We start from the raw sequence: 115343 nt of genomic DNA on the forward strand, positions 1-115343 counted from the left end.
TGAAATAATACCGACTAAAAATAACCGTAAAGGAAATAAGTTAAAGAAACTAATCGACTATAAGCATCAGAAAATCTGAAACTCAACATAAGGGTAATATGATGCAGCCACTTACCTCGCGCCAGAACCGATTATTGAAATATCTGTTACAGCATCAAGAGTATGTAACAGTTAAAAATATTGCACATTACCTGGATGTGTCAGAAAAGACCGTCTATCGCGATATGCAATTTGTTGAAACCTTCCTTTCTGTCTGGAATATTCATCCAGACAAAAAGGTCGGTGCAGGAATCATGCTGACTTCCGATGATGATCGGGGTTTAACATTGCTGGAACAGCAGATTGTTGTAGATGACGGCGATACCGACGCGTTGATTAACAACGCCAGACGGATAAAAATCGCATCACAACTGTTGAGCGACACCCCCCATGAGACGTCGATCAATAAACTGTCAGAACGTTATTTTATCAGTAGTGCGTCGATCGTTAACGATCTCAAAATCATCGAAAGCTGGTTACAACCGTTGGGATTAACACTGGTTCGCAGCCAGAGCGGCACGCATATTGAAGGCAGTGAAAGCAGTGTGCGACAAGCGATGGTCTCGTTAATCAACGATGTCATGCAGCACAAAGAGCCCGGTCACCTTAACCATTCTCGCCTCGATCCCGGCAGCTATAAAGCGCTGACAAACCATTTCGGTGAAGACGATGTCGGTTTTGTGCAAACACTGTTGCAGGAAATGGAACAACAGCTTTCCTATACGCTTGGTGAACCTTATTACATCAATATCTTCACCCATACTTTGATTATGATGCACCGTATCGCGCAGGGAAAAGCGTTAATGATGGATGAAGATCATATTCATCAGCAGGTTGACAATCGTATATTTTCTATTGCGAAAAAAATGGTAAGCAGGATAGAACAGCGCGTCAATAACCGTTTACCTTCCGATGAAGTCTGGTTTATTTATCAATATATCATTTCTTCCGGCATTGTTATGGAAGAGCGGGAGGATAATCAGCTTCTTCGTTACCAATTCTCCAACGAAGAATCACGTCAGATAACTGGCACACTTATTCATGAATTTTCTAACCTGGTCCACTTTGATTTACGTGACGACAATATATTGCATGAAGGACTGCTTATTCACATTAAACCGCTGCTTAACCGATTAAAATATCACATTCATATCCGAAATCCTTTATTAGAAGATATCAAAAATGAGTTTCAGGATATTTACCAAATTACTCATCAAGCAATGAATGAGGTTTGTAATAAATTCCAGCTGGCACCCATTACCGAAGATGAAATTGGTTATCTGACAATCCACTTTCAGGCAACGTTAGAACAGAAGATTGCCCATAAGCGTATCCTGGTGGTCTGTTCCAGCGGAGTCGGCACATCGCATCTGCTGAAGAGCCGTATTCTAAGAGCATTTCCTGACTGGATTATTGTCGGTGTTGTTTCAGCCAGTAATATGGTGACCTTTTGCCAGCAGGAAAATGTTGAACTGATTATTTCCACCATTCACCTGGAAGAACAGCAGATACCCATTGTCTATGTATCCGCCTTTTTTAATGACGATGATATTAAGCGCGTAACAAAAAAAGTCATCGCCAATAAATTGCATCAGGCCGTTCATCAATCTCCCACGGCCGATCATTCATTTTCTTAATTTTATTTATGAGGTGTGATTAATGGATATCAACAAAATACTCAATGCCAATCGTGTAAAGTTGGCCATGACCGCAACGAATAAAGATGAAGTTATTAATGAATTAACTGATCTGTTATATGCCGATGGCGCCATAAGCAGTAAACAGGATTTTATTCATGATGTCTGGTTACGCGAGGCTGAAGGTTCCACTGGTTTTGAAAATCATATTGCTATTCCGCATGGAAAATCAGCGGCGGTGAAACAAACTACGTTAGCCATTGGTCGCACACTTCGGGATATTCCCTGGGAAACACTGGATGGTAGCCACGTCCGCTGCATTATCCTCTTCGCCGTGCGTCTGGAAGATCAGAACACGACACACATTCGCCTGCTGTCTCAGGTTGCCAGTGCGCTGGCCGACGATGAGGTGATTGCTCAACTGTTAGACGAGTCCGATCCCCATAAAATTATCCAACTGTTCAGTCAGTATGCAGAAACAGACCTTGTAAACCCTACATAAGACGAGGCTCAAAATGAATATTGTTTGTGTTGCCGCTTGTACGGCAGGTATCGCGCATACCTATATCGCGCGTGAGAAACTTATTAAAGGCGCCAAAGCCTTGAATTACGCTATCAGAGTAGAAACACAAGGCACTATTGGTACAGAAAATGAATTAACGCCGGATGAAATAGCCACAGCCGATGTCGTTATTCTGGCTGTCGATATCAAAATAAAAGGGGAAGAAAGATTTAAAGGGAAACCTATCGTCCGGGTAAAAACGGAAATTGTCATTAAATCTCCAGTCAAGTTTCTGGAAAAAGTCGCCGGCTCTTTAGCACGTGCCTGAATAACCATTCTTCGGGGAAAATATTATGAACGGCAAAAATAATACACTTGGCCAGGAAATAAAACGGCATCTCCTTACGGGTATTTCCTGGATGATTCCACTGATTGTCGCCGCCGGGATCTGTATCGCCCTCGGGCAGGTGATTGGCGGCCCCAGTGTCGCAGAGAAAACAGGCACCATTGCCTGGATGTTAAACCAGATTGGCGGCTGGGGTATGGGTTTGATCGTTCCGCTGATAAGCGCTGCGATTGCCTATTCGATCGCTGACCGCCCAGGCTTCGCTCCCGGCCTGATTGTGGGTTTCATCTGCGGTCAGATTCAAACTGGCTTTATTGGCGGTATTCTCGGCGGTTTTTTGGTCGGTTACGTGGTGCTTCTGCTGCGTCGCTATATCAAACTTCCGGCCTCTATGCAGGGGCTGATGCCCATCATGATCCTGCCGCTGCTCAGTACCATTATCGCCGGCTTACTGATGATGACATTTATCGGCCAACCTATCGTCTGGCTACAGAAAGCGCTGATTCATTTGCTTGAATCCATGCAAGGCGGCTCGAAGTTCCTGATGGGGGCTATTCTGGGAGCCATGGCGACTTTCGACTTCGGTGGGCCGGTGAACAAAACCATGTCACTGTTCGCCGACGGCATGTTGGTGGATGGTGTTTATGGCCCGGAAGCCGTCAAGTTTGTCGGTTCCATTATCCCGCCATTTGGCATCACACTCTCCTTCCTGCTGACCCGTTATAAATACACCCGAGCAGAGAAAGAGGCGCTAAAAGCCGCGTTCCCCATGGGTATCTGCATGATCACTGAAGGCGTGATCCCGATTGCTGCCCGCGATTTATTCCGGGTCGTTGCCAGTTGCGTGGTTGCTTCGGCGATTGCTGGTGGGCTGATCATGGTCTGGGGCGTAGAAGCGCCGGTGCCGCACGGCGGTATGTTCGTCGTCCCGCTATTTACCAAACCGCTGATGTTTTGCCTGGCATTAGGCATCGGTACGGTCATTTGCGGCGTGATGCTATCGCTGCTCAAGAAACGCGTCACTCAGGAAGATGAAGAGTTCGACGATGTTGAAGATACCAGCGTCCGTGATGAAGACATTAAATTCACCCTCGAGTAAACAGGAGCCACCATGTATGCCTCAATGAAAGCCATCATTGATGACGCGTATCAACAGCAGTATGCCGTGCTCGCCATCAACTGTTTCAACCTTGAGACCGCCCGGGCCGCTATTGCTGCCGCCGAACAGCAACAGGCTCCGCTGATTCTCAATGTCTACCAAGGACACTGCCAGCATTTCCCACCGCATCTTGCCGTGCCGCTGGTTCGTGCACTGGCGCAGCAAGCTGCCGTTCCGATCGCGCTGAGCCTGGATCACGGTACAGCGTTCGATCTGATCGGCCAGTCATTTCGAGCCGGGTTTACTGGCCTGATGATCGATGCATCCAGCCTTCCGCTGGCGGAAAATATTCGTCAGACGCATCAGGTAGTGCAAATGGCGATTACCGCCGGGGTCTGCGTAGAAGGGGAACTCGGACATATCGCCGACGCACCAGTGTATGACCGGGATGATGCCGCCGTGAAGATGACGCAGGTGGAAGATGTCATCCCCTTTATCCGTCAGACCGGCATTGATCTGCTCGCCGTGTCGGTAGGCACCGCCCATGGAATTTATCCCCCCGGCGTGATACCACAAATTGACTTTGAACGCCTTGAAGCCCTGCATCAGGCATCGACAGTGCCACTGGCGTTGCACGGCGGCAGCGGCACCAAGGCGGATGATATCCGCCGGGTGAGTCGCCATGGCGTTGCCAAAATCAATGTTGGTGCGGCGGTCTTTGAAGCAGGGAAAACGATGCTACAGCAGACATTACAACAGCATCCTGAAACCGAACTGGTTGATGTGCTGACCAGGATGGAATCCGCCTGCCGAGACGTGGTTTGTGAGTATCTCAGTTGGTCCGGCGCGTCGAATAAAGCATAACGCCTGACCATACCCGTTTTATGTAAGACACATCAGTGATGCCTCACTGATGCGGAAAAGCTTTACCTATCATCCAACACAGGGAGACAAAACATGTTGATTTCCATGCACGAAATATTGAAACCCACCCGCGAACATCGCTTTGCCATCGGCGCATTCAACGTCGCCGATAGCTGCTTTATCCGTGCCGTGGTGGAAGAAGCTGAATCAACCAATACACCCGCCATTATTTCCATTCATCCCAGTGAACTGGAATTTGTTACCGATACGTTCTTCGCCTATGTACGGGAAAGAACCTTGCGCAGCCCAGTGCCCTTTGTGATTCACCTCGACCACGGCGCGTCTATTGCGCATGTACAGCGGGCCATTCAGTGTGGGTTTACCTCCGTCATGATCGACGGTTCGCTGCTGCCTTATGAAGAGAACGTGGCGCTGACCACCGAAGTGGTCAAACTGGCGCATGCCGTCGGCGTTTCCGTTGAGGGAGAGTTGGGGACGATTGGCGATACCGGCACCACAATAGAAGGCGGCGTCAGTAAAGTCATCTATACCGAACCTGAACAGGCGGAGGATTTCGTCAACCGAACAGGTGTTGATACGCTGGCAGTGGCGATCGGTACGGCGCACGGCATTTACCCGAAAGACCTGAAGCCAGAGCTACAAATGCACATCCTGCGGGATATTTCGCAACGCGTGTCAATCCCGCTGGTATTACATGGCGGCTCCGCCAATCCGGATGAGGAGATCGCCGAAGCCGTGACACTCGGCGTGGGTAAGATAAACATCTCCAGCGATATGAAGTATGCCTATTTTAAAAAAGCACGTGAAATCCTCAGCCGTGAAACCTGGTGGGATCCCAATGCCATTTACCCGGAACCCATCAAGGCGGCCAAAGAAGTCATTCGCTATAAAATGGCGCTATTCGGTTCTACCGGTAAAGCCAGTTTATATTGATACGACAAACAGATAGTCACAATACAGACAGGGAGTGACGACACTCCCTGTCACTATGATCCAACTGATATACATCGATGCTAAATGCTTACTATTTGATGAGTCAGCAGTTTGTATGACTGGCGTGTTTATCCATTTTCGCATTATTGTTATTTAGTCAACAGTGTTGTGCGCAATCGCACATTTTTCTCACCTGTCATGCTGAGTAGACTACACCCATCTTCAATATCATCATGATTACCGGCGAGATAATCTGTCATGCATAACATTCTATTGATTAACGCGGGCAAAGCGTTTGCCCACTCCAAAGGCGCACTCAATAATACCCTGACCGATACTGCGGCGACGTTCCTGCGCGACAGTGGTCATAACGTTCGGATCACAACCGTCGATAACGGCTACGATATTCAACAGGAAGTTCAGAATTACCTGTGGGCTAATGCGGTGATTTATCAGATGCCAGCCTGGTGGATGGGCGAGCCCTGGATCCTGAAAAAATATATTGATGAAGTCTTCACGGCAGGCCACGGTTCACTCTACGCCAGCGATGGACGAACCCGCTCCGACGATGGCAAAAAGTACGGTTCTGGCGGTTTGTTACAGGGGAAACACTATATGCTTTCCCTGACCTGGAATGCCCCGTTGGAAGCGTTTACCGACCCAGATCAGTTCTTTCACGGTGTAGGGGTTGACGGCGTTTACTTACCGTTCCATAAAGCCAATCAGTTCATCGGCATGTCACCACTGCCCACCTTTATCTGTAATGATGTGATGAAACAGCCTGATGTTGCTGGCGATATCATCCGTTACCGTCAACACCTCGGACAGATTCTGGCCTAACGCCCAGCGCGCAACCCTGCCCTGTGTCTATAGTGGGTGTTGCGCGATTTTTTCACTGAGAAAATCCAGAAAGCAGGCGATCCGCACCGCCAGCTGGGTATTACGGTAATACACGGCATTCACCGGCAAACGCATATCCACCGTTTCATCCTCAAGGATCTGGACCAGATGTCCCGCAGCGATATCCTCCTGCGTCATAAAATCCGAGAGTCGCACGATACCTTCGCCACGCAGCGCCAGCAGGCGCAGCATCTCACCACTGGACGCAGCCAGTGCAGGTCTGATCGGGTAAACATCACCAGAAGCGCTACGTAACGGCCAGTGATTGAGCGATTCGATTTGTGTAAATCCCAACAGAGTATGGCTAGCCAACGCATCCACACTCATTGGCACGCCACAGCGACGCAGATATTCAGGGCTTGCCAGCACTCGCAACCGACTGGCTCCCAACGCGCGCGCATGAATGCTGGAGCCTCGCAGCGTACCAATGCGAATAGCGATATCGGTGTGCTGTTCCAGCAGATCGATAATCACATCATCGGTATTCAGCTCCAGCACAATTTGGGGGTAACGGCGACGAAACTCAGGGATCAACGGCACAATGACATGCTGCATAAACGAGGCGGCCGCATTAATTCGCAGCCGCCCACTGGGTTGTTCACGACGCAGTGCCATTTGTTCTTCGGCATATTCTACCGCCTGGATAACATCACGGGCCTGCTGTAAAAACAATTGCCCCTCTTCAGACAGAGAAAGCCGCCGGGTGGTACGGTGGATCAATGTGATATCCAGTTTGTGTTCCAGACGGCTCAAGGCACGGCTGATGCCGGACGTCGTTTGCCCTAACTGTTCAGCCGCCGCCGTGATGGAACCACTATCCACCACCACGACAAAAGCCTGCATCTCTTCCAGCGTGATTTTCATCGTAGGGTTACACTTCGATGTCGACCTTATCGCCTTTCTCCTGCAACCAGTTACGGCGATCTTCAGAGCGTTTTTTCGCCAGCAACATATCCATCATCGCCAGGGTTTGTTCTATATCACCTGCGTTAATCGTGAGCTGCACCAGACGCCGGGTATTAGGAGCGAGTGTCGTTTCACGCAACTGTAGAGGATTCATTTCCCCCAACCCTTTGAACCGCTGTACGTTTGGTTTGCCTTTTTTACGCTTCAGTTGTTCCAGAATGCCCGCTTTTTCTTCTTCATCCAGCGCGTAATAAACTTCTTTACCCAGATCAATACGATACAACGGCGGCATCGCCACATAGACATGGCCACCCTGAACCAAAGCGCGGAAATGGCGGACAAACAGTGCGCACAACAACGTGGCGATGTGCAGCCCATCAGAGTCCGCATCTGCCAGAATACAAATCTTGCCGTAACGGAGCTGACTCAGGTCGTCACTGTCTGGATCGATACCTATTGCTACCGAAATATCATGTACTTCCTGTGATGCCAGCACTTCATCCGAGGACACTTCCCAGGTATTGAGGATTTTTCCCTTCAACGGCATGATAGCCTGAAACTCACGCTCACGTGCCTGTTTAGCGGAACCGCCAGCAGAATCCCCTTCCACCAGAAACAATTCAGTGCGATTCAGATCCTGTGAGGTGCAATCCGCCAACTTACCGGGTAATGCCGGACCACTGGTGAGTTTCTTGCGCACCACTTTCTTGGCGGCACGCATACGCCGCTGAGCACTGGAGATCGCCAGTTCAGCCAGTTGTTCCGCTTCCTGGACGTTCTGGTTCAGCCACAAACTGAAGGCATCTTTCACCACGCCGGATACAAATGCGGCGCATTGACGGGAAGAGAGGCGTTCTTTGGTCTGTCCGGCAAACTGGGGGTCCTGCATTTTTACCGACAGCACATAGGCACAGCGATCCCATAGGTCTTCTGCGCTGAGTTTTACCCCGCGTGGCAGAATATTGCGGAATTCACAAAACTCCCGCATCGCATCCAGCAGCCCTTGACGCAGACCGTTAACATGCGTACCACCTTGCATGGTCGGAATCAGGTTGACATAACTTTCAGTCAACAGCTCGCCACCTTCCGGTAGCCAGAGCAGCGCCCATTCCACCGCTTCGGTATCACCGAGAATGGAACCAGTGAACGGTTTTTCCGGTAGCGTGGGCAGGCCGTTAACCGCTTCGCACAGGTAGTCGTTCAAGCCATCCTGATAACACCAGCGTTGCTCGGTATTGTTAATCAGATCCTTGAAGACCATTTCCACACCGGGGCACAACACGGCTTTGGCTTTCAGCAGATGCGTCAGACGTGATATTGAAAAGCGCGGGCTATCAAAGAATTTTTCATCCGGCCAGAAACGCAGCCGAGTACCCGTGTTGCGACGACCGCAAGTACCCGACACTGTCAGGTCCTGTACTTTGTCGCCGTTTTCAAATGCAATGTCATAGACTTGTCCATTCCGGCGTACTGAGACTTCAACCCGGAGAGACAATGCATTGACGACTGAAATCCCGACCCCATGCAGGCCACCGGAAAACTGATAGTTTTTATTGGAGAATTTGCCGCCGGCATGCAGACGACACATGATAAGTTCAATAGCCGGAACACCCTCTTCAGGGTGGATATCCACCGGCATGCCGCGACCGTCATCAATCACCTCCAGTGATTGATCGGGGTGCAGAATGACATCAATACGATGGGCATATCCTGCCAATGCTTCATCGACACTATTATCAATAACCTCTTGTCCCATATGGTTGGGACGCGTGGTATCCGTGTACATTCCCGGGCGACGGCGAACCGGCTCCAGTCCACTGAGTACTTCAATCGCATCAGCGTTATAACTTGATTGAGTCATGATTTGAATGAGTTAAGTCGTTGTTTGAAATGTAATGACGGCGTGTAACTTACACATGGATGACAGGCAAATTTTCGTTTTTACTCTGACACTATCACCGCAGTCTACGCCATGATGGTCAATTAGTCGTTAGCCCCAGAAAATCGATAATGGGTGCAAAAAAATGCTCAAACCCCATAAAGGCGTGGTTGCCCCCCGATTCTACTGTCTGACGACATGCGGTGTAATAGGCCACTGCCTGCCGGTAATCTAACACCTCATCGCCACTCTGTAGCAGACACCACAATAAATCCGGAGACTCCAGCGGTTCCACTTGCATGACCTTGAGATCATAAATGTGCCGAGACTCTAGCACATATTGCTCTCCGGTGTAGGGGTTCCGCTGTTCACCCAGATGACCGAGCAGTAGTTCAAACGGTCTCACCGCCGGATTAACCACCACCGCCGGTAACATAAAACACTGGGAAAGCCAGGTAGCATAATACCCACCCAACGAGGAACCAACAATGCCAAGCGGACGACCGGCCCGCTCCATCACCAGGTTCTCCATCATTTCGGCAGCATCTGCTGAATACGGCGGTAATTGAGGTACCAGCATCTCGATTTCAGGATGCTGCTGCGCAAGCCACGCCTTGAATGCTGTGGCTTTAGCCGAGAGGGGAGAACTGTTAAAACCGTGCAGATAAAGCAAGGTAGGCATCAGTAACCATCCGAATCCATATCAGGCCGGAATTCATCACCTTCCAGGCGGAACACCTGGGTTTCCATCCGTCCATCCGGGAATAACTCAAGATAACGCCAGCCAGGGGACACATTGTCAATGGTAAAGCTGGTGCAATGCGGTTTGAACTGCACACAGGTAGACGGCGTTGCCAGCAGACGTCGACCATTCCAGTCGAGATCCAGCTCTTGATGGATATGTCCACATAATACGGTATTAACCCGTGGATAGCGCACTAGCACAGCATTCAAACTATGAGCATTACGCAGGCTGTGCTGATCCAACCATGAGCAACCAGAAGGTAGCGGATGATGATGTAACATCAGCAGAGTAAAACGATGTGGGGCGGCAGCAAGACAACGCTCCAGCCATTCGATCTGATAGTCGCTCAATTCACCATAAGGTACGCCAAACACCTGGCTATCCAGCAGAATCACCTGCCAGTCATCGCCAAGTAAGACGTGTTTGGACGGTGCAATACCCGCGTCAGCCAGCGCATCCACCATGGCAGGCTGAAAATCGTGATTGCCCGGTAACCACACACAGGGAACAGCAAAACGGCGTATACCACAGGCAAAATGCTGATACGCTTCCAGTGAATGATCCTGCGCCAAATCGCCAGTCGCCGTAATCAGATCAAATTCATATCCCTGTGCCTCAATAGCATCCAGCACCGCGCGGTAGCTGCGGTAAGTATTAACGCCAAGCAATGTTTCTTGCTCGCGGAGAAACAAGTGGGTATCTGTTATTTGTAAAATCCTGACTTTGGCCCCACGCGCCACAGGAAGTGTTAACAGGCTTTCCAAATAATGTCCTTTGTCTCTGAAATCTGTCTAACAAACCGGAACCGACATCGAACCATACGCCAAACAATATTTTAGCCAATCAGCAAGGAACTGATTAATTTGATGCTTTTCGTCACGTTGATGTAACTTCTTGTTCGGATAATCATAACGTGCTTTAAAGCGGAAGATCTGCTGACTGGCACACACTTCCGCAACCATCGCATCATGGTATAGCCGAACCACGAGTGTTGGCAGGCTCCAGTAACTTACCGCCGGGGCAATTTGCTGAATTTTCACCAGCGAAGTGTAGCGTGTAGACTCAAGAATAGTTAAACGATAGCTGGCATTATGGATGTGATAAACCACCCTTTCGCCGACCTCATCATTACGGGGCAACAAACGGCGTAATTGTGCAAAATTGGTATCACACAGCCGCATCATTTCCGGGAAATCCGGGGTATAACGCCTCATAAATTCAGTCCACCCACTCGTTTCTCAGTGTTTCATGGTGCAACGCCAACCATTGCAAGGCAATGACAGAAGCTGCGTTATCAATAATCCCTTCTTCTACCCATTGGTAACTCTGCTCACGGCTCACCACATGGACGCGAATGTCCTCATGTTCTTCCGCCAGCCCATGGATCCCGTCCGCAGTACGGCTATCCACTTCCCCCACCATAATATCCAGACGTTCGCTGGTACCGCCAGGGCTGGATAAATAACTTAACACTGGGTTACATCGCCCCACCACCAAACCGGCTTCTTCCCGTGTTTCACGTCGTGCCACATCCTCCATGCTTTCGCCAGGTTCAATCATGCCAGCAACCAGTTCAAACAACCACGGGGAAGGGCTGGTATCGTAGGCGGCTATACGGATCTGTTCAATCAGAACGACCTCATCACGCACCGGATCATAAGGCAGTAAAACAACAGCGTTGCCACGCTCGAAAATTTCACGACTCACTTCACCACTCATTTCCCCATTGAACATGCGATGGCGGAAACGATAGTGTTCTAACGAGAAAAACCCCTTATAGAGCGTTTCACGCGCGATAATTTCTACATCGTCTTTGTTAAAAGTCGCCAGATTCCTGTCTGAGGACGCCATAATTCAACTCCCGTTAACAAATAGCTGTGAAGCCAGTCTTGAGTGATAAGAAATGATGGATGATACTCACTGTGTCTGTATGATATTGACGTGAACTTAGTCGTCCATTTTGCAGGCATAATGATTATAGGCAGTCTGCATGTGAATAACGTGTAAACCCCGGAACGTACACGGATGATATACGGCACGGAAGTGCGCCCAACATGTCATGAGCTGTCAGAATGGCAAAATACCATCGCCATTCTGAAATAGCACTGGAATACGATGGCACATTCGGCTACCTAATCCTATTGGTTGTTTCTGATAGAATTCGCCACTAATCGTCTCTAGATGGCGCTACCATAGCAACTTTGCGGCACAACAAGGAATGCAAATGAAGAAATTGCTCTCTCTTCTTATCGGTCTGAGCCTAAGCGGCTTTAGCGTTGTAAGCCAGGCGGAAGATCTATTACAAGTTTACCAGCAAGCTAGAGAAACCAACCCTGACTTGCGCAGTTCAGCGGCGACCCGTGATTCCGCCTTTGAGAAAATCAATGAAGCGCGTTCTTCATTGCTACCTCAGTTGGGCTTAGGTGCGGATTATACTTACACCAACGGTTTCCGTGATCGTAATGACGTTAACAGTAATGTTAAGAGTGCTTCATTGCAGTTAACTCAAACACTGTTTGATATGTCAAAATGGCGGGCATTAACCCTACAGGAAAAGCAGGCTGGTATCTCAGATGTAACTTATCAAACTGCCCAGCAGACTCTGCTTCTCAATACCGCGACGGCCTATTTTAACGTGCTGAGCGCCATTGACTCGCTGTCTTACTATAATGCGCAAAAACAGTCCATTTATCGTGAACTGGATCAGACCACGCAACGTTTCAATGTGGGATTGGTTGCCATTACCGACGTTCAGAATGCTCGGGCGCAATATGACAGCGTGCTGGCAAGCGAAGTTTCCGCACGTAATACATTGGATAATGCGCTTGAAAGTCTGCGTCAGATTACTGGCCAATTCTATCCGCAACTATCTGGTCTGAATATCAGCCATTTTAATACTCAGAAACCTGAACCGGTTAATGTTCTGTTGAAAAAAGCCGAAAATCACAACCTTACCTTGCTCTCTGCCCGTCTCAATCAGGATCTTTCCCGCGAACAGATTCGCTACGCGGAAAGTGGCCATTTACCAACACTTGATCTGACTGCATCTACCGGATTGAGCAATACTAAATATTCTGGTTCCAGGGCCACAGGCAGCAGTTATGTCGACAACAATATAGGTCAGAACCAAATAGGCCTGAGCTTCAATCTGCCGTTATACAGCGGTGGATCGACGAGTTCTCAAGTTAAGCAGGCCCAGGATAACTATGTAGCCAGCAGTGAAAATCTGGAAAGTTCTCATCGCACTGTTATTCAGACAGTACGTTCTTCCTATAACAACGTTTCTGCGTCCATCAGCAGTATCAATGCCTACAAGCAGTCTGTGATTTCTGCTCAAAGTTCACTAGATGCGATGGAAGCTGGTTATCAGGTAGGGACGCGTACCATTGTCGATGTATTGGATGCCACGACCACGTTGTATAATGCCAAACAGCAGTTATCCAGCGCGCGTTATAATTATTTGATTAACCAACTGAATATTAAAGACGCGTTAGGGACCCTGAACGAAAACGACCTGCGAATACTAAACGCGACACTGGGGAAACCGGTGTCCACAACGCCAGTATTCGTTGATAACAAGCCCATTGTTGCCATTTCACCGACAGCAGCCAGTAAATCCCGCCCGTAATATTTAGTAGTGGGGAGTACACTGACTCCCCACCATTTCTTCACAATTCTGTTTCCCGATCTTGTCCTCAACTAATTGTATAGCTGCGTAAAGAGCCTTTCGGGACAGTGCACATTACTTTAAATCCTTTTGGTGTTCCCTTATTCTTACAACTGCTTACAATCATTAGATTAATGTTGGGCAAGGAGCCCTTTCTCTGGGACAACATAATGAAAAGAACACAAAATATCAGTCACGACCACTTTCGCAAAGAGTGGCGGAACTATCATATAGCACCAATCGCCCTGGCGGTGAGTTCGGTTTTTCTGCTGGCCGGATGTGAAAAAGCTGACGAAACCGTCTCGCTATACCAAAATGCCGACGACTGTACGCGTGCTAATCCATCGATGAAAGAACAGTGTTTGGCGTCTTATAACAACGCGCTGAAAGAAGCAGAAAAAACCGCGCCCAAATATGCTACAAGAGAAGATTGTGTCGCTGAATTTGGCGAAGCGCAGTGTACCCAGGTTCCTGCCCAGGCCGGAATGGCAGCACAGCCGCAGCAAAGCGGTAGTTTCTGGATGCCGCTAATGGCAGGTTATATGATGGGTCGATTAATGGGCGGAGGGAGTTACGCGCAACAACCTTTGTTTACATCCAGGGCACCGAACAGCCCCGCCAATGGCAAATTTTTTGACGCTTCCGGTAAAGATTACGGTAAAGCAACAACCGGCAGAACAATAACGGTACCTAAAACCGCACTAGCCCCTAAACCCCCTACCACCACAACCATCACCCGTGGCGGATTCGGCGAACGGATTACCAAACAAAACACGCTGCGACGCACTAGCAGCAGCACTAAAATGTACCGCTCTATGGGTGGCTGAGGTTCATAAACATGAAACGGATTGCCATCACAGAACGGCCTGACTGGCGCGAAAAAGCAGCGGAATTCGGCTTCCAGTTTCACACCATGTACGGTGAACCTTACTGGTGTGAAGATGCCTATTACCAGTTTACACTGCCCCAGATCGAAGAGTTGGAGGATACCACGGCCGAACTGCACCAAATGTGCCTTCAACTGGTCGATAAAGTGGTGAACAGTGAGGAACTGCTGACCAAATTCCACATTCCCAAACATACTTGGGAGTTTGTACGACACTCATGGTTGACTCATCAACCGTCGCTCTACTCGCGTCTTGATCTGGCTTACGACGGGAAAAGCCCGGCAAAATTATTGGAAAATAATGCCGACACGCCAACGTCGTTATATGAATCTGCATTCTTCCAATGGATTTGGCTTGAGGATCAGATTAATGCGGGGAAACTGCCGAAGAGTGCCGATCAGTACAACAGTATTCAGGAAAAACTGATTGCGCGGTTTGAACATTTGCATATCAATCATGGTTTTAACCTATTGCATTTTACTTGTTGTCAAGACTCGCAAGAGGATCGGGGAACGGTACAATATCTACAGGACTGTACATTAGAAGCCGGACTGGCTAATGACTTCCTGTTTGTTGAAGAGATAGGTCTGGGTGAAAAAGGGCAATTTACTGACCTACAGGATCACGTCATCAGCAATCTCTTCAAGCTATACCCATGGGAGTTTATGTTGCGTGAAACCTTTTCCACCAAGCTGGCAGATGCCGGAGTACGCTGGCTGGAGCCCGGTTGGAAAAGCATCATATCCAACAAAGCGCTATTACCACTACTATGGGAAATGTTCCCCAATCATCCTAATCTGCTGCCTGCCTACTTTGCACAGGACAATCACCCGGCAATGGAAAACTATGTCATTAAACCGTTGTTTTCCCGTGAAGGAGCAAATATACAGATCATCCAGAATGGTCAACAGATTGCGTCAGTGGATGGCCCTTACGGTGAAGAGGGCAAGATTGTGCAACAATATCATCCACTGCCCAAATTCAATGACAGCTATACACTCATCGGCAGTTGGCTGGTGGATGATATCCCTTGCGGCATCGGTTTACGTGAAGATCGTGAACTGATCACTCAGGACCTGTCACGGTTTTACCCACATATCATTCTGGACTGAACAAAAGACACCGATTCAGGTGTCTTTTGTTTGTATAGCTAGCCGATCTGCGCCGATAACATGCTTAGCGATCCCATCTCAATACCATCCACCAGCACTGAAATCGGCTCTTCACCATCCCAGCTTCCCAGCACATATAGCAATGGCAGGAAATGTTCCGGCGTCGGGTTGGAAAACGCCGCATCCTCATGCTGTGTAAAATTCACCAATGGATGCTGTTTGCCTCGATAAGTCAGGTTTTCACGCACAAAATCATTAAATGCCACCGCCCAAGAATAAGGAGCCATATCTCCCTGCCACTTCACCATTCGCAAATTATGTACAACATTGCCACTGGCAACGATCATAACGCCTTGATCTCGTAGCGTAGCCAGCTTGCGGCCCAATTCATAATGATACTCTGCCGTCTGCGATCCATCCACACTCAGTTGTACAACCGGGATATTCGCGTCGGGGTACATTTTTATCAATACGCCCCAGGCCCCGTGATCCAACCCCCAGTCACCGTGATCGGCGGATACCGCAATCGGTGCCAACAATTGTTGGATTTTATAAGCCAATTCTGGTGCACCAGGAGCAGGATATTGAGTATCGAATAGCGCCTGTGGAAAACCGCCAAAATCATGGATAGTACGTGGTTTTTCCATCACGGTGACAGCTGTACCACGGGTATACCAGTGTGCGGATATTGCCAGAATCGCCTTTGGCCGTGGTAGTGTTTCTCCCAGCCGGCTCCAGACACGGGTATAGTCATTGTCTTCCAGCACGTTCATCGGACTACCATGTCCGAGGAACAGTGCGGGCATCCGGGAAGTGCTCATAAGCGTATCCTTAATTAACATTGGTAACGATATGGACACTACTTTACGCACATGTTTTTCAAAATGCTGTCAGATAAACGTGATAAAGACAGTCAATAAATTTGACAGTAACTTGTTATCAATTATGAAAAATGAAGGTTGGCACTTTAAGAGGTGGCAGTCATTGCATTGTTTCCACATAAAAAAAAGCGGCACATAGTCTATTACTATGTGCCGCTTTAAAAGATGGTGGAGTTGACCGGTAAGCCGGGTTCTGTCGTGGACAGCCATTCATCTAGGCCAGCACTCGCGTACTGGCTCAAGCAGCCTACCCGGGTTCAGTACGGGCCGTACCATGTGAACCCCTATTTGGCCTTGCTCCGGGTGGAGTTTACCGTGCCACGAACTGTTACCAGTCGCGCGGTGCGCTCTTACCGCACCCTTTCACCCTTACCTGATCCCGCTTGCACGGGCCATCGGCGGTTTACTCTCTGTTGCACTGGTCGTAGACTTTCGTCTCCCAGGCGTTACCTGGCACCCTGCCCTATGGAGCCCGGACTTTCCTCCCCTCCATCTGTCTCCCCCGAAAGGGACGGCAATGAAGCGGCGACTGTCTGGTCAACTCCGGCGCGGATGATAGGGCATATTGACGCTATTGTCATCCTTGTTTATTCGTTTTTTCCATCTTGTTCCAAAGCATACCGGTACAAGGCATTTTTCTTCACACTGTGAATTTCCGCCGCCAACGCCGCCGCCTTTTTCAAAGGTAGCGCTTCCCGCAGCAACGCCATCGTCCTTAACGCTTCAGCTGGCAACGCATCTTCATCCGGCTGATGGCCCTCAACAATCAGCACCATCTCACCTTTACGCCGGTTTTCATCTTCCAGTACCCAGTGCAACAACTCACCTACCGGCGCACCATGAATTGACTCCCAGGTTTTGGTCAGTTCACGCGCCAACACGATATAACGCTGTGGCCCCAATACCTCACAGATATCCTGCAAACTCTCCAGCAAACGATGTGTCGATTCGTAAAAAATCAGCGTTCTCGGTTCTTCCTGCAACTCACGTAATATGTCTTTACGCGCTTTGGTTTTGGCAGGCAAAAAACCTTCATAACAGAAACGATTAGATGCGATACCAGCCGCAGAAAGCGCAGTGATAGCCGCGCAGGGGCCAGGCAAGGGCACGATACGGATCCCGGCTTCACGGCAACGTCTGACCAGGTGATAACCAGGATCGTTAATCAGAGGCGTTCCGGCATCCGATACCAACGCGATGCTCATCCCACCCTGTAAGCGGGTTAGCAATTGTTCTGTTTTCTGCTGTTCATTATGGTCATGCAGTGCGAACAGTCGCGCATTAATTGCGAAATGTTGTAACAATAAACCAGTATGCCGGGTATCCTCTGCCGCAATAAGATCGACATGTTTCAATACGGCCAGTGCCCGTTGGGTAATATCGCCAAGATTACCAATGGGTGTCGGCACAATGTACAGGGTGGAGACAGAAATCTCTGCTTGTTGGTCTTGATTCATTGTTTCATCCGGGTTGCCGATTTAATATTGAGCATCTCTAAAACATTACTGGATACAGTATGCTTTCCTTAAATTATTTTCATACCCATACAGGCCGTTTAATACCTGTCATGTTAGCGGTACTGTTTCTCGCAGGTTGCCCAAGCCAGGTGCCACAGGGTCCGTCTACCCAACAGGTAGAGGGTAAAGCCGGGGCGACATCTGATTATTATCTGCAACAAATGCAGCAAAGCAGTGATAATAACAAGGCTGCCTGGCAATTACTTGCTATTCGTTCCCTGTTCCAGGAAGGCAAGCTGCCTCAGGCCAGTGCCCAGTTAAACGCACTGCCAACCCAATTAAGTGATAGCCAGCGCCAAGAACAACACCTGTTAACCGCAGAAATCGCCGCAGCTCAGAACGATGCGGCAGTGGCCAACACCGCACTGGGGCAACTAAATGTAGCGTCACTCTCCAAGTCGCAATTAGCGCGTTATTATCAAGTACAAATCAGCATCAATCAGGGGCATCCATCCCTGACGCTGATTCGTGCCTATATCGCTCAAGAGCCGCTTCTGCAAGGAGATGCCCATCAGAAAAATATCGATCTCACCTGGAGCGCATTGACAAAACTAAGTGCTCAGGACCTGATGTCGATAGCCATTAAAGCTGACGAAAACACCTTGCAAGGCTGGCTTGATTTACTGACTGCCTACCAAGGCGCGATAAAATCACCGGCAGATTTAAAAACGGCGATTGAGTATTGGCAGAAACGCTATCCACACCACCCAGCGGCCAAGACCCTGCCAACCGCACTAATCCAGGCACAGAGTCTACAGCCATCCGCGGTTAACAACATTGCTTTACTGCTACCGTTAAACGGACAGGCACAGGTATTTGCCGATGCCATCCAACAGGGCTTTAATGCAGCCAGAAGCGGCCAGGTCAGCATCAACACTCCAGCAGTACCTACGCCGTCGGCACCAGCATTGACCACACCAGATCAGACCACAACCACACCACAGACGCAGACGCAGACGCAGACGCAGACGCAGAATGATACTCTGTCGACGCCACCGTCATCTGCCGAATACAGCGCCGCCTCAGCGCCCACTCCATCACCAACGGCTTTGCCGGCCAATACGGTGAAAGTTTATGATACGTCTACCCAACCGCTGGCCAACATCATCGCTCAGGCCCAGCAGGATGGCGCTTCACTTATTGTTGGTCCACTGCTGAAAAACGAAGTGGACCAGTTGCCAGGCATGAACTCAACACTGAATATCCTCGCGCTTAACCAACCCGAGCATATTCAAAACCGTCCGAACATCTGTTATTTCGCGCTGTCGCCAGAAGATGAAGCACGCGATGCAGCGCAGTTCATTCACAGTCAGGGTAAACAGCATCCGTTAATCCTGGCACCTCGCGGCAATCTGGGTGATCGCGTCGTGATGGCATTTGCCAATACCTGGCAGCAGTTGGGAGGCACAACAGCGCTGCAACAACGTATTGGTGGTGTTGATGAGTTAAAGCAGGCGATGAACAGGGGAGCCGGTTTGACACTCACCGGTCAACCAGTTATGACATCTACCGCTCAGAGCTTACCGTCAACCACCGGGGCGGGGTTGACTATTCCAGCGCAAGTGCAACCAGTAGCCAGCGTGTCAACGAACGGAAATGTAGATGCGGTTTACATTATTGCCACACCAGACGAATTGTCATTGATTAAACCGATGATCGACATGCGAACTCAGTCGCAGAACCGCCCAGCACTGTATGCCAGTTCACGCAGCTACCAGGCAGACCTGGGACCAGACTTCCGCTTAGAGATGGAGGGATTGCAATTCAGTGAAATTCCTCTATTGGCTGGTAGTAATCCGACGCTGATGCAGCAGGTTAGTCATCAGTTTAAAAATGACTATTCTCTGGTACGCCTTTATGCCATGGGAATGGACGCCTGGTCGTTAGCCAGCCATTTCACACAGATGCGACAACTGCCCGGCTATCAGATTGCAGGTGCAACAGGTACACTTAGTGCGACACCAGACTGCGTAATTAACCGCAAATTGACCTGGCTACAATTCCGTCAGGGACAGCTGGTACCTGCATCCTGAACCATCGTGCCACCGGAACTCAATTTGAGCAACAGGCCCGGCGTTATCTGGAACATGCCGGGTTGGTTTTCGTGGCAGCCAATGTGACATTGCGTGGTGGCGAGCTGGATTTAATCATGCAAGACCGTCAGACTCTGGTCTTTGTCGAGGTTCGTTACCGGCGTAATGCCGACTTTGGTGATGCTGCTGCCAGCGTTACCTGGCGGAAACAGCGACGGTTACTTCATGCGGCAGCGGTCTGGTTATCTCGCCAGGGGGGCAGTCTGGATACTATTGACTGCCGCTTTGATGTGCTGGCAATTACCGGTAATCAGATAGACTGGATTCCCAATGCGTTTGCCGCACACACATAATTTTTCTGATTCCTAACCCTGAAAAGTAGGTTAACCAAACGTGCTGGATAGAATTAAAGTCTGTTTTACCGAGAGTATTCAAACTCAGATTGCTGCTGCAGAAGCACTGCCTGACGCCATTTCTCGAGCAGCGGTCGCCATGGTTCAATCATTACTTAATGGTAACAAAATTCTGTGCTGTGGTAATGGTACGTCAGCTGCCAACGCACAGCATTTCGCCGCCAGTATGATTAATCGTTTTGAGACAGAACGGCCCAGCTTACCGGCTATTGCACTTAGTGCAGATAATGTGGTCTTAACAGCGATTGCCAATGATCGATTACACGAGGAAGTCTATGCCAAACAGGTTCGCGCATTAGGACAGACCGGGGACGTGTTGCTGGCAATCTCAACCCGCGGAAACAGCCGTGATATTGTGAAAGCGGTCGAAGCAGCAGTGACAAGGGATATGACCATTGTGGCATTAACCGGTTATGATGGCGGCGAGTTGGCGGGTCTGCTTGGTCAACAAGACGTGGAAATCCGCATCCCTTCCCACCGTAGTGCCCGTATACAAGAGATGCACATGCTGACAGTCAACTGTCTGTGCGATTTAATTGATAACACGCTTTTTCCACACCAAAACGACTAAGGAGCACCCATGAGGATATATTCTTGCATTGCCGTGCTATCTGCAGCCCTGCTGCTACAAGGCTGTCTCGGGGTTGTGGCTGTCGGCAGCGCCGTTGCAACAAAATCCGCGACTGATCCGCGAACAATAGGAACCCAGGTGGATGACGGAACGCTGGAATTGCGCGTATCCAATGCATTAAGCAAAGATGCTCAAATAAGTAAAGAAGCACGCGTGGTGGCTACTGCCTATCAAGGCAAAGTGCTGCTGACCGGCCAGTCTCCAAATACGGAACTGTCTAATCGGGCGAAACAGATCGCTATGGGCGTGGAAGGGGCTACGGAAGTTTATAACGAAATCCGTAAAGGCAAACCGATATCATTAGGCACTGCCTCCATGGATACCTGGCTCACAACCAAGATACGCTCTCAGTTATTGGCTAGTGACACAGTGAAATCATCCGATGTCAAAGTTACCACGGAAAACAGCGAAGTATTCCTGCTCGGAATAGTAACCCGTCGTGAAGGTGCGGCGGCGGCAGAAATCGCCAGTAAAGTCAGTGGTGTAAAACATGTAACTACCGCTTTCACCTATCTGGATTAGACCCACTGTTATGGCAAAACCGTCAGACTGCTGACAAACTTGCATGAGCACAAATGGCCCATTCTTGAACAAGCAAGACTGGGCCATTTTGAATCAAACCGTTAAATATCATCGTAGCGTTTCATTACCAAGAATGCCGATGTCAGCAAGCTGTTTTCTGGTCGGCGGTGATAACAACCAAATATTCCGCCTGGTTTCAACACTGACGTTTCTGGCACTTTTCCCTGTGTCAGAGTCCTCTGCTCCCGTTAGTAATGAGGCATATCCTGCACGAATAATCTGCTGTTGGTAACGGGGTTGGGCAAGGGCCGCATCTGCCTGCAGCATTAATGGAATCAACCGACTGCTTTGGCGGTCCAGCGTTTTATGCGGCCATAGCTTGTTTTCGTCCAGATAAGGGGCCATAAAATCCAGCATCGCTATCAGTCCGCTCCCCTTTGCTGTTCGATATTTCCAGAGATTTTCACCGACTTTATCTGCCAGAATAGCCATGGATGTCACCGCTTGCAGATTAAAATAGCTATAGTGAAAAGAGCGAGTGCGAGCCAGCTCTTCTGGCTGTGAGCCATCTGCCGCAAGCTGGTGATCAAGCTTCTGGCGCTGGAGTTCTACCATCGCTTTTACCAATGCAGGTTGCTTCAGATACCAGGCAATACCTGCAACCTGAACCGCATACCAACTGCCATGATTATTCTTCGCCGTAGCCTCTTTCTTACCATTCCTGCTAGTTTGCAGCCAGGTGAGATACTCATTCATCCACTGGTGCATCTTTTGCTCATCCTGTGCGGTCCATTTCGGAGACTGACGCAGCATAACCAATGAATCAACGATACGAGTCGAAAAGTAACGGCCATCAAGAACGCCAGCACCACGTCCAGCATTAATACCCGGAATCCCTTGCGCGTAATTGAGATTTGGATTCATACGGGTAGCTGGTTCAATAAACCAGGTACGGATCATTGAAATAGCTTTATTGGCGTATTCAGGCTTGTCCGAAAAATACCAGGCCAATGTCAGCGCCTGAACATGTTCTGTGAAAGCCGCCAGTCGAACACCATCACTTTGCTCATTTTTACTGGCAGGATTGACCTGTCCATCTCGCCGAATCCAGGGGAGTCCATCCTCCTTTTCCGGGTCAGGCCACCAATAGGCACTCAGACTCATATAATCGTGACGGGAACCGCTGGGAGGTATTGAAAGTTTTTGAGTAACCGAGGGGTTAGGAGCCTGAAGTACTTTGTTCGCTTCCGATAAAAGTTGACGATAGGCCAATCGGGTCTGAGGTGTTGCTACCTGTTGCTTAAGCTGCTGTTTAACCGTTTGTAGCTGGGTTGGATCCAAAAATACATAAGCATGCCTGTTGTTTTCAGCACTTGCGCTTCCTATTACACTAAAGCCGCCCCATAACGAGAGCGCCAACAGCAGCAAATAACTCGGGTACATATTCGCCCTTTAGAATAAATCATCTATCACAACTTACTTATATTAATACTCTTTTTACTATAATCCATTCGTTTTCAGAAATGCCTCTCCGCCAATCTGGTGCATCTGTCTCAAAATCCATTGCTGTCTACGTATGACATAGACTGATGGGGCATTGGCATGATAGTGAATAGGGTTAGGTAATACAGCAGCCAACATTGCCGCCTCGCTGGCAGTCAGACGGCTGGCTGGCTTCTTGAAATAATATCTGGCCGCACGCTCGACGCCAAACACGCCTGGTCCAAATTCAGCGATATTAAGATATACCGTCAGAATACGGCGTTTGGTCCAGACTAGCTCGATGGCGACCGTTAACCCGGCCTCCAGACCTTTGCGAAACCAACTACGGCTATCCCACAACATCAGATTTTTCACTGTTTGTTGTGACAAGGTCGATGCGCCTCGAATACGTCCTTCGTAGCGTTCATTGTGTCTGAGAGCCGCATTGATCGCTGCAAAATCAAATCCCCAATGATACGGGAACTTCTGATCCTCTGCCGCAATGACAGCTAATGGCATCGCCGGTGCGATCTCATCCATCGAGACCCAATCGGAGTGGGCCACATAAGAAAAATTTCCATTAAACCAAGCCGTTAGTTGTCTATCAACCATCACAGTCGAAAAAGGTACTGGCAAGAAAGCAAACAATAATATTTCCAGCAGCCAGAACCCCAACACCACCAGTATCGCCCGGGAAATCCAACGTTTTGTCGTCACGAAAAGACGAGTGCGGTAACGCTCCGGCCTCATTCAGTCAAAGCCAGTACACGAGAAACCAACTTCTCAATACCTGTAGCAGCTTCACTAATGGAATTCGCTAACATATAGGCTGGCGTAGTCACAATCTTGTTATCAATGTCGACCACAATATCATTCACTGGACAAACGACATGGGTACCGCCCATCTCCTCAATGGTTTCTGCTGTTTCAATATCATTGCCAATGGTAAGGCGAACAGGAGTTTTAAGCAGTTTTGGTAAAATGGCTGGAGCGATGCAAATAAAACCAATTGGTTTGTTTTGCTTATAAATTTCATTTGTTAGTAATTTCAGGTCTTCATCAACTTGGCACGCTGCACCACGGATGGCAAAATCACTCAAATTTTTTGCAGCACCAAACCCACCAGGAACAATGAGTGCGTCAATCTGCCGTGCGTCCGCCGCAGACAAAGGCTGGATTTTCCCTCTGGCGATACGTGCGGACTCCGCTAAAACATTGCGTTTCTCGCTGGTTACTTCCCCGGTCAGATGATTCACTACATGCAGTTGCTCCTTATCTGGAGCGAAGCAAACAGCTTCAGCACCAGCCCGATCAATTGCAAGCAGAGTCAAGACAGCTTCGTGAATCTCTGAACCATCAAAAACTCCACACCCACTAAGTACGACGCCGACTTTTTTCATCATATAAACCTCATTTCATTACATCAACTAATTGATTTTTTGATTGACAAACACTAATCTACATAACACATTTTAATGATTCTTGTAACAAACGGCGCTATATTTGCTATGGTGTTTGTTGCCAGAAGATGTAATTCCACACACACCTGCGAACTAACAACTTTGAGAGCAGATTGCAGGTGTACAAGTTTCCCTGGTGTTGGCGCATAATTCGCGCACCCCGGCTTCGGTCGGGGTCATTTTTTTTCAGCTTCTGAAACCCAATCCTTCAGCATTTGAACATCATGACGCCAATCATGCTTTAGTTCGTCAATCCACTCCTGAACGTTATCCCACCAAGCCGGCAATGTTGTGGTCTGAATCTGCTGGGCTACCTGCTGCAAATGCCGTAACCCTACCGTTCCGGCCGCACCTTTGATTTTGTGTCCTTCTTCCGCGATACCTTTCTGATCACGTGCCGTCATATTGGAATCCAGTATTGCCAGATAGCCCGGCATCATTTGCTCGAACATCGCCAGACTTTGATGAATCAGTTTCGGACCAATCAAATCGAGATATTGTTCCAGCATGGCGATATCCAACGTGTTTTCCTGAACCGACTCAGGAATATCTTCCGACACGACAGGGGCGTCGCCTTCATGATGATCCCAATACTGTTTGATGACGGCAGTCAGTGCCGGCACGGAAAGTGGTTTGCTCAGCACATCGTCCATACCTGCATCCAGATATTCTTTTTTGTCCTTGAGTACATTGGCCGTCAACGCAACCAGCGGCGGCAGATCCCGATGGGCATAACGCTCACGCAGCTTACGAGCCACATCCAGACCCGTCATATCCGGCAACTGGATATCCAGCAGCACCAGGTCAAACTCGTCAGGATCAAACATATCCAGCGCCGCCTGACCGGTCATTGCCACATCGACGCTATTGCCCAGTTTTTCCAGTACCGAGCGGGCCACCACCACATTCAACTCAATATCTTCCACCAGTAAGACATTCAGTGCCGGCAATGGTATGTCTTCCTCACCTTCGGCATCTGCGCTCTCTCCTTCCACCGCTGGCGCCACGACTGTCAAAGTGAAACAAGAACCTTTGCCCAGTTCACTGGTAACAAGAATGTCGCCGCCCATGTTCTGCGCCAAACGCTTCGATACTGCCAGACCGATGCCGGTTCCGGTGGCCGGTTTGCCGCCATTCTGATCCTTTACCTGATAGTACATGGAGAAGATTTTTTCTAACTCATCGACGGGAATGCCCATACCGGAGTCTTCAACCTCAAAGCACAGCTGATCACCTGGTCCATACTCCACTCGCACCACAATGTTTCCCTGCTGGGTAAACTTCACAGCATTACTCAGCAGGTTCCACAGGATTTGACGTAACCGGGTACCATCCGTAATGACGCTCTTCGGCAAGGGTTGATGCAGTTCCATTTTTAATCGCAGCCCTTTCGGTTGCGCCAGCAACCCACCCAGATTCTCCAGGTCGACGACAAAGCCTTCAAAATCTATCGGCTGATTATCCAGTTGAACCTTACGGCGTTCCTGCTTATCCATTTCAATGACATCGTTGAAAATATTGCCCAGCGTGATAGCGCTGACATGGATGGTCTTCAGGTATTTCTGCTGTTCCGTATCCAGATGTGTATCGAGCAGAATACGGCTTAAACCGACAATGCCATTAAGCGGCGTACGAAGCTCGTGGCTGATTGTTGAGATGAAAGTGGTCTTCTCCCTGCTCGCATTCTCTAACGCGTCCTGGTAACGCTTACGCTCCGTTATATCGCGTCCAAACCCCATCAACCCATGTCGTTTTCCCATTCGGTCATAAAATGGTACTTTTCGTAGTTCAAAACAGGCCTTGCGCCCATCGGGGTATACCAGCCACTGCTCATAGGTCAGGGAAACATTATGACGGAAAACTTTTTCATCGGTTTCCATCACTTTTTCCGCAATTTCTGGCGTGTAAACATCGATTGGTGTCAGACCAATCAGCTGCTTCTGGCTTTTGCCAAGCAACAATTCCATCGCACGGTTGCAACCAGAGAACTCTTTATTTTCATTACGATAATAAACCAGGTCTGGTGAAGCATCGAGAAAGGAACGCAGCAAGGCTGATTGTTGCTCTAGCTCAACCTGCGCCTGTTCCCGACGAGACATCTCCTCGCGCAATTTACTCACCATCAGCAGACGAGCGTCTTCGGCTTTGATACGATCCGCAATTTCCTGATTAAGCTGAACAATATTATCTTGTAATTGTTCATTCAGTTGCTGGTCGCGATGACGCATTTCCTCCAACTTGGCTACCAGCTTGGCAAGCCGCTGACGCGACTCTTCCAGTTGTTCCACCACGACAGAAAGGAAATAAACCGCCCAGGGAGTGATCACCAGGCCAAAAAAGATGGATCGCACAACATCAATACTGGTGACTTCACCACTGAGCAATAGTGTTACCGCCATCTGCACCACCAGTGCCAACAACACCAGCACCGAAGCCAGTAGCAGAGAAAAACGGACAAGACCCAGTTTTACCATTAAATCAACGTAGTACTGAGCCAATAGCCGGATTTGCTTCATAGTGTTTTTCCTTAGTCGTGGACCCGCAAATCATACCGTAAAATAATAATGAGCGCGGTAAATGAGCAGTTAATTTGCGAACCGCCACGAATATCGGTCTTCAGGCAGGATGATACTGATAGGGGTGGCCTAATGCAGAGCCTTGCACACCATGTTCCAGCAAATAGTTGTTGAGTCCAACCATGCCGGTCCAGCGATTTTCACACCACAGTGGGGCCAGCAATGTGGGTCGGCGGGCACTGGCAGAAATCCGGTGAAAAACAATTTCCGGTGGCGTATACCGAATCATTTCCCCGGCGATTGCCACATAATTTTCCAGTGTCAGTTCCGATAACCGCCCGGCTCGCCATGCTTTAGCCATAATACTGCCATCCACAATGTGTAGCGGGTGCAGCTTTATCCCCTCAACACCTGTATCAACAACCTGTTGCAGCGTTGACAGACAACATTTGGCATCTTCTCCAGGCAGACCGACAATAAGATGACAGCAAACCTTTAGGCCACGAATATGGGCACGATAAACCGTTTCCTGGTAGCAGGAAAAATCATGTCCACGGTTAATACGATGCAACGTTTTATCACTCGCGCTTTGCAATCCCAGTTCCAACCATACCTCATAACCTTGCTCCCGATATCCGGCCAGTAAATCCAACACAGCGTCCGGGACGCAATCAGGCCGGGTTCCCACACATAATCCAACCATCTCCGCCTGTTCCAGTGCCTGGCAATACATGGACTCCAATACCTGAACTTCAGCGTAAGTACTAGTATAGGCTTGAAAGTAAGCCAGATAACGTTTAGCACGATTTACCTTTCCTGCCTGCGTCTCCAGCTGCTGGGTGATACTAATTTGTTGCATGTGTTCATCCGCAAATGACGCCACATTACAAAATGTACAGCCTCCACGCCCCAGAGTGCCGTCCCGGTTTGGGCAATTAAACCCACCGTGCAGCGTAAGCTTATGGATCTTTTCCCCATAACGACGCTGAAGGTCACCACCAAACATATTGATTATTTTTTGTAATTGCATATTCTGTTCTTCCCCCGCAGGAACAGCAGCCTACTCTTTCATCTGTTTTACCGCGATGACTATGATCAATCCCGCTCCGGCGCGTTAAAGTGCATGGTTATTCATTTTTATTGAAAATAAAATCATATCCCAGCCGATTAATTTTTCTTATCCTCCCAGCCGATTTCATTAAAAGATGACGTGAAGATAAAAAACAGTGACATAAAGTAAAAAATTAGATTCAAACAGAATAAGATGCCGATAAGAGAAGATATAGCAGCATGTCGCGGTCATAATTCATCATTAGCATAGTGATACAGCTCACATTTAAATGACTCCTCGTATCTTGCCAACACCTTCTTTTAATTGTAAAAATGCTTATCTTTCATATGAATAAGTAAATATTATCCCTGAAAGTCAGGTTTGATATTGATATTTGACCTGAACAGGGTTTCTCGCTAATTTGGGAATCCGCTGGAAGCTTTCCTGACGAGATGATGTCTCGTCATATTTATGCAGTAAGAAGAAGACTCCCTCATCAAGCAAGTTATTACCACTTGTGAGATCGTCACGATAGGCCGGAAAAGAGAGCGGCAAAACCCACTGACGCTATATTTACGTCAGTTGGATATCGCTCGCACAAAGGTGCCCGCTGACTGGTGGGAGAGAGTCATATAGAGCCTGGGGAGGTTCACTGAATATGTTGTACGATGCATCCCAAGAGAGAGACAACTGTGGTTTCGGATTAATCGCCCATATAGAAGGTGAACCGAGCCATAAAGTAGTGCGTACTGCCATTCACGCGCTTGCCCGTATGCAGCACCGTGGCGCGATTCTTGCTGACGGCAAGACCGGTGACGGCTGTGGTCTATTGCTTCAGAAACCTGACCGCTTCTTCCGCTTGGTCGCCGAAGAGCATGGTTGGAGGCTGGCGAAAAATTATGCCGTCGGCATGATGTTCCTTAATAAGGATGAAGAGAAGGCCCGTGCCGCCCGCAAGATTGTAGAAGAAGAGTTGCAGAATGAAACCCTTTCTGTGGTTGGCTGGCGCGAAGTGCCCACCAATCCGGATGTCCTGGGTGAAATCGCGTTGTCCTCACTGCCGCGTATTGAACAGATCTTTGTGAATGCTCCGGCAGGTTGGCGTCAACGTGATATGGAACGCCGCTTATTCATGGCGCGCCGCCGTATTGAAAAGCGCGTACAAGATAACGATTTCTACGTGTGCAGCTTCTCCAATGTAGTGAACATCTACAAAGGCCTGTGTATGCCGACGGATCTGCCGCGTTTTTATCTGGATCTGGCAGACCTGCGTATGGAATCAGCCATTTGCCTGTTCCATCAACGCTTTTCCACCAATACCGTACCACGCTGGCGTCTGGCTCAACCGTTCCGTTATCTGGCGCACAACGGTGAGATCAACACCATTACGGGGAACCGTCAGTGGGCCCGCGCTCGTGCCTACAAATTCAAAACGCCGCTGATCCCGGATCTGCAAGATGCGGCCCCATTTGTGGACGAAACTGGCTCGGACTCCACCTCGCTGGATAATATGCTGGAACTGTTTCTGGCTGGCGGGATGGATATCGTGCGCGCCATGCGCCTGCTAGTGCCACCGGCATGGCAGAACAACCCGGATATGGATCCGGAACTACGTGCTTTCTTCGACTTTAACTCTATGCACATGGAGCCATGGGATGGTCCGGCAGGTCTGGTACTGTCTGATGGGCGTTATGCTGCCTGTAACCTGGACCGTAACGGTCTGCGTCCAGCACGTTATGTCATCACTAAAGACAAACTGATTACTTGTGCGTCTGAAATTGGTATCTGGGATTATCAACCGGACGAAGTGATCGAAAAAGGGCGTGTCGGGCCAGGTGAACTGATGGTTATCGATACCCGTAATGGCCGCATCCTGCACTCAGCAGAAACCGATGATGATCTGAAAAGCCGCCATCCCTACAAAGAGTGGATGGAAAAGAACGTTAAGCGCCTCGTGCCGTTTGAAGAGTTACCTGATGAACAAGTGGGTAGCCGCGAGCTGGACGATACCATGCTGGAAACCTATCAGAAGCAATTTGGTTATAGCAAAGAAGAGCTGGATCAAATCCTGCGCGTGCTGGGTGAGAACGGTCAGGAAGCCACCGGTTCCATGGGTGATGACACCCCGTTTGCCGTGCTCTCCAGCCGTCCGCGTATTATTTATGACTATTTTCGCCAACAGTTTGCCCAGGTGACGAATCCGCCTATCGACCCACTGCGCGAAGCACATGTTATGTCGCTATCAACCTGTATCGGTCGGGAAATGAACGTATTCTGTGAAGCGGAGGGTCAGGCCCATCGCCTGAGCTTTAAATCACCGATTTTGCTCTACTCCGATTTCAACCAGTTGATCAATCAGGATCAGCAGCATTACCGTGCGGACAGGATCGATCTGACGTTCGACCCAAAACAGCAGACGCTACAGGAAACGGTTGAAAAACTGTGCGACGAAGCGGAAAACAAAGTCCGTGACGGCGCAGTATTGCTGGTACTTTCCGACCGGAGCATCACGCAGGATCACCTGCCAGTACCGGCACCAATGGCGGTAGGCGCCATTCAGAGCCGTCTGGTGGAGAAGAGCCTGCGTTGCGATGCCAACATCATCGTTGAAACCGCCAGCGCCCGTGATCCACACCATTTTGCGGTACTGCTCGGCTTTGGTGCTACTGCCATTTACCCTTATCTGGCCTATGAAACACTGGCCCGGATGGTAGATAATCGCACCATCGAGAAACCATACCGTACCGTGATGCTGAACTACCGTAACGGCATCAACAAAGGTCTGTACAAGATCATGTCAAAGATGGGCATTTCAACGGTGGCGTCCTACCGCTGTTCCAAACTGTTTGAAGCCGTCGGTTTGCACCAGGATATTTCATCCCTCTGTTTTCAGGGTGTAGTCAGTCGGATCAGCGGGGCCAACTTCAGTGATTTTGAGCAAGACCTGCTTAATTTGTCAAAACGCGCCTGGTTGAAACGTCATACATTGGACCAGGGCGGTTTGCTGAAATTCGTTTACGATGGTGAATACCACACCTACAACCCGGATGTGGTAAAAACGCTACAGGCAGCAGTTCACAGTGGTAAATACAGTGACTATTTGCAATATGCCAACCTGGTAAACCACCGTCCGGTGGCGACGCTGCGCGATCTCCTGGCGCTACAACCACAGGAAGGAGCGGCCATCGCGCTGGACCAGGTGGAACCGGCGACAGAGCTGTTCAAACGTTTTGATACGGCTGCCATGTCTATCGGTGCGCTCAGCCCAGAAGCCCATGAATCACTGGCTGAAGCCATGAATAGCCTGGGTGGTTTTTCCAATTCCGGTGAAGGTGGCGAAGACCCAGCGCGTTATGGCACCAATAAAGTATCCCGCATCAAGCAGGTTGCCTCCGGTCGATTTGGCGTTACACCCGCTTATCTGGTCAATGCTGATGTTATCCAGATCAAGGTCGCGCAAGGGGCCAAACCAGGTGAAGGCGGCCAGTTACCGGGAGATAAAGTAACCCCATATATTGCCAGACTGCGCTATTCAGTGCCCGGCGTTACTCTGATTTCACCACCGCCACATCATGATATTTACTCTATCGAAGATTTGGCTCAGTTGATTTTCGACCTGAAACAGATCAACCCAAAAGCCATGATTTCAGTCAAACTGGTTTCTGAGCCGGGAGTAGGTACTATCGCCACTGGTGTGGCTAAAGCCTATGCCGATCTGATTACTATTGCCGGCTATGATGGCGGCACCGGCGCCAGCCCGTTAACATCAGTGAAATATGCTGGCTGTCCGTGGGAGCTTGGTCTGGCAGAAACCCAGCAAGCATTGGTGTCTAACGGTTTACGTCACAAAATCCGTCTGCAGGTGGATGGTGGACTGAAAACCGGTCTGGATATTATCAAAGCGACCATTCTGGGTGCGGAAAGCTTCGGCTTTGGTACTGGCCCAATGGTAGCTCTCGGCTGTAAATACCTGCGTATCTGTCACCTGAATAACTGTGCTACAGGTGTTGCCACCCAGGATGAAAAACTGCGTCGCGATCACTATCACGGTCTGCCAGAACGCGTAGTTAACTACTTCAATTTTATCGCGCAGGAAACCCGTCTGCTGATGGCCGAGCTAGGTGTAAGTCGTCTGGTCGATTTGATAGGCCGCACTGACCTGCTACTTGAACTGGATGGTTTCACTGCCAAACAAAACAAGCTGGATCTGTCACCGTTACTGCATACTGCACAACCTCATCCAGGTAAGGCGCTGTACTGTACCGAGAATAATCCGTCATTCGACAAAGGATTACTCAACAAAGCGCTGGTGGAGCAGGCTCAGTCACATGTCGAATCCAGGCAAGGCAAAGCACTCTATTTCGATATTCGTAATACCGACCGCTCTGTAGGCGCCACCTTGTCCGGTGTGATTGCTGCACGGCATGGCGACCAGGGACTGGCGAGTGACCCGATCAAGGCTTACTTTAACGGTACAGCCGGGCAAAGCTTTGGTGTCTGGAACGCTGGTGGCGTTGAGCTGGCTCTGACCGGTGACGCCAACGACTACGTAGGTAAAGGCATGGCGGGCGGTATTATCTCTGTGCGCCCTCCCGTCGGCTCCGCGTTTCGCAGTCATGAAGCCAGCATTGTCGGCAATACCTGTCTGTATGGTGCCACTGGCGGTAAGCTGTTTGCCGCAGGTCGTGCCGGAGAACGCTTTGCCGTACGTAACTCCGGTGCGATTACCGTAGTGGAAGGTATCGGCGATAACGGCTGTGAATACATGACTGGAGGTATTGTCTGTATTCTGGGCCGCACCGGCGTCAACTTCGGTGCAGGTATGACTGGCGGTTTCTCGTATGTTCTGGACGAAGACGGTGAGTTTCGTAAACGCGTCAACCCAGAACTTGTGGAAGTGCTGGACGTAGAGAATCTGGCGATTCATGAAGAGCACCTGCGTGGACTAATTACCGAGCATGTTCATCATACCGGCTCCCAGTATGGCGAAGAGATTCTGGCCAACTGGCCGGCATGGGTATCAAAATTTGCTCTGGTTAAGCCAAAGTCAAGTGATGTGAAAGCGTTGTTGGGTCATCGTAGTCGTTCCGCAGCTGAGCTGCGGGTACAGGCGCAGTAAGAGGTCATCATGAGTCAGAATGTTTATCAATTTATCGACTTACAGCGCGTTGATCCGCCCAAAAAACCGCTGAAAATTCGTAAAATTGAATTTGTTGAGATTTACGAGCCGTTCTCGGAAGGCCAGTCAAAAGCCCAGGCAGATCGCTGCCTGGCATGCGGTAACCCTTATTGTGAATGGAAATGCCCGGTGCATAACTACATTCCAAACTGGCTGAAACTGGCTAACGAAGGGCGCATTATTGAAGCGGCAGAGCTGTCACATCAAACCAATAGCCTGCCAGAAGTTTGTGGCCGCGTCTGCCCTCAGGATCGGTTATGTGAAGGTTCCTGTACACTGAATGATGAATTCGGTGCGGTTACCATCGGAAACATAGAACGATATATCAATGATAAAGCCATAGAAATGGGCTGGAAGCCGAGCGTAGCCGACGTTCAACCTACCGGCAAGCGTGTGGCGATTATTGGTGCCGGGCCCGCAGGACTGGGCTGTGCCGATGTGCTAACCCGCAGCGGTGTGAAAGCCGTAGTGTATGATCGCCATCCTGAAATTGGTGGACTGCTGACTTTTGGTATTCCATCGTTCAAGCTGGGAAAAGAAGTGATGATTAAGCGCCGCGAAATCTTCACCGAAATGGGTATCGAATTCCAGTTAAATACCGAAGTGGGTAAAGACATCCAGTTAAGCGACCTGCTGGAAGAATATGATTCCGTATTCCTGGGTGTCGGGACTTATCAATCCATGCGTGGTGGGTTGGAAAATGAGGATGCGCTGGGCGTTTATGATGCACTGCCATACCTGATTGCCAATACCAAGCAACTGATGGGGTTTGCCACCACAGAGGATGAGCCTTATGTTTCCATGCAAGGTAAACGTGTGGTCGTTCTAGGTGGTGGTGATACCGCAATGGACTGCGTGCGGACGTCAATCCGCCAAGGCGCTACGCATGTCACTTGCGCCTACCGCCGTGATGAAGAAAACATGCCTGGATCCAAGCGAGAAGTGAAAAATGCACGAGAAGAAGGTGTGGAATTCAAATTCAACCTGCAACCGATGAGTGTGGAAATCAACGACTCGGGTAAAGTGTGTGGGGTGCGTATGGTGCGCACTGAGCTCGGTGCGCCGGATGACAATGGACGCCGCCGTCCAGAGATTGTCGAAGGCTCAGAGCATGTGCTGGAAGCAGATACCATTATCATGGCATTCGGCTTTCGCCCGCATAAAATGGACTGGCTGGCCAAACATGATGTGAAACTGGATAGTCAGGGGCGTATTATTGCGCCAGAAAACAGTGACAGCGCATTCCAGACCAGTAATCCAAAAATCTTTGCCGGTGGTGATGCTGTCCGAGGTTCGGACCTGGTTGTTACTGCCATTGCGGAAGGTCGTAAAGCCGCAGAGGGCATCCTCAACTTCCTTGAAGTGTAACCACGACAAACCAGACAAAAGGCAGCTCAAGCAGTTGCCTTTTGCTTTTTTGGTACACCCGAAACATGCCCTTCATTCAGATTTTCACGATACGGACTGATCAATGACATCCTGCTCTGTCAGCATCGGTGTTTGCTGCACAAAATCGTAATAATCAGGTTTGTTATCAATGTAGATTTGAGAAATCATCTGCTTTTCCCCGTCAGGGAACAGGCCAGCAGAGAACTCATAAGTTTCTGGTTCAAACAGCTTATAAAACAAATGCGTTCCACACTTACTGCAGAAGGCGCGCTCAGCCCAGTCAGAAGAACGATACGATGTAATATTCTCTTCTCCCTCAATCGTCACGCCATCTGGACACTCAATCGCCATCAGTGGCCCGCTGCCCCACTTTCGGCATACGCCACAATGACAAACACTAACCTCGTGAGTGTATTGCTCAGGAATAGTTATCGTTACTGCGCCACATAAACAGCTACCTTTGCTGGTTTGCATCACATGTACCTCTAGCAATGTTAGTAATGGATAAAATTTTACTAACCAGGGTATTTCTTTTATTTTTCAATTCACTGGATAATAAAAAAGAGCACTATCGTGTGCCCTTTTTTATCATTAGAGACTGTTATTTGACAACCCGCAATGCCGGCCTTCCGCCCCGGGGGGGCTGTGGTGGGTCATCATTGGGATTACCATCGTCATCTGTTGCTGACGGTTCGTTATCCACCACAGATATCAAAGCCGTTTTATTCTCATCCTGATCTTCAAGCTCATCAGTAATAGCTTCATAGGCAGGTTCCGGTTCAAACATGGTACCCGCCCCATTTTCGCGGGCATAAACCGCCATGACCGCCGCCATCGGGACAAAAACTTGACGTGGCACACCACCAAAACGTGCGTTGAAGTGAACGCTATCATCAGCCAGTTCGAGATTACCTACAGCACGAGGGGCGATATTCAAAACAATCTGCCCATCGCGGGCAAACTCCATCGGCACCTCTACACCCGGGATGCTGACATCTACGACCAGATGTGGTGTCAGTTGGTTATCCAGCAGCCAGTCATAAAAAGCCCGCAGTAAATACGGACGACGTGGAGATAACTGAGACAACGCCATGTAGTTTAACCTCTGGTTTGTAAACGGATTTCACGTTCAGCTTCTGTGAGGGAAGCCAGAAACGCATCACGTTCAAAAACACGCGTCATGTAGCCTTTCAGCTCTTTCGCACCAGACCCTACCAGTTCAATGCCCAACAGCGGCAAACGCCATAACAGTGGAGCCAGATAACAGTCAACCAGACTGAACTCTTCGCTCATAAAATAAGGTGTTTCGTTAAATACCGGAGCAATGGCCAGTAGCTCTTCACGAAGCTGTTTACGCGCTACATCCGCTTCCTGTGCATTACCCTTCATAACCGTGTTCATCAGGGAATACCAGTCAAGCTCAATGCGGTGCATCATTAGACGACTGTGACCACGTGCTACCGGATATACCGGCATTAAAGGTGGGTGCGGGAAACGCTCATCAAGATATTCCATGATAATGCGCGATTCATATAATGTGAGCTCACGGTCAACCAGTGTTGGCACTGAGCCGTAAGGATTGAGGTCAATAAGATCCTGCGGCAGATTGTCCATGTCTACCTGCTCAATTTCGACACTAACCCCTTTTTCTGCCAGCACAATGCGAACCTGATGGCTAAAAATGTCGGATGGACCGGAAAACAGCGTCATTACCGAACGTTTGTTGGCAGCGACAGCCATGAAAACCTCCAAGTTTATCGAAAAAATACGGCGAAGAACCGATCGAATATTATCCTGCAGGCCTTGCCGCGTTTAAATTTCCTACGGACTGCGGGAAACCGCTGACGACATCTGTCATTTTCTCAAAAATCACCAGCTGGCAAACAGGCACAAAATCGGCAAATAGTGTATCAGATTTTGTTCGTTTTGTGGGGATATAAGCACGCTTTCATAGTTAACCCCTAATAAATAAAGGTTATTTTTTAGACATTACGTATATCAGGTGAAAAAAACCCGGTGACCAGCACCGGGTTCTTGGCATTAATTCCGCTGCAAAGCAGCCAAAAATTAACGCTTGGAGAACTGAGGACGACGGCGTGCTTTACGCAGACCGACTTTCTTACGTTCAACCTTACGAGCATCACGAGTGACAAAGCCAGCTTTACGCAGCTCAGCACGCAGAGACTCATCATATACCATCAACGCACGGGTAATACCGTGGCGAATTGCACCTGCTTGACCAGAGATACCACCACCTTTAACGGTGATGAACAGGTCAAATTTTCCAACCATGTCGACCAGTTCCAGCGGTTGGCGAACTACCATACGTGCAGTTTCGCGACCGAAGTACTGTTCCAGACTACGCTGGTTGATAACGATGTTGCCACTGCCCGGTTTGATGAATACACGAGCGGCAGAACTTTTGCGGCGACCAGTGCCGTAATATTGATTTTCAGCCATTGCCATTAATCCCGATTAAATGTCCAGAACTTGCGGTTGCTGTGCCGCGTGATTGTGCTCATTACCCGCGTAAACTTTCAGTTTACGGTACATAGCACGACCCAGCGGACCCTTCGGCAGCATGCCTTTAACCGCGATTTCAATCACACGCTCAGGATGGCGGGCAATCATCTCTTCAAAGGTCGCTTCTTTAATACCACCGATGTAACCGGTGTGATGATAATACATCTTGTCAGAACGTTTGTTGCCAGTTACAGCAACTTTTTCAGCGTTCAGAACAATAATGTAATCTCCAGTATCAACGTGCGGAGTGTATTCCGCTTTATGCTTGCCGCGCAGACGACGAGCCAGTTCAGTAGCGAGGCGACCTAAAGTCTTACCGCTCGCATCAACAACATACCAGTCGCGTTTTACGGTTTCTGGTTTAGCTGTAAAAGTTTTCATTAAAAGCTTACCCAATTTAAGTTACACGTTGGCGAACACCCAAACGCTTCAATAAATAGTGTTGAGGTTCACACGGCTATCTAGTCCAGCAAACCTACCCCTTCGAATAGCTATTGCCAGCACGATAAAGTTTCGGGAAAAAAACTTTGTTGTAACGTGGGGTCGCAAGATTATAGAGAAGTCGGTATCAAAGGTCGACCCTTTTTCTATCGTTTCCCGTAGAAAAAGGGATCTATTTCTATGCAAGGTGGAGCTGGCTCTATGCAAGGTGGGGCTGGCGCAAATACTCCTCGCTTTGCATCTCCTGTAGACGGGACAAACAGCGTTGATATTCAAACTTCAGATGTTCGCCCTGATAGAGGTCAAACATCGGTACCTGGGCAGAAATGATGAGCTTCACCCGTCGCTCATAAAACTCATCCACCAGCGCCAGAAAACGTCTGGCAGCATTTTCTTCTTTTGTTCCCATCACCGTGACGTTATGCAACAACACACTATGATATAAGCGGGAAAGCGCAATATAGTCATTCTGGCTACGAGCCTCGATACACAGTGTAGAGAAATCCACCGCCACTACACCGTCTCCGGCGCTCAGCGTTGCCAACGGGCGATGATTGATTTCCAGTACCGGTCCGGCAGTTGTAATTTTCTGCCCGGACAGTCGGCTGAATATCTGGCGCATCGTCGTTTCCGTCGAGGCATTCAATGGTGTCAAATACAGATGCGCCTGGGTTAACGTGCGTAGACGATAATCAATCCCCGCATCCACATTTAATATGTCACAGTGTTGCTTAATCAGGTCAATTGCAGGTAAAAAACGTGAGCGCTGTAATCCGTTACGATAAAGCTCATCCGGCGGGATGTTGGATGTTGCCACCAGTGTAATCCCCCGCGAAAACAAGGCTCTAAGTAATTCTGCCAACAGCATTGCGTCAGTAATATCCGATACAAAAAATTCGTCAAAACAGAGCACATCCGTTTCGGACTTAAAGCCATCAGCAACTTTTTCCAGCGGATTCTCCTGCCCTTGCAATTGGTTCAGTTCCTCATGCACGCGCAGCATAAAACGATGAAAATGCAGACGTAATTTTCGTTTTGACGGCAAACCATGGAAAAACAGATCCATCAACCAGGTTTTCCCTCGGCCTACACCACCCCACATGTAAAGCCCTTGTACCGGTGTCGTTGTTTCTTCCCGTCCCCCCAACCATGAACGCCACTTCCCCAGCAGCCCTGTGGGTGGAGTCTGAATGTCCTGCACATGTTTAACCAATTCCTGATGAATATTATTCAGCCGAATCACCGTCTGGTATTGTACTTCATCCGGCTGATACTCCTGCGCTGACAAAGCCTGCTGATAAAGCGTCAAAGGGGTTACTCTCTGCATAGCTCCAAAATCCCTGAGAAAAAAGTTAGTTATATTTTATCGCGTGTTAACGTCGATTTGGCCCGTAATCGTAGCAGTTAACCACCTTGCAGCCGTAAGCAATACCATAATACCTTATGACATCTCGCTTCGGGGCTCCACTCAGGCAAGGTTAGCGGTTATAGTGGCTATTATTAAGTGGAAAAACCCTACGGGACAACTAAGTCAAAATAGGAGTCATTATGACCTGGGAGTACGCGCTGATTGGACTAGTTATCGGTGTCATAATTGGTGCTGTCGCTATGCGTTTTGGCAATCGTAAACTGCGTCAGCAACAGGTATTGCAAAATGAACTGGAGAAAAGCAAAACGGAATTGGAACAATATCGCCAGGAGTTGGTTGGGCATTTTGCCCGTAGCGCAGAGCTACTGGACAACATGGCAAATGATTATCGTCAGTTGTACCAGCATATGGCGAAAAGCTCCAACAACCTATTACCCAATTTACCCACGCAGGATAATCCGTTCAGATATAGCCTGACGGAAGCCGAAGCGGATAACGATCAGGCACCAGTAGGCATGCCACCCCGTGATTATTCTGACGGCGCTTCAGGTTTGCTGCGCGGCGAACGCCCTGCCAGCAAGTAAACACAAGATACCACTCTCTACCTGTGAGGCCTCTTCGGCCTCATCATGTTCTTTTGTCTTCAACTGTAAATTTACATGAATTATGGTTACATTCTACTGAAGAAAGGTCAGTGAACTTTACATCATAATCCCCGGTCTGACTCTTCATCATGGGTTTGGGTTTATATATCATCGTTTTATTCATACGCAGGTCGTGAGAGAGTTAACAATCAATGAAAAAAACATCGTTGTTATGTAGCGCATTGGCAATAAGCATAGCTTTATCCTTATCATCTCTACCTGCGGCATACGCTGCATTACCGGCAGTGGTACAGGGTCAGCAACTCCCCAGCCTGGCGCCTATGCTGGAAAAAGTCTTACCTGCTGTGGTCAGCGTACATGTTGAGGGTACGCGAATTCAGCGTCAGCAGATTCCTGAAGAGTTTAAATTTTTCTTCGGGCCTAACACGCCATCTGAAGAACAGAGCTCTCGGCCATTTGAAGGCTTGGGATCCGGCGTAATCATTAATGCAGCCAAAGGATATGTGTTAACCAACAACCATGTCATCAACAATGCTGACAAAATCCGTGTACAACTTAATGATGGCCGTGAATATGACGCAAAATTGATTGGTCGCGATGAGCAGACCGATATTGCGCTGTTGCAGTTAAACGATGCCAAAAACCTGACTGAAATTAAAATAGCAGACTCAGACCAGCTTCGTGTCGGTGATTTTGCCGTAGCAGTGGGCAACCCTTTTGGCCTGGGACAAACTGCCACATCCGGGATTATTTCCGCTCTGGGCCGTAGTGGCCTGAATCTGGAAGGGCTGGAAAACTTCATTCAGACTGACGCGTCAATCAACCGCGGTAACTCTGGTGGCGCACTGGTCAATCTTAACGGCGAACTTATTGGGATTAATACCGCCATTCTGGCTCCAGGGGGCGGAAATATCGGCATCGGCTTTGCCATCCCCAGCAATATGGCTCAGACCTTGTCTCAACAATTGATAGAGTTTGGTGAGGTAAAACGCGGGTTGCTGGGTATCAGAGGCAGTGAAATGACCTCTGAAATGGCTAAAGCTTTCAAGGTAGATGTACAACGCGGTGCATTTGTTAGTGAAGTATTACCAAAATCAGCTGCTGCAAAAGCAGGGATTAAAGCAGGTGATGTACTAACCTCGCTGAATGGTAAAACCATCAGTAGCTTTGCCGAACTGAGAGCGAAAATTGGCACTACCGCGCCAGGTAAAACCGTTCGAGTCGGTCTGTGGCGTGATGGAAAACAGCTGGAAGTTTCTGTCATCCTGGGCAATAGCGCCACCACTGCCACCAGAGCTGAGTCTCTCTCACCGGCTCTGCAGGGAGCGTCACTAAGCGATGGTCAGTTGAAGGATGGCAGCAAAGGTGTAATTATCGATAACGTGACCAAGGATACACCGGCCGCCAAGATTGGATTACAAAAAGGCGATATTATTGTCGGTATCAACCGGGAGCGGGTGGAAAACATCGCCCAACTGGGTAAAATTATAAAAAGTAAACCTTCGGTTATGGCGCTGAACATAATGCGTGGTGACCAAAGCATTTATTTGTTGTTACGCTAAGCCGGTAAAAATTAGACACCACGCGGTGTGGTGTCTAACTATCTCATGATATTCTGCAGTTAATCTTCTACTTATACCCAGATGCTTATGCTAACCAAACTTATACGTTCGGCGCTGATGGGTGTCATCGTTGCAGGTATTCTGCTACTGGCACTTCCCATGCTGCGTTCAAACAACGGGCTATTCAAACCAGACGATAGTGCCGAAAGCGAAACACCTGTCAGCTATTATCAAGGGGTACGACGCGCCGCGCCCGCAGTCGTCAACGTATATAACCGGGCATCCAATCCAAATGAGAAGGATCAACTCAATATTCGCACCCTGGGTTCCGGCGTTATCATGAACAGCAAGGGTTACATCCTCACTAATAAGCACGTTATCAATAATGCTGACCAGATCATAGTAACCCTACAGGACGGACGTGTGTTCGAGGCTCTGCTGGTCGGTTCCGACAGCCTTACCGATCTGGCAGTGTTGAAAATTGAGGGAACCAATTTGCCGGAAATACCCATCAATACCAAACGAGTAGCTCATGTGGGTGACGTGGTGATGGCTATCGGGAATCCTTACAATCTGGGGCAAACCATTACTCAAGGTATTATCAGCGCCACGGGACGGGTTGGTTTAAGTCCATCAGGGCGCCAGAACTTCCTGCAGACCGATGCGTCTATCAATCGTGGCAATTCAGGCGGAGCATTGGTTAACACGTTGGGAGAACTGGTTGGCATCAATACGTTATCTTTTGACAAAAGCAATGATGGCGCTACCCCAGAAGGTTTAAGCTTTGCCATTCCTGTGGCACTGGCTATCAAAGTGATGGGCAAACTGATTCGCGATGGTCGGGTTATCCGCGGTTACATCGGCATCAATGGGGCACAAATTGAAAATCAGGACCAGAATGTATCGATAGATAACAGATTACGGGGCGTATTTGTCAAAAAGGTGGAACCAGGCGGACCTGCGGATAAAGCCGGTATCAAAGAAGGGGATCGGTTGTTAAAAGTGAATAATAAACCCGTTCGATCTGTAATTGAAACCATGGATCAGGTAGCTGAAATCCGTCCTGGCTCAGTCATCCCAGTTGTGATTTCCCGGAACAATAAAGAAATAACGCTGAATGTAACCATTCAGGAATTTCCAGCTAGCTGACTGCTTTATTTATAAAAAAGATTTATAAACAGACGGAAAATCGGGTGGTTAACCCACCCGGTTCAGAGCGGGACGTTATTCGCCTTCCTTGACTCTTTCAATATTTGCACCAAGTGCCCGTAACTTATGCTCAATACGCTCATAACCGCGATCAATATGATAGATACGATCCACCATAGTGACACCTTCTGCAATACAACCAGCCAGTACCAGACTTGCTGAAGCGCGTAAGTCCGTTGCCATCACCTGAGCGCCAGATAATGTCTCTACGCCATGGCAGATAACAGTATTACTCTCAATCTCTGCCTGCGCGCCCATGCGGATCAATTCCGGAATATGCATAAAGCGGTTTTCAAAAATGGTCTCAGTAATGACCCCTGCACCTTCAGCGACCAGATTTAGCAAACTAAACTGAGCCTGCATATCAGTAGGGAATCCGGGATGTGGAGCAGTACGCAGGTTAACCGCTTTAGGACGACAGCCATGCATATCCAGGCTGACCCAATCTTCACCGATCGCAATATCCGCACCCGCTTCACGCAGTTTGGCCAACACGGCATCCAATGTATCTGGACGTGTATTACGACACATCACTTTACCGCCAGACACAGCGGCAGCCACAAGAAAAGTCCCCGTTTCAATGCGATCTGGCAGAACGCGGTAAACCCCGCCACCCAGCCGGGCTACACCTTCAATAACAATCTTATCGCTACCAGCACCACTGATCCTGGCACCTAGCGTGTTGAGGAAATTGGCCGTATCCACAATTTCCGGCTCACGCGCCGCATTTTCTATAATGGTTTTACCTTCAGCCAATGTCGCCGCGCTCATGATAGTCACCGTGGCACCTACGCTAACTTTATCCATCACGATATGAGCGCCTTTTAGGCGACCATCGACCGTTGCCTTCACATACCCCTCTTCCAGGGTAATTTCTGCGCCTAATTGCTCCAATCCATTGATATGTAAATCAACCGGACGAGCACCAATGGCACAACCGCCAGGCAAAGAAACCTGGCCTTGACCAAAACGGGCTACCAGCGGCCCCAGTGCCCAAATAGAGGCACGCATGGTTTTTACCAGCTCGTACGGTGCGCAAAAGACATTTACCGAGCTGGCATCAACATGTACGGAACCATTTCGCTCGACACGCGCCCCTAACTGACTCAGCAGTTTCATGGTTGTGTCGATATCCCGAAGTTTGGGAACATTCTGGATCTCTACTGGCTCTTCAGCGAGTAAAGCGGCAAACAGGATAGGCAGGGCCGCATTTTTAGCCCCGGAGATAGTAACTTCACCAGTGAGCCGAGTAGGCCCCTGCACACGAAATTTATCCATAGTAACGATTTCTCAATATTCAAATTCAATAGTGCGGCATCAAGTCCGATCGCTCAAAAACCGTTGAGTTTACGATCGCGCTGCCACTCATCTGGCGTATAAGCCTTAATGGATAACGCATGAATACGGTTATCGGCAATATACTCCATCAACGGGGCATACACCGTCTGCTGTTGTTTTACGCGGCTCATACCACTAAACAACTCACCCACAGCAATCACCTGAAAGTGACTGCCATCGCCGGATACATGGACGTCCTGTAGTGCCAATGCATTCATCAGCACATCTTTAATTTCGTTATTTTCCATCGCTCTCGATTCTGCGTCAGGGGGATGATAAACAGCTTGGTATCTTAGATGAATCTACCTTCATCTTAAACAAAAGAAATCCCCCTTTGCACAAAAGCAAAAGGGGATTTAGAGATAGCTTGAAGGTTTTTTCAGCTAATGAGCTGGATGGGTATAATTTTGTCCAGGCTATAGAGCTCAATCAATGTTTTGAGTCGGTCACTGACACCCGTAATTTGCAACGCTACACCGTTCTGCTGTTGCTGATGATAAAAATGAACCAGCAATGCCAGTCCAGAAGAATCCACCCGATTTACCTGACTCATATCCAGCACAGTCTTTCCTTGCAGCAGAGTTTCACGCTGCTGCCACAGCGGCAATAGTGTTTCACGATCTAAATCGCCGTCCAACACCAGCGTGGATGCATCGGACTTCCAGTTAAGCGTTGTGCTAACCATTTCGTTGCTGATCCAACGTGATTGGCTGTTGTGCGGCAATACGAAGTTGCTGAGTCAAACCATCAATCCCTTTTTGACGCAACGTTGCAGCCCATTCATTCTGTTTGGTCGTGATCATGCTCACTCCCTCCGCGATCATGTCATACGCTTGCCAGTGGCCCGTTATACTGTTCTTACGCCATTGGAAATCCAGACGAACTGGCGGGCGTCCGCCGTTACCAATGATAGTCACGCGGATTGAAACAATAGTGGCATCACCGAGTGGTCGTTCAGGCGCGATTTGGTAAGTCTGGTCATGATACAGCGCCAGAGCCTGACCATATGCCTGCTCCAGATAGGCGGTAAATGCTTTGAAATAGGTTTCACGTTGTGCTGGTGTGGCACTTTTGTAGTACGGCCCCAACACTAATGCTCCAGCGTATTTCACCTGAATATAAGGTAATAGTTCTTCCCGCACCACAACACGCAGATAGTTGGGGTCTTTCATGATTTGGGGCTGATCATCTTTAAGACGGGTAAAAACTTTCTTCGCCGCATCATTCATCAGACTATACGGATTAGTCTGATCCGCTGCACTGGCAAACGACGACACTGCCAGTAACGCTACCACTAATAAACGTTTTAACATGCAAGAGCCCTCTTATGGATGCGGCGTAACAGAATTGGACTGAGGCTCTGGAGCCGCTACCGAATCAGTGCTGTTTTGGCTGGTATTCTGAGTGTTGCCACTACCACCCTTATATAGGAATTGACCGATAAGATCCTCCAATATCATAGCTGATTTAGTGTCTTGAATAACGCCGCCATTTTTCAGAATTGAGGTTCCCATGGATGGATCTTCAAACCCTATATTCAACGCCAGATATTGCTCTCCCAGCAGACCAGAAGTTCGCACCGACAATGAACTGGTATCTGGAATATGGTTATAACGCTGTTCGATATCCATCGCGACACGCGGCAGGTAGGTTTTTTGATCCAACGAAATATCTTCCACCCGTCCAATCACGACTCCCCCTACTTTTACTGGTGAACGTACCTTCAGACCGCCAATATTGTCGAAAGTCGCATACAAACGGTAAGTCTGTTGATGACCAATTGATTTCAAGTCCGCCACTTTCAGACATAGAAAGATAATGGCGCCCAGCGCAATCAGCATAAATATGCCAACCCAGATTTCATATTTCTTAGTTTGCATCGACTCATTTCCCAAACATCAGTGCTGTCAGCACAAAATCCAATCCCAACACCGCCAGCGATGAATGCACTACGGTACGGGTCGTCGCACGGCTTATCCCTTCTGACGTCGGAATCGCGTCATAGCCATTAAATAACGCAATCCAGGTGATGGTAATGGAAAACACTACGCTTTTTATTACACAGTTAAGCAAATCGTGCCGCCATTCCACCGCGCCTTGCATGGCCGACCAGAAAAAACCGGAATCGATTCCTTTCCAGTCGACACCCACTAACGCCCCCCCCCAGATGCCCACCGCCACAAAAATGACAGTCAGCAATGGCATACTGACCAAGCCAGCCCAGAAACGGGGAGCCACAACACGCCGTAACGGATCAACCGCCATCATCTCCATGCTGGAAAGTTGTTCAGTGGCTTTCATCAGGCCAATCTCTGCCGTCAGTGCCGAACCGGCACGTCCGGCAAACAACAGCGCCGTCACCACAGGCCCTAGTTCACGCAGTAACGACAAAGCAACCATCATACCCAGACTGGCTTCCGCACCGTAAGTTGTCAGGACAAGATAACCCTGCAACCCCAGTACCATGCCGATGAATATGCCGGATACAATGATAATCAGCAATGACTGAACCCCTACACTGTAGAGTTGTTTGCAGAACAACGGCCACTGTTTCGCCAGCTCGGGTTTCCCCACTAGCGCATTGAAAAGCACCAGCCCCGCGCGACCAAAAGAAGCGCATACGCTGATACCGAGGCGTCCTAACGACGCGACTGCCTGAAGTAGCATGAATTATTTAACTCCCAGAGCCTAGTAACTCAAGTTGGTAATCACCAGCCGGGTAACGGAACGGTACCGGCCCGTCAGCAATGCCATCCAAGAACTGGCGCACACGAGGATCTTCATTTACTTGCAACTCCTCCGGTGTGCCTTTAGCGATTACGCGCTGGTCGGCGATAATATAAGCGTAATCAGCAATACTCAGTACCTCATGGACATCGTGAGATACCACGATAAAGGTCGCTCCCAGCGCATGATTCAACTCACTAATGAGCTTGACTAAAACCCCCATGGTTATGGGGTCCTGACCACCGAAAGGCTCATCAAACATGATCAGTTGAGGATCCAGGGCAATTGAGCGTGCTAACGCAGCACGTCGCGCCATCCCCCCGGAAAGCTCCGAAGGCATAAGTTGTGCTGCACCACGCAATCCCACCGCTTCCAACTTCATCATTACCGTACTGTGAAGCAATGGTTCCGGTAACCGGCTGTGCTCACGCAACGGCCAGGCAACATTATCAAACACGTTCAGATCGGTAAACAATGCCCCAGACTGAAATAACATGCTCATTTTCTTACGGGATTCATATAATCCGGAACGAGAAAGCGTCGGAATATTTTTCCCATCAAACCAGATGTCCCCGCTGTCTGGCTGAAGTTGACCACCAATCAACCGCAGCAACGTCGTTTTCCCAATCCCCGACGGCCCCATAATGGCCGTCACTTTTCTTTTCGGTACATCCAGCGAGATGTCAGTAAATATCGAACGCTCTCCACGTCGGAAATTGAGCCCGCGAATTTCAACCAGGTTAATCGCCTCATGGTTCATTATTTATTTCCTTCCCGACCGCCAGTAAGGGCGTTGTCATTAATATTAACGTGTACTTATGCCATTTTGTTCGCACTTAAGGTAAGCACAAATGACAATCACGGTACTGTGACAAAAACACGTCGTCAATTCGTGACCAAAGTTGCCATTGGTTTTACTTTTTCGCCCTACACAGTCAGAATTAGCACCAATGGTAAAAACACGATTTTCTGTTCACTATTCGTCCAAAAATACTGGTTTGTCTACCAATGAACCAGTGATTATACCTGAATAAAGGACGCTGCATGCTTTTTGCAACAGTACTCTTGATCATTGGTTTGATTTTACTGGTTTATGGTGCCGACCGCCTGGTATACGGAGCTGCTGTTCTGGCCCGCTCTTTTGGCATCCCCCCCATGATAATCGGGATAGTCATTGTCGGTATGGGGACATCGCTACCGGAACTCACCGTTTCGGTGACTGCGGCTTTGAATAATCAAATAGATATGGCAGTGGGGAATGTGCTGGGCTCCAATATCACCAATATCTTGCTAATTCTGGGCAGCGCGGCACTTATCCGGCCGCTGACGTTTCAATCTGTTCTATCGCGTCGTGAGATCCCTCTAATGCTGTTGGTCACGCTGCTTTGTGGTTTTCTGTTGCATGATAGCTTTCTGAGTCGGATGGATGGAATAATTCTGCTGTTGATTGCTGGTCTGTGCATTCTGCTGATGCTGAAAATGGCCCATAACAATCAGCGACAAGAAATGGATAGCTTCACTCGTGAACAGATAGCCGAATTACCCCAAGAGAGTAATTACACTGTGGCGCTGCTATGGTTGATACTGGGGTTGATTATCCTGCCGATGGCGGCCCGGATGGTGATTGATAATGCAACAGTCATCGCCCGCTATTATAACATCAGTGAACTTACCATCGGCCTGACGGTATTGGCTATCGGTACCAGCCTGCCAGAACTGGCGACGGCTATCGTCGGAACATTAAAAAAAGAAGATGACATCGCATTGGGTAACCTGATCGGCTCCAATATCTTTAATATTGTGATTGTCCTGGGGGTACCCGCGTTACTTTCACCTGGTGCACTTAACCCGCTCGCGTTTGAGCGCGACTACTGGATCATGTTAGGGGTCAGTGTATTACTGGCGGCGCTCTGTCTCCGCCGGAAACAGTGCATCGGTCAAGGCGCGGGGGCACTCTTGCTGTGTGCCTTCATCGCTTATATCTCGGTGCTGTTCTTTCTTCCATAATCAGAGTATCAGCAACGCAGGATTTTTACCGCATGTTACATTATGAGCTACAACCTGGTTTCGATTTCCAACAAGCAGGCAAGCAGGTTCTGAACATTGAACGCGAAAGTCTGGCCCAGTTAGGTCAATACATTGATGACAACTTTTCCCGTGCCTGTGAGAGAATTTTTCATTGCCAAGGCAAAGTTGTGGTAATGGGCATGGGCAAGTCCGGACATATCGGTTGTAAAATGGCAGCGACCTTTGCCAGCACCGGTACGCCCGCATTCTTTGTCCATCCCGGTGAAGCCAGCCACGGTGATTTGGGGATGATTACCACGCAGGATGTAATAGTCGCCATCTCCAACTCCGGTGAATCCCATGAAATTCTGTCACTGATTCCAGTGCTGAAACGCCTACAAATCTGCCTTATATGTATGACTGGCAACCCGGAAAGCACGATGGGCAAAGCCGCCGACATTCATCTGTGTGTACACGTTCCACAAGAGGCCTGTCCGCTTGGCCTGGCACCGACATCCAGCACGACTGCGACACTGGTTATGGGGGATGCGATAGCCGTAGCGTTATTACAGGCCCGTGGTTTCACCGCCGAAGATTTTGCCTTGTCACACCCGGGAGGAGCTCTGGGCCGCAAACTTTTGCTGCGTGTTAACGATATTATGCATTCTGGTGATGAAGTGCCGTGTGTGAACTGTGATGCTTCCCTACGAGATGCGCTATTGGAAATTACCCGTAAAAATCTTGGCATGACAGTAATTTGCAGCGATGGCTGGAAAATTGAAGGGATCTTTACTGATGGTGACCTGCGCCGTATTTTTGATATGAACATTGATTTGAACAGTGCTCGTATCGCGGATGTCATGACTCGTGGCGGAATACGGGTCACGCCCCAAATGCTGGCCGTGGATGCCCTTAACCTGATGCAATCACGCCATATAACTTCACTACTGGTGGCAGATGATGACCGTCTGCTCGGAATCGTTCATATGCACGACATGCTGCGGGCTGGTGTGGTTTAATCTGTCGACACTGCGGTCATGATATTGCATAACCATAAGCCTCTGCTAAAACCAAGGATAAGCGTGAATGAGTGAAACCGGGACGCAAACCGACACTTGCTACGGGCCTGTCGACTCGCGGGTACTGGCCAAGGCCCGAGATATTCGTTTGTTAATCTGCGATGTCGACGGTGTACTCTCCGATGGCCTGATCTACATGGGGAACCAGGGAGAAGAACTTAAGGCATTTCATGTGCGAGATGGCTATGGCATCCGCTGTCTGCTGACTTCCGGCATAGATATCGCGATTATTACAGGTCGTTCAGCACAACTACTGGTAGATCGCTGTATAACATTAGGGATTACTCACCTTTATCAGGGCCAGTCTGATAAGCTTTTAGCCTTCCAAAAGCTGTTGGGTGAGCTGTCTTTGACAGCGGACCAGGTTGCTTATATCGGCGATGATTTAATCGACTGGCCGGTGATGGCCCAAGTAGGGCTGAGTGTAGCCGTTGCAGACGCTCATCCATTATTGCTGCCAATGGCGGATTACATTACACGTATTTCTGGAGGCCATGGTGCTGTGCGTGAAATTTGCGATCTTATTCTGTTGGCTCAAGATAAGCTGGAGCATGCCAAAGGGCTGTCGATATGAGTAAAACGAAAGGTTGGCTGACTATTCTGCTGGCATTGATCGCACTGATCCTGCTCGGTTTGAATTTAACCAATAACAAGACAACATCGAACCCAGTGGTCACAACAAGTAACGCCCCCGATTATACGACCAAAGAAACAGTGACCGTAGTTTATGACCCAGCAGGGAAATTAAATTACAAACTGGTAGCAAGTGAAGCCGAATTTTTCAATACCGATCAGGTGAGTTGGTTTACCCTGCCCGTTGCCACCTTGTTTAATGAGCAGGGCGTGGCCACCTGGTCAGTGCGCTCTGATCGCGCCAAACTGACAAAAGATAAAATGCTCTATTTGTATGGTCATGTTGAAGTAAACAGCCTTACCGCAGAGTCGCAACTGAAGCGCATTAAAACGGACAATGCCCAGGTAAACCTGATAACTCAAGATGTCTCATCAGATGATGAAGTCACACTGTACGGTACCGGCTTTACTTCCAACGGATTAAGAATGCGCGGCAATCTGCGCGACAAAACTGCCGAGTTGATCGAAAAGGTAAAAACCTCCTATGAAATCCCACAAAACAAATAATCTGATACGTAGTACCTTGCTCGCCAGCTCTCTGTTTGCCGTTAGCATTCCGGCACTGGCATTAACCAGCGATACCGAGCAACCAATACATATCGATTCAGACCAGCAATCCCTTGATATGCAGAGTAATGTTGCCACTTTTACTGGCAACGTTATCGTCACCCAAGGCTCCATCATAGTTCATGCAGATAAAGTCGTGGTTACCCGCCCTCAAGGGAAACAAGGCCATGAAATTATTGAAGGCTATGGTAATCCCGCCACATTTTATCAGATGCAGGACAATGGCAAACCTGTAAAAGGTCATGCGCAAAAATTGCGCTATGAGCTGGATAAGGATTTTGTCATCCTGACGGGCAACGCCTATCTGGAACAGTTGGACAGCAACATAAAAGGCGACCGTATTACCTATCTGGTAAAACAACAACAGATGGAAGCGTTCAGTGACAAAGGAAAACGAGTAACTACGGTATTGGTGCCCTCTCAACTTCAGGATAAAGGCGACCAAAGTAAATCGCAGAGCAAGTCACCCAAAACGCAACAGCGAGTGGCACAGTAACCTATGGCTACATTAATTGCAGAAAATCTGGCCAAAGCATACAAAGGCCGCAAAGTAGTGGAAGATGTCAGTCTCACCGTCAACTCCGGTGAAATTGTTGGTCTGCTCGGTCCCAATGGCGCAGGTAAAACTACGACGTTTTATATGGTGGTAGGAATAGTGCAGTGCGACGAAGGCCGTATCATTATTGATGATAATGACATCACTTTACTGCCTTTGCATGACCGTGCGCACCGCGGTATTGGTTACCTGCCTCAGGAAGCATCCATTTTTCGTCGTTTGAGTGTCTATGACAACCTGATGGCTGTGCTGCAAATCCGCAAGGATCTGACGACAGAACAGCAGGAAGATCGCGCAAATGAGCTAATGGAGGAGTTTCATATTGTTCACTTGCGCGATAGTCTGGGACAATCGCTCTCGGGTGGTGAACGTCGACGGGTAGAGATAGCCCGGGCGCTGGCTGCCAACCCGAAGTTCATCCTGCTGGATGAACCTTTCGCCGGGGTAGATCCTATTTCGGTGATTGATATTAAAAAGATCATTGAACACCTGCGCGACAGTGGCTTAGGCGTACTGATCACCGATCATAACGTTCGTGAAACGTTAGACGTTTGTGAACGCGCTTACATCGTTAGCCAGGGTCACCTTATTGCCCACGGCTCACCGATGGATATACTGGCCAACGAGCAAGTAAAACGAGTCTATTTGGGTGAAGGATTTCGACTCTAATAACGTCGTTTTTTAATTATATAAGGAAGTTAGCGCTATTTATGAAGCAAGGTTTGCAACTCAGGCTTAGCCAACAATTGGCCATGACACCACAACTGCAACAGGCAATTCGTCTGCTGCAGTTGTCCACGCTTGAACTCCAGCAAGAGATCCAACAGGCGCTGGAAAGCAATCCATTGTTAGAACAGGCTGATACGCATGAAGAAGTAGACACCGTAGAAAACACCGACAGCGAAGCATTAGATACACGGGAAGCGCTGGAACAGAAAGATATGCCAGATGAACTGCCGCTGGATGCCGCCTGGGATGAAATTTATACTGCCGGAACCCCTTCAGGTACCAGCACTGACTACCGCGATGACGAACTGCCAGTCTACCAGGGAGAAACCACCCAAACCTTGCAGGACTACCTGATGTGGCAGGTGGAACTGACACCGTTTTCTGATACTGATGCGGCTATTGCCACATCAATAGTGGATGCGGTTGACAACACTGGCTATCTGACCGTATCGCTGGATGAAATCCGTGAGAGCATCGGTGACGATAATGTCACGATGGAAGAAGTGGAAGCAGTACTCAAGCGGGTACAGCATTTTGACCCGATAGGTGTTGCCGCTCGCGATCTGCGAGACTGCCTGCTAGTACAACTTTCGCAATTTGCGCCGGATACGCCCTGGCTGTCAGAGGCTAAACTGATTGTCAGTGAGTTTCTGGATCTGCTGGCAAACCATGATTTTCGTGCCTTGATCCGTTCCAGTCGTCTGAAAGAAGATGTACTGAAAGAAGCTCTGGCATTAATTCAATCCCTTGACCCGCGCCCTGGTCAATCAATTAACACTGGTGAATCAGAATATGTGATTCCCGATGTTCTGACTCATAAGGTACAAGATCGCTGGATAGTCGAACTGAACACAGACAGTGTTCCCAGGTTACAGATCAACCAGCAATATGCGGCGATGGGCAACAGTGTGCGTAGTGACAGTGACGGCCAGTTTATCCGTAGTCACCTGCAGGAAGCCCGCTGGCTAATCAAAAGTCTGGAGAGTCGCAACGAAACCTTGTTAAAGGTCACTCGCTGTATCGTCGAGCAGCAACTGGCATTTTTTGAACAGGGCGAAGAGTTTATGAAACCCATGGTGCTGGCGGATATCGCCCAGGCTGTGGATATGCATGAGTCCACTATTTCCCGCGTGACTACGCAGAAATTTCTGCATAGCCCACGAGGTATTTTCGAACTGAAATATTTCTTCTCCAGCCACGTGAATACAGACAGTGGTGGCGAAGCGTCATCCACCGCTATTCGGGCGCTGGTCAAGAAACTGATCGCTGCGGAAAACCCCGCGAAGCCATTGAGTGACAGTAAACTAACCACTTTGCTCTCTGAACAGGGAATCATTGTGGCTCGGAGAACTGTTGCAAAGTACCGAGAGTCTCTATCTATCCCGCCGTCAAATCAGCGTAAGCAGCTGGTCTGACCCTAATTGAGAAGGAAGATGATATGCAGCTCAACATTACCGGACACCACGTCGAAATAACTGATGCCTTGCGCGATTTTGTCAATACAAAATTCGCAAAACTTGAACAATACTTTGATCGTATAAATCAGGTGTACGTGGTACTTAAAGTGGAAAAGATCCAGCAGATTGCGGATGCTACAATCCACGTTAACGGCGGTGAGCTGCACGCTACATCAGAAGCGGATGATATGTATGCTGCCATCGATCTTTTGATCGATAAACTGGCGCGACAGTTAAACAAACATAAGGATAAACTGAAACAACACTGATTTTTTCATCGCCTTCAGGCGCAGGGACAGCAATCAGCCTACTGTTAAACAGTAGGCTGATTATCTGAGGCACAAAAGTGTCGTTAAGTGAAAACGAAATGAACAACGATCCCGTTATGCAACTCAGCGCAGTGCTCCGTAAAGAGTGCACCCGTAGTGCTGTCCACTGCCAGAGTAAGAAACGTGCCCTGGAAATCATCAGTGAACTGGCGGCTCAACAGCTCAATCTACCCTCGCAGATTATCTTCGAAGCGATCCTGACACGGGAGCGCATGGGCAGTACAGGTATCGGCAACGGCATTGCGATTCCCCACGGGAAACTGGAAGATGAAAATACACTGGGTGCAGTTGGTGTGTTTATCCAGCTAGAGCAGCCCATTGCCTTTGATGCCATCGATAACCAACCCGTAGATTTACTTTTTGCCTTGCTGGTTCCCGCGGAACAATGTAAAACCCATTTACATACGTTATCCCTCATTGCCAAACGGCTCGCCGATAAAACAATATGTCGGCGTCTGCGTGCGGCACAAAGTGATGATGAGCTGTACCAGATTATGACCGAGGCCGAATAATGTGGCACAGTTACTGGCAACACCGTGGCGCAAATCGATAGACATACCATAAAAATTCAACGGTGTCAGACCTTTGCCTGACAACAGCCCGGGGTTGCGAAATTAACCATAGATTCCGGCGTCGCCGGGCTACTAACGGAAACTAACTGTGGCGGTGGATCTTCATCATCTGCTGCCAGGGGGGAATCTTCAGATGGTGCTGATGATTGTCAGTGGTCGGTCAGGTTCGGGAAAATCCGTAGCCCTGCGCGCACTGGAAGACATGGGCTTCTACTGCGTAGATAACCTACCGGTGGTTCTACTACCGGACCTCGCCAACACGCTAGCAGAGCGTAACATCTCTGCAGCCGTCAGCATTGACGTGCGCAACATGCCTGAATCGCCGGAAATACTGGAACAAGCCATCACGCAGTTGCCAAAAAGTTTTTCGCCTCAATTACTGTTTCTGGATGCTGATCGCAACACGCTGATCCGCCGTTACAGTGATACTCGTCGTCTTCATCCACTCTCCAGCAAGAATCTGTCCCTGGAAAGCGCCATTGATGAGGAAAACGATTTGCTCGAACCTCTGCGTTCCCGTGCCGACCTTATCATTGACACGTCAGAAATGTCGGTACATGAACTGGCCGAGATGTTACGTACCCGTTTGCTGGGTAAACGGGAACGTGAGCTGACAATGGTATTTGAATCATTCGGTTATAAACACGGTATTCCTATTGATGCCGACTATGTTTTTGACGTTCGTTTTTTGCCTAATCCCCACTGGGACCCAAAACTACGCCCAATGACCGGGTTGGATAAACCGGTAGCCGCATTTTTGGATCGTCATACTGAAGTTCATAACTTCATCTATCAAACCCGTAGCTACCTGGAGTTATGGTTGCCGATGCTGGAAACCAATAATCGTAGCTATCTAACGGTGGCGATTGGTTGTACAGGTGGTAAGCATCGCTCTGTCTACATTGCGGAACAATTGGCAGACTATTTTCGTTCCCGTGGTAAAAATGTACAGTCACGTCATCGTACGTTGGAAAAGCGAAAATCATGACCGTAAAACAAACCGTTGAAGTCAAAAACCGCCTTGGAATGCATGCTCGACCAGCCATGAAATTATTTGAACTGGTACAAAGCTTTGAGGCTGAAGTTCTTTTACGTAATGATAGTGGTGTAGAGGCTGAAGCCAGCAGCGTCATTGCCATGCTAATGTTGGATTCAGCCAAAGGGCGCTATATTGAGATTGAAGTCAGCGGTTCGGATGAAGAACAGGCTTTGGCGTCGGTTATTGAACTGTTTGAAGCCGGATTTGACGAGGATTAATTTATCCTTCATCAGGATCACCGTCCATCACCATCTTCGTGATCCCGATCTCTTCCTTTCACTCCCATAAGAACCTACTATCATTTAAAGCATGTCCTTTTTTATACACCCCCGCCCCTCTTGGCGCGGGGGTGTTGCTTTTATGTTGTAATCATATAAAAACCGGAGAGGAGTATGACAAAACCAAACCTGACAATCAGCGAACTGGATGCCGAACGCCTCGACACATTGCTGGAGAACCCCGCTTTCGCGAACACAGCTACGGCTCTGGCACTGAACGAAGAGTTAGATCGTGCGGAAATCCTGCCGCAAACAGAGATACCCGCAGATGTGGTAACCATGAATAGCCGGATCCGATTTCGCGATCTGAAGACACAAGAAGAACATATACGGACATTGGTTTATCCGTCAGCAGTAAAAGATAGTCAAGAGCAGCTTTCCGTTATGGCACCACTAGGCGCAGCCTTACTCGGCATGCATGTGGGCAGCACCATAGACTGGAAATTGCCAAATGGAGAAGAGGCGCACATTACCGTGCTGGAATTATTGTATCAACCAGAAGCGGCTAGCGAATATCATCGCTGATAATTCAAGTTAGTATTATTGGATGGACGATCCCCGCACTATGGGGATCGTCAGGCGTCGTCGTTTATGCTCCGGCAATTTTCATGGCGGGTAACAACACTGAGCCACATTGGATATTACTGCGGTTTTCTATATCATCACCCGTGGTAACGATGTTACGCAGCATATCTTTCAGGTTCCCGGCAATGGTAATTTCACTCACCGGATACTGGATTTCCCCATTTTCGATCCAGAAACCTGCCGCGCCACGGGAATAGTCGCCGGTGACCGCACTGACGCCATGTCCCATCAACTCAGTCACCAACAGACCTTTACCCATTTGTTTGAGCATACCGTTGAAATCCAGCCCTTGTCCGGCAATATGCCAGTTATGAATACCACCAGCGTGTCCGGTACTCTTCATACCCAGTTTACGAGCGGAATAACTGGTTAACAGCCAGGTCTGCAGGACACCATCCTTCACAATTTCCCGTTGCTGGGTACGAACACCTTCACCATCAAACGGTGAAGACGCCAGCCCTTTACGCAGGTGTGGGAACTCTTCGATAGTCAGCCACTCAGGCAGAATTTGCTGCCCAAGTTTATCCAGCAGGAAGGTTGACTTACGGTATACACTGCCACCACTGATAGCCCCCACCAAATGACCAAATAGTCCGGTAGCCACCTCAGCGGCAAACATCACTGGTGCTTCCATGGTTGGTAATTTATGCGGATCCAACCGCGCCAATGTGCGTCTGGCACACTCTTCACCCACCCACTCAGGTGTCTTTAAATCATCCAGAGAACGCCCAATGGTATAAGCGTAATCACGCTCCATATCACCATTATGCTCAGCAATGACACAGCTGGACATCGAATGCCGGCTTGAGCAGTAACTTTGCAACATACCGTGGCTGTTGCCGAACACCTTGATGCCATAATGGCTGTTGAAGCTACCGCCTTCCGTATTCGTGATACGTTTGTCGGCTTTCAGTGCCACCTGCTCAGCACGAGCTGCCAGCTCAATACCACGCTCAGCATCCAGTTCTGCCGGGTGAAACAAATCCAGATCCGGAGCATCAAACGCCAACAAATCTTTATCCGCCGGGCCAGTGCAGGGATCGACCGAGGTATAACGGGCAATATCCAACGCCGCTTTTACTGTGCGGGCGATAGCATCCGGACTAAGATCCGTGGATGAGGCACTGCCTTTACGCTGCTGGTAATACACGGTAATACCCAGTGCTCCATCGCTGTTGAATTCGACATTTTCAACTTCACCATAACGGGTACTAACACCGATTCCTGTTGTTTTTGTCACTGCGACTTCTGCCGCATCAGAGCCAACGCACGCCAACTCCAACGCCTGTGCCACCGCTTGTTCCAACGTTTTCCGTTGTTCTGCAACCTGAGTGATTATTGTCATCGATCTGCCATAATGAGTGAGAAAATATTCAGATAAATGATGCTACGAATTCCGTGTGAACGCTATTCGTCACCACACATCCGCATAAAAAGATGTAGCATAATGCTTTTGAGTCTAACAGGATCTGCAGACAATTTCGCAGAAAGCCCATAACCTGATAGGATCAGCCTCTTTTTTAGGGAGTCAACCATGAACAAACATCCCGAAGACTGGCTGGATGACGTTCCAGACAACAGCCAAGACGACGACGATGATGATGAAATTATCTGGGTCAGTAAAAGCGAAATAAAGCGTGATGCCGAAGCCTTGAAAGATCTGGGTGCCGAATTGGTAGAACTGGGTAAAAACGCGCTGGACCGCATTCCGCTGGATGAAGATCTGCGAGCAGCGATTGAACTCGCGCAACGGATAAAAAAAGAAGGCCGCCGTCGCCAGCTCCAGTTGATCGGTAAAATGCTTCGTGCCCGTGATCCAGAGCCGATCAAAGCCGCCCTGGATAAACTGAAAAACCGTCATAATCAGCAGATTGTGCTATTTCATAAGCTGGAACAACTGCGTGATAGACTAATAGAGAATGGAGACGATGCTATTCCAGATATTCTGACACGCTATCCACAAGCCGACCGTCAGCAATTACGTTCTCTGGCAAGGAACGCGCAAAAAGAAAAAACTGATAACAAGCCGCCAAAATCAGCCCGCCAGATTTTTCAGTACCTGCGTGAACTGGCTGAATCAAACGAATAACAATGCCAGTAATGAGAAAATTATTCCTGATATAGCCGACTCAGCCCCGAAACCGGGGCTGTTGTCCGATATCAATCTGGCTAACCGGCATTACGGACGAGCAACGAACCCAACAGCTTCGTATACCTTCGTCAGCGTTTCCTGCGCACGGATACTCGCTTTTTGCGCACCGTCACGCATTACCTGTTGCAGAAAAACCTCATCATTACGGAAATGGTAATAGCGTTCCTGTAATTCACTTAACATTCCTGAGACAGCATCAGCTACAGCACCTTTCAGGTGACCATACATCTGGCCTTCAAATTCCGTCTCCAGTTCAGGGATCGCTTTACCCGTTACCGCAGACAGAATATCCAGCAGATTGGAAACCCCAGGTTTGTTCTCCAGATCGTAGCGCACCACTGGCGGCTCGTCGGAATCAGTCACCGCTCGTTTGATTTTCTTCACCACTGATTTTGGATCTTCCAGCAATCCAATCACATTATTGCGGTTCTCATCCGACTTAGACATCTTCCTGGTCGGCTCCAGCAGTGACATCACGCGGGCACCAGATTTAGGGATGAACGGCTCCGGTACGCAAAAGATATCGCCATACAGCGTATTAAACCGCTGGGCGATATCGCGACTCAGTTCCAGATGCTGTTTCTGGTCTTCCCCAACGGGTACCTGATTGGTTTGATACAAGAGAATATCCGCCGCCATTAGTACCGGATAGTCAAACAGGCCGGCATTAATGTTTTCAGCATAACGGGTAGATTTATCCTTAAACTGCGTCATCCGGCTCAACTCACCAAAATAGGTATAACAGTTGAGCACCCAGCTTAACTGAGTATGTTCCGGTACATGAGACTGAACAAAAATGGTGCTCTTCTGTGGGTCAATACCGCAGGCCAGATAAAGTGCCAGTGTATCCAGCGTTGCTTTCCTCAGTTGCTGTGTATCCTGTCGTACCGTAATGGCGTGCAGATCCACAATGCAGTAAACGCAGTCAAAATCATCTTGCATGTTGACCCACTGGCGTAACGCACCCATGTAGTTACCAATGGTCAACTCACCAGACGGCTGTGCGCCGCTAAATACAATGGGCTTACTCATGCTAATGCTTCCTGATTTTTTAAAGATGACGGCCCGACAAGGGGCAATAAATCAGCAAAACGATCCAGAACCACATCAGGGTGGCTAAGTGCTATCGCTTCACCATAGTTATATCCATAGGTCATACCGACACACGGGCAGCCGGCAGCTTGGGATGCTTGTATATCATTGCGTGAATCACCGACAAACAACAGCTCATTTACCCGCAACCCCAATTTCCCCAATACCAGATATAACGGTGCAGGATGCGGTTTCTTCTGCACCACATCATCACCACCGATAATCAATGGGAAATAGTCACCGATACCGAGAGAATCCAACAGCGGGGCCACAAAAGGCGTAGGTTTATTCGTGACTACCGCCATCGGGAAACCACGCGCCACCAACTGGGCCAATGTCTCTTTGACCTGTGGGAATAGCGTGCTGCCGCTGTCTATCGTTTGGGCATAATACTTATCGAATAACATCCGTGTATCACGAATCTGTTGCGGTAACGGTGCGACACCAGCCCAACGTAGTGCACGTTCAACAAGGACATCCGCACCATTGCCAATCCAGGTGGACACGCGTGTTTCACCCGCCACAGGTAATGATTGTTCCTGCAATGCCAGATCAATGGCCTGAGCCAGTCCCGGAGCACTGTTTACCAACGTACCATCAAGATCAAACGCCAGCCCGCGGATAGAGGTAAACTCAATCATGTGCGACCTTTGCCAGTTCCTTACGCATCTGATCAATAACCACACGGTAGTCTGGCTGATTGAATATTGCCGAACCAGCAACAAACATATCTGCGCCCGCTGCTGCAATTTCACCAATCTTGTCCGCTTTGACGCCGCCATCGACCTCCAGGCGGATATCATAACCACTGTCATCGATCAGTTTGCGTACCTGACGCAATTTATCCAGTGTCGCAGGGATAAACGACTGGCCGCCAAAACCGGGGTTGACGGACATCAGCAGGATGACATCCAGCTTATCCATCACATAATCCAGGTAACTCAGTGACGTAGCAGGATTAAAAACCAGACCGGCTTTACAGCCATGTTCCTTAATCAATTGCAGGGTACGATCGATATGTTCAGAAGCTTCAGGATGGAAAGTGATAAAACTGGCCCCCGCTTCGGCAAAGTCCGGAATCAGCCGATCAACGGGCTTTACCATTAGATGAACATCAATCGGTGCGGTAATCCCGTAACTACGCAGCGATTTAAGCACCATCGGGCCAATCGTCAGATTGGGAACATAGTGGTTATCCATCACGTCAAAGTGAACCACATCTGCTCCTGCCGACAGTACCTTCGCAGTATCTTCACCTAGCCTGGCAAAGTCAGCCGATAATATAGACGGGGCGATTAAAAACGGTTTCATTCGCTTCTCCAAACCATCAAGTCTGTATTCTACTGCCGGGACTAATCACGTAACGATCTTTCCGGTCAGCTACTGTGCGGAAACAATACTCTTTTCCAGTCAATCACATCTTTAATACTACTACGACCGACTCAGCGATATAAAGCCAGTAACTCGTTAACCTTGCTGCGTCCTGAAATATTGCGGCTGATAGTACGACGAGCCATAACCACATACAACGATGATGCCCCTTGATACCATTCTCGTGTAAGTAATGTGTCATGGTTGGATATCAGCACTGGTATATTGTTTTCCACAGATAGTTGATAAGCCAACTGCGCCAGATTCTGCTGATCATTATTATTAAAATTACTGGTGTGGTAGGCCGTGAAATTTGCCGTTGCCGACAAAGGTGCATAAGGTGGATCACAATAGACAACCGAACCACGCTCAGCTTGAGTCAAGGTCTGATGATAATGTTCACAAACAAAGATGGCATTTTTTGCCTTTTGTGCAAACCAGTGTAATTCTTCTTCCGGGAAATAAGGCTTTTTATAACGGCCAAACGGCACGTTAAATTCACCACGCATGTTGTAACGGCATAACCCGTTGTAACAATGACGATTAAGATAGAGAAACAATAATGCTCGTCGATAGGCATCCGTACAGAGATTGAACTCACTTCGCAGTACGTAAAATACTTCGGAAGTATTCATTTCATCAGTAAATAATTTGCGAGAATCTCGGATAAAATCATCAGTATTGGTTTTAACGATATTATAGAGATTAATGAGATCACTATTAATATCTGCCAGTATATAATTATCGTACTCCGTATTGAGAAATACCGAACCTGCACCAACAAAAGGCTCAATTAAGCGATCTCCCGCTGGTAGATATCGGCGAATTTCCTCTACCAGCGGATATTTCCCACCAGCCCATTTTAAGAAAGCGCGGTTTTTCTTCATGCCGTCGTTAGCTACTCATACGTTACAGAGCCACGGATTGTACTCTGTTTCAGACCGCACATCAGGGCTTAATTAGTATTACTTACTCAAGTCTTGCTTCACCTGACGGATCGGCTTAACCCATGGTTTTTTTGCCTGGACATCTGCAGGCAAAGACACAACAGCACGCCTGGCATCGCCAGAAGATGCATAAACACCATTGACCAACACATACCAAGGCTGTCCATCACGCTTGGTTTTATACACCCAATAGTTAGTCAACTTCTGCGCTCTGGCGTAGGCTTTCAACGAATTCTCGTGGGAAGCGCCACTCAATTGCAGTGTAAAATAACTAGCTGGTGCGTTTTTGATGGCGACGCCCAGATTGCCGACAGTCGAAGCGGAACCTCTGGAACTTGTTGCCACTTTACTGGAAGGAGCCGGCGCCACTGCCGTAGTCGGTGTTTTTGGCCTACTGTACGTACTTTTTACCGGTACCTGATGCTCCGGTGAAACCCTCTTCGACGAAGAGTTCGACATTTTTTCACTCGGAGAACGAGTTCCGGGCGGCGGCATCACGGTCGCTGGCGTAGTAGGTAACGTCGATAAGCCTGCATGATTACCCATGTCCTCCTGAGTAAATGCATTAATTCGATCCTGTTGCTGTGGTTGAGAAAGCGTATCAGCAATATTACCCGGCAACTCAATTCGTTGTTGATTTGCATTCTGCGGTTGCAACGGCGCCTGCGTTGGTGTGTCGGAAATCGGAGGAGCACTCAACGTCTGTGGCGTAATAGCATTGACATTATTCCCAACGACAGGTGCCGGAGTACCTTGTGCTGTAGAAGATGACGACGACAGATCAATATTCTTCTCTATGGCTGCTGGCTGCTGGGAGGCCTGTTGAGGCGGTGGTGCCTGTAGTGCGGAACCAATACCTATGATCAATAGCAGCAATACCAGAATACCAATACCAATCATCACGTATTGTCTGGACAACGCCACGCTGGAAATGGCAAAACCATTACGTTTTTTTTGCTGGCGTGGTGGCCGATGATCGCTGGCATCCGGCTTAAGGTCATCTTCCGGATTGAACTCACCCATTTAAACCCCTCCCCCTACTGAAAGGCTAATGTCTGCGGATATCGGCTACCCGCGCGTCACTAAATTATAATGCCTTGTATTTTAACAAAGTATCGGGAACTCGCCAGTTCTGGTTAACCAGACAAATGCCTTTCCTCAGGGAAGACAATCTGCAATTGACGCCAGAACAAGCTCATGGGGAACACCGCTGCGCACTTCAGATTGACCAATAGCGGTTGGCAACACCAAACGCAGTTCCCCCGCCAGTACTTTTTTATCCCGCATCATATGTGGCAAATAAGATTCAGGTGCCATTTGCTGAGGGCCATGAACCGGCAACCCGGCACGTGACAATAACAATTTGACGCGCTCTACGTCAGAGGAAGAAAACTGCCCAAGACGCCTGGCGGTATGAGCTGCCATCATGATTCCTGCCGCGACTGCCTCACCATGCAGCCAGTTGCCATAACCCATTTCCGCCTCAATGGCATGCCCATAAGTATGGCCTAAATTCAATAAGGCACGCAGACCTGTTTCACGTTCATCTGCAGCTACCACTTCTGCCTTCAGCTCACAGCAGCGACGAATACAATAAGCCAGTGATGCATCCTGAAGCTTGCACACTGTCTCAATATTCAGCTCCAGCCACTCAAAGAACGCATAATCAAGGATAATGCCATATTTGATCACTTCGGCCAGACCGGAAGAAAGCTCCCGCGCAGGTAGCGTTTTCAGACAGTTGAGGTCTATCACCACCGAGGCTGGCTGATAAAAGGCCCCGATCATATTTTTCCCCAGCGGGTGATTAACAGCTGTTTTACCGCCCACCGAGGAGTCAACCTGAGATAGTAATGTGGTAGGGACCTGGATAAAGCGTACGCCACGTTGATAGCTGGCAGCGGCAAAACCGGTAAGGTCACCGATTACGCCGCCACCCAGTGCGATCAACGTAGTATCCCGGCCATGAGGTTTAGCCAGTAGCGCTGAGAAAACCTGGTCCAGTACCGCCAGTGATTTGTACTGCTCACCGTCTGGCAAAATAACCTGGTCAACCCGTATACCATTCTTTACCAACACATCACGCACAGTATCAAGGTATAACGGTGCCAACGTTTCATTGGTCACCAACATTACTTGATCGCCCGCTTTCAGCGGCAGAAAAGAAGCAGGGTCATTAAACAACCCAGCGGCTATCGTAATCGGGTAGCTGCGCTCCCCCAGCGTTACGGTAATTCTTTCCATGCGCGTACCATTGACCTGTCAGAAACCTGCGTTATGCAGGCAATGTTCAAACTCAGTTGTTTTCCAGCATACTAATAATCTGGTTAGCAACTACCTTAGCGCTTTGTTCATCGGTGCGAATAGTGACATCAGCGATTTCTTCATACAAAGGATTACGTTCTTTCGCCAACATTTCCAGCACTTCTCGCGGTTGTGTCTCGACATGAAGCAACGGCCGTTTTTTATCGCGCTGTGTGCGAGCCAGTTGCTTCTCAATGGTTGTTTCTAGATAAACGACGACGCCCCGCGCAGAAAGACGATTGCGAGTCTCGCGCGACTTTATTGAGCCCCCGCCTGTCGCCAGGACGATCCCTTGCTTTTCCGTCAATTCATTAATGACTTTCTCTTCACGATCACGGAAGCCTTCTTCGCCTTCCAAGTCGAATACCCAACCCACATCAGCCCCAGTGCGTCGCTCAATTTCTTGATCGGAGTCGAAGAACTCCATATTGAGTTGCTGAGCTAACTGACGGCCAATAGTGCTTTTGCCGGCACCCATAGGCCCAACCAGAAAGATATTGCGTTTCTCTGCCATGTTTTTTGGTATTACTAAGACAATTCGTTAATGATAACCCGCCCCGCCAATGGAACCTGCGGCGGAACCTAAACTGAAACCTCATGAGCGATAGTGCGAGAATCAGACAAAAAATTATCTCAATACTCAGGGTAGTTTGGCAACCGAATAAACGCGAGACTTACCGCATAAGGGTAAATAGTACGTTTTATCGACATCTCCGGTGGAACAACACTTTAGTGCTCAATTCGCTAATCCTTGTATGCTAAAACCGTCGCAGCGTCAAACTGAGAACACAATAATTGACGAAAATAGTGACTCATTGTTAAAAATTCATCTTATTTTTATTATTAATCGCAACCTTCGCTACTTGTTGCATCGACTGAATGAGGGTCGGTGTGATAAAAATAACCAATTCCCGTCTGGTCTTCTGCAGATTACTACTTTTAAACAGATTACCTACCCAAGGCAACCCCCCCAGACCCGGTATCTGGTTACTATCCTTATTTTTTTGTTGTTGAAAAATCCCCCCCAGAACAATGGTTTCGCCATCCGCTACTGTTACCTGTGTTTGAATCTCCTGTTTATCAATAGCTAATGCCTCACCTTCCCCCTGCTTGATTGTCCTTCCCGGCATGTTTTGGCTGATTAGTAAATTGAGTGTAATTAACCCGCCATGCAGAATTTTCGGCGTAACCTGCATACCCAGTACTGCTTCCTTGAATTCGATAGAGGTGGAACCACTAGCTCCGCTGGAAACCTGATAAGGAATTTCAGTCCCCTGCTTGATGCTTGCAGTCTGTTGATGAGCGGTAATCAGACGAGGACTGGCAATGATTTCCACTTCATTTTCCTGTTCCAGCGCCATTAACTCCAAATCCAGCAACCTTCCATTAAGACGTGCCAAATGGAATCCTGCATTGATTGTCGGTGTTTCCACCGGTAGGTTGATGTTAAAATTATTCAGACGCAGAGCCTGACTGGTCGCGCCCGCCTCCCCCAACCCCCAATTGACACCCAGTGCCTGTAAATTCTCACTACTGATAGTAACAATGTGCGCAGCCAGTTGGACCTGTGCCAATGGCTTATCCAGCGCCTTAATCCAGGGTTCCATCTGGGCCAGAGCATGAGCAGTATCTCTCACTAATAGTGTATTGGTCCTTTTGTCCACGGTTACTCTGCCTCGTTCAGTAAGTAATGTACCTCGCTGTCCCTGGAGACTGGATACCACCTCCGTGGCATCAGCATACTGCAATGCTACTGACAGGCTGTGCAATGGCTGTTGCTGCTGTTGCTGTGCTTCTCGCTCTTTCTGTTGTTGTTGTACCTCTTTAAGATGATCCGCCGGGTAAACCATCAGCACATTTCCCTCCCGTTCCAAGGTCAGCTTTCCCAAACGTAGAATGATGTCTAGCGCCTGTTGCCAAGGGACGCCATTCAGATTCACGCTGATCGATCCCTCGACCCCTGGAGCGACCACCAGATTCAACTGCCGATGTTCAGCCAATACCTGCAGAACCTTTTGTACCGGTGAATCATCAAATGCCAGTGAAACTGGACTGTCTTTCGTTCCAGCTACAGCAAACAAGCTGAAAAACAGTAGCGCTAACATCATTACTATCTGGTATCCCATCGCTTTTCGGTGGGTACTCACCCTCATGTTACCCATGCTTCGATTCCTTGTTAGCAAAGGGTGAAGCCAGCATGATTTCAGTCTCTCCACAATGCGCTTGCGCTTCGCTGACACGGAATACCACACCTGTTTTATCTAACCTTACAACCTGGAGACCTTCTGGCTGGATAAGGTCTCCATACCTGATACGCAACCACGGTTTTTCTGGACGCTCCAGCCATCCCACCCATTGTGTCGCATCACCAACAAGCCCTCTCAACGTCCATAACGACGATGGACTTACCTCATTACAGCTGACTTTGACTGCTGGCAAGAAAGGATCTCGCCCACTGATATCTGACGCATTGCCATTCCCCATGCCAAACCATGCGACCATCACTACCCACCGCGTATATACGTTCATGACGAGCTCCCTTGTTGAAAGGGCCGAGACAGAGAAAGTTCTACCCGTAACCCGTTAATCTCTTTTTTGATCACGAGTTGACTGATACGCGGCACAGCAGGTAACGCATTGAAACTTTTTAAAAAAGACATCAGACCTGAATAATCGGTATTAAGCATCAATCGCCAGTTAGGGGAAAACGGTTCCGCAGCCTCAGTTGACGAAGGCTGCCAGGAGATCAGCCTGGCATCAGACTGATTTAACGGTATTGCCAGTAATGTGGCGATACTGTCAGAAGATAAGGTGGTATCAGGCAACCGGCGAGCTGCCAGTTGTTGTTGCAGTTGGGAAAGCGTAGGTAGCCTGGCTAACTGCTGTATGAGTTGCTCAGTATATTGGCGACTTTCAATTAGCTGTTGTCGCGTCTGATCCAGATGCTGACGTTTATTGATGATAACACTCCCGCCAACCAGCGCGGTAAGACTCACCACCACACCAAATTGTGCAGCAAGCAACACCCGGAAAGGCGTATTCATCCATATTGCCGCATACTTCACTGGCGCTCTCCTTCCTGCTTATCGTGGCTACGCCATTCAAGCCGCAATACAAAACTGAGCAGCGTATCGTCCTGTGCTGAACGCTGAGTCTGATGTAACACAACCTGCTGGATAAACGGCTCACGAGCCAGCGCATCCGTAAAATCGATAATAGCGTCATACTGACTGCTGACGCCTGAAAGATGTAACGCATTACCGGTATCACTCAATGCGGTCAACCATAGGGAATCCGGCATGAAAGTAGGCAGACGCATCAATAATTCCTCATAACGCTGATTGCTACGGCGCCCCTGTTCCTCGTTGGCCAACCGAGCCTGATATTTCTCCATCTCACGCCACGCCTGTCGTGTTTGTCGGTATAGCGTTTCATACGCTGCCTGCTTTACTTGCACTTCTCTGAGTGTGGTGCCTATTGCATCCTGCTGTCGTTGTTGGATAAGGACAACGACTGTCATTACCAGAAGCGCGATGGCAATCTGCAGTAAAAGTAATATCAGCCATTGCCATATCCGCCGTTTGATATGTCGTTTACGCCAAGGTAAAAGATTAACCTGCAACATCAGTAAGTATCTCCAGGGCGTAATGCCAGCCCGCCTGCGATGACAAATGCTGAAGGCATTGGGGGTAACGGAGGATGCTGCTGGTGAAATGCGACCAGCGGCGACCAGGAGATCAGCATTTCTGACATCCCGGATAAATCATCAGCAATAGATGAACTGCAATAAACGGGCTCTTCAGTGGCCATTTGATAGCAGGTACTCAGATGTGAAATTAACGCTTGTTTATCAGTTATATCTTCAGGTTGAAATGTGCCGAAATGCAGGGGGTGATTCAGCGGCGAGGTCCAGAGCCAGTGATCGTCGAAACGATGCAACAGCAGGCGTTCAGATAACAGCCCAGCTTGCTGCGCCATACAACGTAACGCACAGGGTGTAATATCCATCACTTCAGGCTCCAGACCAGACTGGCTGAAACAGTCCTGCCAGGCGACCAGCTCTGCGTTTCTAGCTGCGGTCACCAGTAGCGTATCCGCTATTTGTGGATCGGTACGATAGTCAAGTGCCAGCATGTCACGGCTGACCGGAAGTTTCCGTAGCGCCATTTTTTCAATATATTCGCCACGCGCCGGCTCACGCAGACGTTTGTCTGGTTGGGGTAGACGTTGTTGCAATATCTGTGATGCAGGAAACCCGACCCGCAGCGAAATGAAACGAGGCAGTTCCCTGCGCCACTGACGCAAAATTTCACAAAGCCCGTCAGCATGGTATAGGCTCCCTAAGCGTAACGTATCGCCCGGCAAAGGAAATTGCCACCAGTGGCGGAGCTGCCAGCCATGACGGCAGCGCTGAACGGCCAAAGCGCGCATGCAGCCATTTTGTATATCTACGCCAACCTGCCAGATGTGGTAAGCCATATTCAATTGATCTCCCTATCGTCCGTTAAAAGAACGTATCCACCGTGCTGGCTTACCTTTATACTAGCGTGCGATTGTTTATCGACTCTTAAACCGCTACCGAATGGAAAATCCCAGGTGAAGTTCGTAAAGTATTTTTTCATCCTTGCAGTGACTTGCATCCTGTTGGGAGCTGCCTCGCTATATGGTCTTTATCGCTATATCGAGCCACAATTACCCGATGTCACCACACTGAAAGATATCCGGTTGCAGACACCAATGCAGGTTTACAGTGCTGACGGAGAACTGATTGCCCAGTTCGGTGAAAAACGCCGTCTTCCCCTGAAGCTGGATCAGATACCGCCTATGCTGATCCACGCATTTATTGCCACTGAAGACAGTCGGTTCTACGAGCACCATGGTGTAGACCCTCAAGGTATTCTCCGGGCCGCATCGGTTGCCCTGATATCTGGCCATGCTTCGCAAGGGGCCAGTACCATTACCCAACAATTGGCCCGTAACTTCTTCCTGAGCCCGGAACGCACACTGCTGCGTAAAATCAAAGAAGCGTTTCTGGCTATCCGTATCGAGCAATTGTTGAGCAAGGATGAAATCCTTGAGCTATATCTCAACAAAATTTATCTCGGTTATCGCGCCTATGGTGTCGGGGCTGCGGCACAGGTTTATTTCGGCCGCCCCGTAGATCAACTGACGCTGGGGGAAATGGCGATGATTGCCGGTCTACCTAAAGCGCCTTCTACTTTCAATCCGCTTTACTCTTATGACCGTGCCGTCGCCCGTCGAAATGTGGTTCTGTCTCGTATGCTGGAGGAAAACTACATCACTCAGGCACAGTATGATCAGGCTCGTAACGAAAAACTGATTGCGGATTACCACGCACCGAAGATTTCGTTTTCTGCTTCTTACATAGCGGAGATGGTGCGTCAGGAAATGGTCAAACGTTATGGTGAAGATGCATACAGCGATGGCTATAAGGTCTACACCACCATTACAAAAAAACTCCAGCTGGCTGCGGAAGAGTCATTACGTAACAACGTGCTAGCCTATGATATGCGTCACGGTTACCGTGGTGCGAGCCAGAGGTTATGGTCAGCAGGAATGCCTGCCTGGCCGCAAGAAAAAATCGTCGATGCACTAAAAAAACTGCCGGTTTACGGCCCATTATTTCCTGCCGTCGTGATCGAAGCCCAGGCAGACAAGGCTCAGGCCCTGATGGCCGACGGGAACCAGATCGAGTTACCAATGGCCGGTATACGCTGGGCTCGGGCCTATAAATCTGATCTCTCTCAAGGTGCGACGCCGAAGCAGGTCACCGATGTGATCCAGGCAGGTCAGCAGATTTGGGTAAGAAAAGTGGATAACGACTGGTGGCTGGCACAGATACCGGAAGTAAACTCAGCACTGGTTTCACTCAATCCGAATAATGGCGCTATTCTGGCATTGGTGGGTGGTTTTGACTTTAACCTGAGCAAATTCAACCGCGCCACTCAGGCACTGCGCCAAGTTGGCTCAAACATCAAACCATTCCTATACACGGCCGCGATGGATAAAGGGTTGACGCTGGCTACCATTCTGAACGACGCGCCTGTCACCCGTTGGGATCCTGGCGCAGGTTCAGACTGGAGCCCCAAAAACTCGCCACCGGTTTATCAAGGCCCTATTCGATTACGTCAGGGACTCGGTCAATCTAAAAACGTTGTCATGGTGCGAGCCATGCGTGCCATGGGTGTCGATTATGCAGCGAAGTACCTGCAACGTTTCGGCTTCCCAGCACAGAACATCATTCATACCGAATCGCTGGCGTTGGGCGCCGCGTCCTTCACACCATTGCAAGTTGTCAGAGGTTACGCCGTGATGGACAACGGTGGCTATCTGGTTGACCCTCACTTTATCAGTAAGATAGAAAATGAAACCGGAAATACATTATACAAAGCCACACCGAAGATAGTGTGTACTAGCTGCGACCTACCGGTGATTTATGGTGATACTCCGCGTTCAGCCATATTGTCTGATGACAATATGGAGAATATAGCAACATCGAAGGAACCCCCCGTTCCCGGGAGTTCACCCGTTTTGCAGCCGGATCCCATTACACCACCGGAAGCTGCCATGCAGGAAGCCAATGATTATGCGCCCCATGTTATCAGTACACCGCTGGCATTTTTGATTAAAGACGCATTGAACAGTAACATCTTTGGCGGACCAGGCTGGATGGGAACGGGGTGGCGTGCCGGCAAGGTTCTGAAGCGCCATGATATTGGAGGCAAAACGGGTACGACCAATAGCTCGAAAGATGCCTGGTTCTCCGGCTATGGCCCGAATATTGTTGCGTCAGTCTGGATAGGGTTTGACGACCATCGTCGCGACCTCGGCCGAAGTACCTTTTCCGGCGTTATTCACGATCAAATTTCCGGTTATGAAGGTGGTGCCAAGAGCGCACAACCTGCGTGGGATGATTTTATGAAAGCCGCACTGGCAGGCGTCCCTGAACAGAAGACACCCGTACCACCAGGGATTGTCAGCGTGCTCATTGATCGCAGCAGCGGCAAGTTGTCAAACGGTGGCAGTAACAGTCGACTGGAATACTTCATTGATGGTACCCAACCATTGGATTATGGCGTTCATGAAGCAGGGACGACATTAATGGACAATGGCCAATCAAAAGAACTGTTTTAGGTGCCATAGCCGTTTCAACAGTCGACAAAAAGGCGCGATTTCCGCGCCTTTTCTCTATTCTGTACAACTGTTATTGCTGATTTAACCAATTCTGAGCAAGAAACAGAGCACTAACGTTACGTGCCTCACGGAAATCCGGTTCGTTAAGCAATGCCATCATATTTTGCAATGGCCAGCGAACTTGCGGCATCGGTTCAGGTTCATCACCTGGAAGACTTTTTAGATAAAGGCCATGGGCAATCACAATGCTCATTTGACTGGAAAAATAAGACGGCGCCATCGTCAATGTTGCCAGCAAATCGATACGCTCTGCACCAAACCCCACTTCTTCCATCAACTCTCTATTTGCCGCTTCAAAGACAGTTTCGCCAGGATCAATCAATCCTTTTGGGAAGCCCAGTTCATACTGTTCAATACCGACAGCGTATTCATGAATCAGCAGCAAATTATCGTCAATGACGGGCACAATCATGACCGCTTCCCGACCGGAGGGGCGCATACGTTCATAAACACGACGTGCGCCATTGCTGAACTCCAAATCCACCGATTCCACATCAAACAGACGTGAGCGGGCAACGGTCTCAACCTTAAGGATTTTGGGTTTTTGCAGGTTACTATTCATCATGGCCCCATAAGGAACGGACTGCCGAAACGACGCCTTGATCTACAATCAGAAAAGGCAACCGATGCCCTAGCCAAAAGAGATGTGTCGTCGAACGAAAAACATTCATTCAAAATAAGTTCGGTGTATCACGTTTTGCCTTAACAGTGACACTGCTCGCAATTTTACCATAGTGTTTTTACGTTTTCACAACATGCGACACACATTACTTTTGTTAAAGTAAAAAATAAAAGTCAATAGGTTAGATAAAATTCAGATTATCCTCATTTTAGCTACTTATCTTAATTGTTAACATAATCTATTACATAAGTAATATTGGGTGATTTCAATTAATAAAGGCAGCTAACGGAATAACATGGGTTAACATTATCGCTGTAATTTTGTTAGTATCCGAAAAAACAAAGAGAACCCTGGGCTGTTAGATGGAGATAATATGAGCGCAATACTCATCATATTGGCTGTATTGTTTACCAGTCTGATCACCGTCGGGGGTTTCATTGGCTATCACATGTATCGTCGTTTTCTTTTTGTCAAACACTTGCCGGTCGTGCCTTCAGGACATCGTCATCTGACGTCGTCAGAGCGTGTCGCTGTGGAACACTATCTGACGCTGAACGCCCTTGATAAAACGATACTACTGCCGCTGACGATGTCCTTACCTTTGTTTCCACAACTGCTGCCCGGTAGCCGGGTTTACCCCATTACACATAGTATTACCCGCTACGGCATCAGTACCGATGCACCCAATAAATGGCGTTACTACATTGATACCCAGGAAATTCATCTCCCCGCGATTTGGGAACAATATATAACGCAGAATAATGAAATTGAGCTGATCAAAACCCGTTCCATTCCACTGGTTATCTCCCTCAACGGCCACTCCCTGACGGAGTTTGTTAACAACCCGGAGACCCTGTCAGGAACAGAAATCCCCATCGAAAAAGCTTTTATACGGAAAGAAGAAAACGAACCCACCGAACTGGTGACAATTCGCAAGGAAACCCGTGAAGAGCATGCCATTCATCGCTCCCGTGGGATCAAAGAAGCCGGGCTGCTCAGTCTGGCTTTTTTCATGCTGGCATTCAGTCTGAACAGCCCACTGGCGCTACTACCTTGGCTAGCGGGTATTGCGTGTCTGATAGCATTATGGTGCTGTTGGGAATGGTTCCGTCCCGCAAGCGAGAAAGAGCGGCTGGAAGTCCATTGTCTGAATGGAACACCACAGTGTCTGGGATTGTTTGGTGAGTCCAATCAAGGTCAGTTCGGTAATATTTCACTCGGTAATATCGACCTCATCTATCCTTCCCACTGGCAACCTTACATCAATTATGATCTGGGTAGAAAAACCGATATTGATATCTATTTAAATCGGCAGGTTATCCGGCAAGGGCAGTACCTATCATTACACAATGAGGTGAAATACTTTCCGCTACAGCGCTGGGGGAGAAATCTGTTACTGGCCTGTGGTTCGTTAGTCAGTCTGGTGCTATTAGTCAGTTCCGTTCCACTGGATTTGCCACTCAAACTCAGCATGGCCTGGATGCAAGGGGTGGAAAATATCAAAGTGACTCAAGTCGGTGAGCTTGAAAACAAGTCGCTGCACATCGGTGATACCCTAGAAGTTAAAGGTACGGGTATGTGCTACGTCCCACCTATCAATTCAAATGATACTGCACCCAAAAAGAACCCTTTCACACCATTTGACTGCTCAGCTATCTACTGGAATAAGGCAGAACCACTACCGGCCCCCGAATCAGACATTGTTGAGAAAGCCTCAGCACTGTTAAAAACCGTGAATGAACAGTTGCATCCGCAAGACACCAATGACGGTAGGCTCAGTTCGCCGTTAGCCAGCACTATTCAAAAGTCAGGCATGATTTTACTGAGCAATTTTTCCGACATCATACTGAAAACCGAAGATCTGTGTGAAAAAGATGACAACTGCATCCGACTGAAAAACGCCTTGACCAACCTGGGTAATGCAAAAAGTTGGAACCTGCTGGTCAAACGTGCCCGCTCCGGCGCATTGAACGGGATGAACGTTATATTACGGCCTGTCAGTGCCGAAACGCTGGAATCGCTGGTGAACAACGCCGCTGACTACTTCTATTATCAGGAAATCACCAACGCCGCCAACTCGTTGAATAGCCCACCGCCCGGCGGTTTTCTGATTCGCAGCGACGAAGGTCAGCAGTTTGTCTCATATCCGTTGCCCGCCACACCGATACAGAATTATCCTCCGGCAGAGCAATGGCTGGAGCTTCAGCGCCTATCGTCCATGCTGCTACATACACCGTTTAAGGCCAGCGGCGTCATTACCCAAATCAGCATTGATGCCAACGGTACCCGCCATATCTCACTACACAGCGAACCCGATGCCGTCACGTTGTGGCGTTATCTTGGTTCCTGCCTGCTATTCTTGCTGTTCTCCGTCATTCTGGTGGTGAATATCGTGTTATTTACTGTCAAACACCGCCACAGTCGACAGAGGATTGCCAATATCCAGCAATACTATGACCGTCATCTGGTGCCATCAACACCCACATTTCCTCTCATTCACTAATGTTTTCCATCGGTAAACAGAGCTGGATCCGTCGGTAGGTATGCTACGCTGATAGCATCTTTTGACGCGATATCCACCACCAGATATCACGGTGTTTCATCTGGAGCGTTTATGAGTCCCACATTTAACTGGAATGAGATTGATACCGTCTTGCTGGATATGGACGGCACCCTGCTTGATCTGGCCTTTGACAGTTACTTTTGGCTGCAACTGGTGCCGCAGTCCCTAAGTGCCCAACGCGGGATAAGCCTTGAACAGGCAAAACAGCTCATCACCACGGAATACCGGGCTGTACAACATACGCTTGACTGGTACTGTTTCGACTACTGGAGTGAACGGCTGAGGTTGGATATTCGCCAAATGACCAGTGATATTGGCCCACGGGCTCGTTTGCGTGACGATACCGCGCCATTCCTGGCAGCACTGAGAGAAAGCGGCCGGAGAACTATCCTGCTGACCAATGCGCATCCCCACAGTCTGGCAATAAAAGTCACCCATACCGGCCTTGATCAACACCTTGATTTATTACTTTCTACCCATACTTATGGGTATCCAAAGGAAGATCAGCGTTTATGGCATGCGGTGCAGGCGCATACGGGATTCAACCCGACCAGGACCCTGTTTGTGGACGACAGCGAACCCATTCTGGATGCGGCCAAAGCATTTGGTATCCGCTACTGTCTGGGGGTCAGTAATCCTGACTCCGGCCAGCAGGAAAAAAGTTTCACGCAGCACCCTGCCATGAACAATTATCTGTCGCTATTACCGGCTATCTATCAATCGGATTCCAACTACCATCAGGAGCACTCATGAGCAAAGAAACCCAACGTGATGATGATGATAGCGTTCGGCTGGATAAATGGCTTTGGGCTGCCCGGTTTTATAAAACCCGAGCCATCGCGCGGGAAATGGTGGAAGGCGGCAAGATTCATTATAACGGCCAGCGTAGTAAACCGAGCAAGTTGGTGGAGCTTAATGCCGAAATCAAACTGCGCCAGGGAAATGACGAGCGCGTCGTTGTTGTTTGTGCGCTTAGCGCTCAACGACGCTCTGCAACACAAGCACAGGCCATGTATCAGGAAACGCCGGAAAGCATCGAAAAACGTGAAAAACTGGCGCAAGCCAGAAAAATGAACACCCTGTCCATGCCACACCCGGATCGGCGCCCGGATAAAAAAGAGCGACGGGATTTAATTAAATTTAAATACAGTGACACAGAATAATCCGCAGTCACCAAGAGAGACAATTATGGCCCATCATGACCAACTACATCGCTATCTGTTTGAAAATCACGCCGTTCGTGGCGAGTTGGCAACGGTAAGCGACACATTTCAGCACATGCTGGCAAATTATGACTATCCAACGCCGGTCCAGAGACTGCTGGGTGAAATGCTGGTTGCTACCAGTTTGCTAACCGCCACACTAAAATTCAGCGGCGATATTACCGTGCAGTTGCAAGGTGATGGCCCACTGAAACTGGCGGTGATTAATGGCAATCATCAGCAAAAAATGCGTGGTGTCGCCCGTCTGCAGGGAGAGATTGCCGAAGGCAGCACGCTGCGGGAAATGGTCGGCAACGGTTACCTGGTGATTACCATTACACCAACCGAAGGTGAACGTTATCAGGGTGTCGTGGGGCTTGATGGAGAAGATGTCGCCGCCTGCCTGGAAAACTACTTCCTGCAGTCCGAACAGTTGCCGACCCGTTTGTTTATCCGCACCGGAAAACATGAAAACAAAATGTCTGCCGCCGGTATGTTACTGCAAGTATTACCCGCGCAAAGCGGCAACCGTGATGATTTCGAACATCTGTCTCAGTTGACCGACACCGTAAAAAGTGAAGAATTGTTCTCTCTGCCAGCCAACGATGTACTTTACCGCTTGTATCATCAGGAAAACGTCACGCTGTATGAACCACAACCCATCACTTTTAGTTGCCAATGCTCCCGCGAGCGTTGTGCTGATGCACTAATGGCGCTGCCAGAAACCGAAGTCGACGACATGCTGGCACAGGATGGTGAAATTGACATGCACTGTGACTACTGTGGTAGCCATTACATTTTCAGCGCTGCCGATATACAAAACATTCGGCACGCCTCTGCTGGTAATACGCTACACTAATCCTTGCATTCTCATGATGGGCACGCTAGTGCCCTTTTCTCTGCTTTTTCACTAAAAAATACCTCATCTGCCTGATTTTCCTCCAAATGTATAAGCAAAGTTATTAATAAATTTATTTAATTTTATGATTGTTATCGCTGTTAAAATACGCTTTTTCTCTACAATTCATTAATAGTATGACTATAACAATTGAGGAGTAGCAAGATGCAGATAAAAGGTATTACACCAGAAGCTCTAGCGGCATATGGTATCCGTGATGTCAGCGAAATTGTCTACAATCCGAGCTATGATTTACTGTTCCAAGAAGAGATATCTCCTACCCTGCAAGGCTATGAACGTGGCATCGAAACCCAACTGGGTGCTGTTTCAGTTGACACGGGCATTTTTACCGGGCGCTCTCCCAAGGATAAATACATCGTTCGCGATGATGTAACTCGAGATACCGTCTGGTGGTCCGATCAAGGAAAGGGCAAAAACGATAACCATCCGCTTAGTCAGGAACTCTGGCAGCATCTGAAACAGTTGGTTGCCCAGCAGTTATCCGACAAACGCTTGTTCATTGTAGATTCCTTCTGTGGTGCCAATGCTGATAGCCGGCTGAAAGTCCGATTCATCACCGAAGTGGCCTGGCAGGCGCACTTTGTGAAGAACATGTTTATCCGTCCCAGTGATGAAGATCTACAGGATTTCGAACCTGACTTTGTGGTAATGAATGGCGCAAAATGCACCAATCCACAATGGAAGGAGCAGGGATTAAACTCTGAAAACTTCGTTGCCTTCAACCTCACTGAACGTATCCAGTTGATTGGCGGTACCTGGTATGGTGGCGAAATGAAGAAAGGCATCTTCTCCATCATGAACTACCTGTTGCCACTGAAAGGTATTGCCGCCATGCACTGCTCGGCCAACGTGGGCGAAAAAGGTGATGTCGCGATATTTTTCGGCCTCTCCGGTACTGGGAAAACCACCTTGTCCACTGATCCCAAACGTCAGTTGATTGGTGATGACGAACATGGCTGGGATGATGACGGCGTTTTCAACTTTGAAGGTGGCTGCTACGCGAAAACCATCAAGCTGTCCAAAGAAGCTGAGCCAGATATCTATGGTGCCATCAAACGCGATGCGCTGTTGGAAAACGTCACAGTATTGGCGGACGGTAAGGTCGATTTCAATGATAATTCAAAGACCGAAAATACCCGCGTCTCCTACCCTATCTACCACATCCACAACATTGTGAAGCCGGTGTCCAAAGCCGGACACGCCACCAAAGTGATCTTTCTAACGGCAGATGCATTTGGTGTATTACCGCCGGTATCAGTGCTGACATCCGATCAGACGCAGTATCACTTCTTATCTGGCTTCACCGCCAAACTGGCTGGCACCGAGCGTGGCGTAACTGAACCGATCCCTACCTTCTCGGCCTGTTTTGGCGCTGCGTTCCTGACACTGCACCCGACACAATACGCCGAAGTGCTGGTAAAACGTATGAAAGCGGCAGGAGCACGGGCTTACCTGGTTAATACCGGTTGGAACGGATCGGGTAAACGCATTTCTATCAAAGATACCCGTGGCATTATTGATGCCATTCTGAGCGGCAGTATTGATGATGCAGATATGCAGACATTGCCTATCTTCGATCTGGCCATCCCGAAAACCTTGCCAGGCGTGGATCCATCTATTCTCGATCCGCGGGATACCTATGCAAACAAGGCTCAATGGCAGGAGAAAGCCGAAGATCTGGCGCGGCGCTTTATGGCCAACTTTGATAAGTACACCGATACACCCGCCGGTGCTGCATTGGTCAAAGCCGGACCGAAGCTGTAATCAGGTAATGTAAAAAAAACGAGATACTTAAGACGATCACCACGTTTGGCGTCCCTACAGGAACCAAACGTGGTGATTTCCCCGAAAACTTGCAGACACGGGAATCAGGAAACCAGGTGTTTTAATCTGAATCCCGAGTCAACGCCAATGGATGATCCGTCTTCGGGGGCTCAAAGGTCAATGGCAAATAGGCTCGTACACTCAATCCACCACGTTCACTGGTACCGACATCCAGTCCTCCGTTATGAGCGTCTATAATCCGCTGAACAATCGCCAATCCCAGTCCCGTACCACTCGTACTACGGGCGCTGTCACCACGGACAAACGGCTGAAACAGATGTTTTAGCTGAGCGGGTTCAATACCAGGGCCATCATCTTCTACCTGGAACCATGCACGCTGTAATTCACGCCCGCTGCTGACCCGAATCCAACCATTGCCATAACGGGCGGCATTCACCACCAGATTCAGCGCGGCACGCTTAATGGATAAAGGACTGGCTCTGACCAACAATTCCCCTTCTGAGAAATGGCTGTCAATTTCACGCTCGTAACCACTTTCGGAAGCAACTACTTCACCCAGAATAGTGTTTAGATCGGCGACCTCCATCTGCATTTCCTGGCCAGTACGCAGATAGTCGATAAACTGCTCAATAATGGCATTACACTCTTCAATGTCTTTATTAATCGACTCCGCCAGATAATCGTCATCCTTGCTCATCATTTCCGTCGCCAGACGAATACGCGTCAGCGGCGTGCGTAAATCATGACTCACCCCGGCCATCAGCAAGGTGCGATCATCAGCCAACAATTTCACCCCAGAAGCCATCTGATTGAAAGCACGGGTAACCGAACGCACCTCGGACGCGCCATATTCTCGCAAAGGGGGGGGAATAATGCCTTTACCTACCTGGATGGCGGCGTGCTCCAGTTCCACCAGCGGACGGTTCTGCACCCGGATAAACAGCCAGGCGCCACCTATCACCAACAACATAATGGCCAACGTATAACGGAACAGAGGGGAGAAATCGCCTTGATGAATTTCCGTGAGTGGCACCCGCACCCAGATATCCGGTGAAAGCCAGGTTTTCAGCCATACTACCGGCGTATTTTTACTGACCTCTACCCGCACATCGGTTGGCCCGCCCAACTGTTGTGCCATCTGTTCACTCAAGAATTTGTAGTGCTGAGCCCAGCGCAGGCCGCTGTCCTCCGCCGCTGCGTTGGTATACAGAGAAATGCCCAGTTCCCGATAAATCTCACGTCGGAACGCCGGAGGCACTTCCAGCGACGTCCCATCTTCCAACTGCAATTTATCGGTCATCAACATTCTGACTTCATAAGCCAACACTTTATTAAACTGCTGAAGGCTGGGAAGAATCGCAAAGTTGAGCACCACCAAATAGGTGGTGACCAGACTGACAAACAATAGGGTAACTATTAGCAACAGCGTTCGTGCAAAGGAGCTACGTGGAGAAAAATACCATCGCCTCATGCTTTACTGCCATCCGGAACAAAGACGTAACCTAACCCCCATACTGTCTGGATGTAGCGCGGATGTGCCGGATCTTCCTCCACCATACGGCGCAGGCGTGAAATCTGAACGTCGATTGAACGCTCCATCGCACTGTATTCACGACCACGGGCCAGATTCATCAGTTTGTCACGCGACAGCGGTTCCCGAGGATGACTGACCAATGCTTTCAACACAGCGAATTCCCCACTGGTCAACGGCATAGGCTCATCATCACGGAACATTTCACGCGTTCCCAGATTCAGCTTGAACTTGCCGAATGCGATGACCGCCTCTTCCTGAGACGGCGCGCCCGGCAGTTCGTTAGCCTGACGGCGCAGTACCGCCCGGATACGAGCCAGCAGTTCACGCGGGTTGAAAGGTTTAGGAATATAATCATCCGCGCCGATTTCCAACCCGACGATGCGATCCACTTCTTCCCCCTTTGCCGTCACCATGATGATAGGCATAGGATTACTTTGGCTACGTAGACGACGGCAGATAGACAAACCATCTTCACCCGGTAGCATCAGGTCCAGCACCATCAAGTGAAAGGACTCGCGCGTCAACAAACGATCCATCTGTTCAGCATTGGCTACACTACGTACCTGAAAACCCTGTTCGGTCAGATAACGCTCTAACAGCGCTCGCAAGCGCATGTCGTCATCCACTACCAGAATTTTATAATTTTCTTGCATTCTAATTCTCCAAAGACGTAATAACCGCCGGGCTCAATATTGTTCAAAAACGTACACCATACTGACAATTGTTTCTGGTATACATTCTAAGCGAAATTGTTACAAGGAATATAAAAATACGTTGTAATCAAACGTTTCCTTTGTCTGCGTGCGCTAACCATGCCATAAATAACAACTTATTCGCGATTAACGTCATCGCAAGCGTCCATACACCACAGATTTCAACATGCAGACAACAACCGAATGAATCCCAGACACTGACGCAAGCCAAAAACTGGAGGTTGAAAACAGACAGCGCATCTGCAACTTGAAAGATGATGGGTATATAACACTATAGTAATAATTTTTACATTCCAGCGAAGCATATGAAAACCGATCTTATCACCCGAGAAGGCCATGAAGCTCTACAGCAGGAGCTGAACTATCTGTGGAAAGAACGTCGCCCGGAAATTACGGAAAAAGTAGCCTGGGCGGCCAGCCTGGGTGATCGCAGTGAAAATGCAGACTACCAATACAATAAACGCTTGTTGCGTGAGATAGATCGACGTGTACGTTATTTACGTAAACGCCTACAGGTAGTGCGGGTGGTAGATTACTCTCCCCAGCAAGATGGCAAAGTCTTTTTCGGTGCCTGGGTAGAGGTGGAGAATGAAACCGGTGAAGTCAAGCGCTTTCGTATTGTCGGTCCAGATGAAATCTATGGCCGCAAAGATTATATTTCCATCGATTCACCGATGGCCCGAGCCTTGTTGAAAAAATCGGTAGATGAAGAAGCATCAGTTACCACGCCAACCGGTAATAAAATCTGGTATATCAATAAAATCGAATATAAAAATCCAACTTGTTGAGCCCAAAAGCGAACAACTGTCATATTTTTCTGAATTCGAGATGTTTTACCCGGACTTTCCCTGCCGAAGTAGCGTAACATCTCTCCCCTTGTCTACATTTCACACAATGGGAAATACATGTATCAACAGCGTTCACGTGTTCTGCTCAAGACACTTTGGCTGCAACTTGTTCTGCTTACTCTGCTCTTGCTCGCTGCCCGTTTTATCATGTTCCACACTTTTGCGGATCAACAGCAGTTGGCAGGGCACGGTAATGCCATTAGCCGAATGTGGCTGACCGGGTTACGCTATGATTTACGCGCCGTCTCTATTTTACTGTCACCTTTACTAGTATTCGGTCTGCTGATGAGTTTACACGCCACCAGTTGGCGTTGGCTGTGCCGTCTGGCCCCGATTTATCTTGGGCTGGTCACCGTCATCACCATCACTATCGCCATCGGCAACTATTTCTATTACCAGACCTATCATACCTACATTGATATTTTCGCTTTCGGGCTGGTTGACGATGATACCGGTGCCGTATTAATGAACATCTGGCAGGACTATCCCGTCGCCATCGCACTCCTGACCGTTGTGCTGTTTTGTCTGCTGTCGGTACGGCTGGGCAAGAGAGCATTTGCCCCGAGGACAACCCCGCTACAGCCTTTTTCCCGCCCCGTATTTACCGGCTATCTACTGATTAGCCTGATGCTGTTTTTTGCCATGATCCGGGGCAGCATGAATACTTTCCCACTGCGCCGTAATGACTCACAGATATCCTCCATTACTATTCTCAATAAACTGGTTCCCAATGGGTTAATGGCATCAGCGTGGGCGATGAGCGACCGTGATGAAGATGTCAGCTTCAATGCTGTCTCGCATCAGGACGGCGCAGCGTTGCTGCAACAGACTGGGCTGGCGTCGCTGGACGCACGTACCCCAGCCAATCCCTGGCTGGTGCAACACAAGCCTAATGTGGTTGTCGCTCTGATGGAAAGCATGGGAAGCAACATGCTGGCTTTCGACCATTTACCGGATAACGACATGCTGGGAGCCTTGCGCCCACACTTCACCAACGATTTTGTTTTCCGCCGTTTCGTTTCCGAAGGGAACGGTACCGCGCCATCCTTCGCGGGACTGTTTTTCCACAGTCCGGTGCAAAATATCAGTCACTCGTCCGCCCAGTATGTAGCGTTGAATGACACACCGTACGCCACATACAAAAAAGCGGGCTACAAGATTATTTTCATCACGTCCGGCAGCCGGATGTGGCGCAATTTTGGTAACTATCTGCCGCGCCTGGGTGTTGATCAGATCTACGATCAAAGCTCACTGATGGAAACTTATCCTGAATCCGCTAAATCTTTAACCGACTGGGGCGTACCAGACGAATATGCCTTCCGCATGGCGGAGAAATTGCTATCTGAGGCCAAACAGCCGCTGTTTATCAGTATTCTGACTATCACCAACCATCCCCCGTACAAAGTGCCGACGACATATCGCCCGAATCCAGTACATGCCGGGCCGGACATGATGGCCCATGCCGAAGTCAGCCAGGAGGAACAGGAGGAAATCAGCCGAACTTACCAGTATGCGACTAATGCGCTGGGTGAATTTGTTTCGACGGTAAAAGCCTCGGGTAGCGGTGAGAAAACGCTAATTGCCGCCAGCGGCGATCATCAGATGCGTCGGTTAAAAGCACTCTCTCCGCACGAACTCTTTCTGGATCGCGCGGTTCCTTTTTATCTTTATATTCCCAAGACAATACTGGAGCACAGTGCCTGGCGTTTTGATCCCACCCGTCCCGGATCACATAAGGACATTATGCCGACACTGTATGCCTACAGTTTGTCCGATACGCCTTATCAGGCACTGGGTGGCCGGAATATGCTCGCTCCGCAAGACGACCCTAGCCGGGCGTTTGGTTACAACCAGGTACTGTGGATCGATGCGCAGGGCGCGATGCCTATTGGCAGTACAGTTCGTTACCCCTGGAGTGCAACCAACCCGATGATGGTAGAAAGTGAAAGTCGGACCACGCCCCCGGAAATTCAACAAAAAAGCACAGCTTACCCTGCACTACTACGCTGGCAAATCAACGCTCAGGAGAAAGGCTTTACGGATTGAATGCCCGGTCTGTGTAGTTTCTCCTAGCCAGACATGCTGTTGATATTATTTCCGCGCAACAGCGTTCCATGCTGAGCTTACTCCCTGATTAACAAGGCTTCTCTTTCCTGTCTGGAAGAGCGGCGTTGTTAATTGCTTACTATCGGTAAAAATTATTTGTACTTTGACATAAAGATGTCATTTCCATCACTTAGCGTGTCGTCAGTCGGTTATGGAGAGCTATTTATGTTTAGTCTAGATGCCATACTGCAAGACGTCGCACCTCATCGCCACACGCCACCCTGGCAACGCTCGGTTTTACGCACACTGTTATTCGAAAATGAAATGCAAGAGTTTGCCCAACGTTATCCACATCTGAAAGGATTGGATCTGGTTGAGCAGATACTGGATCACTTACATCTTGATTGCGAGATGATCGATGGTGATCTGGAAAACATCCCCAGTCAGGGCCCGGTGGTAATGGTCGCCAACCATCCAATCGGATCACTCGACGGTCTGGCGCTACTGCGTACCGTCGCCAGTGTCCGGCCGGATGTGCGTATTGTTGCCAGCCAACTATTATCTTACGTAGAACCACTGAAACAGTTGTTTTTCTCGGTGGATAACTTTAGCAACCGCACTAAACGCCATCAAATTGCCGCAATTCAGGAGCACCTGGGCAACGACGGTGCCGTCATTTTGTTCCCGGCTGGCGAAGTTTCCCGTATCAGTCTGAAAGGGATCCGTGACGGTCACTGGCACAGCGGCTTTATTCGCATGGCCGCCAAAGCACGGGCGCCAATAGTGCCGGTTCATATTAGCGGTCGCAACAGTGGCCTGTTCTATCTCTCCTCGCTGATATATCGACCACTGTCCACGCTGCTGTTAGTGCGGGAAATGTTTCTCCAGCAGGGTAATAAACTGCGGATTAAGATTGGTGCCCGTATTCCTTACGCCATCTGGAGTCAGGGCGACTTTCAACCTAACGATCTGGCCGCCCGTTTTCGACGTCATGTTTACCGTCTGGGGCAGGGAAAGCCAGGTTGTTTTTCTGGTGAGAAGCCCATCGCGCTGGCAGAAGATCGCATATTGCTCAAGCGAGCGCTGGCGAATTGCGAAACATTGGGTACCACACCGGATGGCAAAACGGTTTATCTGTACCGGCGTGGTAATGAAGATTATGTCCCACTCCTGAGAGAACTGGGCCGACTGCGCGAAATCGCCTTTCGGGCCGTGGGTGAAGGCTCCGGTAAACGACGAGATCTGGATAGTTTTGACGATGACTATCTGCACCTGATTTTGTGGGATGAAAGTGATCTGGAAATTGTTGGCGCTTATCGTTTTACACCGACGGCACAGTTAATTGCCGAAAAAGGCGAGAGCGGTCTCTATAGCCATAGTTTGTTCCATTATGGCGAAGAGATGAATCCGGTACTTGCTAGTGGTATAGAGCTCGGTCGCAGCTTCATCCAACCCCAATACTGGGGCAAACGCGGCCTGGAGTACCTATGGCTGGGTATTGGCGCTTATTTGGCCCGTTATCCACAGTATCGTTACCTGTTTGGCCCGGTTTCGCTGTCTAGCGCACTACCGCCGCCCGCACGGGATTTGCTAATCGCCTTTTACCGGCTACATTTTGCACCTGACCAATTGCTGGCCCGGTCACGGCGACCCTATCCAGCATCATTACCCGATGTGCTGAAACAATTTGAAGGTATTGATTATCAACAGGATCTGGCCCGTCTGAAAAGTATTCTCGGTAATATGGGTTGTTCTATCCCTACGCTCTATAAGCAATATTCTGAATTGTGTGAACCCGGTGGCGTTCGATTTATCGATTTTGGTGTTGATCCCGACTTCAACAACTGCATTGATGGGCTGGTACTGGTGGATCTTCAGAAACTCAAAGAGTCTCGCTATCAACGTTATATCGCGCCATTTTGTACGCCATAATCCATACCTGATAATCATTCCAGCCCTGCAATAACGCAGGGCGCTTCTTTGATCGTTCACGAAAAACCACCTCGCCATACAACTGGCAATTTGTGTCATCAATACGTATAACTGTCCCCCAGCGTTTTATCCTTAAATCAACGACTCACTACCCGACAACATTATGAATAACGTATTAAACAAGATTATTGCTGGCGAATTACAGGCACGTACCGAACAGGTCAGCGCGGCCATTCAGTTGCTAGATGAAGGCAACACGGTTCCCTTTATCGCCCGCTACCGTAAAGAAGTTACCGGTGGGCTGGACGATACTCAACTACGTCAGTTGGAAACTCGTCTCGTCTATCTGCGCGAGCTGGAAGAACGCCGGCAGACCATCCTGAAGTCGATTGATGAACAAGGCAAATTAACCGAACCACTGGCTGCCGCCATCAATACGACGCTTAACAAAACGGAACTGGAAGATCTCTATCTCCCATATAAACCCAAACGCCGCACCCGGGGGCAGATTGCCCTTGAAGCCGGCCTGGAACCACTGGCTGACAGCCTGTGGAATGACCCGAGCCAGACACCGGAACAGATCGCCGAAACCTACATCAATGTCGACAACGGTGTGGCGGATGTCAAAGCAGCGCTGGACGGCGCACGCTACATCCTGATGGAGCGCTTTGCCGAAGATGCGGCCTTGCTGGCCAAAGTGCGTAACTACCTATGGAAAAACGCGCATCTGGTTTCCGGTGTGGTGGCAGGCAAAGAGGAAGCCGGTGCCAAATTCCGCGACTATTTCTCACACCACGAACCGATTGCCCAGGTTCCTTCTCACCGAGCGCTGGCCATGTTCCGTGGTCGTAATGAAGGCGTGTTGCAATTATCACTGAATGCCGATCCGCAATTTGATGAACCGCCCCGTGAAAGCCATTGCGAACAGATAATCATCGACCACCTGGGTTTGCGTCTCAATAACGCCCCGGCAGATGATTGGCGGCGTGCGGTAGTGAACTGGACCTGGCGTATTAAAGTGCTACTGCATCTGGAAACTGAACTGATGAGCAGCGTGCGTGAAAAAGCGGAAGATGAAGCCATTAACGTTTTCGCCCGTAATATGCACGATTTGCTGATGGCGGCACCAGCCGGGATGCGAGCCACTATGGGACTGGATCCCGGTCTGCGTACTGGTGTAAAAGTGGCGGTGGTGGATGCCACTGGCAAATTGGTCGCCACCGACACCATTTATCCGCACACCGGTCAGACTGCCAAAGCCGCATCCTCCGTCGCCGCATTGTGCATCAAGCATCAGGTTGAGTTGGTAGCGATTGGTAACGGCACCGCCTCGCGTGAAACCGAGCGTTTCTTTCTGGATACCCAAAAACAGTTCCCGGATATCAAGGCACAGAAAGTGATCGTCAGTGAAGCTGGTGCGTCAGTGTATTCGGCTTCTGAGCTGGCGGCGCTGGAATTCCCCGATTTGGATGTTTCCTTGCGTGGGGCGGTATCTATTGCCCGTCGCCTGCAAGACCCGCTCTCCGAACTGGTCAAAATCGATCCGAAATCCATCGGTGTCGGCCAGTATCAACATGATGTCAGCCAAAGCCTGCTAGCGAAAAAACTGGATGCCGTGGTAGAGGACTGCGTAAATGCCGTCGGCGTCGATCTGAATACCGCGTCAGTACCACTGCTGACCCGTGTAGCCGGTCTCACCCGCATGATGGCACAAAATGTGGTGGCCTGGCGTGATGAAAATGGACGCTTCCGCAACCGTGATCAACTGTTAAAGGTCAGCCGTTTGGGCCCGAAAGCCTTTGAACAGTGTGCAGGGTTCCTGCGCATCAACCACGGCGACAACCCACTGGACGCCTCTACCGTTCATCCGGAAGCCTATCCGCTGGTAGAGCGTATTCTGGCGGCAACCGAGCAGAAATTGCAGGATATCATGGGCAATGCCAATGCGTTGCGCAGCCTTAAACCGACGAATTTCACTGACGAACGTTTCGGTCTGCCAACCGTCACCGATATTCTGAAAGAACTGGAAAAACCAGGGCGCGACCCACGTCCAGAGTTCAAGACCGCCAGCTTCGCCGAAGGTGTGGAAACGATGAATGATCTAATGCCGGGTATGATTCTGGAGGGCGCAGTCACCAACGTGACCAATTTCGGCGCTTTCGTAGATATTGGGGTGCATCAGGACGGTTTGGTACATATTTCGTCGCTAGCCGACCGTTATGTAGACGACCCGCACAAAGTCGTGAAGGCCGGTGACATCGTGAAAGTAAAAGTGCTGGAAGTGGATCTGCAACGTAAACGCATCGCGCTCACCATGCGCCTGGATGAGCAGCCGGGAGAAGCCACCAGCCGTCGGAGCAGTGAGGCTCGGGACAATACACCACCGCGACAGCCTGGCGGTAAAAACCGGCCCCGCAGTGGGAACAACGCACCGGCAGGTAACAGCGTCATGGGTGACGCGCTAGCGGCTGCATTTAAAAAACGCTGATGACCAAACGGGAATGGCGCCACCATTCCCGCTGTTTCAATTGCGAGCCAGATATAGCCACATCCGGAGGATCAGTGAAAACTGCCCCCACTAGTGTCTAGCGTAACGAGTGGGTAAACGACAACAACTGCTCAATAAAGATGTCTGGGTGCGAAATAAATGGCGCATGGGCGGCTTTAGGTATCACAACTGATGTCGATTGCGGTAACTGTGCATCCAGCAAACCCGCTACTTTCCGCGGCACTAATCCATCCAACCCGCCATAAACACGTAAAAAAGGCCGTTGCAGCGCGGCCAGCGGCTGACGTAAATCCACATGGCGTAGCATTTCCAGTCCGCCAATCAACACCTCAGCACTGGGGGCCGGTTGTCCGGTTACCACTGATTTCAACAACCGGGCATCTTGTTTCGCGCTATCAGTACCTAGCGTTTGCAACGCCAGAAAACGTTCTACCGTGCGCTGGAAATCGTCGCTGAGCTGCTGCTGAAAACCCGCCAACACTTCCGGTTTGATACCCGGCCAGTCCGTCCCGGCACTGAAGCAAGGAGATGATGCCAGCGTAATCAACGCGCTAACCCGCTCCGGTGCCATCAAAGCGATTTGACTGGCGACCAATCCTCCCAGTGACCACCCCAACCACACTGCTCGCTGCGGTGCCTGCGCCAAGACATGCACGGCCATCTCCGCTAACGGCATCGGGCCATATCCCTGACTTTGTCCATATCCCGGCAGATCCACCTGATGCAGGCGAAAATGCGGCGACAATCGCGTTACTATGCCATTCCATACCTGGGCATTCAGTCCCCATCCGTGCAGCAGCACAAGTTCGCAATCTCCCGAACCTTCCGTATTCCAATACAATGTCTCCATGCGTTATTGTCCACTCCGAAAATGTTGTGCGATGTTATCTTCATCAAGGAAGAGGTTATGTTCACTTTCATGGCGCGATGCTGGTTGTGTCAGCAACCGATCTATCATAGCCATCATGGTATTTGCAGTCACTGTCTGCGTCACTTACCAACACCACCGACCTGTTGCCCACGCTGCGGTCTGCCGGCCAGTTCTTCATCTCTTGCTTGTGGTCGTTGTCTGCAAAAACCCCCCCCATGGCATGCCCTGCTGTTCGTCAGCGACTATCAGCCCCCCGTGAATACGCTGCTCAAACAGTTCAAGTTCCAGCGACGTATCGAGCTGGCACCTGTGCTGGCCAGGCTGATCCTGCTACAGTGGCAGAAGCGTTACCGGCACGACTTTCTGAGTATGCCAGACACTTTTTTCAGGCCAGACATGTTGTTTACCGTACCGCTACACAAGCAACGCCACTGGTGGCGAGGATTTAATCAGACAGAACTGCTCGCGACGACGTTAGCCCACTGGCTAGGCTGTGATTATGCTCCCCATGCCTTGACGCGCACCCGCAAAACGCAACCACAGCAAGGGCTGGATGCCACCACCCGGCGCAGGAATTTACGCAATGCGTTTGACTGTAACGTATCACTGGTGGGGAAACGGGTTGTGTTGCTGGATGATGTGGTTACGACCGGCAGTACCGTCGCCGAAATCAGCCGAGTCTTGCTGGCTCAAGGTGCGTCCTGCGTGCAGATTTGGTGTTTATGCCGCACCTTGTAGTTCCGGGCAGGATGGGCGTATTATAACCCACTAGCATAGTCAACTATTGAGTTAATATTATGATCCATATTACTGACGCAGCTCAGGAGCATTTTGTCAAACTGTTGGCAAAACAAGAAGAAGGCTCGCAGATTCGTGTCTTCGTTATCAATCCCGGCACACCCAATGCGGAATGCGGTGTGTCCTACTGCCCACCCGATGCCGTTGAAGCTAGTGATACCGAGCTGAAATTCGAAAAACTGTCCGCCTATGTGGATGAACTCAGCGCACCTTATCTGGAAGATGCCGAGATCGATTTTGTTACCGACCAACTGGGTTCCCAGCTGACGCTAAAGGCACCTAACGCCAAAATGCGTAAAGTGGACGATGATGCCCCGCTGATGGAGCGCGTAGAATACGTGCTGCAATCTCAGATTAACCCGCAATTGGCCGGTCATGGTGGTCGCGTTACACTAATGGAAATTACCGATGACAATTTGGCCATCCTGCAATTCGGCGGCGGCTGTAACGGTTGTTCCATGGTGGATTACACGCTGAAAGAAGGTATTGAGAAAGAGTTACTACAGAAATTCCCAGAGCTGAAAGGCGTCCGGGATCTCACTGAACACCAGCGCGGCGAACACTCCTACTACTGATTTTTCTGTATAAATGTCCCCGCTCAGCAATCTGTCCTTTAACCTGGGACAGATTGCTGTTGGTAGTATCGGGATTATTATCCTGGCGAAAAAGGTATCTTTCTAAGCTACAACATATTGATTAACATTATTTTTTAGTTCATCGGCCGTAGTGGCAATGCAATATTCGCAGGATTGACGCTAGCCAATTACCGATTCACTGGCTTTCTGATTTCTTTTTACGTTTATTCGCTGGTCGGGGCATAGATTCACCGCGACGCAGATCAATATCGCGGATCAAACGTTCCAGATAGCGGTCATCAAACACAGAATCCAGCGTCCTGCTCAGCTTACGCCGCCAGTTCGGATATTCCCCTCGCCCGGTTCCCGGTACGTTCACCGGGGTTGCCATATCCAGCCAGTCTTCAATTTGCAGACCCAATAACGCACTATTGCTGTCAGCCAGATAACGCTGTACACCACGATTAAGCTGAGCGCTCATGGTTGTTAGCGAGGCATTGCGCCCTACCCGTTGCGGCAACAATCCATGTGCGTGCAAGGCATCCAATAGCCCTTGTTTCGCTTTTTCACGCGCCTTTATCTGTTCCTGCAAGATCTCGGGGCTCGGGTACAAACCGAGATCTTTGCCAAGTGTCAAATCCACACCCTGCCAGTAACCACGCAGTGTCGCCAGATCGTGAGTAGTAATGGTGGCCATCGACCGGCGGGGATAGTCCTCCGGCGCACGAAAACGATTCTGCTTATCTTTTTCAAAAAATAGCACTTTATAGGAGTAGATCTTGCTGTCATGCAGCTTGCCAACAATCTCGTCTGGAACCGTACCCAGATCCTCACCAATCACCAGACAGCGTTGCCGCTGACTCTCCAGTGCCAATACGGCCAGCAAATCATCAACCGGATAAAAGACATAAGCACCATTCACAGCCGGTTCTGAATGCGGAATCCACCATAAACGCAGCAGCGCCATGACGTGATCGATACGCAATGCGCCACTATGGGCCATGTTGCTGCGAATCACATCAATAAAGGGCTGGTAACCATATCGCTGTAACTGCTGTGGACTCATCGGCGTAAGTTGCCAATTCTGACCCATCGGGCCCAGCGCATCCGGTGGTGCACCGATACTGGCCTCCAGACAGTAAGTTTGCCGGTCATGCCAGGTATCGACTCCGCCCCGCGCGACACCGACAGCCAGGTCTCGATACAGACCGATAGGCATCCCCAGTTGCTTGCTATGAGCAAAACATTCCGCCAGTTGTTCATGCGCCAACCACTGTAGCCAACTATAAAAGGCAATATCGTCAGCATGCTTTAGCCGAAACGCGCTAACCGCCGCCCCTTGTACATCCCGATAACCTTCAGGCCAGTGCAACCAGTCAATAAAGTTTTCACCCTGATGATTCAGATAAGCTTGCAGTACATCATAGGTCGCTTGCTGCTCCAGGCTTTTACCACCATCTTTCACAAACTGCTGGAATGCAATAATGTGCGGATCCAGCTGGCTACGATGATTAAAATGCTGAAATGACAGACGCAGTGCGGTGAGTTTCAATGTGGTCACAACATCATAATCGACCCAGCGGTTGGCACGAGCAGCAGACAGCGTGCGTTGTGTTTCTTCTTCCTGCCACCACTGTTGAGCACTCACGCTCTGATGGAAATCATCAACCTGATTCACATCGATATAGACGATATTCAGCCAGTTACGGGATGAAGGGCTATAAGGACTGGCCGCCTCTGGATCTGCCGGATAGAGTGAATGCAGAGGATTAAGTCCCACAAAGGCCCCGCCCCGCCTGGCGATCTGTTCTACCAAAACTTTCAGATCGCCAAAATCACCAATACCCCAGTTATTCTGGGAGCGCAGGGTGTAAAGCTGGATGGTTACCCCCCACCAGCGTTTCCCCTGCTCCAGGGGTTCGGGCTCATAACAACATAGCGGAGCGATAATCAAGCGGCATGACCATTGCTGATTATTCTGCATCAATGTCAGTTGGTGATATCCCAGAGGAAGATTGTCAGGCAGTACCAACTTTGTACCACCAGTGATCTGGCCTTCGATCATGCCGCCTTTTTCATAACTGAACGCCCAATGGTATTCGCCTTGACCTGCCAGCGGCACCACTGTCTGCTCCCCCTGCCGAAACACTTTCACTGGCGGCACCGGTGCCTGCTTATCGTTACTATCACCCAGTATTTGCAGTAGTTTTTCTTTAATCTCTCTGGCTATCACCTGTTCATTGCCGTAAGCATCGGTATAAGTCTCCGCAATTCCCACTTGCTGGGATACGGCCTTTTTCGCCTTCAGTACCATTTTATTTATTCCTTAACAACGCATTTGCCAAATGCGTTTCTGGTAATCATGAATCGCCCGATCAGCACTGAATATCCCCATTCTGGCGGTATTCAGTACACAACGATGCGTCCATTCATCCGGTTCACGATAGAGCGTATCCACACGCTGCTGTATTTGACAGTAAGGAGCGAAATCAGCCAGGACAAGGTAGGGATCGCCATTCTCCAGCAAGCTATTCAGCAAAGGCGCAAAGGCGTCTTTATTGCCCTGGCTGAAAGCACCACTGGCAAGCTCATCTAGTATGTCTTTTAACAATGCATTATCGGCGATGTAACGTGACGGTTCATACCCCTGATTTACCAATGCTTTAACCTGATCAACGGTATGGCCGAAAATAAATAGATTTTCTTCTCCTATCTGCTGTGACATTTCCACATTGGCCCCATCAAGAGTACCAACCGTCAGTGCTCCATTGAGCGCCAACTTCATATTCCCAGTACCTGAGGCTTCTTTGCCTGCCGTCGAAATCTGTTCAGATACATCAGCGGCAGGAATAATACGTTCTGCCATCGATACTCGATAATCTGGTAGAAATACGACTTTCAGACGGTCATTACACCGTGTGTCACGATTGATTTTATCTGCCACACAATTGATGGCATAGATGATATTTTTCGCCAATACATAGCCCGGTGCCGCCTTGGCGCCGAACAGAAAAAGGCGCGGCACGATATCCAGTTGTGGATTATCTCTTAATTGTCGGTACAGACCGAGAATGTGCAATAAATTCAAATGCTGACGTTTATATTCATGTAAACGTTTAATCTGCACATCGAACAGCGCATTCGGATCAATAATCAGCCCCTGTTCCCGGGTCAGCAACGTCGCCAGTCGCAACTTGTTATCCTGTTTTATCTGCCGGTAACGCTGACGAAACCCTGCATCATCCGCAAAGGGAACCAAGCCCTCCAGTGCTGGCAAATGATTCACCCATTCGGCGCCCAGCGTTTCATCAATCAGCGCCGACAACGACGGGTTACACTGTTTAAGCCAGCGGCGCGGCGTGATCCCGTTAGTCACATTATGGAATTTCCCCGGCCAGAGCTGATGGTATTCGGGAAAGAGGTCTTTTATCACCAGTTCGGAATGCAGTTCCGCCACGCCATTAACCGCAAAACAAGCCACAACACACAGATTAGCCATGCGGATCTGACGGTGATGCAGCACCGCCAAGCGCGCCCAGACGTTTCGATCTCCCGGCCACCGCTGATCAACCAGGATCTTAAAGCGCACGTTGATTTCCCTGATGATAGCGAAATGACGTGGCAGCAGCCGACGAAACAGCCTTTCGTCCCAGTGCTCCAGCGCTTCCGGCATCAACGTGTGGTTAGTATAAGCGAACAAACGACAGGTAATCTGCCAGGCGTCATCCCAGCACATCTGGTGGTCATCCATCAACAGACGCATGGTTTCCGGGATCGCCAGTGTCGGATGGGTATCGTTTAGTTGCACGACTTCATAGTCAGGCAGCGACGTCAATTCCCGACCGGCTTGCACATGTCGGCGCAGGATATCCGCCATTGCACAAGCACACTGAAAATATTGCTGCATAAGACGCAAACGTTTACCTGCCTGATGATTGTCATTCGGGTATAACACCTTGGTCAGACTGGCGGCTGCGATCCCTTTTTGCTCGGCTTTCAAATAATGACCAGCATTGAACAAGGAGAGATCAAACGGATCCGGATCAGTCGCCTGCCATAGCCGCAACGGCTGTACGATACCATTACGATACCCAATAACCGGAATATCCCAGGCTTCTCCTGTTAGCCTCAGCGCTGGCAACCAACATTCACTGCCATCGGGCTGCCGTTCCACATGGCCGCCGAAACCGACTGCCGTGGACAGTTCCGGACGCGGGTGTGCCCACGGATAATCGTTTCGCTGCCAGTCATCCGGTGTTTCACACTGAAATCCATCTTCAAAGTGCTGGCGAAACAGGCCATATTGATAATTCAAGCCATAACCGATGGCGGGTTGCCCAACCGTCGCCATCGCATCCAGATAACAGGACGCCAAACGCCCCAACCCGCCATTACCCAACGCCGGATCGATTTCTTGTTCCAGAACATCGCTTAATACCAATTGATGCTCCGTCAGTGCATTAGCGACATCGTCATACCAGCCAAGGCTTAACAGATTATTCCCGGTCAGACGCCCAGGCAAAAACTCCATTGACAGATAATTGACATGACGCAGCACCGGTTTATCGATAGAGGATACCGTCTTGCCAGAAGCTGATGGCAGCGGTTTAGGAGAAAACGTCAACGCCATCAGTTGCTCTGAAAGTGCAGCACTTATCACCCGCCAGCACAGGCGAGGAGATAACTCGCCAAGGGCTGAAACACCGTAAGCCTGCTGCTGGCGCAACAGGGTGGACGCGAACTGTAACGGATTAAATGAAGACGAAGACATCGCGCCTCTCTCCTCTGTCTGTGTGATGGGAAAAGGCACGTCGGGATTAGCACAACTCCAACTGTACCTTATGCTGCTCGATAATTTTCAGCACACTGGATGGCGGTAATTGATCGGTAAAAAGGTAGTCGATCAAGTCCATATTACCCAAATTGACCATAGCATTTCGGCCAAACTTAGAGTGGTCGGTCACCAGCATCACACAACGGGAGTTTTCGATAATCGCCCGTTTGGTGCGGACTTCGTGGTAATCAAACTCTAGCAATGACCCATCCATGTCAATGCCGCTAATTCCCAAAATGCCGAAATCCAGCCGAAACTGGGAAATAAAATCCAGCGTGGCTTCCCCCATAATTCCGCCATCACGACTACGGACTTCCCCGCCAGCCAGGATAAGACGAAAATCCTCTTTGGCCGTCAGCAACGTTGCCACATTCAAGTTGTTGGTAACCACACGCAAGTCATTATGATTCATGAGCGCATGGGCAACCGCTTCCGGCGTGGTACCGATATCAATAAAAAGTGTGGCGCCATCGGGAATCTGACTGGCAACCTTCCTGGCAATACGGTTTTTTTCATCCGACCACATCATTTTACGATCATGATAAGCGGTATTTACTGAACTGGAAGGCAACGCCGCGCCACCGTGATGGCGATGAATTTTATTCTGTTCAGCCAAATCATTAAGATCACGGCGAATAGTTTGCGGACTGACAGCGAAATGTTCCACCAACTCTTCGGTACTGACGTACCCTTGCCGACGCACCAGTTCAATAATCTCATCATGCCGTTGTGTTTGCTTCACATTCATCCCTCTCAAACATTTGGTTTTACCGCTGCCTGTTACGTGTATCCCAAAAAGCCATCAGTAGCCCGATGACCAGACCCGCTACGTGTGCCCCATTGGCAATGGACATGCCTAAGATATTGAAATACCCAGCAACCAACCACAATAGCGCAAATACCATCAAACCACGCTGCAAATGCAAGTGGCCATGTGGTTCCCGCTCGCCCCTCAGCCAGACATACCCCATCAGGGCATAAACCACTCCAGACAAACCGCCAAAATAAATACCGCTGAACCATGATTGTACCCAGCCGCTGGCGAGCGACGACAGTAACAGGATGACAAACAATTTACGGGTACCCAGCGTTTTCTCTACTGGGCCGCCCAGATACCACCACCACAACAGATTAAACAGAATGTGCAGCGGTGAGAAATGCAACAGAATATGGCTAAACCAACGCCAAAGCTGGAATCCTTGACCAGGGCCAGGGAAAGCCAACAGAGGCATAATGCGGTTCACACCATAGATCTGCATCAACAGATAAACGGCGATGGTCACCACCATCACTGACAATGTAAGCAAACCGGCGCCTTGACACACAATTTGCAGATAAGAAAATGACTGATAACGAAGTCCTGATTTGGTAGAGCCGGTTTCCCAACTGGCCGCCTGATAACGCTGGTGGTGAGGTTCACGTAAAAATTGTTCCAATTCCTGTTGTACCCGCACCAGTTGCTTTTCATCAGGCAATAACAACTCGGCCTCGTTCCCGTTCATATGCATCACAAGTTTGACTTTCTGCGTATGCATATAATCAACAAACGCCTGAGCCAAACGGGGATTCGATAACGCAATAATTCGGATCATAGCTGCTGCAACATCCTCGTTTATCGACCTCAATAAAACTGACATTAAAACACGTATACCCACTAAATTTCAGATGCAGGAAAGCAGCAACCGAATGAATCCCCAGGAGCTTACGCAAGTCTGGAACCGGGTGGCAAGCCTGCCGGGAATATATTTGAACGTGGCTTGTCGTGGCCCTAAAAGTGCGAGATTCAGGGATGGACCGGGCAACTGAGGGCAGGCGACGCACCAACAACGTGAAAGATGGCGGGTATATCACTATCAATTCAGCATAATGGTCAACTATACCTATTACACTTTACCCTGTATGCGTGATGTTCGTCACATCTCTCCATCCTTCCATTTTATTTCCCATAACAACCTGTTCACGCATTGACATATTTTGTGCTGATTTTTGTTTACTTCCGTTTAGTCCGGCAACCTATGATCACAGTCACTTTTTAGCCAATAGCGCTCACTTAATCTCAATAGGGAGGCGTGAATATTATGTTTCTTGAAGAACGGCGAAATAAGATTCTGGAATATCTGGATAAATATGATCGTGCCAGTATGAAATATCTAGCACACCTTTTTGACGTTACTAAAGAAACCATACGCAGTGATTTAAATGTGTTAGCTAGCCGGAATTTAATTCAACGTTGCCATGGCGGCGCTATGGTTATACGACGGCACTTGCAATCAGAACTAATTACTGAAACCGGGAAAGATTTTGAAGTTTTATTAAAAAGCATAAAAAAACCGGAAAGAAATATTGCCATAAAAAATAAAGGAAATACGATGAATGGTAAAGTTTGTATTCTTGGTTCTTTTAATGTGGATATCATTGCCAGAGTCGAACGATTCCCAAAAGGAGGGGAATCGCTATTGGCTCAGGGAAGCGCATTAGGACCGGGAGGTAAAGGCGCTAATCAAGCGATGGCCGCCAGTCGTGCTGGTGCAAAAGTGCATTTCGTCTCAAAAGTAGGAAAAGATCAATTCAGTCATTTTGCTTATGAACATCTTTCCAAATCGGAAATACATTCCTTTAAACTTTATCAGTCTGATACCGAGCCCACAGGAAACGCCATTATTTATGTTTCCCAACAGAATGGCGAAAATATGATTACCATCTATCCCGGCGCAAATAAAACCATTACCGACGAAGAAATTGCAGAGATCATGCCTGAACTTGAAAACTCAGACGTATTGCTACTGCAACTGGAAAATAATTTTTCATCCCTATTAAGGGTCATGAAATTAGCCAAAGCGCTAAATACAAAAATCATTCTCAATCCGGCACCTTATTCAAGTGATGTACTTTCCTGTCTGGATTATGTTGATGTCATCACGCCTAATGAAACAGAAGCGTCGTTACTCTCCAACATTGAAGTCAACGATTTAAGCAGTGCCATAAGTGCCATTACTTCTCGCAAAATCCCCATCGTGCTGGGAGCGGCCCTGGCTGCCTGTTTTGTCGCACCAATCCCGTTTGTGCACAACAACACGTTCACCATTTTACTGCTCTCTCTAGGGTATTTTTGCTCTCAACTGCCCTCTGGCGTAATTTGGACACTGGCAACCGATATCGCGCCCAAAGACCAGGAGGCATCGTTAGGAGCGATTCAGAATTTTGGTGGTTTCCTGGGGGCGGCCAGTGCGCCGATCATCACCGGTATCATTCTTGATACCACCGGTATGTTTACCGACGTCTTTTTCCTCGGCGCGGGACTACTCATGCTGGGGGCATTAAACTACGGTTTGTTTGTCAGAAAACCGATTCAGGAATAAGTACGTGACGGACGGGTATGGCGTGGCTGACACGCCATACCCGAGTGATTATCAGGCGCCTACCACGTCCTGTGGAAAGCGGCGCTGCCAGGCATCAAACCCACCGTCAATGCTATACACAGATTCAAACCCCAGGCTCAGCAGATACTGCGCGGTGTTACGACTGCTGATACCGTGATAGCACATCACCATGACGGGTTGCTCAATATCGGCCTGACGAACAAAATCGGCCAACGTTTCATTGGTCAGGTGAGTCGCACCGGGCACATGGGCAACACCAAAACTTTGCGCATCACGGATATCCAACAAGGCTTCTCCTTGCTGCCAACGCTGATAGGCTCGTTCTATATCGATCGCTTCAAATTGTTCCATCACCCAACCTCATTGTTACCAGACTGTGACCATTCTAACTCACCTACCGTGGCAGGAAACCCAGTTGAATGCGGGGTTATACCAAAATGACGTCAACTTTCTGGTCACGCAGTTGCTGCACGATGTTCGGATTCGCCTGTTTGCCCGTGATAACCACGTCAATCTGGTCGGCACGACTGAACAGCATACCCGCTCGTTCGCCGACCTTGCTGCTGTCCACCACCACTACCAATTTGCCGACAAAATTCAACATCTTTTGCTCAGCCATTGCCGTCAGCATATCGGTTTTATACAACCCTTCGGCCGTCAGCCCTTTACCACTGGTAAACATCCAGTGTCCGGCATAAAGGCTGGCGTCTCCGTCCTGCGGGGCAAGGGTGATGGACTGACTTTTATTGTACTGCCCGCCCATGATCACCACACTGTCGTGTTCCTGGTCAATCAGGTAATTTGCCAGGGGCAGATAATTCGTGATGACCTGAATATCCTTGCCACAAATCTCCTGCCCCAACAGAAAAGCGGTGGAGCCACAGTTAATCACCACGCTTTGCCCTGGGCGGCAAAGTTCGGCCGCCGCTCTGGCGATACGCATTTTTTCATCTACATTCTGCGCCTGATAAATATTCAGTGGCGTCCATGTCGGACGCGGCAGGCTTACGGCTTCCGCACCATTACGTACCTTGCGCAATTTACCTAATTCGTTGAGCTTGTTGATATCCCGTCTCGCCGTGGCCGGAGAAATAGCGAACTGTTCAATAATATCGGCAACGGTGAACTGCCCTTGCCGCTGCAGAAAATCAATAATGGCATTATGACGCTGTGATTCAGTCATGCTGGCTCCGCCCAAATTATGCTTATCTGCCAATTATAATGAGCACTTGCGATAATTTGAATCATAACTTGTCAAAACATACGCATTGGGTTGTCGTAAAATGAAAAAGCCGTCTTATGGATTAATGCCCACCCGTTAAAAAACCGGGATACCGGGGCGACCACCACGTTCGGCTTTTCCGCCGGGAACCCAACGTGATGATGCCCCTAAAACAGGCCTAAGTGGACAGCCTCAAGCCTTATGTCTACACCCATTACAGGAATGACGTGAAGGGAAGATCCGGCTCTATAGTAAAACAATCATCAAACCCTCGTGGGTAGTGATACTCCAGCTTGTCCTTGTCCAGTGGCCAGGTAAATTTACCGCCAACCTGCCAGATGAAAGGTTTAAAACCGTATTGCAGACGATCTTTTTTCATCTCCCACAGCACGCGAATCTCCCGTGGATCGGCCTGAAAATTCGACCAGATATCATGGTGAAACGGTATCACGACTTGGGTATGTAACGCTTCGGCCATCCGCAGAATATCGGCGCTGGTCATCTTGTCCGTAATGCCACGGGGGTTTTCACCATAGGAACCCAGCGCAACATCGACCTGATACTCATTACCATGTTTGGCGTAGTAGTTGGAGTAATGTGAATCACCGCTGTGATACAGATTTCCGCCGGGGGTTTTGAAGAGGTAGTTGATGGCACGCTTGTTCATGCCATCCGGCAATACACCCTGTGCTTTCTGCTCGGCGGGCAACGTGATCAGTGCCGTCCGGTCGAAAGCATCTAGCGCATGTATTTCAATATCTTTGATTTTTATCACGTCCAAAGGTTTCATCACAATACAGCGATCCCGTGGAACACCCCATTCGACCCACAGATTGACGCAGGTTTCCGGCCCGATAAACGGCACGCTGCTGTCACAGTTTTTCATCACCGCTGCCGCTACGTTCACATCAATATGGTCATTGTGATCATGGGTAGAAACCACCGCATCAATCTGCCGGATAGCGAAGGGATCGAGCACGAAAGGCGTGGTGCGCAAGTTCGGCTGAAGCTTCTTCACGCCAGCCATGCGCTGCATCTGGTGGCCATTTTTCATCAATGGGTTACCGTGACTCTGCTTACCGGTACCACACCATAAATCCACACAGATATGGGTATCCCCTTCAGATTTAAGCCAGATGCCGGTACACCCCAGCCACCACATAGCAAAGGTGCCTGGCGCAACTTGTTCCTGTTCAATTTCCTCGTTCAGCCAGGTTCCCCATTCAGGAAACGTATTCAAAATCCATGAATCACGGGTGATGCTTTCAATCTTACTCATAGTCTGAACCTCATCGTTACTCGGCTTGATGTGCTTGCACAGTGATTATTAATCACAATAAATCATTGAAAGATTATTTATGAATGGATAATTAAAATCTATCACTGTTTAATCATGCTGACAATTCACAGACCACACACAAAAAATGCAATATCTGCTCTTTCAAATTTGTGATCCGAGCAACAAACAAAGTTTAACTATATGATATTAATTAAAATAAAAATAAAGCAACACAATAAACAAGAATCAATTTTATCTTGAATAATAATTTGCGATGTTTCTCACAAATAATCACCAATAGCCTTTTTGTGATTATTTGTGATTGCTACAGTACATCTGTCCCAACAAAAAAATGCCTGACCGCGCCAGAGTGAAGCAGGTGTGCCCAATGAATTTCAAGATGACGGGTATATGACGCGTAACAGGATTACCAAAAGCCGAACGGAGTGCTTATGGAAACCCTCTACAATATCTTTACTGTTTTTTTCAATCAGGTCATGACCAATGCCCCGCTGCTGTTGGGGATCGTCACACTTATTGGTTATCTGCTGTTGCGCAAAAGCGCCACGGTTATCATTAAAGGCACCATCAAAACCATTATCGGTTTTATGCTGCTACAGGCAGGTTCCGGCATTCTGACCAGCACCTTTAAACCTGTCGTCGCGAAAATGTCGACTGTTTTTGGTATCAATGGTGCGATTTCAGATACATACGCCGCCATGATGGCAACGGTTGAACGCATGGGGAATGCCTACAGTTGGGTCGGCTATGCCGTATTGCTGGCACTGGCGCTGAATATTCTCTATGTCTTGATGCGCCGGGTAACCGGAATTCGCACCATCATGTTGACCGGGCACATCATGTTCCAGCAAGCAGGGTTGCTGGCCGTATTCTTCTATATTCTAGGCTACCCAATGTGGACCACTATTCTCTGCACGGCAGTGCTGGTGTCGCTCTATTGGGGTATCACCTCCAACATGATGTATAAACCCACGCAGGAAGTGACAGATGGCTGTGGATTCTCCATTGGCCACCAGCAACAGTTCGCCTCTTGGCTCGCTTACAAACTGGCCCCTTACCTGGGTAACAAAGAAGAAAGTGTTGAAGACCTGAAATTACCGGGTTGGCTGAATATTTTTCACGATAACATCGTCTCGACCGCGCTTGTGATGACGGTATTTTTTGGCGCTATTCTACTTTCTTTCGGTTTAGACACTCTGCAAAAGATGGCAGGCAAAACCCACTGGACCATCTATATCCTGCAAACCGGCTTCCAGTTTGCCGTAGCGATTTTCATCATCGTACAGGGTGTACGCATGTTCGTGGCCGAGTTGTCCGAAGCATTCAATGGTATCTCCCAACGCTTGATTCCAGGCGCGGTGCTGGCCATTGACTGCGCTGCCATCTACAGCTTTGCCCCCAACGCTGTGGTGTGGGGTTTTATGTGGGGAACCGTCGGCCAGTTAATTGCCGTCGCCACTCTGATTGGCATTGGTTCTCCCATCCTGATCATCCCCGGCTTCATTCCCATGTTCTTCTCCAATGCCACCATCGGTGTATTTGCCAACCATTTTGGCGGTTGGCGCGCTGCGCTGAAGATCTGCCTGGTGATGGGAATGATTGAAATCTTCGGCTGTGTCTGGGCCGTCAAACTTACTTCTCTCAGTGCCTGGATGGGTATGGCCGACTGGTCGATTCTGGCCCCACCGCTTATGCAGGGCTTAACACTCGGCCTATGGTTTATGTCCGTCGTGATTGTCATCGCACTGATCTATATGTTCTTCGCCAGCCGCTCACTGCGTGCTGAAGAAGACGCTGAAAAGAAACTCGCTGAATCAACAGCGAACTAATTCTGGAGACATCATCATGACAGTTCGAATTCTGGCGGTATGTGGCTGTGGTCAAGGCAGCTCCATGATTATGAAAATGAAAGTCGGACAGTTTCTGACCCAGCAAGGCGTCAACCACACGATGAACAGTTGCGCAGTGGGGGAATACAAAGCTGAACTCAGCGGCGCAGATATCATCATCGCCTCTACACAGATGGCGGACGACATTACGGTCAGTGGGAACAAATATGTGGTCGGTGTACGCAACATGCTTTCCGCTACAGAATTTGGCCCCAAGCTGATGGACGTGATAAGCGCCCATTTTCCAGCCGATCTCAAACAGCAGGAGACGCCATGAAATTACGAGACTCACTGGCTGAGAACCGCTCAATACGTCTGCAAGTAGACGCGGCAACCTGGCAGGAAGCCGTGAAGGTCGGCGTAGATCTGCTGGTGGATGCCAATGTGGTGGAACCGCGCTATTACCAGGCCATTCTGGACGGCGTGAAGCGTTTCGGCCCCTATTTCGTTATTGCTCCCGGTCTGGCCATGCCGCATGGCCGCCCGGAAGAGGGAGTAAAAAAAACCGGTTTTGCTCTGGTAACGCTGAAAACACCGCTGATTTTCAATCATGAAGACAATGACCCGGTCGACATCCTGATTACGCTGGCGGCGGTTGATGCCAACACCCATCAAGAAGTGGGCATTATGCAAATCGTCAATCTATTTGAAGATGAAGCCAATTTTGACCGCCTGCGTGCCTGCCGCACCGAGCAGGACGTGCTGGATTTAATTGATCAAACCGCTGCGGCGGCAACCTGTTAAGGATAAAACCATGACTCAGTTACCGATGTTACAGGTGGCGCTGGATAACCAGACGCTGGCTCACGCTTACCAGACTACCCGGCTGATTGCCGAAGAAGTGGATATTATCGAAGTCGGCACCATCCTGTGTGTTGGCGAAGGCGTCCGTGCCGTACGGGATCTGAAAGCACTTTATCCGCACAAGATTGTGCTGGCAGACGCCAAAATCGCCGATGCCGGCAAAATACTCGCCCGGATGTGTTTTGAATCCAATGCGGATTGGGTCACGGTGATCTGCTGTGCAGACATCAATACAGCAACCGGCGCACTGGAAGTGGCCCGCGAATTCAAAGGAGATGTACAGATTGAACTGACCGGTTTCTGGACCTGGGAACAGGCACAAGCCTGGCGTTCAGCCGGTATCCAGCAAGTGGTTTATCACCGTAGCCGAGACGCGCAAGCGGCGGGTATCGCCTGGAGCGATACCGACATCACAGCCATCCGGCGGCTGGCGGATATGGGCTTCAAAGTGACCGTTACCGGTGGGCTGGCGCTGGCAGACTTACCATTATTCCGCGGTATCCCGATTCATGTATTTATTGCCGGACGCAGTATCCGCGATGCCGCCGATCCAGTACAGGCTGCGCGCGAATTCAAACGCAGTATTGCCCAGCTATGGGGTTAAGGGAAAACCATGCTCACGAAAACCGTACCGCTCGGAATCTACGAAAAGGCATTGCCACCCGGTGAAGACTGGTTGGCCCGGTTACAGTTGGCCGGCGAACTGGGTTTCGATTTTGTTGAAATGTCGGTGGATGAAAGTGATAGTCGATTGGCACGACTTGACTGGAATCGTGAGCAGCGCCTGCAATTGGTCAACGCTATCGCAGCGACCGGCATACGGGTGCCGTCCATGTGTCTGAGCGCACACCGCCGTTTTCCTTTGGGGTCCGAAGATAACGCCACTCGCAATCAGGGGCTGGAGATTATGAGCAAGGCTATTGCTCTTGCACAGGATGTGGGTATCCGCGTCATTCAACTGGCAGGATATGATGTGTATTACCATCAAGCCAACAACATCACCCGTGAACGTTTCCGCGACGGACTGCAACAGGCGGTGGAAATGGCCAGCCGGGCTCAGGTTACTCTGGCCATGGAAATTATGGACTATCCGCTGATGAACTCCATCAGTAAGGCTTTGGGATACGCCAACTATCTGAATAATCCGTGGTTTCAGCTCTACCCGGATATCGGCAATCTGTCTGCCTGGGATAACGATGTGCAAATGGAGTTGCAGGCGGGTAAAGGTCATATTGTTGCGGTACATGTCAAAGACACCCGTCCCGGTATATTTAAAAATGTCCCATTCGGTAGTGGTGTGGTGGATTTCGAACGTTGCTTCAGAACGCTAAAGGAATCCGGTTACTGTGGTCCTTACCTGATTGAAATGTGGAGCGAAACAGCCTCGGATCCCATCAAAGAGATAAAAGCGGCCCGTGATTGGGTAAGACAACAGATGAGCCAGGCTGGCCTGTTAGTAGAGGAGACCGCCTGATGGAGAAACATGTTAGCTTCAAGCATGGTCCCTAGGCATAAGGCCGCTGACCTCCCCCTGCCTCAGATAACTCGCCGCTATCACACACATTGAGTGACTGCGGCTTTTCATATCGTAACCCGCTGAAATATCCCTGAGATTTATAAAGGAATAGCTAACAAATTGTTATTCCCATCACGCTTAAATGTTTTTATCTGGTTAACACTTGGCTATCATGTTTGTTTTCGATTACTATCATGAGCGAAAACGAACATTTATTATTACGGCGGAGGAAACAACGTGGAAACCAAAGATCTGATCGTGATCGGCGGAGGAATTAACGGTGCAGGCATCGCAGCAGACGCCGCCGGACGCGGACTGTCTGTTCTGCTGCTGGAAGCACAAGATCTAGCCAGCGCTACCTCATCCGCCAGTTCCAAACTGATTCATGGTGGCTTGCGCTATCTGGAACATTACGAGTTCCGTCTGGTGGGAGAAGCCCTCTCTGAACGTGAAGTGTTACTGAAAATGGCACCACACATCATCTTTCCGATGCGTTTTCGCCTGCCTCATCAACCACATCTGCGTCCGGCCTGGATGATTCGTGCCGGCTTGTTTATGTATGACCATTTAGGTAAACGTGTCAGTTTGCCTTCCAGTAATGGCCTGCGTTTTGGCCCGGAGTCAGTTCTGAAACCCGAACTGACACGCGGTTTCGAATATTCAGATTGCTGGGTGGATGATGCCCGACTGGTCGTGCTGAACGCTCAGGAAACAGTACGTCACGGTGGCGAAGTCCGTAATCACATGAAAGTCACTCGCGCCCGCCGTGAGCAAGGGCTATGGATAGTCGAGGCCATCGATACCCTTAATGGCGAAACTCATCACTGGCAAACAAAAGGGCTGGTTAACGCCACCGGTCCCTGGGTCAGACAATTCTTTGACGAAGGGCTGGAGTTGCCTTCCCCGTATGGTATCCGTCTGATTAAAGGCAGCCATATTGTCGTGCCCCGGGTTCATGATGGGGAACAGGCTTACATTCTGCAAAATAAAGATCACCGTATCGTTTTCGTGATCCCGTGGCAGGATGAATTCTCAATTATTGGTACTACCGATGTGGAATACCACGGTGATCCCCGGCAGGTCCATATTGATGACCATGAAATCAACTACTTGTTGGATGTTTATAATGATCACTTCAAGAAACCGCTGACACGTGAAGACATAGTATGGAGCTACTCCGGTGTGCGTCCTCTGTGTGACGATGAATCCGACTCACCGCAAGCCATAACCCGTGACTATACATTGTCCGTGTCGGACGAACATGGGCAGGCACCGCTGCTGTCGGTCTTCGGTGGTAAACTCACCACCTACCGCAAGCTGGCAGAACATGCGATGGACAAACTGGCAAAATATTATCCGCACGCCAGCAACGCCTGGACGAAAAATGCCATACTGCCGGGCGGTGATATCAACGGTAGCCGTGATGAATATGCGGCTAAACTGCGCCGTCGTCACAATCTGCCGGAAAGTCTGGCGCGCCGCTACAGCCGAACTTACGGCAGCAATAGCGAAAAAATTCTGGGCAATGCCAGTAGCCTTGGTGAATTAGGTGAACATTTCGGTCATAACCTGTATGAAGCCGAACTGCGCTATCTGGTGGATAATGAATGGGTTATTACGATGGAGGATGCGTTATGGCGGCGTACCAAACTGGGCATGTGGCTCGATGAATCCCAGCGACAACGCGTTAGTGCCTGGCTGGAGTCCTATCGAAGCCAGATCGCACAAGCTAGTTAACTAGCCCAACAATGACGGTCTGCCATCACACGATGGTGGACCGTTATCCACACCGGATTCAACCGCTCAGAGCATGTTTATAACGATGTAGCATAGCGGTAAGACGCCCTACCGATAATGTCACATTTTCGTCCACCTGATGTTCACGCAACATTTGCTGGTAGTCGGCCATTTCGTCCAGTAACTGCGCGAAATAGCGACTGCGCAAAGTGTCGCGGGAAGAACCCATCACCCGTTCCGCCGTGGCCCGCATCTGGCGATGACTGGCAGATAGCCTTTCACTGACCGGGATGTCCAGTTTCCGAAATCGCTGGTGCATAATGATCAATGACAACGCCAGACGATATTTGGCAATATCGCCAGGAAACATATTCAGCAACAAAAGCAGATATTGGTACAACGCTGGCAGATAGTTTTCTTTGCGTCGGGTTTTGTTGGTTGTCAGCGCCAGAACCGCACCATAAACAAAACGGTTAAGCAGCATTCGTCCGGTGCGTATCTGGGTATTATCACGGATCAGCAGAATCACCATCCATGCTAGAAAACAGCCAATGATTTGGCCGATGGCATTATCCAGAAACTGAGAAAGATTAAAGGTCATCGGATTGTCGAGCACCAGAATATTGATCGTGCTGGCCAGTGCCCCCAATGATCCCAATCGCCGTTTCTGTACTTCAATGCCAATGATAAATGCCATACCGCCAAGGCTGAGACACAGCAGGAACAGGCTCTGCTGGGTGGATGGCAGCACCAACATAAACATTAGCGCCCCCAGAGGGAGCGCAAACAACGTGCCAAACATAAAGTCTTTCGCCACCATCCGGGGATTCGGCAATCGCATCGCCAATGACGTCACCACAGCAATCATCACCATACAAACACTACCAGACGTCCAACCGGTGCTCAGCCAGAACAGGCACCCCAGGGCCGTTGCCACACTGGTACGCAAACCATTAATCATTGCGTGGTGGGTCTCTGCCGAGGTCACCTTAATCGCCGCATCCTCTTCCAGCAACTCGGCTTCCACCCGACTGATACGCGTATTAGCCTGTACTCCTTTTGCCAGTAATTGATAACGGGTCGCCGCCCCCACCCACCCCGCCAGCGTTGACGGTAAGCTTTCACTATGACTGGCAACCACCAGATGATGGAGCTGCTTGAGATATTTATGAACGTCAGCCGGAGACGACGCAGGTTGCTCCAGTATTATGGTAAGGCCACCTTTCACTGGCATTGTACTATCTTGCAAAACCACATAGGTTTCACAGGCATGGGTGATCATCATCCAGGATTGGGTCAGCATCGTTTTAAGACGGCGGTTACTGCTTTGCCAGCGAGAGGACTCCAGCATCAGATGGCTGCGCATCCCGTTCAGGGTATGGGTTTTACGCACCAGCGCGCTCCAGTCGGCATCCAGATCTTCTTTAGACACACCATTAACGCAGCGCTGCATCAATCGATATTGGTCCACCAACAAATCACCCACCACACGATCAAGATCTTGCTTGATGGATCGCGGGGAAAACAGCAGATCCGCCAGAATTGCACAGACAATCCCCAGCACGATCTCACTACAACGTTCCACGGCAAACTGCGGTGTTTCCAACGGGACATTTTGTGTCGAGACAATGATAATCAGCGCGGTATAACCCGCCAGTCCATACACATAGGCGTTTTCCACCTTGACCAACGAAGAGATCCAAACACAGACACCGGTCCACAAACAACAGAGTATCAGCATCACCAGCGGGGCACGAACAGTAGCAATAATGATGACAACTGCGGCAATACAACCGAGAAATGTGCCGAAAATACGCAATATTCCACGATGACGAATCGAACCGGAGAAAGGCTCTCCCCCGGCGGCAAATGCCGGGCCAGCCGCCACGATAGCCGCAGTAAGCACTGCCCAGCGTGGCGTTTCCAACTGCAAATAAAAACCGAGCAGCAGCGATAGCACAATGGAAAAGCTAAGTTTAAAGGCGAAGCGAAATCGGGGAAAAGCGGAACTTTTCATTATCATATCGCTTAACCGAATTCACGTAGTCGATGCATCAGCTTCAGCAAAGGTGACATTGATTTAGTATTTCGCGTTTGGTCACCGGTCACCACCACCGTGGCAGTCGTTCCCGCCGGATAAAGATTGCCCATTTGTTGGTCAAGTTTGATTCTTACCGGTACGCGCTGTGCCAGACGAACCCATTCCAGATTGGAATCCACCGTCGCCAGACCTTTTGTATCGATATCACTGCTACTGTTGTTAACCCCCGCCGCCACACTGTCTACCGTACCGTAGAGAATACGGTTACTTCCCAGCGGGGTAATTTCTACCCGAAAACCGGGACGAACCCCTTCCAGCTTGGTTTCTTCCAGATAGGCCAGCAAATAGAAAGAATCCTTTTTCACCAACGCTACCGCAGTCGACCCACGGGTAATATATTCTCCCTCCTGCACATTGAGATTGGTTACCCAACCATCTGCCGGGGCGCGCACGACAGCCCGGTCCAGATCGAGCTTTGCCAGCGCCAGCTCCGCTTCTGACTTCGCCAACTGATGCGTGACGGTTTCCAATTCATTAGAAGACTGGTCGATCGCTTCCTGTGACATCGCTTGCACGCCAAGATGCAGACGCCGGTTTGCCTCCCGCTTTTTCTCTGCCACCAATGCCTGATAGTAAGCGACATCAGCGTCAGCCTCTGCCACCGCGTCTTGATAACGGAGCGGGTCGATGACAAACAGTACATCACCCCGCTTCACTAGCTGATTATCGTGAACCTTCACTTCTTTCAGTAAACCGCTGACATCGGGCGCAATTGCCACAACATCGGCAGTGAATTTTGCATCACGCGTCCAGGGCGATTCCGTATAGAACGCCCACAGACGAACCAACGCGACTACCGCAAACAGCACGAAAGACAGCGTTATCGCCACACGACCGAATTTTTTGATGATGATGGTTATAGCGGGTGTTTTCACAGCGACCTCAAAGACCGAAACGGCATAACAGATAGAACAGACAGCAAAACAGGGCGGTATTGAACAGTGCGGGATGCCAGACAACGTCATAGATACCGGTAGGCTGCAACAGGCGGATGCTGGCAAAAAACAATGCCAGTGATACCAGAAGTACAAAAAAAACCGGTGGAAAAGACAAACCAAACAGCACCATGACCGGGAGTGAACCCATCCTCTTTTTCCTTATTTATTCTGCTGATCAATGCACTTTGTCGACTAAAACAAAAAACGATCCTCCGCGAGCATGACGACTCACAGACCCGGTGCGGAGTAAACCGACAATAAGGGTGATTACAGGTACTGACTTAATGAATATTCCCATCATTCTTCAAGTTGCAGTTGCGCGGAATTACTCGCCCCATCCCTGAGCCTCGCCCCTTTGAGGCCGCGGCAGGCCGCGTTCCTGCAACGCGAAATATATTGGGTATAATTAATGCGATGTTAAATCAGCGTTTAGTCTATCGAGATAACAACAGTCGGGAGGAAGTCTGTTAATACCGGCCCATCATTGTTAGACAAGCCATATTATGGAGACTTACTATTGTCTTATCTACATAGTGTGATCTAAATCACTTTTAAGCCAGGGTTAACAATGGAACGACTAAAAAGCATGTCGGTGTTCGCCAAGGTAGTAGAGTTCGGCTCCTTTACCGCCGCCGCCCGCCAGTTGGAAATGAGTGTTTCAGCCGTGAGCCAGGCGGTTACCAAACTGGAAGATGAGCTACAGATCAAACTATTGAATCGCAGCACGCGGAGTATCGGGCTAACGGAAGGAGGAAAGATTTACTACCATGGATGCCGCAGGATGCTGCACGAAGCGCGTGAAGTGCACGAACAACTTTATGCCTTTAACAACACCCCCATCGGTACACTGCGCATTGGCAGCTCTTCCACCATGGCACAAAATGTCTTGGCCACGATGACGGCGGAAATGTTGAAAGAATATCCAGGGCTCTCCGTTAATTTGGTCACCGGTATTCCAGCTCCCGATCTGATTGCCGATGGTCTGGATATCGTCATTCGTGTCGGTGCCCTACAGGACTCTAGCCTGTTTTCCACCCGGCTGGGTACCATGCCGATGGTGGTTTGTGCCGCCAGAAGCTATCTGGCGCAACATGGTACACCGGAAAAACCTGCCGACATCGCTAACTTTTCCTGGTTGGAATACAGTGTGCGACCAGACAGCGAATTTGAGCTGATTGCGCCGGAAGGCATTACTACCCGGTTGGCGCCGCAGGGGCGTTTCGTCACCAATGACTCCCAAACCTTAATCCGCTGGCTGAAAACCGGCGCAGGTATCGCCTATACGCCATTGATGTGGGTCCTTGACGATATTAAACGGGGGGACGTGGAAATTCTGTTTACCCGTTATCATTCCGATCCGCGTCCGGTATATGCACTGTATACACGCAAAGACAATCTGCCACTTAAGGTGCAGGTATGTATTAACTATCTGACGGAATACTTCAAGAAAGTCGCCCTGGTATATCAGGGCTATCGGCAGGAGAACCCGCTATCTGATCAACCAGTGAAATAACTGTTGGCATGCTCTGCCCAGTAAAAAAGCCGCGTTAAGCGGCTTTTAACATCTTTCAGTCATGGCGGTTAACGCCAATCAGGCCGTGCCGCCGACGGTCAGGCTATCCAGTTTCAGCGTCGGTTGTCCAACCCCGACTGGCAGGCTCTGCCCCTCTTTACCACACACGCCGACACCGTTATCCAGCGCCAAATCGTTACCGACCATAGAAACCTGCTGCATGGCCTCAATACCAGAGCCAATCAGCGTCGCACCTTTTACCGGTTTGGTAATACGGCCTTTTTCTATCAGATAAGCTTCTGAGGTAGAGAACACAAATTTGCCGGATGTGATATCCACCTGGCCACCGCCGAAGTTCGGTGCATACAGGCCATATTCCACACTGGAGATAATATCTTCCGCTGTAGATTTGCCCGCCAGCATGTACGTATTAGTCATCCGCGGCATTGGTAGATGAGCATAAGACTCACGACGCCCGTTACCGGTTGGCGCTACGCCCATCAACCGGGCATTCAGCTTGTCCTGCATATAACCTTTCAGTACACCGTTCTCAATCAGTACATTGTACTGGCCGGGAACACCTTCATCATCCATCGCTAATGAACCACGACGCCCATCCATCGTGCCATCATCCACGATCGTACAGAGTTCCGAAGCCACCAGATTCCCCATCTGACCACTAAATACCGAAGTACCCCGGCGGTTAAAGTCACCTTCCAGACCATGACCGACGGCTTCATGCAACAGCACACCCGGCCAGCCGGCACCCAGTACCACCGGCATTGACCCCGCAGGTGCCGCCACGGCAGAAAGATTAACCAGCGCCATGCGCACCGCCTCTTTCGCCCAGGCTTCCACCCGGATCTCGCCATCCGTCTGTTGCCAGAAATAATCATACCCGGTACGGGCACCACCACCACTGGCACCGCGTTCACGCTTGCCATCTTCCTCGACCAATACACTGACTGACAAACGCACCAGCGGGCGGACATCCGCCGCCAGCGTACCGTCCGTCGCCGCCACCAGCACTAACTCATACACACCGGTTAAACTGGCACTGACTTCCTGTACGCGTGGGTCCGCCGCACGAGCCGTTGCATCTGCCCGGTGCAACAAGGCAATCTTCTCTTCCCGTGTCAGACTGTCCAGCGGGTTCATGTCGGAATAAAGCCCGCGATGCGGCACATCGCCCAAGGTACGGACAGTGCCGGTACCCTGCTCTCGAACAATACTGCGAGCCGCCTGTGCGCTCTGTTGCAACGCATTAAGCGTGATCTGGTCGGCATAGGCAAACCCGGTTTTCTCCCCGCTTACCGCGCGAATACCGACCCCTTGATCGATATGGTAAGACCCTTCTTTAATAATACGGTCCTCTAATACCCAGGATTCATGGTAACTCGACTGGAAATAGAGATCGGCATAATCCAGACGACGTTCATTTAACGATGCCAGAATCGTGCTTAAATCGTGATAACTCAGCTTGTTGGTTGTGAGTAATTGCTCACTGACAAACGTCAGACTCATAGGATGTCACTCTTATTGTCGATGTAATCGGATGAACATACCGCAGTTAGCGGACCGCTGCTTCAGCAGGCTTTGTTTTTTGCGGCTCGCGCAGTACTTCCTGAATCTTCGGCTGATCAAGGCTACCGGAAATCTGGTAACGAATCAGAGAAATTTTATTCCATAGTGGCGCCAACGCTTTACTGGCAGCAAAAACAGCGGCACCGATTAGCGGATTAACCGCAAAGGCGGTTGCAACGCCGACAGTTGCAGAAATTTCTGGCGCGACCACCGCCTCCATGGCAATTTGGTGTTTTACCAGATCGACATCGCCCTTCATGGCGATATCCGCTGCCAGACCATCCACCAGCAGATTGTCCGTATGCAGTACACCCTCTTTTATCCATGCAGTGCTATTAATGGAATCAAAGTAGAAACCTTCGCTGAACGTATCGCGGAAATCAAACTGTAGCTTACGCAGCAACGCGTCAAAACTGACCAAACGTAATAACTGCCCCGCCTGACCGGTGCTCACATTGGTAATTTCCCCTTTGCCAATATGCGTTTTCAGGATCCCGCTCAAGCTGGGAATATCCGGTTCCCAGGGTGTGCCACGCCAGTACAGATCATAATCCACGCTGAATTCGCCAGCACGCAAAGGCGTTTTCACACCGAACCAAGCGATATTTTTTGTAAGACTATCACCAGATAAACGACCTTTCACCGCCGTCCGCACGCCTTTACTGCTTTCCTGCCAGCTACCATTAATCGTCAAACGGGATTTACCCGTATCAATCACACCATCACTAAGCAACAGTTTATTCCGTTCCGGCTGTAGTGCTCCCTGGATTCGGCCCATGTTCTGCCCAAGTATCCAACATTCCCGGCAGTTCACCTGGATGGCTGGCCAGTCTTCAAGTTTGATGGCTGGATCATTCAACGGGGATTTTTTCTCCGCCAGCGCTATCGGGTTGGTAGCGTCGTCGCTTTTCCATTGAGGATTATAATAAAGATAACGAATATCGCTCTGCCACGCGCCGCGATTGGGAATATCTATTTTGCCGTCAATTTCCTGCCCTTTTATCCCGACTTCCTCACTACTAATTCGGTTTTCTTTGGTAAGTACCAGATCGTGCCACCTCTGACCAAGGATGTTCAATTCCGGGGTTTTCAGAATCACTAATGCCGGCCAATGGAAATTGCTGCTATTACTGGTGCCACTGAGCGATGCATGAATGCCAGGCAACAATCCCAACCAACCCTCACCATCCAGTGCCGGTACATCCAGCATCAGTGAAGCCGCTTTCGGTAACCGTGGAACGACTTTAGCGTTATTCTGCCAGGCTCCCCGCATCAGTGTCAGCGCACTGTCATGCAACTGCCACTGACTGATAAAGCGTTGCGCCTTGCCTAGGCTACCGTTGAACATAAACCCGCTGACATCACCTTTGACCGTGACATGAAGCGGTAGAGCCGTTCCAGCAGTCTTATTCAGAGGTGGTGGTAAGTGACTACTCACTCCCTTGAAATTCGTCTGTAAATCAACATCATAACTGGCATCACCCTTGTAAGGCAGGCTAACGGCTACCGTACTTTTCCAATTGGCGCTACCTGACAACGCTGACACCAACGGCGTGGGCATCCCCGATAAACGGGAAGCCTGCCAGTCACCTTGCAAACCCACGTTAATCTGAAAAGCCTTTGCCTGCTCCTCAGTAGTGAAATTCACTGATATAGGCTGTCCCAGCCAGTTGGCCTGCAAATTATTACTGACAAGAGCACCGTTGTTATAGTGGAACTGTCCGGTCAAATTCTCCAACGTGGTATCTAATGGCTTAATCAATAACGTATTGTCATTCAATACCACATCACCACTAGCCTGAACATCTCCAACATCTAACGGAATATCCAGATGTAGAGAACCATTAACCATACCGCCAATCTGTAGCGCATCCAGTGCCGAACCCAATGAGGACTTCATCGGCGTCTGGTTGAAGTAATGCCTCACTTCTTCCCCTGGCCCATGAAGATCGCCATTAACCAGTAATTGCTCTTTAGCGTAATCGGGAATAATAGCGCTGATATTCGTCCCTTCTACCTTGCCCAACCAGGCATGCGGCGCGGACATCCATAGGCCATTATTGAGAAAGTTCAGCGTAATATCCTGTTCGGTAAGCGCAGGCCAGCCCGGTTGAAATTCGAAGATGGCGTTTTTTACCGGAACCCAGACCTGGAACTGTCCTTCATGATGTTCAAATGGGAAATCCTGGGGATTACCAGCAAAAATCAGCGTGCCGTTATCCACCCGCCCAGCTTTCAGAGCACTGCTCAAATAATCTACCAGCGGTTTCCCCATAAAGGGTTCGGGATAATAACGCCAGGCGTCGGCAGC

At 49.4% G+C, this 115343-nt stretch carries 106 protein-coding genes, 1 other RNA gene and 1 pseudogene (1 of these 108 only partly in view); 52 read left to right on the top strand and 56 right to left on the bottom strand.

The annotated features are described in order from the left end of the window. Positions 1–98 precede the first annotated feature (98 nt). The 7 genes from CWC46_RS00240 (at position 99) to CWC46_RS00270 (ending at position 6281) form a co-directional block, all read left to right on the top strand. Positions 99–1676 carry a BglG family transcription antiterminator gene (locus CWC46_RS00240; protein ID WP_021014204.1) on the top strand — a complete coding sequence of 526 codons (1578 nt, stop codon included), beginning with the start codon at positions 99–101 and terminating at the stop codon, positions 1674–1676. A 22-nt stretch (positions 1677–1698) separates the two neighbouring features. Further along, positions 1699–2178: a PTS sugar transporter subunit IIA gene (locus CWC46_RS00245; protein ID WP_021014203.1), complete on the top strand. Its 480-nt coding sequence runs from the start codon at positions 1699–1701 to the stop codon at positions 2176–2178. A gap of 13 nt (positions 2179–2191) precedes the next feature. Further along, positions 2192–2506, top strand: a complete 315-nt coding sequence (locus tag CWC46_RS00250; protein ID WP_021014202.1) for a PTS fructose transporter subunit IIB — start codon at positions 2192–2194, stop codon at positions 2504–2506. A 25-nt stretch (positions 2507–2531) separates the two neighbouring features. Then, complete coding sequence (locus tag CWC46_RS00255; RefSeq protein WP_021014201.1) at positions 2532–3623, top strand: PTS fructose transporter subunit IIC; 1092 nt, start codon at positions 2532–2534, stop codon at positions 3621–3623. Positions 3624–3635: 12 nt separating this feature from the next. Beyond that, a complete protein-coding gene (locus tag CWC46_RS00260) occupies positions 3636–4487 on the top strand; it encodes a class II fructose-bisphosphate aldolase (RefSeq protein WP_021014200.1) in 852 nt (283 codons plus the stop codon). Positions 4488–4580: 93 nt separating this feature from the next. After that, positions 4581–5441, top strand: a complete 861-nt coding sequence (locus tag CWC46_RS00265; protein ID WP_021014199.1) for a ketose-bisphosphate aldolase — start codon at positions 4581–4583, stop codon at positions 5439–5441. Between the two features lie 258 nt (positions 5442–5699). Then, entirely contained in the window at positions 5700–6281 is a 582-nt protein-coding gene (locus CWC46_RS00270) for an NAD(P)H-dependent oxidoreductase (RefSeq protein WP_021014198.1), read from the top strand. Positions 6282–6308: 27 nt separating this feature from the next. Here CWC46_RS00270 and CWC46_RS00275 read toward each other — a convergent pair whose 3' ends face one another. The 6 genes from CWC46_RS00275 to nudF form a co-directional block, all read right to left on the bottom strand. Further along, a complete protein-coding gene (locus CWC46_RS00275) occupies positions 6309–7205 on the bottom strand; it encodes a LysR family transcriptional regulator (RefSeq protein ID WP_021014197.1) in 897 nt (298 codons plus the stop codon). A gap of 7 nt (positions 7206–7212) precedes the next feature. Then, a complete protein-coding gene (gene parE / locus CWC46_RS00280; RefSeq protein WP_021014196.1) occupies positions 7213–9108 on the bottom strand; it encodes a DNA topoisomerase IV subunit B in 1896 nt (631 codons plus the stop codon). A gap of 118 nt (positions 9109–9226) precedes the next feature. After that, positions 9227–9808 carry an esterase YqiA gene (yqiA, locus tag CWC46_RS00285; protein WP_021014195.1) on the bottom strand — a complete coding sequence of 194 codons (582 nt, stop codon included), beginning with the start codon at positions 9806–9808 and terminating at the stop codon, positions 9227–9229. Continuing rightward, complete coding sequence (gene cpdA / locus CWC46_RS00290) at positions 9808–10635, bottom strand: 3',5'-cyclic-AMP phosphodiesterase (RefSeq protein ID WP_021014194.1); 828 nt, start codon at positions 10633–10635, stop codon at positions 9808–9810. Before cpdA ends, yqiA begins: the two co-directional genes overlap by 1 nt. Before the next feature lie 27 nt (positions 10636–10662). Then, positions 10663–11085 carry a DUF1249 family protein gene (locus tag CWC46_RS00295; protein WP_021014193.1) on the bottom strand — a complete coding sequence of 141 codons (423 nt, stop codon included), beginning with the start codon at positions 11083–11085 and terminating at the stop codon, positions 10663–10665. 4 nt (positions 11086–11089) lie between these two features. Further along, positions 11090–11722: an ADP-ribose diphosphatase gene (gene nudF / locus CWC46_RS00300; RefSeq protein WP_021014192.1), complete on the bottom strand. Its 633-nt coding sequence runs from the start codon at positions 11720–11722 to the stop codon at positions 11090–11092. Positions 11723–12095: 373 nt separating this feature from the next. Between nudF and tolC the strand changes: the two genes are divergently transcribed. The 3 genes from tolC to CWC46_RS00315 all read left to right on the top strand — a co-directional run bounded on the left by tolC (position 12096) and on the right by CWC46_RS00315 (position 15537). After that, positions 12096–13499, top strand: coding sequence for an outer membrane channel protein TolC (gene tolC, locus CWC46_RS00305; RefSeq protein ID WP_021014191.1), 1404 nt, complete (start codon positions 12096–12098; stop codon positions 13497–13499). A gap of 209 nt (positions 13500–13708) precedes the next feature. After that, the gene (locus CWC46_RS00310; protein WP_021014190.1) at positions 13709–14365 is read left to right on the top strand and encodes a DUF1190 family protein; all 657 of its coding nucleotides are present in this window, start codon (positions 13709–13711) and stop codon (positions 14363–14365) included. An 11-nt stretch (positions 14366–14376) separates the two neighbouring features. Next, positions 14377–15537 (top strand): glutathionylspermidine synthase family protein, encoded by a 1161-nt coding sequence (locus tag CWC46_RS00315; RefSeq protein ID WP_021014189.1) that lies wholly within the window; start codon positions 14377–14379, stop codon positions 15535–15537. 38 nt (positions 15538–15575) lie between these two features. Here the strand turns inward: CWC46_RS00315 and ygiD are convergent, their stop codons facing one another. The 3 genes from ygiD to rsmI all read right to left on the bottom strand — a co-directional run bounded on the left by ygiD (position 15576) and on the right by rsmI (position 17875). After that, positions 15576–16358 carry a 4,5-DOPA-extradiol-dioxygenase gene (gene ygiD, locus CWC46_RS00320; protein WP_021014188.1) on the bottom strand — a complete coding sequence of 261 codons (783 nt, stop codon included), beginning with the start codon at positions 16356–16358 and terminating at the stop codon, positions 15576–15578. A 226-nt stretch (positions 16359–16584) separates the two neighbouring features. After that, an RNA gene (gene rnpB, locus CWC46_RS00325) (RNase P RNA component class A) lies at positions 16585–16963 on the bottom strand. Between the two features lie 42 nt (positions 16964–17005). Then, positions 17006–17875 carry a 16S rRNA (cytidine(1402)-2'-O)-methyltransferase gene (gene rsmI / locus CWC46_RS00330; RefSeq protein ID WP_021014186.1) on the bottom strand — a complete coding sequence of 290 codons (870 nt, stop codon included), beginning with the start codon at positions 17873–17875 and terminating at the stop codon, positions 17006–17008. 59 nt (positions 17876–17934) lie between these two features. On the opposite strand from rsmI, the gene CWC46_RS00335 reads away from it, so the two are divergent. The 4 genes from CWC46_RS00335 to dolP are packed head-to-tail and all read left to right on the top strand — an operon-like array spanning position 17935 to position 21534. After that, the gene (locus CWC46_RS00335) at positions 17935–19968 is read left to right on the top strand and encodes a penicillin-binding protein activator (protein WP_021014185.1); all 2034 of its coding nucleotides are present in this window, start codon (positions 17935–17937) and stop codon (positions 19966–19968) included. Then, positions 19965–20321 (top strand): YraN family protein, encoded by a 357-nt coding sequence (locus CWC46_RS00340; RefSeq protein WP_173861221.1) that lies wholly within the window; start codon positions 19965–19967, stop codon positions 20319–20321. Before CWC46_RS00335 ends, CWC46_RS00340 begins: the two co-directional genes overlap by 4 nt. Positions 20322–20361: 40 nt before the next feature. After that, positions 20362–20952: a DnaA initiator-associating protein DiaA gene (diaA, locus tag CWC46_RS00345; RefSeq protein WP_021014183.1), complete on the top strand. Its 591-nt coding sequence runs from the start codon at positions 20362–20364 to the stop codon at positions 20950–20952. A gap of 9 nt (positions 20953–20961) precedes the next feature. Further along, on the top strand, positions 20962–21534 hold the full coding sequence (gene dolP, locus CWC46_RS00350) for a division/outer membrane stress-associated lipid-binding lipoprotein (protein ID WP_021014182.1): 573 nt from the start codon (positions 20962–20964) through the stop codon (positions 21532–21534). A 108-nt stretch (positions 21535–21642) separates the two neighbouring features. On the opposite strand, the gene CWC46_RS00355 is transcribed toward dolP, so the two are convergent. The 5 genes from CWC46_RS00355 to mnmL form a co-directional block, all read right to left on the bottom strand. Then, a complete protein-coding gene (locus CWC46_RS00355) occupies positions 21643–22977 on the bottom strand; it encodes an alginate lyase family protein (protein ID WP_021014181.1) in 1335 nt (444 codons plus the stop codon). A 57-nt stretch (positions 22978–23034) separates the two neighbouring features. After that, positions 23035–23766, bottom strand: a complete 732-nt coding sequence (mtgA, locus tag CWC46_RS00360) for a monofunctional biosynthetic peptidoglycan transglycosylase (RefSeq protein WP_021014180.1) — start codon at positions 23764–23766, stop codon at positions 23035–23037. Beyond that, a complete protein-coding gene (gene elbB / locus CWC46_RS00365) occupies positions 23763–24416 on the bottom strand; it encodes an isoprenoid biosynthesis glyoxalase ElbB (RefSeq protein ID WP_037381098.1) in 654 nt (217 codons plus the stop codon). Before elbB ends, mtgA begins: the two co-directional genes overlap by 4 nt. Positions 24417–24652: 236 nt before the next feature. Next, a complete protein-coding gene (gene arcB, locus CWC46_RS00370) occupies positions 24653–26992 on the bottom strand; it encodes an aerobic respiration two-component sensor histidine kinase ArcB (RefSeq protein ID WP_021014178.1) in 2340 nt (779 codons plus the stop codon). A gap of 100 nt (positions 26993–27092) precedes the next feature. After that, positions 27093–28022 (bottom strand): tRNA modification radical SAM protein MnmL/YtqA, encoded by a 930-nt coding sequence (mnmL, locus tag CWC46_RS00375; RefSeq protein WP_021014177.1) that lies wholly within the window; start codon positions 28020–28022, stop codon positions 27093–27095. A 679-nt stretch (positions 28023–28701) separates the two neighbouring features. Between mnmL and gltB the strand changes: the two genes are divergently transcribed. Both gltB and CWC46_RS00385 read left to right on the top strand, forming a co-directional pair. Further along, positions 28702–33162 (top strand): glutamate synthase large subunit, encoded by a 4461-nt coding sequence (gene gltB, locus CWC46_RS00380; protein WP_021014176.1) that lies wholly within the window; start codon positions 28702–28704, stop codon positions 33160–33162. Positions 33163–33171: 9 nt separating this feature from the next. Next, positions 33172–34590, top strand: coding sequence for a glutamate synthase small subunit (locus CWC46_RS00385; RefSeq protein ID WP_021014175.1), 1419 nt, complete (start codon positions 33172–33174; stop codon positions 34588–34590). Positions 34591–34674: 84 nt separating this feature from the next. Here the strand turns inward: CWC46_RS00385 and CWC46_RS00390 are convergent, their stop codons facing one another. The 6 genes from CWC46_RS00390 to zapE all read right to left on the bottom strand — a co-directional run bounded on the left by CWC46_RS00390 (position 34675) and on the right by zapE (position 38902). Further along, positions 34675–35085, bottom strand: a complete 411-nt coding sequence (locus CWC46_RS00390) for a GFA family protein (protein ID WP_021014174.1) — start codon at positions 35083–35085, stop codon at positions 34675–34677. Between the two features lie 127 nt (positions 35086–35212). Next, positions 35213–35704, bottom strand: a complete 492-nt coding sequence (gene sspB / locus CWC46_RS00395) for a ClpXP protease specificity-enhancing factor (RefSeq protein ID WP_021014173.1) — start codon at positions 35702–35704, stop codon at positions 35213–35215. Between the two features lie 5 nt (positions 35705–35709). After that, complete coding sequence (sspA, locus tag CWC46_RS00400) at positions 35710–36351, bottom strand: stringent starvation protein SspA (protein WP_021014172.1); 642 nt, start codon at positions 36349–36351, stop codon at positions 35710–35712. A gap of 327 nt (positions 36352–36678) precedes the next feature. Next, positions 36679–37071: a 30S ribosomal protein S9 gene (gene rpsI, locus CWC46_RS00405; RefSeq protein WP_021014171.1), complete on the bottom strand. Its 393-nt coding sequence runs from the start codon at positions 37069–37071 to the stop codon at positions 36679–36681. Positions 37072–37086: 15 nt separating this feature from the next. Continuing rightward, on the bottom strand, positions 37087–37515 hold the full coding sequence (gene rplM, locus CWC46_RS00410) for a 50S ribosomal protein L13 (protein ID WP_021014170.1): 429 nt from the start codon (positions 37513–37515) through the stop codon (positions 37087–37089). A 259-nt stretch (positions 37516–37774) separates the two neighbouring features. Beyond that, on the bottom strand, positions 37775–38902 hold the full coding sequence (gene zapE, locus CWC46_RS00420; protein WP_021014169.1) for a cell division protein ZapE: 1128 nt from the start codon (positions 38900–38902) through the stop codon (positions 37775–37777). 221 nt (positions 38903–39123) lie between these two features. Between zapE and zapG the strand changes: the two genes are divergently transcribed. From zapG to degS, 3 genes are all read left to right on the top strand, one after another. Beyond that, positions 39124–39528, top strand: a complete 405-nt coding sequence (zapG, locus tag CWC46_RS00425) for a Z-ring associated protein ZapG (RefSeq protein WP_021014168.1) — start codon at positions 39124–39126, stop codon at positions 39526–39528. 212 nt (positions 39529–39740) lie between these two features. Further along, positions 39741–41111, top strand: a complete 1371-nt coding sequence (gene degQ / locus CWC46_RS00430) for a serine endoprotease DegQ (RefSeq protein ID WP_021014167.1) — start codon at positions 39741–39743, stop codon at positions 41109–41111. An 87-nt stretch (positions 41112–41198) separates the two neighbouring features. Continuing rightward, on the top strand, positions 41199–42260 hold the full coding sequence (gene degS / locus CWC46_RS00435) for an outer membrane-stress sensor serine endopeptidase DegS (protein ID WP_021014166.1): 1062 nt from the start codon (positions 41199–41201) through the stop codon (positions 42258–42260). A 75-nt stretch (positions 42261–42335) separates the two neighbouring features. On the opposite strand, the gene murA is transcribed toward degS, so the two are convergent. From murA to mlaF, 7 genes are all read right to left on the bottom strand, one after another. Next, on the bottom strand, positions 42336–43598 hold the full coding sequence (gene murA, locus CWC46_RS00440; RefSeq protein WP_021014165.1) for a UDP-N-acetylglucosamine 1-carboxyvinyltransferase: 1263 nt from the start codon (positions 43596–43598) through the stop codon (positions 42336–42338). Between the two features lie 53 nt (positions 43599–43651). Continuing rightward, positions 43652–43906, bottom strand: a complete 255-nt coding sequence (gene ibaG, locus CWC46_RS00445) for a BolA family iron metabolism protein IbaG (RefSeq protein ID WP_021014164.1) — start codon at positions 43904–43906, stop codon at positions 43652–43654. 131 nt (positions 43907–44037) lie between these two features. Beyond that, on the bottom strand, positions 44038–44343 hold the full coding sequence (gene mlaB, locus CWC46_RS00450) for a lipid asymmetry maintenance protein MlaB (protein WP_021014163.1): 306 nt from the start codon (positions 44341–44343) through the stop codon (positions 44038–44040). Next, positions 44336–44971, bottom strand: a complete 636-nt coding sequence (mlaC, locus tag CWC46_RS00455) for a phospholipid-binding protein MlaC (RefSeq protein ID WP_021014162.1) — start codon at positions 44969–44971, stop codon at positions 44336–44338. Before mlaC ends, mlaB begins: the two co-directional genes overlap by 8 nt. Positions 44972–44983: 12 nt before the next feature. Further along, complete coding sequence (mlaD, locus tag CWC46_RS00460; RefSeq protein WP_021014161.1) at positions 44984–45538, bottom strand: outer membrane lipid asymmetry maintenance protein MlaD; 555 nt, start codon at positions 45536–45538, stop codon at positions 44984–44986. A gap of 4 nt (positions 45539–45542) precedes the next feature. Then, the gene (gene mlaE / locus CWC46_RS00465; protein ID WP_021014160.1) at positions 45543–46325 is read right to left on the bottom strand and encodes a lipid asymmetry maintenance ABC transporter permease subunit MlaE; all 783 of its coding nucleotides are present in this window, start codon (positions 46323–46325) and stop codon (positions 45543–45545) included. 7 nt (positions 46326–46332) lie between these two features. Then, positions 46333–47145 (bottom strand): phospholipid ABC transporter ATP-binding protein MlaF, encoded by an 813-nt coding sequence (gene mlaF / locus CWC46_RS00470; protein ID WP_021014159.1) that lies wholly within the window; start codon positions 47143–47145, stop codon positions 46333–46335. 284 nt (positions 47146–47429) lie between these two features. Here mlaF and CWC46_RS00475 point away from each other — a divergent pair, with 284 nt between their 5' ends. The 12 genes from CWC46_RS00475 (at position 47430) to rnk (ending at position 56156) form a co-directional block, all read left to right on the top strand. After that, the gene (locus CWC46_RS00475) at positions 47430–48392 is read left to right on the top strand and encodes a calcium/sodium antiporter (protein WP_021014158.1); all 963 of its coding nucleotides are present in this window, start codon (positions 47430–47432) and stop codon (positions 48390–48392) included. A gap of 32 nt (positions 48393–48424) precedes the next feature. Next, positions 48425–49411, top strand: coding sequence for an arabinose-5-phosphate isomerase KdsD (gene kdsD / locus CWC46_RS00480; protein WP_021014157.1), 987 nt, complete (start codon positions 48425–48427; stop codon positions 49409–49411). 67 nt (positions 49412–49478) lie between these two features. Beyond that, complete coding sequence (gene kdsC / locus CWC46_RS00485) at positions 49479–50045, top strand: 3-deoxy-manno-octulosonate-8-phosphatase KdsC (protein ID WP_021014156.1); 567 nt, start codon at positions 49479–49481, stop codon at positions 50043–50045. Then, positions 50042–50611: an LPS export ABC transporter periplasmic protein LptC gene (gene lptC, locus CWC46_RS00490; protein WP_021014155.1), complete on the top strand. Its 570-nt coding sequence runs from the start codon at positions 50042–50044 to the stop codon at positions 50609–50611. The genes kdsC and lptC overlap by 4 nt, the downstream gene beginning before the upstream one ends. Next, the gene (gene lptA / locus CWC46_RS00495; protein ID WP_021014154.1) at positions 50589–51167 is read left to right on the top strand and encodes a lipopolysaccharide ABC transporter substrate-binding protein LptA; all 579 of its coding nucleotides are present in this window, start codon (positions 50589–50591) and stop codon (positions 51165–51167) included. The genes lptC and lptA overlap by 23 nt, the downstream gene beginning before the upstream one ends. A gap of 3 nt (positions 51168–51170) precedes the next feature. Next, the gene (gene lptB / locus CWC46_RS00500; protein WP_021014153.1) at positions 51171–51896 is read left to right on the top strand and encodes an LPS export ABC transporter ATP-binding protein; all 726 of its coding nucleotides are present in this window, start codon (positions 51171–51173) and stop codon (positions 51894–51896) included. Between the two features lie 41 nt (positions 51897–51937). Then, a complete protein-coding gene (gene rpoN, locus CWC46_RS00505) occupies positions 51938–53371 on the top strand; it encodes an RNA polymerase factor sigma-54 (RefSeq protein ID WP_021014152.1) in 1434 nt (477 codons plus the stop codon). A gap of 23 nt (positions 53372–53394) precedes the next feature. After that, entirely contained in the window at positions 53395–53682 is a 288-nt protein-coding gene (hpf, locus tag CWC46_RS00510) for a ribosome hibernation promoting factor (protein ID WP_021014151.1), read from the top strand. A gap of 98 nt (positions 53683–53780) precedes the next feature. Further along, complete coding sequence (gene ptsN / locus CWC46_RS00515) at positions 53781–54254, top strand: PTS IIA-like nitrogen regulatory protein PtsN (RefSeq protein WP_037381095.1); 474 nt, start codon at positions 53781–53783, stop codon at positions 54252–54254. Between the two features lie 193 nt (positions 54255–54447). Beyond that, positions 54448–55302, top strand: a complete 855-nt coding sequence (gene rapZ / locus CWC46_RS00520) for an RNase adapter RapZ (RefSeq protein WP_021014149.1) — start codon at positions 54448–54450, stop codon at positions 55300–55302. Continuing rightward, on the top strand, positions 55299–55571 hold the full coding sequence (gene npr, locus CWC46_RS00525) for a PTS phosphocarrier protein NPr (protein ID WP_021014148.1): 273 nt from the start codon (positions 55299–55301) through the stop codon (positions 55569–55571). The genes rapZ and npr overlap by 4 nt, the downstream gene beginning before the upstream one ends. A 174-nt stretch (positions 55572–55745) precedes the next feature. Then, on the top strand, positions 55746–56156 hold the full coding sequence (rnk, locus tag CWC46_RS00530) for a nucleoside diphosphate kinase regulator (RefSeq protein ID WP_021014147.1): 411 nt from the start codon (positions 55746–55748) through the stop codon (positions 56154–56156). A gap of 64 nt (positions 56157–56220) precedes the next feature. On the opposite strand, the gene pmbA is transcribed toward rnk, so the two are convergent. Further along, on the bottom strand, positions 56221–57561 hold the full coding sequence (gene pmbA / locus CWC46_RS00535; RefSeq protein WP_021014146.1) for a metalloprotease PmbA: 1341 nt from the start codon (positions 57559–57561) through the stop codon (positions 56221–56223). 189 nt (positions 57562–57750) lie between these two features. On the opposite strand from pmbA, the gene yjgA reads away from it, so the two are divergent. Then, positions 57751–58305 (top strand): ribosome biogenesis factor YjgA, encoded by a 555-nt coding sequence (yjgA, locus tag CWC46_RS00540; RefSeq protein ID WP_021014145.1) that lies wholly within the window; start codon positions 57751–57753, stop codon positions 58303–58305. A gap of 90 nt (positions 58306–58395) precedes the next feature. Here yjgA and trpS read toward each other — a convergent pair whose 3' ends face one another. From trpS to pilM, 12 genes are all read right to left on the bottom strand, one after another. Beyond that, a complete protein-coding gene (gene trpS / locus CWC46_RS00545; RefSeq protein WP_021014144.1) occupies positions 58396–59400 on the bottom strand; it encodes a tryptophan--tRNA ligase in 1005 nt (334 codons plus the stop codon). Continuing rightward, positions 59397–60101 (bottom strand): phosphoglycolate phosphatase, encoded by a 705-nt coding sequence (locus CWC46_RS00550; RefSeq protein ID WP_021014143.1) that lies wholly within the window; start codon positions 60099–60101, stop codon positions 59397–59399. Before CWC46_RS00550 ends, trpS begins: the two co-directional genes overlap by 4 nt. Continuing rightward, the gene (gene rpe / locus CWC46_RS00555; protein WP_021014142.1) at positions 60094–60771 is read right to left on the bottom strand and encodes a ribulose-phosphate 3-epimerase; all 678 of its coding nucleotides are present in this window, start codon (positions 60769–60771) and stop codon (positions 60094–60096) included. Before rpe ends, CWC46_RS00550 begins: the two co-directional genes overlap by 8 nt. 131 nt (positions 60772–60902) lie before the next feature. Continuing rightward, a complete protein-coding gene (gene dam, locus CWC46_RS00560; protein ID WP_021014141.1) occupies positions 60903–61718 on the bottom strand; it encodes an adenine-specific DNA-methyltransferase in 816 nt (271 codons plus the stop codon). Positions 61719–61796: 78 nt separating this feature from the next. Continuing rightward, entirely contained in the window at positions 61797–62801 is a 1005-nt protein-coding gene (locus CWC46_RS00565) for an SPOR domain-containing protein (RefSeq protein ID WP_021014140.1), read from the bottom strand. 135 nt (positions 62802–62936) lie between these two features. After that, the gene (gene aroB / locus CWC46_RS00570; protein WP_021014139.1) at positions 62937–64022 is read right to left on the bottom strand and encodes a 3-dehydroquinate synthase; all 1086 of its coding nucleotides are present in this window, start codon (positions 64020–64022) and stop codon (positions 62937–62939) included. 52 nt (positions 64023–64074) lie between these two features. Further along, positions 64075–64596, bottom strand: a complete 522-nt coding sequence (gene aroK / locus CWC46_RS00575; RefSeq protein ID WP_021014138.1) for a shikimate kinase AroK — start codon at positions 64594–64596, stop codon at positions 64075–64077. Between the two features lie 304 nt (positions 64597–64900). Next, entirely contained in the window at positions 64901–66190 is a 1290-nt protein-coding gene (gene hofQ / locus CWC46_RS00585) for a DNA uptake porin HofQ (protein ID WP_051391479.1), read from the bottom strand. A 46-nt stretch (positions 66191–66236) separates the two neighbouring features. Then, positions 66237–66611, bottom strand: coding sequence for a DNA utilization family protein (locus CWC46_RS00590; RefSeq protein ID WP_021014136.1), 375 nt, complete (start codon positions 66609–66611; stop codon positions 66237–66239). Further along, on the bottom strand, positions 66608–67147 hold the full coding sequence (locus tag CWC46_RS00595) for a hypothetical protein (protein ID WP_021014135.1): 540 nt from the start codon (positions 67145–67147) through the stop codon (positions 66608–66610). The genes CWC46_RS00590 and CWC46_RS00595 overlap by 4 nt, the downstream gene beginning before the upstream one ends. Further along, entirely contained in the window at positions 67144–67707 is a 564-nt protein-coding gene (locus CWC46_RS00600) for a PilN domain-containing protein (RefSeq protein ID WP_021014134.1), read from the bottom strand. Before CWC46_RS00600 ends, CWC46_RS00595 begins: the two co-directional genes overlap by 4 nt. After that, on the bottom strand, positions 67707–68561 hold the full coding sequence (gene pilM, locus CWC46_RS00605) for a pilus assembly protein PilM (protein ID WP_021014133.1): 855 nt from the start codon (positions 68559–68561) through the stop codon (positions 67707–67709). The genes CWC46_RS00600 and pilM overlap by 1 nt, the downstream gene beginning before the upstream one ends. Positions 68562–68678: 117 nt before the next feature. On the opposite strand from pilM, the gene mrcA reads away from it, so the two are divergent. Beyond that, a complete protein-coding gene (mrcA, locus tag CWC46_RS00610; RefSeq protein WP_021014132.1) occupies positions 68679–71237 on the top strand; it encodes a peptidoglycan glycosyltransferase/peptidoglycan DD-transpeptidase MrcA in 2559 nt (852 codons plus the stop codon). A 70-nt stretch (positions 71238–71307) separates the two neighbouring features. On the opposite strand, the gene nudE is transcribed toward mrcA, so the two are convergent. Beyond that, the gene (nudE, locus tag CWC46_RS00615; RefSeq protein WP_037380504.1) at positions 71308–71859 is read right to left on the bottom strand and encodes an ADP compounds hydrolase NudE; all 552 of its coding nucleotides are present in this window, start codon (positions 71857–71859) and stop codon (positions 71308–71310) included. 433 nt (positions 71860–72292) lie between these two features. On the opposite strand from nudE, the gene CWC46_RS00620 reads away from it, so the two are divergent. The 5 genes from CWC46_RS00620 (at position 72293) to pckA (ending at position 78367) form a co-directional block, all read left to right on the top strand. Then, complete coding sequence (locus CWC46_RS00620; RefSeq protein WP_021014130.1) at positions 72293–74422, top strand: intracellular growth attenuator family protein; 2130 nt, start codon at positions 72293–72295, stop codon at positions 74420–74422. Positions 74423–74533: 111 nt separating this feature from the next. After that, positions 74534–75235 carry a GMP/IMP nucleotidase gene (gene yrfG / locus CWC46_RS00625; protein ID WP_021014129.1) on the top strand — a complete coding sequence of 234 codons (702 nt, stop codon included), beginning with the start codon at positions 74534–74536 and terminating at the stop codon, positions 75233–75235. Beyond that, entirely contained in the window at positions 75232–75645 is a 414-nt protein-coding gene (hslR, locus tag CWC46_RS00630; RefSeq protein WP_021014128.1) for a ribosome-associated heat shock protein Hsp15, read from the top strand. Before yrfG ends, hslR begins: the two co-directional genes overlap by 4 nt. 25 nt (positions 75646–75670) lie before the next feature. Beyond that, the gene (hslO, locus tag CWC46_RS00635) at positions 75671–76543 is read left to right on the top strand and encodes an Hsp33 family molecular chaperone HslO (RefSeq protein WP_021014127.1); all 873 of its coding nucleotides are present in this window, start codon (positions 75671–75673) and stop codon (positions 76541–76543) included. Positions 76544–76747: 204 nt separating this feature from the next. After that, complete coding sequence (gene pckA / locus CWC46_RS00640) at positions 76748–78367, top strand: phosphoenolpyruvate carboxykinase (ATP) (RefSeq protein WP_021014126.1); 1620 nt, start codon at positions 76748–76750, stop codon at positions 78365–78367. A gap of 121 nt (positions 78368–78488) precedes the next feature. Here the strand turns inward: pckA and envZ are convergent, their stop codons facing one another. After that, complete coding sequence (gene envZ / locus CWC46_RS00645; RefSeq protein WP_021014125.1) at positions 78489–79859, bottom strand: two-component system sensor histidine kinase EnvZ; 1371 nt, start codon at positions 79857–79859, stop codon at positions 78489–78491. After that, positions 79856–80575: an osmolarity response regulator transcription factor OmpR gene (ompR, locus tag CWC46_RS00650; RefSeq protein WP_001157747.1), complete on the bottom strand. Its 720-nt coding sequence runs from the start codon at positions 80573–80575 to the stop codon at positions 79856–79858. Before ompR ends, envZ begins: the two co-directional genes overlap by 4 nt. Before the next feature lie 365 nt (positions 80576–80940). On the opposite strand from ompR, the gene greB reads away from it, so the two are divergent. The 4 genes from greB to CWC46_RS00670 all read left to right on the top strand — a co-directional run bounded on the left by greB (position 80941) and on the right by CWC46_RS00670 (position 87949). Next, the gene (gene greB / locus CWC46_RS00655) at positions 80941–81423 is read left to right on the top strand and encodes a transcription elongation factor GreB (protein ID WP_021014124.1); all 483 of its coding nucleotides are present in this window, start codon (positions 80941–80943) and stop codon (positions 81421–81423) included. Positions 81424–81540: 117 nt separating this feature from the next. Next, positions 81541–83529, top strand: a complete 1989-nt coding sequence (locus CWC46_RS00660) for an LTA synthase family protein (protein WP_021014123.1) — start codon at positions 81541–81543, stop codon at positions 83527–83529. A gap of 225 nt (positions 83530–83754) precedes the next feature. Then, positions 83755–85461 (top strand): bifunctional ornithine lipid synthase OlsF, encoded by a 1707-nt coding sequence (olsF, locus tag CWC46_RS00665; RefSeq protein WP_021014122.1) that lies wholly within the window; start codon positions 83755–83757, stop codon positions 85459–85461. 163 nt (positions 85462–85624) lie between these two features. Continuing rightward, a complete protein-coding gene (locus CWC46_RS00670; protein WP_021014121.1) occupies positions 85625–87949 on the top strand; it encodes a Tex family protein in 2325 nt (774 codons plus the stop codon). Positions 87950–88046: 97 nt separating this feature from the next. On the opposite strand, the gene bioH is transcribed toward CWC46_RS00670, so the two are convergent. Continuing rightward, positions 88047–88820, bottom strand: coding sequence for a pimeloyl-ACP methyl ester esterase BioH (gene bioH / locus CWC46_RS00675; protein WP_021014120.1), 774 nt, complete (start codon positions 88818–88820; stop codon positions 88047–88049). Positions 88821–88877: 57 nt separating this feature from the next. Between bioH and gntX the strand changes: the two genes are divergently transcribed. Beyond that, the gene (gene gntX / locus CWC46_RS00680) at positions 88878–89579 is read left to right on the top strand and encodes a DNA utilization protein GntX (RefSeq protein ID WP_021014119.1); all 702 of its coding nucleotides are present in this window, start codon (positions 88878–88880) and stop codon (positions 89577–89579) included. Positions 89580–89638: 59 nt separating this feature from the next. Continuing rightward, on the top strand, positions 89639–90214 hold the full coding sequence (gene nfuA / locus CWC46_RS00685) for a Fe-S biogenesis protein NfuA (RefSeq protein WP_021014118.1): 576 nt from the start codon (positions 89639–89641) through the stop codon (positions 90212–90214). A gap of 196 nt (positions 90215–90410) precedes the next feature. Here the strand turns inward: nfuA and malQ are convergent, their stop codons facing one another. From malQ to glpG, 4 genes are read right to left on the bottom strand one after another with little or no spacing between them, the layout of a single operon-like run. Further along, positions 90411–92528: a 4-alpha-glucanotransferase gene (malQ, locus tag CWC46_RS00690; protein WP_021014117.1), complete on the bottom strand. Its 2118-nt coding sequence runs from the start codon at positions 92526–92528 to the stop codon at positions 90411–90413. Positions 92529–92540: 12 nt separating this feature from the next. Beyond that, on the bottom strand, positions 92541–94985 hold the full coding sequence (gene malP, locus CWC46_RS00695) for a maltodextrin phosphorylase (RefSeq protein ID WP_021014116.1): 2445 nt from the start codon (positions 94983–94985) through the stop codon (positions 92541–92543). A 46-nt stretch (positions 94986–95031) separates the two neighbouring features. Beyond that, entirely contained in the window at positions 95032–95790 is a 759-nt protein-coding gene (locus CWC46_RS00700; protein WP_021014115.1) for a DeoR/GlpR family transcriptional regulator, read from the bottom strand. A 25-nt stretch (positions 95791–95815) separates the two neighbouring features. Beyond that, on the bottom strand, positions 95816–96640 hold the full coding sequence (gene glpG, locus CWC46_RS00705; RefSeq protein WP_021014114.1) for a rhomboid family intramembrane serine protease GlpG: 825 nt from the start codon (positions 96638–96640) through the stop codon (positions 95816–95818). A 486-nt stretch (positions 96641–97126) separates the two neighbouring features. Between glpG and CWC46_RS00710 the strand changes: the two are divergent. After that, positions 97127–98074, top strand: a pseudogene (locus CWC46_RS00710) (ribokinase); the annotation flags it as partial. A gap of 384 nt (positions 98075–98458) precedes the next feature. Here the strand turns inward: CWC46_RS00710 and glpE are convergent. From glpE to ulaG, 3 genes are all read right to left on the bottom strand, one after another. Further along, positions 98459–98779 carry a thiosulfate sulfurtransferase GlpE gene (gene glpE, locus CWC46_RS00715; protein WP_021014112.1) on the bottom strand — a complete coding sequence of 107 codons (321 nt, stop codon included), beginning with the start codon at positions 98777–98779 and terminating at the stop codon, positions 98459–98461. 76 nt (positions 98780–98855) lie between these two features. Continuing rightward, positions 98856–99611, bottom strand: coding sequence for an HTH-type transcriptional regulator UlaR (ulaR, locus tag CWC46_RS00720; protein ID WP_021014111.1), 756 nt, complete (start codon positions 99609–99611; stop codon positions 98856–98858). A gap of 253 nt (positions 99612–99864) precedes the next feature. Further along, positions 99865–100929: an L-ascorbate 6-phosphate lactonase gene (ulaG, locus tag CWC46_RS00725; protein WP_021014110.1), complete on the bottom strand. Its 1065-nt coding sequence runs from the start codon at positions 100927–100929 to the stop codon at positions 99865–99867. Positions 100930–101381: 452 nt separating this feature from the next. On the opposite strand from ulaG, the gene ulaA reads away from it, so the two are divergent. From ulaA to glpD, 6 genes are all read left to right on the top strand, one after another. After that, positions 101382–102779 carry a PTS ascorbate transporter subunit IIC gene (ulaA, locus tag CWC46_RS00730; RefSeq protein ID WP_021014109.1) on the top strand — a complete coding sequence of 466 codons (1398 nt, stop codon included), beginning with the start codon at positions 101382–101384 and terminating at the stop codon, positions 102777–102779. 16 nt (positions 102780–102795) lie between these two features. Continuing rightward, entirely contained in the window at positions 102796–103116 is a 321-nt protein-coding gene (gene ulaB / locus CWC46_RS00735; RefSeq protein ID WP_021014108.1) for a PTS ascorbate transporter subunit IIB, read from the top strand. Next, on the top strand, positions 103113–103583 hold the full coding sequence (gene ulaC / locus CWC46_RS00740) for a PTS ascorbate transporter subunit IIA (RefSeq protein WP_021014107.1): 471 nt from the start codon (positions 103113–103115) through the stop codon (positions 103581–103583). The genes ulaB and ulaC overlap by 4 nt, the downstream gene beginning before the upstream one ends. Positions 103584–103593: 10 nt before the next feature. Further along, positions 103594–104247 (top strand): 3-keto-L-gulonate-6-phosphate decarboxylase UlaD, encoded by a 654-nt coding sequence (locus CWC46_RS00745; protein WP_021014106.1) that lies wholly within the window; start codon positions 103594–103596, stop codon positions 104245–104247. Between the two features lie 9 nt (positions 104248–104256). Then, entirely contained in the window at positions 104257–105117 is an 861-nt protein-coding gene (locus CWC46_RS00750) for an L-ribulose-5-phosphate 3-epimerase (protein WP_021014105.1), read from the top strand. 279 nt (positions 105118–105396) lie between these two features. Then, the gene (gene glpD, locus CWC46_RS00755; RefSeq protein ID WP_021014104.1) at positions 105397–106896 is read left to right on the top strand and encodes a glycerol-3-phosphate dehydrogenase; all 1500 of its coding nucleotides are present in this window, start codon (positions 105397–105399) and stop codon (positions 106894–106896) included. A 58-nt stretch (positions 106897–106954) separates the two neighbouring features. On the opposite strand, the gene aaeB is transcribed toward glpD, so the two are convergent. The 3 genes from aaeB to aaeX are packed head-to-tail and all read right to left on the bottom strand — an operon-like array spanning position 106955 to position 110083. Beyond that, positions 106955–108913, bottom strand: a complete 1959-nt coding sequence (aaeB, locus tag CWC46_RS00760) for a p-hydroxybenzoic acid efflux pump subunit AaeB (protein WP_021014103.1) — start codon at positions 108911–108913, stop codon at positions 106955–106957. An 11-nt stretch (positions 108914–108924) separates the two neighbouring features. After that, positions 108925–109872, bottom strand: a complete 948-nt coding sequence (aaeA, locus tag CWC46_RS00765) for a p-hydroxybenzoic acid efflux pump subunit AaeA (protein ID WP_021014102.1) — start codon at positions 109870–109872, stop codon at positions 108925–108927. Positions 109873–109879: 7 nt separating this feature from the next. After that, the gene (aaeX, locus tag CWC46_RS00770) at positions 109880–110083 is read right to left on the bottom strand and encodes a p-hydroxybenzoic acid efflux pump operon protein AaeX (RefSeq protein ID WP_021014101.1); all 204 of its coding nucleotides are present in this window, start codon (positions 110081–110083) and stop codon (positions 109880–109882) included. Positions 110084–110503: 420 nt separating this feature from the next. On the opposite strand from aaeX, the gene aaeR reads away from it, so the two are divergent. Further along, the gene (gene aaeR, locus CWC46_RS00775) at positions 110504–111448 is read left to right on the top strand and encodes an HTH-type transcriptional activator AaeR (RefSeq protein ID WP_021014100.1); all 945 of its coding nucleotides are present in this window, start codon (positions 110504–110506) and stop codon (positions 111446–111448) included. A gap of 78 nt (positions 111449–111526) precedes the next feature. On the opposite strand, the gene tldD is transcribed toward aaeR, so the two are convergent. Both tldD and yhdP read right to left on the bottom strand, forming a co-directional pair. Continuing rightward, positions 111527–112972: a metalloprotease TldD gene (gene tldD / locus CWC46_RS00780; protein ID WP_021014099.1), complete on the bottom strand. Its 1446-nt coding sequence runs from the start codon at positions 112970–112972 to the stop codon at positions 111527–111529. Between the two features lie 46 nt (positions 112973–113018). Then, on the bottom strand, positions 113019–115343 hold the 3' portion of the coding sequence (gene yhdP / locus CWC46_RS00785) for an AsmA2 domain-containing protein YhdP (RefSeq protein ID WP_021014098.1). It continues 1512 nt past the right edge of the window; 2325 of the gene's 3837 nt are visible here — the last part of the coding sequence; its start codon lies off the right edge, out of view; its stop codon occupies positions 113019–113021.

Origin of the sequence: Prodigiosinella confusarubida (assembly GCF_002847015.1) — a bacterium.
GTDB classification, from domain to species: domain Bacteria; phylum Pseudomonadota; class Gammaproteobacteria; order Enterobacterales; family Enterobacteriaceae; genus Prodigiosinella; species Prodigiosinella aquatilis.

What these genes read in the sequence shown, in the direction of transcription:
- gntX (WP_021014119.1), top strand. Translation starts at nt 88,878, where the DNA reads ATGTTCACTTTCATGGCGCGATGCTGGTTGTGTCAGCAACCGATCTAT.
- CWC46_RS00355 (WP_021014181.1), bottom strand. Translation starts at nt 22,977, where the DNA reads ATGTACCCGAGTTATTTGCTGCTGTTGGCGCTCTCGTTATGGGGCGGC.
- CWC46_RS00315 (WP_021014189.1), top strand. Translation starts at nt 14,377, where the DNA reads ATGAAACGGATTGCCATCACAGAACGGCCTGACTGGCGCGAAAAAGCA.
- ygiD (WP_021014188.1), bottom strand. Translation starts at nt 16,358, where the DNA reads ATGAGCACTTCCCGGATGCCCGCACTGTTCCTCGGACATGGTAGTCCG.
- elbB (WP_037381098.1), bottom strand. Translation starts at nt 24,416, where the DNA reads ATGAAAAAAGTCGGCGTCGTACTTAGTGGGTGTGGAGTTTTTGATGGT.
- CWC46_RS00590 (WP_021014136.1), bottom strand. Translation starts at nt 66,611, where the DNA reads ATGAACGTATATACGCGGTGGGTAGTGATGGTCGCATGGTTTGGCATG.
- mlaB (WP_021014163.1), bottom strand. Translation starts at nt 44,343, where the DNA reads ATGGTTAGCACAACGCTTAACTGGAAGTCCGATGCATCCACGCTGGTG.
- gltB (WP_021014176.1), top strand. Translation starts at nt 28,702, where the DNA reads ATGTTGTACGATGCATCCCAAGAGAGAGACAACTGTGGTTTCGGATTA.
- pmbA (WP_021014146.1), bottom strand. Translation starts at nt 57,561, where the DNA reads ATGACAATAATCACTCAGGTTGCAGAACAACGGAAAACGTTGGAACAA.
- aroK (WP_021014138.1), bottom strand. Translation starts at nt 64,596, where the DNA reads ATGGCAGAGAAACGCAATATCTTTCTGGTTGGGCCTATGGGTGCCGGC.
- sspB (WP_021014173.1), bottom strand. Translation starts at nt 35,704, where the DNA reads ATGGCGTTGTCTCAGTTATCTCCACGTCGTCCGTATTTACTGCGGGCT.
- CWC46_RS00600 (WP_021014134.1), bottom strand. Translation starts at nt 67,707, where the DNA reads ATGTTGCAGGTTAATCTTTTACCTTGGCGTAAACGACATATCAAACGG.
- bioH (WP_021014120.1), bottom strand. Translation starts at nt 88,820, where the DNA reads ATGGAGACATTGTATTGGAATACGGAAGGTTCGGGAGATTGCGAACTT.
- CWC46_RS00550 (WP_021014143.1), bottom strand. Translation starts at nt 60,101, where the DNA reads ATGATTGAGTTTACCTCTATCCGCGGGCTGGCGTTTGATCTTGATGGT.
- nudF (WP_021014192.1), bottom strand. Translation starts at nt 11,722, where the DNA reads ATGGCGTCCTCAGACAGGAATCTGGCGACTTTTAACAAAGACGATGTA.
- pilM (WP_021014133.1), bottom strand. Translation starts at nt 68,561, where the DNA reads ATGGCTTACCACATCTGGCAGGTTGGCGTAGATATACAAAATGGCTGC.
- glpE (WP_021014112.1), bottom strand. Translation starts at nt 98,779, where the DNA reads ATGGAACAATTTGAAGCGATCGATATAGAACGAGCCTATCAGCGTTGG.
- mlaD (WP_021014161.1), bottom strand. Translation starts at nt 45,538, where the DNA reads ATGCAAACTAAGAAATATGAAATCTGGGTTGGCATATTTATGCTGATT.
- CWC46_RS00275 (WP_021014197.1), bottom strand. Translation starts at nt 7,205, where the DNA reads ATGAAAATCACGCTGGAAGAGATGCAGGCTTTTGTCGTGGTGGTGGAT.
- hpf (WP_021014151.1), top strand. Translation starts at nt 53,395, where the DNA reads ATGCAGCTCAACATTACCGGACACCACGTCGAAATAACTGATGCCTTG.
- ulaC (WP_021014107.1), top strand. Translation starts at nt 103,113, where the DNA reads ATGAAATTACGAGACTCACTGGCTGAGAACCGCTCAATACGTCTGCAA.
- rapZ (WP_021014149.1), top strand. Translation starts at nt 54,448, where the DNA reads ATGGTGCTGATGATTGTCAGTGGTCGGTCAGGTTCGGGAAAATCCGTA.
- aaeB (WP_021014103.1), bottom strand. Translation starts at nt 108,913, where the DNA reads ATGAAAAGTTCCGCTTTTCCCCGATTTCGCTTCGCCTTTAAACTTAGC.
- CWC46_RS00335 (WP_021014185.1), top strand. Translation starts at nt 17,935, where the DNA reads ATGCTTTCCTTAAATTATTTTCATACCCATACAGGCCGTTTAATACCT.
- mlaE (WP_021014160.1), bottom strand. Translation starts at nt 46,325, where the DNA reads ATGCTACTTCAGGCAGTCGCGTCGTTAGGACGCCTCGGTATCAGCGTA.
- nfuA (WP_021014118.1), top strand. Translation starts at nt 89,639, where the DNA reads ATGATCCATATTACTGACGCAGCTCAGGAGCATTTTGTCAAACTGTTG.
- zapG (WP_021014168.1), top strand. Translation starts at nt 39,124, where the DNA reads ATGACCTGGGAGTACGCGCTGATTGGACTAGTTATCGGTGTCATAATT.
- aaeX (WP_021014101.1), bottom strand. Translation starts at nt 110,083, where the DNA reads ATGGGTTCACTCCCGGTCATGGTGCTGTTTGGTTTGTCTTTTCCACCG.
- ulaA (WP_021014109.1), top strand. Translation starts at nt 101,382, where the DNA reads ATGGAAACCCTCTACAATATCTTTACTGTTTTTTTCAATCAGGTCATG.
- CWC46_RS00565 (WP_021014140.1), bottom strand. Translation starts at nt 62,801, where the DNA reads ATGGGTGAGTTCAATCCGGAAGATGACCTTAAGCCGGATGCCAGCGAT.
- CWC46_RS00385 (WP_021014175.1), top strand. Translation starts at nt 33,172, where the DNA reads ATGAGTCAGAATGTTTATCAATTTATCGACTTACAGCGCGTTGATCCG.
- rpe (WP_021014142.1), bottom strand. Translation starts at nt 60,771, where the DNA reads ATGAAACCGTTTTTAATCGCCCCGTCTATATTATCGGCTGACTTTGCC.
- CWC46_RS00660 (WP_021014123.1), top strand. Translation starts at nt 81,541, where the DNA reads ATGTATCAACAGCGTTCACGTGTTCTGCTCAAGACACTTTGGCTGCAA.
- malQ (WP_021014117.1), bottom strand. Translation starts at nt 92,528, where the DNA reads ATGGTACTGAAGGCGAAAAAGGCCGTATCCCAGCAAGTGGGAATTGCG.
- ompR (WP_001157747.1), bottom strand. Translation starts at nt 80,575, where the DNA reads ATGCAAGAAAATTATAAAATTCTGGTAGTGGATGACGACATGCGCTTG.
- CWC46_RS00260 (WP_021014200.1), top strand. Translation starts at nt 3,636, where the DNA reads ATGTATGCCTCAATGAAAGCCATCATTGATGACGCGTATCAACAGCAG.
- aaeR (WP_021014100.1), top strand. Translation starts at nt 110,504, where the DNA reads ATGGAACGACTAAAAAGCATGTCGGTGTTCGCCAAGGTAGTAGAGTTC.
- glpG (WP_021014114.1), bottom strand. Translation starts at nt 96,640, where the DNA reads ATGATCCGAATTATTGCGTTATCGAATCCCCGTTTGGCTCAGGCGTTT.
- mtgA (WP_021014180.1), bottom strand. Translation starts at nt 23,766, where the DNA reads ATGAGGCCGGAGCGTTACCGCACTCGTCTTTTCGTGACGACAAAACGT.
- arcB (WP_021014178.1), bottom strand. Translation starts at nt 26,992, where the DNA reads ATGAAGCAAATCCGGCTATTGGCTCAGTACTACGTTGATTTAATGGTA.
- npr (WP_021014148.1), top strand. Translation starts at nt 55,299, where the DNA reads ATGACCGTAAAACAAACCGTTGAAGTCAAAAACCGCCTTGGAATGCAT.
- hofQ (WP_051391479.1), bottom strand. Translation starts at nt 66,190, where the DNA reads ATGATGTTAGCGCTACTGTTTTTCAGCTTGTTTGCTGTAGCTGGAACG.
- kdsD (WP_021014157.1), top strand. Translation starts at nt 48,425, where the DNA reads ATGTTACATTATGAGCTACAACCTGGTTTCGATTTCCAACAAGCAGGC.
- yrfG (WP_021014129.1), top strand. Translation starts at nt 74,534, where the DNA reads ATGAGTCCCACATTTAACTGGAATGAGATTGATACCGTCTTGCTGGAT.
- CWC46_RS00270 (WP_021014198.1), top strand. Translation starts at nt 5,700, where the DNA reads ATGCATAACATTCTATTGATTAACGCGGGCAAAGCGTTTGCCCACTCC.
- olsF (WP_021014122.1), top strand. Translation starts at nt 83,755, where the DNA reads ATGTTTAGTCTAGATGCCATACTGCAAGACGTCGCACCTCATCGCCAC.
- lptB (WP_021014153.1), top strand. Translation starts at nt 51,171, where the DNA reads ATGGCTACATTAATTGCAGAAAATCTGGCCAAAGCATACAAAGGCCGC.
- sspA (WP_021014172.1), bottom strand. Translation starts at nt 36,351, where the DNA reads ATGGCTGTCGCTGCCAACAAACGTTCGGTAATGACGCTGTTTTCCGGT.
- ptsN (WP_037381095.1), top strand. Translation starts at nt 53,781, where the DNA reads ATGAACAACGATCCCGTTATGCAACTCAGCGCAGTGCTCCGTAAAGAG.
- ibaG (WP_021014164.1), bottom strand. Translation starts at nt 43,906, where the DNA reads ATGGAAAATAACGAAATTAAAGATGTGCTGATGAATGCATTGGCACTA.
- kdsC (WP_021014156.1), top strand. Translation starts at nt 49,479, where the DNA reads ATGAGTGAAACCGGGACGCAAACCGACACTTGCTACGGGCCTGTCGAC.
- tolC (WP_021014191.1), top strand. Translation starts at nt 12,096, where the DNA reads ATGAAGAAATTGCTCTCTCTTCTTATCGGTCTGAGCCTAAGCGGCTTT.
- degS (WP_021014166.1), top strand. Translation starts at nt 41,199, where the DNA reads ATGCTAACCAAACTTATACGTTCGGCGCTGATGGGTGTCATCGTTGCA.
- CWC46_RS00250 (WP_021014202.1), top strand. Translation starts at nt 2,192, where the DNA reads ATGAATATTGTTTGTGTTGCCGCTTGTACGGCAGGTATCGCGCATACC.
- murA (WP_021014165.1), bottom strand. Translation starts at nt 43,598, where the DNA reads ATGGATAAATTTCGTGTGCAGGGGCCTACTCGGCTCACTGGTGAAGTT.
- hslO (WP_021014127.1), top strand. Translation starts at nt 75,671, where the DNA reads ATGGCCCATCATGACCAACTACATCGCTATCTGTTTGAAAATCACGCC.
- rsmI (WP_021014186.1), bottom strand. Translation starts at nt 17,875, where the DNA reads ATGAATCAAGACCAACAAGCAGAGATTTCTGTCTCCACCCTGTACATT.
- trpS (WP_021014144.1), bottom strand. Translation starts at nt 59,400, where the DNA reads ATGAGTAAGCCCATTGTATTTAGCGGCGCACAGCCGTCTGGTGAGTTG.
- CWC46_RS00245 (WP_021014203.1), top strand. Translation starts at nt 1,699, where the DNA reads ATGGATATCAACAAAATACTCAATGCCAATCGTGTAAAGTTGGCCATG.
- nudE (WP_037380504.1), bottom strand. Translation starts at nt 71,859, where the DNA reads ATGAATAGTAACCTGCAAAAACCCAAAATCCTTAAGGTTGAGACCGTT.
- parE (WP_021014196.1), bottom strand. Translation starts at nt 9,108, where the DNA reads ATGACTCAATCAAGTTATAACGCTGATGCGATTGAAGTACTCAGTGGA.
- CWC46_RS00310 (WP_021014190.1), top strand. Translation starts at nt 13,709, where the DNA reads ATGAAAAGAACACAAAATATCAGTCACGACCACTTTCGCAAAGAGTGG.
- mnmL (WP_021014177.1), bottom strand. Translation starts at nt 28,022, where the DNA reads ATGCAATTACAAAAAATAATCAATATGTTTGGTGGTGACCTTCAGCGT.
- rpsI (WP_021014171.1), bottom strand. Translation starts at nt 37,071, where the DNA reads ATGGCTGAAAATCAATATTACGGCACTGGTCGCCGCAAAAGTTCTGCC.
- ulaG (WP_021014110.1), bottom strand. Translation starts at nt 100,929, where the DNA reads ATGAGTAAGATTGAAAGCATCACCCGTGATTCATGGATTTTGAATACG.
- CWC46_RS00670 (WP_021014121.1), top strand. Translation starts at nt 85,625, where the DNA reads ATGAATAACGTATTAAACAAGATTATTGCTGGCGAATTACAGGCACGT.
- CWC46_RS00475 (WP_021014158.1), top strand. Translation starts at nt 47,430, where the DNA reads ATGCTTTTTGCAACAGTACTCTTGATCATTGGTTTGATTTTACTGGTT.
- rnk (WP_021014147.1), top strand. Translation starts at nt 55,746, where the DNA reads ATGACAAAACCAAACCTGACAATCAGCGAACTGGATGCCGAACGCCTC.
- degQ (WP_021014167.1), top strand. Translation starts at nt 39,741, where the DNA reads ATGAAAAAAACATCGTTGTTATGTAGCGCATTGGCAATAAGCATAGCT.
- mlaC (WP_021014162.1), bottom strand. Translation starts at nt 44,971, where the DNA reads ATGTTAAAACGTTTATTAGTGGTAGCGTTACTGGCAGTGTCGTCGTTT.
- zapE (WP_021014169.1), bottom strand. Translation starts at nt 38,902, where the DNA reads ATGCAGAGAGTAACCCCTTTGACGCTTTATCAGCAGGCTTTGTCAGCG.
- envZ (WP_021014125.1), bottom strand. Translation starts at nt 79,859, where the DNA reads ATGAGGCGATGGTATTTTTCTCCACGTAGCTCCTTTGCACGAACGCTG.
- CWC46_RS00620 (WP_021014130.1), top strand. Translation starts at nt 72,293, where the DNA reads ATGAGCGCAATACTCATCATATTGGCTGTATTGTTTACCAGTCTGATC.
- CWC46_RS00295 (WP_021014193.1), bottom strand. Translation starts at nt 11,085, where the DNA reads ATGAGGCGTTATACCCCGGATTTCCCGGAAATGATGCGGCTGTGTGAT.
- ulaB (WP_021014108.1), top strand. Translation starts at nt 102,796, where the DNA reads ATGACAGTTCGAATTCTGGCGGTATGTGGCTGTGGTCAAGGCAGCTCC.
- tldD (WP_021014099.1), bottom strand. Translation starts at nt 112,972, where the DNA reads ATGAGTCTGACGTTTGTCAGTGAGCAATTACTCACAACCAACAAGCTG.
- CWC46_RS00240 (WP_021014204.1), top strand. Translation starts at nt 99, where the DNA reads ATGATGCAGCCACTTACCTCGCGCCAGAACCGATTATTGAAATATCTG.
- CWC46_RS00750 (WP_021014105.1), top strand. Translation starts at nt 104,257, where the DNA reads ATGCTCACGAAAACCGTACCGCTCGGAATCTACGAAAAGGCATTGCCA.
- hslR (WP_021014128.1), top strand. Translation starts at nt 75,232, where the DNA reads ATGAGCAAAGAAACCCAACGTGATGATGATGATAGCGTTCGGCTGGAT.
- greB (WP_021014124.1), top strand. Translation starts at nt 80,941, where the DNA reads ATGAAAACCGATCTTATCACCCGAGAAGGCCATGAAGCTCTACAGCAG.
- lptA (WP_021014154.1), top strand. Translation starts at nt 50,589, where the DNA reads ATGAAATCCCACAAAACAAATAATCTGATACGTAGTACCTTGCTCGCC.
- mlaF (WP_021014159.1), bottom strand. Translation starts at nt 47,145, where the DNA reads ATGAACCATGAGGCGATTAACCTGGTTGAAATTCGCGGGCTCAATTTC.
- lptC (WP_021014155.1), top strand. Translation starts at nt 50,042, where the DNA reads ATGAGTAAAACGAAAGGTTGGCTGACTATTCTGCTGGCATTGATCGCA.
- CWC46_RS00265 (WP_021014199.1), top strand. Translation starts at nt 4,581, where the DNA reads ATGTTGATTTCCATGCACGAAATATTGAAACCCACCCGCGAACATCGC.
- dam (WP_021014141.1), bottom strand. Translation starts at nt 61,718, where the DNA reads ATGAAGAAAAACCGCGCTTTCTTAAAATGGGCTGGTGGGAAATATCCG.
- rpoN (WP_021014152.1), top strand. Translation starts at nt 51,938, where the DNA reads ATGAAGCAAGGTTTGCAACTCAGGCTTAGCCAACAATTGGCCATGACA.
- aroB (WP_021014139.1), bottom strand. Translation starts at nt 64,022, where the DNA reads ATGGAAAGAATTACCGTAACGCTGGGGGAGCGCAGCTACCCGATTACG.
- CWC46_RS00390 (WP_021014174.1), bottom strand. Translation starts at nt 35,085, where the DNA reads ATGCAAACCAGCAAAGGTAGCTGTTTATGTGGCGCAGTAACGATAACT.
- yqiA (WP_021014195.1), bottom strand. Translation starts at nt 9,808, where the DNA reads ATGCCTACCTTGCTTTATCTGCACGGTTTTAACAGTTCTCCCCTCTCG.
- yjgA (WP_021014145.1), top strand. Translation starts at nt 57,751, where the DNA reads ATGAACAAACATCCCGAAGACTGGCTGGATGACGTTCCAGACAACAGC.
- pckA (WP_021014126.1), top strand. Translation starts at nt 76,748, where the DNA reads ATGCAGATAAAAGGTATTACACCAGAAGCTCTAGCGGCATATGGTATC.
- ulaR (WP_021014111.1), bottom strand. Translation starts at nt 99,611, where the DNA reads ATGACTGAATCACAGCGTCATAATGCCATTATTGATTTTCTGCAGCGG.
- malP (WP_021014116.1), bottom strand. Translation starts at nt 94,985, where the DNA reads ATGTCTTCGTCTTCATTTAATCCGTTACAGTTCGCGTCCACCCTGTTG.
- dolP (WP_021014182.1), top strand. Translation starts at nt 20,962, where the DNA reads ATGAGGATATATTCTTGCATTGCCGTGCTATCTGCAGCCCTGCTGCTA.
- rplM (WP_021014170.1), bottom strand. Translation starts at nt 37,515, where the DNA reads ATGAAAACTTTTACAGCTAAACCAGAAACCGTAAAACGCGACTGGTAT.
- CWC46_RS00745 (WP_021014106.1), top strand. Translation starts at nt 103,594, where the DNA reads ATGACTCAGTTACCGATGTTACAGGTGGCGCTGGATAACCAGACGCTG.
- CWC46_RS00255 (WP_021014201.1), top strand. Translation starts at nt 2,532, where the DNA reads ATGAACGGCAAAAATAATACACTTGGCCAGGAAATAAAACGGCATCTC.